Below are 113134 nucleotides of genomic sequence, written 5' to 3' on the forward strand. Positions count from 1 at the left end.
CACCGCTCCACAGCGCCGGTTCAGCCGGCCGAGTTGCCTGCGCCGTCCTCGCCGGGAGTGTGGGAGGTGTCGCCACCCTTCTTCGTGCCGCCCTGCGGCTGAGGGTCGGCGGTCTTCGTGACGACGGCGGGTTGGGGCGGGACGAGCTCGAACTGGACGTCGGTGCCGTCGCCGCCGAGGGCGGCCGCCTCGACGTGGTAGAAACCGGGCTGGGCCCAGGCCGTACGGTTCGAGCAGGTCTCGTCGGAACGCTTGGCCGACCACGTCACGACGACCGGGGCGTCGGTGGCCTGGCGGATCACGACGTCCTGCGGCGGGATGCCGACAGGGCACTCACGGGTGCTCCAGATGTAGTCGTCTCCGGACGTGATGGTGACCGTCAGCGTCTCGGGCGACGCCTGCCAGGTGCAGGCCTCGGCGAACGTCGTCCGCAGGTTGATCGTGATCGCGATGTCGGAGCCGCCCGGGGCCGAGGTGATGGCGGGCGTCGCGACGATGTCGGAGTCGGCGCACGGTCCGGTCGGCTCGGGCAGCACGGGCTCCGGCGGAGGCGCCGGCGTCTCCTGCTCGCGGTTCTTCCTGCCCTTCTTGCCCTTGCCCTTGCCCTGGGTGACGGCGTCCTCGTCGGCCGTCGGGCCGGACGTCGGAGCGGCGCTCGTCTCGACCTTCGCGCCTGCCTGCGTCGCCGTCCCGCCGGCGTCCTTGCCGTCGGACGAGCCACCGAGCACCCGCGCGAGGACCACGACGAGGAGGACGGGGACGGCGAGCACGACGAGGCGACGGATCCAGTAGACCCGGGCCGGGAGCGGCCCCCGCGGCCGCATGGTCGACGCCATGTGGTCAGGTTAGGTAGCCGGCGGCCGGTCTCGGCGGAGGCGCGCCTACGATCGGCGCGATGGACACCCCCACTCCCGCGGCGCTGCACGAGGCGGTGCTCGGCTGGTACGACGACCACGCGCGGGAGCTGCCGTGGCGCGGCGTCCAGGCCTCGCCGTGGTCGGTGATGGTCAGTGAGTTCATGCTGCAGCAGACCCCGGTCGCGCGCGTCCTGCCGGTGCACGAGGCGTGGCTCGACCGCTGGCCCACACCGGCCGACCTGGCCGCCGACACGACGGGCGAGGCCGTGCGGATGTGGGGCCGGCTCGGATACCCGCGCCGAGCCCTCCGCCTCCACGCGGCGGCCGTCGCGATCGTCGAGCGGCACGACGGTGCGGTGCCGTCGTCGTACGACGACCTGCTGGCGTTGCCCGGCGTCGGTGACTACACGGCTGCGGCGATCGCGAGCTTCGCGTTCGGCCGGCGCCACGTCGTCCTCGACACCAACGTCCGCCGCGTGCTGGCCCGCGCGGTGTCGGGCGTCGAGCTCCCCGCGCCGGCGGTCACCCGCACCGAGCGCGACGTCGCCACGTCGCTGCTCCCCGACGACGACGCCACCGCCGCCACCTGGGCGGTGGCGACGATGGAGCTCGGGGCGCTCGTGTGCACCGCGCGCCAGCCCGACTGCGGCGCCTGCCCGATCGCCCGGATGTGCGCGTGGCGCGCGGCCGGGTTCCCGGCGTACGACGGACCGCCGCGCCGCGGCCAGGCGTGGGCCGGCACCGACCGCCAGTGCCGCGGACGCCTCATGGCGCTCGCCCGCGAGCACGACATCGTCACGACGGCGCAGGCCGAGGCCGCGTGGCCGGAGGCCGGGCAGCGCGAGCGCTGCCTCGCCGGGCTCGTCGACGACGGCCTCCTGACGCAGATCACCCCGGGGCGCTGGGCGCTCCCGGGGTGATCTGGACTGGCTGGGTGAGGCTGGGTCAGGCGGGGTCGCGGGGGACGTCGATCGGTCCCTCCGAGTCGTCCGGTCCCTCGAGGTTGCCCTCGTCGTCACGCTGCGGCTCGATCGCCAGGTCGGCGGTCTCGAACGGCGGCATGTCGGGCACGGCCGAGTTCTTCTGGCCCTTGAAGGTGAACTTCGCCTCCGGGCCCTCGCCCTCGACGTCGACCAGGACGATCTGGCCGGGGCCGACCTCACCGAAGAGCATCTTCTCGGCGAGCACGTCCTCGATCTCGCGCTGGACCGTACGACGCAGCGGACGGGCACCGAGCACGGGGTCGAACCCGCGCTCGGCCAGCAGGTCCTTGGCCGGCTGGGTCAGCTCGAGCGACATGTCGCGGTCCTTGAGGCGGAGCTCGACGGCGGCCACCATGTTGTCGACCATCGCGATGATCTGCTCGCGCGACAGCGGCGGGAAGACCACGATCTCGTCGACACGGTTGAGGAACTCGGGACGGAAGTGCTGCTTGAGCTCCTCCGACACCTTGCTCTTCATCCGCTCGTAGGAGCCGGCCGCGTCGCCAGTCTGGCCGAAGCCGAGGTTGACGCTCTTGGAGATGTCACGCGTGCCGAGGTTGGTCGTCATGATGATGACGGTGTTCTTGAAGTCGACGACGCGACCCTGGGAATCCGTCAGGCGACCTTCCTCGAGGATCTGCAACAGGCTGTTGAAGATGTCGGGGTGGGCCTTTTCGACCTCGTCGAACAGGACGACCGAGAACGGCTTGCGGCGCACCTTCTCGGTGAGCTGGCCGCCCTCCTCGTAACCGACGTATCCGGGGGGCGAACCGAACAGGCGCGACACGGTGTGCTTCTCGGAGAACTCGCTCATGTCGAGCTGGATGAGCGCGTCCTCGTCACCGAAGAGGAATTCGGCGAGCGTCTTGGACAGCCACGTCTTACCGACACCGGACGGACCGGCGAAGATGAACGAGCCGCCGGGGCGCTTGGGGTCCTTGAGGCCCGCACGCGTACGCCGGATGGCGCGGGAGAGAGCCTTGACGGCCTCCTCCTGGCCGATGACGCGCTTGTGGAGCTCGTCCTCCATCTTGAGCAGACGGGTGGACTCCTCCTCCGAGAGCTTGACGATCGGGATGCCCGTGGCGACGGCCAGGACCTCGGCGATCAGCTCCTCGTCCACCTCGGCGATCTCGTCGAGGTCGCCGGCGCGCCACTGCTTCTCGCGCTCGGCACGGCGGGCGGAGAGCTGCTTTTCCTCGTCGCGCAGGCGGGCCGCGGCCTCGAAGTCCTGCCCGTCGATCGCGGCCTCCTTGCGCTGGCGCACGTCGCCGATCTTCTCGTCGTACTCGCGCAGGTCCGGCGGAGCGGTCATCCGGCGGATGCGCAGTCGCGAACCGGCCTCGTCGATGAGGTCGATGGCCTTGTCCGGCAGGAACCGGTCGGAGATGTAGCGGTCGGCCAGCGTCGCCGCCGAGACCAGGGCCTCGTCGGTGATGGTGACACGGTGGTGCGCCTCGTAGCGGTCGCGGAGGCCCTTGAGCATCTCGATGGTGTGCGCGATCGAGGGCTCCTGCACCTGGATCGGCTGGAAGCGGCGCTCGAGCGCGGCGTCCTTCTCGAGGTACTTGCGGTACTCGTCCAGCGTGGTGGCACCGATCGTCTGCAGCTCGCCGCGGGCCAGCATCGGCTTGAGGATGCTGGCGGCGTCGATCGCGCCCTCGGCCGCGCCGGCGCCGACGAGGGTGTGGATCTCGTCGATGAACAGCACGATGTCGCCACGGGTGCGGATCTCCTTGAGCACCTTCTTGAGGCGCTCCTCGAAGTCACCGCGGTAGCGCGAGCCGGCGACCAGGGCGCCGAGGTCGAGCGTGTAGATCTGCTTGTCCTTCAGCGTCTCGGGCACGTTGCCCTTGACGATGTCCTGCGCCAGGCCGGCCACGATCGTGGTCTTGCCCACGCCCGGCTCGCCGATGAGGACAGGGTTGTTCTTCGTGCGGCGCGACAGGATCTGCATCACGCGCTCGATCTCCTGCTCGCGCCCGATGACGGGGTCGAGCTTGCCCTCGCGGGCGGCCTGGGTGAGGTTCTGGCCGAACTGGTCGAGGACCAGCGAGCTCGACGGAGCCTCGCCGCCGGACCCCGAGGTCTGGGCGCCGGCCGCGGCCGACTCCTTGCCCTGGAAGCCGCTGAGCAGCTGGATGACCTGCTGGCGGACCCGGTTGAGGTCGGCGCCGAGCTTCTGCAGGACCTGGGCCGCGACACCCTCGCCCTCCCGGATCAGGCCGAGCAGGATGTGCTCGGTGCCGATGTAGGAGTGGCCGAGCTGGAGCGCCTCGCGCAGCGAGAGCTCGAGCACCTTCTTGGCGCGCGGCGTGAACGGGATGTGGCCCGAGGGCGCCTGCTGGCCCTGGCCGATGATCTCCTCGACCTGGGCGCGCACGGCCTCCAGGGAGATGTCGAGGGACTCGAGGGCCTTGGCTGCGACGCCCTCGCCCTCGTGGATGAGGCCGAGCAGGATGTGCTCGGTCCCGATGTAGTTGTGGGAGAGCATGCGGGCCTCTTCCTGGGCCAGCACGACAACTCGCCGGGCTCGGTCGGTGAACCGCTCGAACATGTGCGCTCCTCTACGTCTGCGTGGTCCGCGGGTACGACGTAGTCGCCGAGTTGCGGACACTGGGCTCAACGCCCGGGATCAGCCTACGTGTTCCCACCCACGGATCGAGGTCGTCCGCTCACAGCGAACGACCCCGCACCCTCCGGGAGGGGCGGGGTCGCCTGCGGGACGAGCGCTTCAGTGCGCAGCGTCGTAGGCCTGCTGGACGTCGGCGGAGATGCGGCCGCGCTCGGAGACCTCCATGCCCTGGGACTTGGCCCACTCGCGCACGTCCTTGGTGTTGGAGGCCGAGGACGAGCCGGAGCCGCTCGCCTTGCGGGCGCTGCGACGGCCGCCACCGGTCACCTTGCGGGCGTGGCCGACGTAGCCGCTGAGCGCCTCGCGGAGGCTGGCGGCGTTGGCGTCGTTGAGGTCGATCTCGTAGGTGGAGCCGTCGAGGCCGAACGTCACCGTCTCGGTCGCCTCGGTTCCGTCGAGGTCGTCGACCAGGACGATGTTGACCTTCTGTGCCATGTCGAATTCCTTTTCAATCATGAGCGCTCGGGGCTAAACGCGTCGAATGCAGTGTGGCAGGAATTCAATTGTCTTGGCAAAAGGAAAGCAGTCAGGAATTACCTGACGAGGCAATTCAGGAATTGCGTTCGAAGACGAGGCGAAGTCCGTGAAGTGTCAACCACGGTGAATGCACGGTGAAACACGAGCAGTCGTCGACCAGCAGAGCCGCGAGGTGGCCGGTGGAAATGACGGTGACGTCGTGGGCGGAAACACCGAGCTCGGCGATCATCCGCGTCACCATGCCCTCGACCTGCGCGGCCATGCCGAGCACCATTCCGCTCTGCAACGCCTCGACGGTGTTCTTCGCGATGACCGTGCGCGGGCGCGCGAGCTCGACCTTGCGCAGCTGGGCGCCGCGTCGCCCCAGCGCCTCGAGCGAGATCTCCATGCCGGGCGCGATGGCGCCGCCGACGTACTGTCCGCTGGCGTTGACCACGTCGAACGTCGTCGCCGTGCCGAGGTCGACGACGATGGCCGGCCCGCCGTGGAGGGTGGCGGCGGCGAGCGCGTTCACGACGCGATCGGCACCGACCTCGCGCGGGTTGTCGACCATCACCGGGATGCCGGTCCTCACCCCCGGCCCGACCACCACGGCCGAGACGTCGCCGAAGTGGCGCTCGAGCATCTCGCGCCACTCGTGCAGGACCGCGGGGACGGTCGAGCAGACGGCGACGCCGTCGACGTCGTCGAGGTGGTCGCCCAGCAGGGTGCGCAGCAGCAGCCCCCACTCGTCCGCGGTGCGTCGCTCGTCGGTCGCCACCCGCCAGTGCTCGAGCACCTCCTCGCCGTCGAGCACGCCGAGGAAGGTGTGGGTGTTGCGGATGTCCGCCGCGAGCAGGCTCATGCCGACAGGTCCATCCCGAGGTCGAAGACCACGACGGAGTGGGTCAGGGCTCCCACCGAGACGAAGTCCACGCCAGTGGCGCCGATCCGCGCCGCGCGCTCGAGGGTGATGCCGCCGCTGGCCTCGAGGGGCACCCGTCCGGCCGTACGACGCACGGCGTCGCTCATCAGCTCGTCGGTCATGTTGTCGAGCAGGATCCGCTCCGGTGGCTCGGGCAGCGCCAGGAGGTCGTCGAGCTGGTCGAGCGTCGTGACCTCCACCTCGACCGGCAGCCCCGGGTGGGCGGCGCGGATCGCTGCCAGGGCCGGCACGACCCCGCCGGCGGCGATCACGTGGTTGTCCTTGACCATCGCCATGTCTTGGAGGCTCGTGCGGTGGTTCACGCCGCCGCCGCAGCGGACGGCGTACTTCTGCAGCGCCCGCAGCCCGGGCAACGTCTTGCGGGTGTCGAGCACCCGCGTCGGCGAGCCCTCCAGCGCCTCCACCCACTGCGCGGTCGCCGTCGCGATGCCGGACAGGTGGCAGGCGAGGTTGAGGGCGGTGCGCTCGGCCACCAGCATCCGCTGGGTCAGGCCGGTGACCCGCATGACGACGTCGCCCTTCGCTACCCGGGTGCCGTCGGGCAGCCGGTCGCTGACGACGGCGTCGGCGCCGAGCATGAAGAAGGTGACGGCCGCGACGCCGAGCCCGGCGACCACGCCGGGCTCGCGAGCGGCGAAGACCGCCTCCCCGCGGGCATCGAGCGGGACCGTCGACGAGCTGGTCGGGTCGCCGAGGTCTCCGTCGGGGAGGTCCTCGGCCAGGGCGCGGGCGATGGTGTCCCAGACGTGGTCGAGGTCGAGACCGGCGGCGGTGAGCTCGGCGCGGAGCTCGGGCGGCACGTCTCTCAGGCTGGTCATGTCAGCACCTCCGAGGTCGACGGGTCGGTCGAGGGCGCCCAGGTCCACTCTGAACGGACAACTCCGGCGGTGTCGAGCCACGAGTCGATGTGGCCCGCCTTCGTGTCGTCACGCTCGGGGAAGTCCTCGCGCCAGTGTGAGCCGCGGGTCTCGGTGCGGATCGCCGCGGCTGCAGCGAGGGCCGTGCTGATGGTGAGCAGGTTGCTGGTCTCCCACGCCGGCGGACCCACGGGAGGGTCGCCCGGGTCGAGCGCGCCGAGGACGTCGATCGCCTCGGCGAGGCCCGTCGCGGTGCGCAGCACCCCGACGCGGGTCGTCATCACGTCCTGCATCGCGCGGCGGCGCTCGCCGTCCACCAGCCCCTCGGCGCGGTGGTCGTCGGCCGGCTCTGCCCACGGGCGCAGCTCGCCCGGCAGGACGTCGGCGATGCGACGGGAGAACACGAGGCCCTCGAGCAGCGAGTTGGACGCGAGCCGGTTGGCACCGTGCACGCCCGAGCAGGCGACCTCACCGGTCGCGTAGAGGCCGGGCACCGTCGTACGACCCCAGAGGTCGGTGGCGACGCCACCGGAGGCGTAGTGCTGGGCGGGCGCTACCGGGATCAGCTCGGTGACGGGGTCGACGCCGTGCTCGCGGCAGACCCGGAGGATCGTCGGGAAGCGACGCTCCCAGAATCTCGTGACGATCGCTTCGCGATCTCCTCGATCACCGGGGTGGCTCACTGCGCTCGCGGGAAGCCCCAGGTGGCGGGCGTCGAGCCACATGTGCGGCCTGCCGGACTCCATCATCCGGCGGGTGATCGCCTTGGCGACGACGTCGCGCGGGGCGAGGTCGGCCAGCTCGTGCTCGCCCTGCATGAAGCGGTTGCCCTCGAAGTCGACGAGGAAGGCGCCCTCGCCGCGGACGGCCTCGGAGATCAGCGGCTGCTGGCCCTGGGAGTCCTCGCCGAGCCACATCACGGTCGGGTGGAACTGGACGAACTCGAGGTCGCGCAGCCGCGCACCGGCACGCAGGGCCACAGCCATCCCGTCGCCGGTGGAGACGCTGGGGTTGGTCGACTGGCTGAACACCTGCCCGAGCCCGCCGGACGCGAGCACCACCGCGCGGCAGTGCACCGCGCCGACACCGTCGTGCTGGCCCTCGCCGAGCACGTGGAGCGTGAGCCCGGCGACGCCGCCGTCGGCGGAGCGGAGCAGGTCGACGGCCAGCGCGTGCTGGACGACCTCGATCTCCGGCGCCCGCTCGACGGCGGCGATCAGGGCGCGCTGGATCTCGGCGCCGGTCGCGTCACCGCCGGCGTGGGCGATGCGGTCCCGGTGGTGCCCGCCCTCGCGGGTCAGCGACAGCTCGCCGTCGGGGTGGTGGTCGAACTGGGTGCCGAGCGCGATCAGCTCGCGGACGGCGTCCGGCCCCTCGGTCACCAGCACGCGTACGGCGTCCACGTCGCACGCGCCCGCGCCGGCGACCAGTGTGTCCCGCTCGTGCTGCTCGGGGGTGTCGCCCGGTCCGAGCGCCGCGGCGATGCCGCCCTGCGCCCACTGCGTCGACCCCGCGGCGAGCACGTCCTTGGTGACGACGAGCAGGTGCAGGGAGGGATCGGCCGCATGGATGCGCAGCGCGGCGGTCAGCCCGGCGATGCCGGAGCCGACCACCACGACGTCGGCGCGGGTGGTCCAACCGGGGACGGGCGCACGGAGGCGGCCCGGTACCGGCCGGTGTGCAGTCATTGCTGGAGGCTATCGACTGACGAGGTCGCCCCGGGACAGCGTCTGGTCGCCGAACGTCTCCGCGGGGTCGAACCCGGTGCCCACCACCTTGTTGTCCGCGTCGACGAAGACGACGTGCGGCCGGTGCTCCCGGGCCTCCGCCGTCTCCATCTGGCCGTAGCCGATGAGGATGACGGTGTCACCGGGGTGCACGAGGCGCGCGGCAGCGCCGTTGATGCCGATGACGCCGGAGCCGCGCTCGCCGGCGATCGTGTACGTCTCGAGGCGGGCGCCGTTGGTCACGTCGACGATGTGGACGAGCTCCCCCGGCAGCAGGTCGGCGGCGTCGAGCAGGTCGGCGTCGACGGTCACCGAGCCGACGTAGTGGAGGTCCGCCTGGGTGACGGTGGCCCGGTGGATCTTGGACGTCATCATGGTGCGCAGCATCAGGATGTCCCTTCCGCTTCTTCTAGTGGGTGGTCGAGGCCGCGGACGCGGTCCCCGCCGGTTCGGCGATGCGGTCGAAGTGGATCGCCATGTTGTCGATCAGTCGCGTGGTGCCGACCTTCGCCGCCACCAGGATCCGGCCCTCGCCGGTCTCCGGCGCCGGGCCGAGGTCGGGCGAGGTGAGCGCGAGGTAGTCGAGCTCGAGGCCCGGCTCGCCCTTGAGGACGGACATCGCCGCCCAGCGTGCGGCAGGGACGCCGTACGACGCCCGCTCCTGGGCCGCTCGGAGCGCGCGGCTGAGCGCCACGGCCGCCTGCCGCTGCCCCGCGTCGAGGTAGCCGTTGCGGCTCGACAGGGCGAGGCCGTCGGGCTCGCGGACGGTCTCGGCGCCGATGATCTCGATGCCCATGCAGAGGTCGCGGACCATGCGGCGGACGAGCGCGAGCTGCTGGTAGTCCTTCTGCCCGAAGACCGCGACGTCCGGGCGCACCAGCCCGAAGAGCTTGGCGACCACGGTGAGCACGCCGTCGAAGTGACCGGGGCGCGACTCGCCGTCGAGGATCGTGGCGAGCGTGCCCGGCGCGACGGTGACGCCGTCGTGGACCGAGTCGTGGCTGAAGCCGCCCGGGTACATCTCGTCGACCGACGGGGCGAAGACGACGTCGACGCCTTCTCGCGCGCAGACCTCGAGGTCGGCGTCGAGGGTGCGCGGGTAGCGGTCGAGGTCCTCGGTCGGCGCGAACTGCATCGGGTTGACGAAGATGCTCACGACGACCGGGCCGTCGGTGGCCTGTCGCGCGGTCCGCATCAGGCTGGCGTGGCCGTCGTGCAGTGCGCCCATGGTGGGCACGAACGCGACCTCCTCGCCCGAGCGACGGGCGTCTGCGAGCAGGCCGGTCAGCTCCTCGCGAGTGCTCGCGAGGACGGGGCTCGAGTTCATCGGTGGTGGTGCTCCACCGGCGTGCCGGCCTCGGCGGCGTCGAGGACGCGCAGCATCTTCGACGCGCGGATCGGCAGCAGCCGACCGTCCGTGACGGCGCGGTCGAGGGTGGCGCGGGCCATCGCGAGGTAGGAGGGCAGCGTCTGCGGGGCGGTGACGACGAGGTCGGCGACGTGGGCGCGAACCGTCTCGACGTCGCCGCGGACGATCGGACCGGTCAGCGCGGCGTCGCCCTGGTCGAGGGCGTTGTCGAGCGCGGCGGTCAGCAGCGGTCGCAGCGTCGCGGCCGGGTCGTCGGCACCGGCGGCGGAGAGGATCTCCATGGCCTCGGCGACGAGCGTGACGAGGTGGTTGGCGCCGTGCGCGAGACCGGCGTGGTAGAGCGTGCGGCGGTCCTCGGGGACCCACATCGGGCCACCACCGAGGTCGGCGACCAGGCCCTCGGTCAGCTCGCGGTCGGCCGGCGCGGCGGTGATGCCGAAGACGCAGCCACGCAGGCGGGGCAGGTCGACGTCCGTGCCCGTGAAGGTCATCGCCGGGTGCATCGCGATCGTGCGGGCGCCGACCTGGCGTGCGGGCTCGAGCACCGCGAGGCCGTGGCGGCCGCTGGTGTGCACGACGAGCTGCCCCTCGCGGATCGCGCCGCTGGCGCTGAGCATGGTGACGACGTTGGACAGCATGTCGTCGGGGACGGTGAGCAGCAGGAGGTCGCTGCGGCGGGCGACCTCGGTGGGCTTGGCCACCTCGACCCCGGGGAGCAGGTCGTCGATACGACGACGCGAGGCGTCGGACTCACCGGCGGCGGCGACGACCTCGTGACCCGCGGCGCGGAGGGCGGAGGCCAGCACGGCGCCCACCCGGCCTGCGCCGATGACACCGATCCGGAATCCCTGGTGCAACGTGCTCATGTCGACCTCTTCGTTTCAGTCCCTCGCGGGTACCGATCTACTGCGATCAACATCGAGCGTACGCCCGCGGATTCCGCGGTGGGAACGATCGGCGGACGTGACGCATCCCACTCGTCCGCCGATACCTGAGGACACCACGTACGGGAATCGGTCTCCCGGACGTCCGCCCCGTCCTCAGGTATCAGGCGATGGTGTCAGCCGCGGCCGAACCGGACCGTCGAGTCCTTGTCGCCGAAGACGAGGTAGCGCTGTCCGGCGCGAGCGCGGAAGGAGCACTCGTCACCGCCGTACGACACAGGCGGCTTGCCGGCCACCACACGCGTGGCGAAGCACCAGCTCTGCCGGGCGTTCTCCGTCGTGGCGGGCTTGCGCGCCCGTACGACGTGCGCCTCGCTCAACACGAGCGGCCTGTCGCCCAGCCGTACGGAGATCGCCCGGATGGTCGCCGCGTCGCTGCGCACGCCGTGGCGGAGCGCGTCTCCGAGGCGCCCCACGACAACCTTCGCCAGCGAGATGTCGGAGTCATAGGCAAACCCCTTGTAGACGTCCCTGCACTCGTGGGCGTAGTCGACGCGGTACGAGCCGGTGGCGGGGAGACGCCAGAGTCCCGGCCAGACCTGGTCGATCTCGGTGCCGCGGCGGGTGAGCACGATGGACTCGCAGTCCTTCGGGTACTCGTCCGTCCCGACCGAGGTGCGCAGCGCGACGAGCTGGCCGCGCCGGCCCTCGAACGACAGCGTGGCGGCCTCACCCGAGGGGACCACGACGACCTCGCCGAAGCCGACGAAGTACGACGCCTTCTCCTCCGGGGCGACGGCGGTGCTCGACATGGGGGCGGACAGGGCGGTGGTGGCGGCGACGCAGGCGAGCAGCGTCCCGAGAATGCGCTTCATGCCCGAGAGACGCACCGGAGGGTCGGTTGGTTGCCTCGTCAGGCGCGCAGGTGCAGCTGGGCGTGGTCGGGGTCGTCGACGACGAACGGCCGGGGCGCGCGCGGCAGCCAGGTGTGGGTGACGTGGTCGACGACGTGCTCGCCCTCGGGCGCGACGATCTCGACGACGCCCTCGGGGACCTCGCCGTCATGGAGGGCGTTCCAGACGAGCCACTCGCGGCGCTTGCGGCGGTTGCGGATCGAGGTGGCGAACGACTCGGGGTTGGTCCAGTGGGCGAACTCGTCGCCGTCGAGCCACTTGAGCTCCACGCAGAGGCCCTGCGGCAGGGCGAACTGCTCGATCCGGTCGGGCGTCGTGCGGATCTCCCACTCCGGCGCCTTCGAGTAGACGTAGTCGGGGCTCATCGGGAATCCCCACTCCTCGATGTTGCGCAGCCCGAGGTCGAGGAACGCCTTGCGGTCCGACTCGATGTAGAGGCCGTGGCGCGGGAACCGGATGACCGCCTCGGCCATCCCGACCTGCCACGAGAGGTCGGCCATCGACACCTCGCCCTCGGTGGTGAGGACCATGTCGCCGTCCCACTTCCACGAGTAGCGGGTGCGGACGTGGGAGAAACACCAGTTGTAGAAGTAGGCGAGCGAGTGGACCGAGCGCTCGTTGACCGACAGGTGCTCCGCGCCGGCGCGGGCCACCTGGAACGGGTACTCCTTCAGCGTGAACCGGTGGGAGAGACCGTGCTCGGCCGCCACGCGAAGCGCCTCCTCGCCGGTGCCGTCGTCGGAGCCGTTGTCGACCAGCAGGACGTGGTCGCAGGCCCGCAGCAGCGGCGGCAGCACGAAGCGCAGGCCGGGCGCCTCGTTCTTCACCCGCAGCACCGCGGTGGCGCCGCGGGACAGGCCGCCCGGCTGGTTCCAGGGCCAGACGATGTCGAACTCCTCGTGGCCCTCGAGGTTGGTCAGGCCGTGGCCCGAGCCGATGGGGATCGTCACTGGTCGTCCCGCTCGCGCCCGAGCGCCTTGCGCGCGGCGCGTCGTACGGACGGCGGGATCGCGGCGCGGACGTCGTGCGGGACCCGGTCGGCGAGCGACCGCGGCTCGCTCGTGGTCTCGGCCAGCGCGCGACGGCGGGCCTGGAGTCGCGCGTGCTCGGCGGTCGAGCGGCTGATGGCCTCGGCCTCCTCGTAGAGCTCGACGTACGCCTCGCGCAGCTGGTCGAAGGTGGCGTGCGCGTGGGAGTTGTCGCCACCCTCGTCCGCCAGGTCGTTGAGCTGCTCCCACGTCTCCGCGGTGAGCTCGTGCAGCCGCTTGGGCAGGGCGAGGTCGTCGAGCGTGGCGGTGACGCGGCGCAGGTGCGGGTCGATGAAGCGGTGCACCTCGCGGATCTGGTCGCTGCGCGTGTGGATGATCGTCTGCAGCCCGAGCGCGTGCCCGAGGGCGGTGCTGGTCTTCACCCAGTCGGTGAGCAGGTCCTCGTAGCGCACGAAGACGCGCGCCTGCTCGGACCCGCCCTCGCCCTCGGCAGGGCGGGTGGCGCGCTCGGTGTGGAGCAACATGTTGACCCAGCTGGCGGCGAGGTGCGCCGAGCCGAGCTTGTTGGCGTAGTACTTCTGCTTGGAGCCGACGACCTCCGCCGGCGGGCGCAGCATCGTGGCGAAGACCGGCGTCGCGCCCGTACGGATCGCGGCGACCCGCCAGAGCCCGAGGAACCAGCTCAGCCGCGGGTCCTTGACGACCAGCTCGGGGTGCACGTCGAAGTGCGGCTCGAGCCACTCGCTGACCCGGATGCGGGCGGGCTCGCGGCTGCAGATCCTGCCGGTCTCGTACCACGCGCTCGGCCGCGAGTCGCTGACCTGCACCAGCGCCTCGCGCAGCCACTCGTCGTGGACGTCGACGACCCACTGCGGCTCGCTGAAGCCGCGCGGGTTGGAGTCGTCCGGCGGCACCTCGGGCAGCGGGACGTGCATGCCGAGGCGGGACACGATGCCGGCCAGGGTGCTGGTTCCGCTGCGCCCGGCCCCGGCGACGAAGAGGACCTTCCGCGGCACACCGTCGGGGTTCATCTCGTCGATCGCTCTGGCCTGGTCGGTCACGGCGGGCAGCCTACCGGCGTACGTCCCCGGGCCCCCTGCCCTAGGGTCGGGGATCGTGAAGCGGCTGTTCGCGCGGGCTCCCCTCCTCGGCGTGGTGGTCCCCGCGTGGGGGGTGGAGGACTACCTCGACGCGTGCGTCCGGTCGCTGCTCGCGCAGACCCACCGGCGGTGGGAGGCGGTCATCGTCGACGACGGCTCGACGGACCGCACGGGGGAGATCGCCGACGAGTGGGCGCGCCGCGACAACCGGATCCGGGTGGTGCACTCCGTCAACGGCGGGCTCGGCGCCGCACGCAACCTCGGTCTCCAGCACGTGCGCGGCGACTACCTCGCCTTCCTCGACTCCGACGACGTCCTCCCGCCGACGGCGTACGGCGACCTGGTGGGCGCCCTCGAGTCGTCGGGCTCCGACTTCGCGACGGGCTCGATCGTGCGCTGGGAGGGTGGCGAGCTGGTCGAGCCACCGTGGATGCGCCGGCTGCACCGCCCGCTCCGCGGCGCGCGGGCCGAGGACCGGCCCGAGATCCTCGGTGACGTGTTCGCGTGGAACAAGGTCTGGCGGCGCAGCTTCTGGGACGCCGCCGGGCTGGCCTGGCCCGAGGGCGTGCGCTACGAGGACCAGCCGACGACGACCCGGTCGTTCCTGCGCGGGTCGTTCGACGTGCTCGACGAGGTCGTCTACCACTGGCGCATCCGCGAGGGGTCGATCACCCAGACCCGCGCCTCGTCCGTGCAGGACCTCGCCGACCGGTGGGAGACCAAGCGGCAGTCGCTCGCGTCCGTGCAGGCGTACGGCTCCGCCGCGGTCGAGGAGGTCTTCGTCGACCGGGTGCTGGCCGGCGACCTGTGGCGCTACTTCCTGCTCGTGCCGGGAGCGCCCGAGGAGTGGTGGCGGCTGCTGCGCGCCGGCGTCCTCGAGATCTGGGGCCGGCGCTCGCTCGTGCACAGCGGGCTGCCGCCTGTGCACCGTCTGGCGGGCTGGCTGGTCGCGGAGGACCGGCGCGCGGACGTGACGGCGCTCATGGAGTGGGTGGCCACGCTCGACGGCCCGGCCCCGCGCGTGCAGGACGTGGCGACCGGCACCTGGCGGCTGTCGGTGCCGCCCTCCGTGCTCGACGAGTCGACGGTCCCCGTCGAGGCCCTCGCCCTGCGCGACCACGAGGTCTGACGCGGACCACCGCACAGCCGGTGGTCGAGGTGCGAGCGCCAGCGAGCCTCGAGACCACGCCGTTGGAGCATGGTCTCGAGGCTCGTCGCTAGCGCTCCTCGCACCTCGACCAGCGAGGTGAGCGCGAGGATCAGCCGAGCAGGCCCTCGGACTCGAGGAACTCCTTGGCCACGTCCTCCGGCTTGGCGCGGTCGACGGCCATCTTGCCGTTCATCTCCGTGAGGTTCTCGGTGGTGAGCGCGGCCATCAGCGGGTTGAGGATGTCGGCGACGTCCTCGTGCTCGGCGAGGAAGTCGGCGGAGACGGCCGGCACGAGGTTCTGCGCGGGCTGGATCTCCTTGTCGTCCTCGAGGACCACGAGGCCCTGCGACTCCAGGGTGCCGTCGGTCGTCGAGGTCTCGCCCAGCTGGGACTCGCCGTCGATCACCGACTGGTAGGTCTGGTCGGAGGCGTAACCGAGCTCGAGCACCTTGGTGACGTCGATGCCGTAGTCGTCGGAGAGGCCGCCCTCGCAGTCGAGGCGACCCTCGCAGTCGGGGGCCGCCGCCAGGACGACGCTCTTGCCCTCGAGGTCGGACAGCTTCGTCACGCCCTCGGAGTCGGAGTAGTCCTGGGTGACGAAGAAGGCGTTGGTGTCGGTGGCCGGGGAGATGTCGAGGAGCTCGATGCCCGCGGCCTCCAGGAGGTCGGCGCCGTCGTCGGCCAGCTGCTGGCCGTCGCCGGCCTCGAACGGCTTGGCGTTGTCGCCGTTCTCGCGAGTGTTGAGGAAGTTGACGATGCCGCCGACGTACTCCGGGACGATGTCGACATCACCCGGGAACGTCGGCATGTAGGCGTCGCGGGAGTCGACCAGCTTGGTCTCGACCGTGTAGCCGGCGTCCTCGAGGAGCTGCTCGTACATCGAGGCGACGAGCGTCGCCTCGGGGAAGTTCTGCCCCGCGATCGTGACCGAGCCCTTGTCGGCACTGGCCGAGGGGCTCGAGTCGTCGGAGGCGTTGCTGTCGTTGGAGAGGTCGTCACCGGCGCAGCCGGTGAGGGCGAGGGCGCCGGCGGCGAGGACCGCGGCCAGCGAGCGAGCGATGTGCATGGTGTTCCTTCTGTGTCCCGCAGCGTGCGGCTGCGCGTGTCCGGATGTGCGTCGTCAGCCGACGGATTCGGCGGGCGGGTCCACGGTAGCCCCGGTCACCGACAACGCGTCCGTGCGTCCACCCGTAGGTGTGCCGCGACGGGTGGGGTCGACCGCCTTCTGCACCAGTGCCGCGAGCAGCTCGAGGACCAGCGCGACGGCGGCCACGACGAGGGCGCCGGCGATGCCCTTGCCGTAGTTGGAGCGGAAGAAGCCGTCCGTGATGATCTGCCCCAGCCCGGGACCGGCGACCAGGGCCGCGATCGTCGCGGTCGCCCACACCTGCACCAGGGCCAGCCGGAGCCCGGACACCACGAGGGGCAGCCCGAGCGGGAGCTCGACCCTCCAGAAGCGCTGCATCCCCGTCATGCCCATGCCCCGGGCGGCCTCGCGGACCTCCGGCGCGACCTCGCGCATGGCGACGTACGAGTTCGTGATGATCGGTGGCAGCGCGAACAGCGTCAGCGCGAGCAGCGTCGCGAGGCCGGCGCGTCCGTAGGGGCCGAGCTGGTCGGTGCCGGGCCACGGCGCGACCACCAGCAGGGCGAGCAGCGCGAAGGTCGGGATGGCCCGCCCGACGTTGGAGATGTTGATGGCGAGGAAGCCGCCGCGCCCGAGGTGGCCGAGCCACAGCGCGATCGGCAGGCCGACGACCATCGCCATCAGGAGCGCGGTCACCGTGAGCAGGAGCTGCTGGCCCAGGAGCGCGGCGATGCCGTCACCCCCCGACCAGTTGGCGCCGTCGGAGAGGTAGCGCCACATGTCGCCGAAGACCCTCATGCCCGCACCCCCCTCGTCCACGGGGTGAGCAACCGCTGCGCCAGCACGAGCAGCGCGTCGAGGGCGAAGGCGAGGACCACGCAGAGCAGCGAGGCGGTGAAGAGCTCGGCGCGGAAGTTGGTGAGGACGCCGTCCTTGATGAGGTTGCCGAGACCGCCGTAGGCCACCAGCGACCCGACCGTCGTCAGTGCGACCGTCGAGACGGTGGCCACCCGCAGGCCGGCCATCACGACCGGGAGCGCCAGCGGCAGCTCCACCTTCAGCAGGAGCTGGCCGCGGCCGTAGCCGAGCCCCGTCGCCGACTCGCGTACGTCGTCGGGCACCGAGCGCAGGCCCTCGAGCAGGCTGCGCACGAGGATGGTCAGCGCGTAGAGGGCCAGGCCGATGACGACCGTCGTCGCCGTCAGCCCGGTGAAGGGCACCAGGAGCGGGAAGAGCGCGAGAGACGGCACGGTGTAGATGCCGGTCGTGACCGCGAGGATCGCGGACTCGAGGCGCGGCAGCCGGCGGGCGAGCAGGGCGAGCGGGAACGCGATGACCAGCCCGAGGACCACCGAGACGACGGTGATCCCGATGTGCTGGATCGTCGCGTCGACGATCTCCTGCTGGCGATCGCTGACGTAGTCCAGGCAGATCCAGTCATTGACGAGGCGGCTGTAGCAGCTCGGCTCGTCGGCCACCCCCAGTAAGGTCACCGCATGGACGCTACACGGGGCGACGAGTCGATGATCCGGCTCGAGGGTGTCGGCAAGACCTATCCCGATGGCACGGTCGCCGTGCACGAGCTCGACCTCGACGTCGCCCGCGGCGAGATGGTCTGCCTCGTCGGCCCGTCCGGGTGCGGCAAGTCGACGACGTTGAAGATGATCAACCGGCTCATCGAGCCGACCACCGGCCGCATCTGGCTCGACGGCCAGGACGTCACCGACGCCGACCCCGTCGAGCTGCGCCGCGGCATCGGCTACGTCATCCAGCAGATCGGCCTGTTCCCCCACCAGCGCATCGAGCAGAACGTGATGACGGTGCCGCTGCTCTACGGCGAGTCGAGGTCGACCGCCCGCGAGCGCGCCCACGAGCTCCTCGAGACGGTGGGCCTCGACCCGAAGCAGTACGCCCGCCGCTACCCGCACGAGCTGTCCGGTGGCCAGCGGCAGCGCGTCGGTGTCGCCCGCGCCCTCGCGGCCAACCCGCCCGTGCTGCTGATGGACGAGCCGTTCGGCGCCGTGGACCCCGTCGTACGTCACCGGCTGCAGGACGAGTTCCGCCGCCTCCAGGCCGAGCTCGGCAAGACGGTGGTGCTGGTGACCCACGACATCGACGAGGCGATCCGGATGGGCGACCGGGTGGCGGTGTTCGCTGCTGGCGGCCGCCTCGCCCAGTACGCCACCCCGGCCGACCTGCTGGCCCACCCGGCCGACGAGCAGGTGGCCGACTTCGTCGGAGCGGGCGGCCTGCGCACGCTGACCGTCACCCGGCTCCGCGAGGAGCACCTCGAGCCCCTCGACGGCGTCAACACCGGCGACCTGGGCTCGGCGATCGACATCGACTCCTCGCTCGAGGACGCCCTCGCCGCCATGCTGCGCGACGACAAGCCGATGGTCGGGGTGCGTCGCGGCCCGACGTTCGTCGGCGTACTGACCCCGGCGGGCGTGCACCGCGCCCTGCGCGAGTCGCTGCGCTGACCCGAGCCGGGTCAGTCCCGGGAGACCGTGACGTCCTTGTGCCAGGACTCGGTGACGTACTTTGTGACCCAGCCCATCGAGGTGTAGAGGCCGTCGGCGCCGGTCGGTGAGTCGGCATCGACCTCGAGGCCGACGCGGTCGCGACCGCGGGAGGCGGCGTCGGCGATGATCGTGCGGAGCAACCCGGTCGCGACGCCGCGGCCGCGGGCGGACGCGAGGACGCCGAGGTAAAAGACGTAGGACCCGTCCGGACCGGCGTCCGACTCGCTGACGGTGCCGACGAGGGCGCCGGCCGCCTCGACCTCCGGCCCGTCGACGATCTCGGCGACCCACCAGTGGTCCCAGCGGTGGCCGGGGTCCTCGCGCAGTCGGTGGATGAACTCGTCGAAGGTCTCCTCCGCGGAGTTGAAGTGGTCGGTGAACGCGCCCTCGAGCACGTCGTGCACCGCCCGGAGGTCGGCCTCCGACGGGCGGCCGTCGTCCCCTCGCTCGACGAGCCTGAAGACCACGCCGTTGCGCTCCCAGCGGGCCGGGTCGGGCACCAGCCCGGACTCCTGCGGCTCCACCGGGCGGCTCATCTGCCACCAGGTCCGGACCCGCTCGAAGCCGGCGCCCGCGAGCCAGCGCTGCTGGCGGACGTCACCGGCGAAGGCACCGGTGTCGACCTGCTGCACGCCCAGTCCGCGTGCCGCACCGACGGACTGTGCCTGCACCCCGGCCCATGCGAACAGCAGGTCGCTGCACCGGTCGGCGAGCTCGTCGTCGAGGTCGCGGTCGACGACGTGGACGAGCAGCATCCGACCCTCGGCGCGGTCGTGGACGCTCCCCCACGCCCGGATGACGCCGGCGGGGTCGACCACCACGACGTTCTCCCGCATCGCGAGCCCGAGCGTCTCGACCAGGACCTCGTCCTCACCGGACCCCGCCCATCCTCGGCCGGCGTGCTCGTGCGCTCGCAGCAGCTCGGCGAGCCGGGCCACCGTCGGCGGGTGGGTCCCGTCGGGCGTCTCGACCGCCCAGCCCTCGGGGAGCCCGGTGTCGTGCGGCAGCACGTCTGCGGGATGGCTCTCGAACCGGTTGTCCTCGGGGATCACGGGCGGCCATTCTTCCGCACGGCCGGGAGCGGTGGTGCGACGAGCTGCGGCAGGTCAGGCGCTGCGGTGGTCCCGGCGGGCGGCGGCGGCGCGGAGGGAGTCGACCTCGGCGCGGAGCACGTCGAGCTCGGCCTCGAGCTCGGCGACCGTCACGATCGCCTCGGCGGCGCGGCCGTCGGCGGCGTCGCGAGCGCGCTCGGCGGCGTCGCGGCCACGGTCCGCGGCGTCGGCGCGGCGGGTCTCCTGGGCGCGCTTCATGGCCTGCTCGGCGGCGTTCTTCTGGGCTGACGAGAGGGCGCGCTCGAGCACGTCGATGGCCTCCTCGCGCTCACTGATCTTGCGGCGCATGTCGGCGGCGAAGGCGGCCGACTCGGCGGTACGACGCTCGGTGAGGGCGCGGTACTCCTGGGCCTGGACGGCGCGGTCCTGCGCCGCCTCGACCCGGGCGGCCATCAGCTCGGAGTGGGTGATGCGCGTCGCGGCGGCACCGGCCAGGACGGCCAGGACGGCGGCGAACGCGGTGAGGACGACGGAGGAGGAGGCGATGGCGCCCAGCACGACCGCGGCAGCGACCGCGAGCAGGGCGATGGCGACGACCAGGCGCGTGCTGCGCTGGCGTCGGCGAGCGGGCGTGCGTGACGCCTGTGACTGCTGGGGCTGCTGGGAAGGCATGCGGCCAGACTAGGGCTGGGGACGACCGCCGTCCGTGCGACACGCACGCTCGAGGGCGAGGGAGGCCAGCGTCACGGCGGCGCCCGCCACGGCCGCGATGACGGCCCGGAGGATCCACCGGTCGGCGAGCTGGGAGTCGTCACCGAGCCAGCTGACGGCGTACCCCGCGTATCCGGCGGCGGTCAGGGCGCCACCGAGGGCGCATGCGCGGGCGAGCACGAGCCGGTTCATCGCCTGGTGCACCTCGAGCCGCTGGCCGCGCACCTGGACGGTCTGCCAGGTGTGCCACGCGAGGAAGCCCATGATCACCGCCACCAGCACGACGGCCAGCGTCTGCGTCCACGACACGAGCGGTGCGCGACCGGTGGCCGCGCTCAGGACGGGGTGGATCGCCCAGCCACCGACCAGCCCGACCACGACGCACGTGGTCAGCGCGCGGGCCGACGTCGGTCGGAGCGAGCCGCGCGGCTCCGGGGGCTCCTCGGGTGGGTTCTCGCTCATCCAGCCTTGCTCAGTTGACCTCGAGCGAGATGTCGTCGCGCTTGCGGACGCCCGAGGTGTCGGCCGACGAGAGCAGCTCGGCGATCGGACCCCGGTCGGGGAAGACCGCGTCGGGCTCGAGGTCGTGCCACGGCTGCAGCACGAAGGCGCGCTCGTGGGCGCGGGGGTGCGGCAGGCGCAGGAAGTCCTCGTTGGACCGCCGGTCGCCGACGACGATGAGGTCGACGTCGAGGGTGCGGGGCGCGTTGCGGACGTCGCTGCGCTCACGGTCGAAGGCGTCCTCGACCGCGAGGGCGCGCTCCATCAGGCGGGCCGCGGGGAGCGTGGTGTCGGCGAGCACGACCGCGTTGAGGTAGGGCCCGGAGCCGTCAGGGGCGTCGACGGGCTCGGTCTCGTAGACCGGCGAGACGCCGGTGACGAAGAAGTCCGGGGTGTCGGCCAGCGCGTCGACGGCGCCCTGCAACGCCGCGAGCCGCTCGCCGAGGTTGGAGCCGAGGGCGACGACCACCCGACGGATCGGGTGCATCTCGCCGGTGAGCGAGTCGGTGTCCACGATGTTCGGGTTGGGGGTCTCAGTCATTGAGCGTTGCCTCGCGTTCTGGTGATCGTCAGCGCGACGTCCGAGTACGTCGCGTCGATGGGTGCATCAGGCTTGTGGAGCGTGACCCGCGTCCATTCAACACGACGGTCGCTCAGGCACACATCGGCGATGCGCTGGACGACGGTTTCTATCAGGTCGACCGGATCGCGCTCCACGGCGGCCTTCACCTCGAGCGCCAGCGTCCCGTAGTTCACCGTCTCCGCGAGGTCGTCCGACGCCGCGGCCGCCCGGGTGTCGATGCCCAGCACGAGGTCGACGACGAAGACCTGCCCCTCCCGCTTCTCGAAGTCGAAGACCCCGTGGTGCGCGAAGCACTCGAGTCCGGTGATCGACAGCTCGTCCGTCACGGGGCGCCTTCCATCGCGGCGACGACGGCGAGCGCGTCGCGGGTCGCGCGTACGTCGTGCACGCGCAGGTAGTCGACGCCGCCCGAGGCCAGGAGCGCCACCAGCGCCGCGTGGGCGTGCTCGCGCTGGTCGACCGGTCGCGGACCCTCGTCGCCCGCCAGCAGCGAGCCGAGGAACGACTTGCGGCTCGCCCCGACCAGCAGCGGGCAGCCGAGGGCGGCGAAATCGTCGAGCGCGCGCAGCAGCTCCCAGTTGTGGTGCGGCTTCTTCGCGAACCCCAGACCGGGGTCGAGCACGATCCGCTCGCGCGGGATGCCGGCCGCCACGGCGGCGTCGAGCCGGTCGCCCAGCTCGCGGCACACGGTCGCCGCGACGCCGTCGGGCTCGTAGTCGGTGAAGTCGCGCATCCGGTCGGCGTGGGCCCGCCAGTGCATGGCGACGTAGGTCGCGTCGCTGGCCGCCACCACGTCGAGGATCGCCGGGTCGGCCAGGCCACCCGAGACGTCGTTCACGACCACGGCGCCCGCCTCGAGCGCGGCCGCCGCGACCTCGGCCCGCATCGTGTCGACCGAGACGACGGCGCCGGCGGCGGCGAGCTCACGGATGACCGGGACGACCCGATCGAGCTCTGCAGCGGCGTCGGGCCGGATGGCACCTGGACGGGTCGACTCGCCGCCGATGTCGAGCAGGTCGGCGCCCTGCTCCAGCAGCAGCCGGCCATGGGCCACCGCCGCCTCGGTCGTCACGAACCGGCCGCCGTCGGAGAACGAGTCGGGCGTCACGTTGACGATGCCCATCACCCGGGGCGCGCGGGGCTGGTGGCCAGCCCCGGTCATCGGCTCACCTGGTGCCCGAGTGGATCAGCGCCATCGCCTCGGCGCGGGTGGCCTGGTCGGTGAGGAACGAGCCGCGCACCGCCGAGGTGATCGTGCGGGCGCCGGCCTTCCTGACGCCGCGCATCGTCATGCAGAGGTGCTCGGCCTCGATCACCACGATCACGCCGCGGGCCTCGAGGATCTCCAGCAGCGCGTCGGCCACCTGCGTGGTCAGCCGCTCCTGCACCTGGGGCCGCTTGCTGTAGACGTCGACGAGCCTCGCGAGCTTGGAGAGCCCGGTGATCTTGCCGGTCTCGGCCGGGATGTAGCCGACGTGCGCCACCCCGGTGAACGGCACCAGGTGGTGCTCGCACATCGACCACAGCTCGATGTCGCGCACCAGCACCATCTCGTCGTGCCCGAGGTCGAAGGTGGTGGTCAGGACGTCCCGAGCGGTCTGCCGCAGGCCCTGGGTGAGCTCGGCGTAGGCCCGCGCGACGCGCGCAGGCGTCTCGCGCAGGCCCTCACGGTCCGGGTCCTCACCGATGGCGAACAGGAGCTCGCGGACCGCCGCCTCGGCGCGCTCGTGGTCGAAGGCGGGCACCTCCTCGGGCGCGCGCTCCGGCACGGTGATCGGGTCGGTCACGGCGCGTCCGGGGACGGCGGCGTCGGGGTGTCCGGGTGGACGTCGGGCCCACCGTGCACGTCTCCCCCGGCACCGGGCGGCGTGAGGATGGCGCCACCGTCGGACTCCTCGGCGACCGCGCCCGCGTGGACGCGGTCGCGGATCTCCTGCGGGATGTCGACCGGCGGGATCGACGACGGCACGCGGTCGGGCGACCCGGTCCACGCGGGACGGACCGGGCTCATCCGAAGCGGCTCGAAGACCGCGGCGATCTCAGCCTTGTCGAGCGTCTCCTTGTCGAGGAGCTCGAGCACCAGCGCGTCGAGGACGTCGCGGTTGCGCTCCAGGATCTCGAAGGCCTCCTGGTGGGCGTGGCCGAGCAGCGCCTTGACCTCCTCGTCGACCGCGGCGGCGGTCTCCTCGGAGTAGTTGCGCGTGTGGCCCATGTCGCGGCCCAGGAAGGGCTCGGAGTTGCTGTCGCCGAGCTTGACCGCGCCGAGGCGCTCGGTCATGCCGTACTGCGTCACCATCGCGCGGGCGAGGTTGGTCGCCTTCTCGATGTCGTTGCCGGCACCGGAGGTGACGTCGTGGAAGATCAGCGCCTCCGCGGCCATCCCGCCCAGCATGTAGGCGAGGTTGTCGAGCATCTCGCTGCGGGTCTGCGAGTACTTGTCGCGGTCGGGCAGGACCATCGTGTAGCCCAGCGCGCGACCGCGCGGCAGGATCGTCACCTTGTGCACCGGGTCGGTGCCCGGCAGCGCCGCGGCGACCAGGGCGTGACCGCCCTCGTGGTAGGCGGTGATGAGCTTCTCGCGCTCGCTCATCAGGCGCGTACGACGCTGCGGGCCGGCGATGACGCGGTCGATCGCCTCGTCGAGGGTGTCGTCGGTGATCAGCTTCTGGTTGCTGCGGGCGGTGAGCAGCGCGGCCTCGTTGAGCACGTTGGCCAGGTCGGCACCGGTGAAGCCGGGGGTGCGCCGCGCGATGCTCATCAGGTCGATGTCCTGAGCGATCGGCTTGCCGCGCGAGTGCACCTGCAGGATCTTGTGACGGCCGTTGAGGTCGGGCGCGTCGACCTGCACCTGCCGGTCGAAGCGACCGGGGCGCAGCAGCGCGGGGTCGAGCACGTCGGGGCGGTTGGTGGCCGCGATGAGGATGACCCCGCCACGCACGTCGAAGCCGTCCATCTCGACCAGCAGCTGGTTGAGCGTCTGCTCCCGCTCGTCGTGACCGCCGCCCATGCCGGCGCCGCGGTGGCGGCCGACGGCGTCGATCTCGTCGATGAACACGATGGCCGGCGGGTTCTCCTTGGCCTGCTCGAAGAGGTCGCGCACCCGGGACGCACCCACGCCGACGAACATCTCGACGAAGTCCGAGCCCGAGATCGAGTAGAACGGGACGCCCGCCTCGCCCGCGACGGCGCGGGCGAGCAGCGTCTTGCCCGTGCCGGGCGGGCCGTAGAGCAGGACGCCCTTGGGGATCTTGGCGCCGACGGCCTGGAACTTGGCGGGGTCGGTGAGGAACTCCTTGATCTCCCCGAGCTCCTCGATGGCCTCCTCGCAGCCGGCCACGTCGCTGAAGGTCGTCTTCGGCATGTCCTTGGTGATCAGCTTGGCCTTGGACTTGGCGAACTGCATGACGCCGCGTCCGCCGCCGCCCTGGGCCTGGTTCATCAGGAAGATGAAGAGCAGGATGATCAGCGCGAAGGGCAGGAGCGTGGCGAGGAGCGAGCCGAGGAAGCTCGGCGAGGGCGTCTCGGCCTTGTAGGACTCGATCGTCCCCTTGTCGTACTGCTCCTGGGCTGCGGCGATCAGCCGCTCCTCGTCGCCGGCGACGTAGGTCGCGACGACCTTGTCACCGTCGGCGCGGGCGCCGCTGTCGAGCGTGGCGCGCACCTCGTAGTCGGCGCCGTTGAACTCGATCTTGTCGACCTTGCCGTCCTGGAGGTACGACGTCATCGTGGAGGTGTTGACCTCGTCGTACCCGTCACTGGGCGCGAGGAACTGGATCGCCAGCAGCACCGCGAAGGCGGCGACGACGATCCAGATCCAGGGACCCTTGAATATGCGCTTCACAGGCAACTTTCACCGGTTGGGAGTTGGTGGGGCGACCGTACAGGTCGCGCGGGAGCCCATTCTTTCAGGCGGGGTGAAGCGAGGCGACCACTTCGCCCTCTGTCGGCGACCGGTCCCCCGCGCTCACGAGTAGACGTGCGGCGCGAGCGTGCCGATGTCACGCAGGTTGCGGTAGCGCTCGCGGTAGTCGAGGCCGTAGCCGACGACGAACTCGTTGGGGATGTCCCAGCCGACGTACTTGGGCTCGACAGGCATCGACAACGCCTCGGGCTTGCGCAGCAGCGTGGCGATCTCGACGCTGGCCGGGTTGCGGCTCGAGAGGTTGTTGACCAGCCAGCTCAGCGTCAGCCCGGTGTCGATGATCTCGTCGACGATCAGCACGTCACGCCCGCTGATGTCGGTGTCGAGGTCCTTGAGGATCCGCACCACGCCGCTCGACTTCGTGCCGGAGCCGTAGGAGCTCACGGCCATCCAGTCCATCTCGAGGTGGACCGGCATCGCCCGCGCAAGGTCCGCCATCACCATCACCGCACCGCGCAGCACGCCGACGACGAGCAGGTCGCGGCCCTCGTAGTCCTCGGTGATCTGGAGCGCCATCTCTCCCAGTCGCTGCTGGATCTGCGCCTCGGTGAAGAGGATGTTGACCAGGTCGTGCTCCACGTGGGACGAGTCCATGGGCTGCAGCCTAGTCAGGGGCGCTCGAGCACGAGCAGGCCGTCACGACGCAGCGCGCGGAGGTGCCCGGGGAGGTCGACCCACTGCTGGCCGCGCCACGCGACGAGGAGGCGGTCGACCTCAAGGACGTGGCGCCGGGTCAGCTCGGCCGGGGGCACGCCGGCGGCGAGGGCGGAGGCGTGGATGACCCGGTGGCGCAGGGCCGGCGGCTGGGCGGCGAGCGCCTCGACGTCGAGCCCCTCGGCCCGGCGGGCGGCGTCGAGCGCGGCCCGCGCCAGGTCGTCGAGGAGCGCGGTGTCGTCGCGCAGCTGGTCGGCCGTGCGGGCGAGCGCCTCGGCGATCCCGGGGCCGAGCTCGTCCTCGAGGACCGGCAGGACCCGGCGTCGTACGCGCACCCGGGTGTAGCCGGGGTCGTCGTTGTGCGGGTCGTCCCACGGTTCGAGGCCCTCGACCTGGCAGGCGGTGAGGGTGTCGTCACGTCGTACGGCGAGCAGCGGTCGCGCGAACACCCCGAAGCCCGGCCGCATCCCCTGCAACGAGCGGCCACCCGAGCCCCGGGTGAGACCGAGCAGCACCGTCTCGGCCTGGTCGTCCAGGGTGTGGCCGAGCAGCACGAGCCGGGCCGAGAGCCGGTCGGCGACCTCCTCCAGGACGGCGTACCTCGCCTCGCGGGCCGCCGCCTCGGGTCCCAGCCCGGAGCTGCCGTCGACCTGCACACGAGCCGTCAGGGTCTCGTCGACGCCCAGCTCCGCGAGATGGGACACGACGCGACCGGCCTGCTCCGCGGAGCCGGCCTGGAGGCCGTGGTCGACGGTGACGCCGACGACCCGCAGGCCGAGCTTGTGCCCCTCGAAGACGGCGGCCGAGGCGAGAGCAAGCGAGTCGGCGCCCCCGCTGCACGCGACGGCGACGACGTCGCCGGGGTCGAGGGGCGACAGCGTCGCGCGGACCGGCACCCGGACCGCGGCGACGGACGGGTGGAGCGTCACAGGACGCGGGTGATCCAGGCGTCGGGGTCGGTGATCTCCGCCTTCGACGGCAACGTCTCCGGTCCGCTCCAGACGGCGTTGAAGTCGTCCATGCCGACCTTGTCGACCACGTGGCGGACGAAGCCGGCGCCGTCGCGGTACTGCGCCATCTTGGCGTCGAGGCCGAGCAGCCGGCGCAGCAGCTTGTCGAGGGTGCCGACGCCCTGGCGGCGCTGGTTGAACTTCTTGCGGATCTTCTCCACCGACGGGATCACGGTGGGTCCGACGCCGTCCATCACGACGTCGGCGTGGCCCTCGAGCAGGGACATCACGCCGGTGACGCGGTCGAGGACCTCCTTCTGCTCGGGCGTCGAGACGAGGTCGATGATGCTCCCGCTGCCGCTCCTGATCGCCTCCGCACCGCGGCGCAGGCCGTCGAGGAGCGCGCTCGGCTCGATCGACCCAGCCACCTGGTCCATCTGGGCGAGCAGGTGGTCACCGAGCCAGGGGTTGGCGGTGAACTGGACCCGGTGCGTCTCCTCGTGGAGGCAGACCCAGAGCCGGAAGTCGGTCGGGTCGGCGCCGATCTCGCGTTCGGTGTGGACGATGTTGGGCGCGACCAGGAGCAGCCGGCCGTGGGGCGCGTAGAAGGGGTCGAACTGGCCGAGCACCTTGGTGCCGAGGAAGCCGAGCATCAGGCCGACCTCGGCGCCGGTCACCCGTGAGCCGATCGCGCCGGCGACGGCGCCGGGCTGGCCCTTCTTCTCGACCAGCCGGTCGACGATCGGGGCGAGGATCTTGGCGAAGCCGTCGGCGTTGGCCTGGATCCACCCGCCCCTGTCGACCACGAGCACCGGCGCGGTCCCGGCCTCGGTGCGCAGACCGGTGAACTCCTGCACCAGCGGGGTCGAGCGGTCGGCGCCATCGCGCAGCTCCGCGACCGCCGCGAGCGCCTCGTCGGTGGACACGACCGGCCCCGGCCCGGCCACCCTGGACCCGACGGTCACCGCGAAGTCCCAGTCCACCATGTTCATGCTGCGACAGTAGCCGGGAGCGAAGAATCGCTGGTCGAGGTGCGAGGAGCGCCAGCGACGAGCCTCGAGACCCGCGATGCCGCACGTGGTTTCGAGGCTCGCTGCGCTCGCACCTCAACCACCGGAGAGGTCAGGGAGTCGAGCAGCGGCAGGCGGCCAGCGCGGCGGCGGCCCGGTCGAGCGCCTGCTGGGCGTCGAGCTTCTTCGCGTCCGGCGACTTGTCGGCGCCGAAGACGAAGGCCATCGGCTCGCCGTCGCGGCCGACGGCGATGCCCGCGAGGGCGTGCACCCCGGTCAGGGTGCCGGTCTTGGCGCGCACCAGTCCGCGGGCGATCGCCGGGCCCTCGTCGAAGCGGTAGGTCAGCGAACCGGTGAAGCCGGCGATCGGCAGGCCGGTGACGAGATTGCGCAGGTCTTCGCCGTCCGGGCCGGCGGCGTGCTGGACGAGCGCGAGCATCGTGGCGGTGGAGACGCGGTTGCGTCGCGACAGGCCCGAGCCGTCGTACACCTCGTCGCCGGTCACGTCGATGCCCAGCCCGCGGAGGGTGTCGAGGACCGCGGCGGCGCCGCCGGCGAAGGACCCATCCCCCGACACCGCGAGGCCGATCTGGTGGCCGACCACCTCCGCACCCTCGTTGTCGCTGACGTCGATGATCCGCTCGGCGATCTCCGAGAGGGGTGCGCTCTCGACGGAGGCGAGCTCCTCGGTCCCGGGCGGTACGACGACCCGCTCGGGCGCGCCGACCACCTTCAGGCCCGCTGAGGCGAGGGCGGAGGCGAACACCTGGGCGGCGGCCAGCGAGGGGTCGTCGGACCGGGACAGCTGGTCGGGCGCGATCCCGCTGTCGACCATCAGCGCCGTGATGGGGCTGACGATGTCGTCGGGCACGTAGTCGCGGCGCCACGCCGGGTTGTCCGTCGGCCCGGTGAAGAGGCTGTCGTCGAAGCGGACCGTGACGCGACCGCGCCCGCCGAGGGCCTTGGCCGCGGTGAGGGCGAGGGTGGTCACGTCCGCCCGGGCGGGGTACGTCGACTCGGCCTCGGCGAGCGTCAGCGGCTGGCTCACCAGCAACGGGTCGCCGCCACCGACCAGGACCACCTCGCGCGGCCTCTCGCCGCGCACGACCCTGGTCGTGAAGGTGTGGTCGGGTCCGAGGGTGGCGAGCGCGGCTCCGAGAGTCAGGAGCTTGGTCGTCGAGGCGGGCAGGTAGCGCCCGTCGCCGGTCGTCCACACCGGCCCGCCCGGGGTCAGCGAGCCCACGGCGCCGACGACGTGCCTGCCGAGGTCGGGGTCGGCGAGGTCGGCGGTGACGGCGGCAGCGACGCGGTCCGGGACGACGTCCGCGTCCGTCGGGACCGGGTCCGGCTCGTCCACGGCGGTGTCCCACGCGGGCAGCTCCAGCCCGGCGGGCGGGGGGACCGCCTCGGGCTCGGTCGCCGGGTCGGCGGCGAGCCACGGGAGGTAGCGCTGGCCCCACTCGAAGCGGTAGGCCCCGACGCCGGCGCCGAGGATCGCCAGGACGAGCACCACCGGCAGCCAGCGGCTCACGAGGTGGCGTACCTCACGTCCCCTCCGTTTGGACCCTCTCGCTTCGCGCATCGGGGTCATTGTGCGCGAGACTGCCCCCAGGACGACGCGTCGGGCCCACCGCCGGACGCGCGACGAGGGCCCGATGACGTGCCGAGATGGAGGAAGACGTGCTGACGTTCGACGTGCTGGTGGAGATCCCCAAGGGTGAGCGCAACAAGTACGAGGTCGACCACGAGACCGGGCGCATCCGCCTCGACCGCATGCTCTTCACCTCGACCGCCTACCCGGCCGACTACGGCTTCATCGAGAACACCCTCGGCCAGGACGGCGACCCGCTCGACGCGCTGGTGATCCTCCAGTCGCCGACCTTCCCCGGCTGCATCATCGAGTGCCGCGCGATCGGGATGTTCCGGATGACCGACGAGGCCGGCGGCGACGACAAGGTCCTCTGCGTGCCCGCCCACGACCCGCGCCTCGAGCACCTGCGCGACATCAACCACGTCTCCAAGTACGACCGGCTCGAGATCCAGCACTTCTTCGAGGTCTACAAGGACCTCGAGCCCGGCAAGTCCGTCGAGGGCGCCGACTGGGTCGGCCGCACCGAGGCCGAGGCCGAGGTCCAGGCCTCCTTCGAGCGCTTCACGACCGAGGGCCACGGCGACGACCTCGACAACATCGCCGACGACAGCCTCGGCGAGGACGCCTGAGCCTCGGGCCTCTCGCGCTGTAACGCCGGGTTAGCTGCTGTACCCACCCCCGTGCATGGGGGTGGTCACAGCTCGTAACCCGGCGTTACAGGCGTTCTGGCCGGTTGGTGCCAGGTGGGTCAGGCGGCGGTCGCTTCGCTCACCGCACCCACCGGCTCGAGGGCCTCGGCCAGGATGTCGGTCACCCGTCCGACGGGCCGCACCTCGAGCTCGGCGAGCAGCTCGGCCGGTACGTCGTCCAGGTCCGGGCGGTTGCGCTCGGGGACGAACACCGTCGACAGTCCGGCGCGCTGCGCGGCCAGCAGCTTCTGCTTGAGGCCGCCGATCGGCAGCACCCGGCCCGACAGCGAGACCTCGCCGGTCATGCCGACGTCCGAGCGCACCGGTCGGCCGGTGAGCAGAGACACGAGTGCGGTGACCATCGTGACGCCCGCGGACGGCCCGTCCTTGGGGACGGCGCCCGCCGGGAAGTGGACGTGGATCGACCGCTCGAAGGCCGACGGCTCGATGCCGAGCTCCGTGGCGTGCGCCCGCACCCACGACAGTGCGATCGACGCGGACTCCTTCATCACGTCGCCGAGCTGGCCGGTGACGGTGAGTCCCGCGGTGCCCTCGGCGACGGACGTCTCGACGTACAGCACGTCTCCGCCGAGGCCCGTCACGGCCAGGCCGGTGGCGACTCCGGGCACGTCGGTGCGCTCGTGGCTGTCGGGCGTGAAGCGCGGCCGGCCGACGAGGTCCTTGAGGTCCTCGAGGCCGACGTCGAGCCGCTCCACCTCGCCGGTCGCGAGCCGCGTCGCGGCCTTGCGGAACGCCTTGGCCAGCAGCCGCTCGAGCTGGCGCACGCCGGCCTCGCGGGTGTAGTTGGCGGCGAGCTCGCCGAGCGCCTCATCGGAGACCGTCACCTCGTCAGCCGTGAGGGCGGCGCGCTCGAGCTGGCGGGGCACCAGGAAGTCGCGGGCGATGGCGACCTTGTCGTCCTCGGTGTAGCCGTCGATCGTGACGAGCTCCATCCGGTCGAGCAGGGCCGACGGGATCTGCTCGACGACGTTGGCCGTCGCGATGAAGAGGACGTCGGACAGGTCGAGGTCGAGCTCGAGGTAGTGGTCGCGGAAGGTGTGGTTCTGCGCCGGGTCGAGCACCTCCAGCAGCGCGGCCGCCGGGTCGCCGCGGTAGTCGGCACCGACCTTGTCCACCTCGTCGAGCAGGACGACCGGGTTCATCGACCCGGCCTCCCTGATCGCGCGGACGATGCGGCCCGGCAGCGCGCCGACGTACGTCCGCCGGTGCCCCCGGATCTCCGCCTCGTCGCGGACGCCGCCGAGGGCGACGCGGACGAACGTCCGGCCGAGGGAGCGCGCGACGGACTCCCCCAGCGACGTCTTGCCGACGCCGGGAGGGCCTGCCAGCAGCACGACCGCGCCCGAGCCGCGACCGCCGATGACCTGCAGCCCGCGCTCGGCGCGGCGAGCGCGGACGGCGAGGTACTCGGTGATGCGGTCCTTGACCTCGTCGAGGCCGTGGTGATCGGCGTCGAGCACCGCTCGGGCGGCCGCGACGTCGTGGGAGTCCTCGGTCCGCTCGTTCCACGGCAGCCCGAGGACCGTGTCGAGCCAGGTGCGGATCCAGCCGGCCTCGGGGTTCTGGTCGCTCGAGCGCTCGAGCTTGTCGACCTCGCGCAGCGCCGCCTCGCGCACCGCCTCGGGCAGGTCGGCGGCCTCGACGCGCGCCCGGTAGTCGTCCGAGCCGTCGGGCTCGCCCTCGCCGAGCTCCTTGCGGATCGCGGCGAGCTGCTGGCGGAGCACGAACTCGCGCTGCGTCTTCTCCAGGCCCTCGCGGACGTCGTTGCTGATCTTGTCGGTGACCTCGTCCTCGGTGTCGTAGGCGCGGGTCCACCCGACCAGCAGCCGCAGGCGCTCGCCCACGTCGGGCGTCTCGAGGACCTGTCGCTTCTGGTCGTCGGTGAGGTACGGCGCGTAGCCGGAGGTGTCGGCGAGCGCACCCGGGTCGGCGATGCGTCGTACGTTCTCGATGACCTGCCAGGCCTCGCGGCGCTCCAGGATCGAGACGACGAGCGTGCGGTAGTCCTCCGCCAGCTCGCGGAGCTCGTCGGTCACCTGCGTCTCGGCGACGGGCTCGGCCTCGACCCAGAGGGCGGCGCCGGGGCCGGTCACGCCGGCACCGATGGCGACGCGACGCTCGGCGCGCAGGACGGCGGCGGGCTTGCCGCCGGCGAAGCGGCCGACCCGGTCGACGACCGCGACGACACCGTGGGTGGCGTAGCGGTCCTCGAGGCGCGGGGCGACGAGCACGCGGGTGGGCTCGTCGTCGGGACGTGACGCCTGGGAGGCGTCGTGCGCGAGCCGGGCGGCGTCGATCGCGGCGCGGGCGGACTCGTCGAGCTCGATGGGCACGACCATGCCGGGGAGCAGGACCGTGTCGTGGAGGAACACCACTGGAAGCGAGGTGGGAAGCGAGAGGTTGTTCGTCATGCCGTCTCAACGCAGGACAAGCGGAGGCATGTTCCGGTTCGCGGTTCGCCCACCGCGAACGGCGTACTCCCCGCTGTAACGCCGGTCCGGGTCAGAGGCCCGACAGGAACAGGTCGAGGGCGCGGGCGACCTCGAGGTGGATCTCGGCGGTCCGAACCGCGTCGTAGGTGCCCATCGCGTGGTCGGCGTCCGGCACCTCGAGCACGTCACAGCCGCCGCCGGCGAGCTCGCGCGCGGTCGCGGCGTCCCAGAGCTCGTCCCGGAGGCCGCCGACCAGGAGCTGCCGTCCGGCGTTGGCGGCGATCGCCTCGACCATCACCGGGTCGACCAGCAGGGGTGTCAGCCAGATCGCGTCGAGCCCGTGCTCGGCGGCGTACGACGCGGCGCGGGTGCCGAGCGACTTGCCGACCACCAGCACGCGGTCGCCCACCCCGGACGAACGCAGCTCCGCGGCGTGCGCGGCCTCGACGTGGCGGCGTACCCACTGCTCGGGGTTCTCGCCCTCGTCGCGTGAGGTCGAGTCCCACCAGATCTGCTGGACCGTGAAGCCGTGCTGGACGAGCGCTCGGCGTGCGAACTCCAGCAGCGGCGCGGAGGGTGGGTACGCCCGCCCGGGTGCGACCAACGCGACTCCCCTGCTCGCGCCGGCCGGCTCCCACCGGGTGGGTGCTCCCCCGAACGTCATCGCTCGTCCCCCTTCGTGGCCCGGAAGTAGCCGAGCGCTCCGTGGATGCGGAGGTCCACCGTGTCGCACCCGGCCGCGCGCAGCCAGCGAATTGCGTCGCTCGTCGAGCACATCGGTCCGAGGATCCCGGCCCGCGCGCCCGCCCGGCGGAGCGGTTCGTAGCGGACCCCCGTGTCGGTGAAGATCGAGCTGCCGGTGATCACGCCACCGCGAGCGAGCACGCGCACCATCTCGTCGATGGCGGTGCGGGGATCGGGGAAGCAGTGCAGCCCGGTGAAGGACACGACGAGGTCGAAGGCGTCGTCCGCGAAGGGCAGGGCGCCGGCGTCGGCGACCGCAGGTGAGACCTGGTCGGCGACACCGCGCGCACGGGCCGTGCCCAGGGTGCGCCCGAGCATGGTCGTGGAGATGTCGGCGGAGACGACCTGGACCCCTTGGCCGGGGCGCAGCCCACGGAGGGCCACGCCGGACCCGCTCGGGACGTCGAGGACGCGTGCGCCTGCCGGGAGCGTCCCGATCTCGGCGGCGGCCTCGTCGATCAGCCGCAGGTCGCTCCCGGTGCCGAGGCGCCATGCCGGACGCCCGACCTCCGGGTGCTCGACGAGCCAGGGGTAGACGTAGGACCAGAGACCGTCCTCGCGCCAGCTCCCCAGCCCGGAGATCCTCACGCCGGTCCGGTGTCCGTCCAGGTGAGCAGCTCGGGGCTGCGCAGCATCTCCTGGGGCACACCGAAGGCGTCCACCAGGTCGACCGCCAGCGGGCGGAGCTTGCGGCACAGCGAGCCGACCTCGCGGCTGATCGCCTTCGACCGCTGGCTCGAGAGCCTGCCGTGCTCCATGAACCACGCCCGGTCGGCCTCGATCGTGCTGAGCGCGTGGAGGTCGCAGAGCAGGTTGAGGGCGACCTTGAGGTCCCCGTCGGGAACCTCCGCCACCTTCGCGACGAACGCCTCCAGCACCAGCCGCTCGGCGTGCGCCTGGGCCGCGGCGATGACGTGGTCCTGCACGCGGGAGAAGACGGCGCCGGGGTTCTGGCCCTGGTCGATCCCGCGCTTGAGCCGCCGCGCGACGCCGCCGATCATGTGCTCCTCGCGGAAGCGCAGCATGGCGAGCTGGTAGTTGGGGTCGAGCAGGCCGGCCTCCTGGTCCCACTTCTCCCCGCCCGGCAGCAGGTCGCGCACCGACTGGACGAGCTTGTGCACCGACGTGCGCTCGACCACGGTCTCGACCGCGAGGCCCGCCACGAAGCGGGCCATCCCGAGCTGGTCCATGTCCTCGAACTCGCCTGCGTAGTCGGTGAGCAACCCCTTCGCGACCAGCTGGAGCAGGACGTGGTTGTCGCCCTCGAAGGTGGTGAAGACGTCGGTGTCGGCCTTGAGCGCGGCGAAGCGGTTCTCGCTGATGTACCCGGCGCCACCGCAGGCCTCGCGGCACTCCTGGATCGTCCGGGTGGCGTGCCAGGTGCCGAGCGCCTTGGTCGCGGCGGCCCGGGACTCGAGCATCCGGCGGGCATGCTCGTCCGCGCCCTCCTCGGTGGGCCCGGGACCGGAGAAGACGTCGTGCAGCTGGCCCGCCACGACCTCCTGCGCGAAGTGGAGGGCGTACGTGCGCGCGATCAGCGGCAGCAGCCGGCGCTGGTGCATGCCGTAGTCGAGCAGCACCTGCTCCTCGTCGGGCGAGACCGCCTCGAACTGGCGGCGTCGTACGGCGTAGCGGGTCGCGATGGTCAGCGCGACCTTGGCGGCGTTGATGCCGGCGCCGCCGACGCAGACCCGCCCCTGCACGAGCGTGCCCAGCATCGTGAAGAAGCGCCGGTTGGGGTTGTCGATCGGCGAGAGGTAGCGGCCCTCGGGCGTCACCTCGGCGAACTGGTTGAGCAGCGCGTTGCGGGGGACGCGCACGCCGTCGAACCAGATGCGGCCGTTGTCGACGCCGTTGAGGCCCATCTTGGGGCCGCAGTCCTCGATGCGCACGCCGTCGAGGACCCGGCCGTCCTCGCGGATCGGGACGACGAAGGCGTGCACGCCGTGGCGCTCGCCGTCGACCTCGAGCTGGGCGAAGACGGCCGCGACCTCCGCGTGCGCGGCGGCGTTGCCGATGTAGTCCTTGCGGCTCGCGTCGTCGGGGGTCGTGATCACGAACTCCTGCGCCTCGACGTCGTACGACGCCACGGTGCCGAGGGCCTGCACGTTGGAGCCGTGGCCGCTCTCGGTCATCGCGAAGCAGCCGAGGGTGCGGCCGCTGACGAGGTCGGCGAGGTAGGCGTCGTGGTGGGTCTTCGTGCCGAGCTGGAGGATGGCGCCGCCGAACAGGCCGAACTGCACACCGACCTTCACCAGCACCGACAGGTCGCCCATCGCGAGGGTCTCGAAGGCGGCGATCGAGGCGCCGAGGTCGCCGCCACCGCCGTACTCCTCGGGGAAGCCCATGCCGGTCTGCCCGGTCTCGGCCATCATCACCACGACGTCCTTGACCCGCTCACGGAAGTCCGCGGTGGTCATCTGCTCCTCGTCGACCAGGATCTTGGCGTGCTCGGCGAGGTTGGCCCGCACGAGGTCGCGGACCTCGGCGTACTTCCCGTCGAGGAGCGTGCGCATCGCAGCCACGTCGACCTCAGGCTGTCGATAGCCCTTGTCCGTGGCGTGCGTCGTGTCGTGGTCGGGCACCGCCGCCGGCCCGTCCTTCTCCGGCACGGGCGTCGGCATCTCGTCGGCGATCGGTGGCACCTGGTCGGTGGCATCCTCCACAGTCATGCGTCCCAAAGTAGCCCTGCCGGTAGGTTCGCGGCGATGAACGTGTCTGAGGCCACCCCGGCGGGCGAGGGCGGGGCGACGATGGCCTACAACTACGCGATCGTCGGCGTGCAGAAGGGCGGTACGTCGACGCTGGCGGTGACGCTGAACCAGCACCGGCTGGTGTGCCAGCCGCCGGACAAGGAGCGCCATTACTTCGACGACGAGGACGTCGACTGGTCGGCGCCCGACTACGCCCGCGACTACACCGCCCCCCGCCGCGCACCCGTGCACCGGCTCGTCGGGGACGCCTCACCGACGTACCTCTACTGGCCGCACGCGCTCGAGCGCATGCGCGCCTACGGCCCGACGATGCCGCTCGTCGCGGTCTTCCGCGACCCCCTCGAGCGGCTGTTCTCGCACTGGGTGATGCTCCGCTCGCGCAACCTGGCCTGGCCCGACTGGCCGGACTTCCTCACCGAGTGGCCGCACACCTCCCTGCCGGACGAGGTGCCCGACCCGTCCGTCGTACGCACCATGCGGTGGCGGCACATGACCGGCCTGGCGCGCGGGTTCTACGGCGAGCAGCTGCAGCGCGGCTTCGAGCTCTTCGGGCGCCAGCAGTGGCTGCTGCTCGAGATGCGGCAGATGCTCGGCGACTTCGAGAGCACCATCCACCGCACCACCGACTTCCTGGACCTGCCGCGCTTCGAGCGCGTGCCGCCGCTGCGCAACTGGCACGCCGGCGCCGAGCAGGTGCCCGGCACCGCCCCGACCGCGGACGACGTGGCGCGCGTCGCCGAGGTGTACGCCCGCGACCTCGCGCTGTTCGAGGAGCTCTCCGGCATCGACACGTCGGCCTGGCCGACCCGCCTGGTCCTCGACGGCGACCTCGACCCGGGCGAGCTCGCCGCGCGGTTCGCGCGGAAGGTCCGCTGAGCCTGCTCTGGAGTCACCGGATGTCCGGTGACCGCCACGGTTGTCAGCCAAGATCTCGGCTGACAACCGTAGGACTCGGGTGCCAAGCCCGGTCCACTCCGCGCGCCCCTGCCGGCCCCATCCGGGCGCCTGCAGGCAGGCTCAGGGGCGCGCGAAGAAGTTCGGGGTGCGCCAGTAGTACATGGACTCCTGGCTGACGTCGCGGCCGGTGCGCGGGGCGTGGACGATCTGGCCGCCGCCGACGTAGATCGCGACGTGGTAGATCGACGACGGGTTGCTCGACGAGCCCCAGAAGACGAGGTCGCCGGGTGCGAGCTGGGCGGCGGAGATCGGCGTCGACTGGGTGTACTGCGCGACGGAGTAGTGCGGCAGCGACGTGCCGCCCCGCGCCCACGAGCCGGCGGTCAGGCCGCTGCAGTCCCACGCGTCGGGGCCGTCCGCGCCGTAGCGGTAGGGCTTGCCGATCTGCGAGGTCGCGAACGCGACCGCTGCCGACGCACCGCCGCTGGGCGACGGGGTGGGGATCGGGGTGGGGGTCGGGGTGGGGGTCGGGGTGGGGGTCGGGGTCGGCGTGGGTGTTGGCGTGCTCGTCGGGGTGGGCGTGGCGGTCGGGGTCGGCGTGCTGGTGTGGCTGGGCGTGCTCGTCGGCGTGGGGGTCGGCGTGGGGGCCTGGGTGGGGGTCGCGGTCGGAGTGGGCTTGCTGGTCGCCTGATGCTGGGCCTGATGCTGGGCCTGCTGCTGGGCCTGCTGCTGGGCCTGCGCCGCGGCCTCGGCCTGGGCCTGCGCCTCGGCCTGGGCCTGCGCCGCGGCGGCGGCCGCCTCGGCAGCGGCCTGCTCGAGGGCGCTCTGCCGGCGCTCGGCGAGCCGCACGCTGATGCCCTGGAGCTCGGCGAGCTCGGCGACGAGGTCGGCCTTGTCGGCCGCGATCTCCGCGGCACGGGTGCCCGCGTCGGCCTGGGCCCGGGCGGCTGCGTCCTTGGCGGCCTCGGCCTCGGCCTCCGCCGCGCTCGCGCGCTCGGCGGCGCGGTCGGCGGCGGCGGCGGTCACCTCGGCGACGGCCGACGCGGCGGTGAAGGCGTCGTACTGCTGGTCGAGGACCTGCGAGGTGTTCCCTACCGTGATGCTCCGGTCGATCAGCGCAGCGATGCCGTCCGACTCGACGACCGCGGCGAGGCCCTGGATCTGCGAGGCCTCCTCGTAGGACCGCACCACCGTGGCGGCGTACAGCTCGCGCTGGGCGACGACCTCGTCCTGCGCGTCCTCGGCCGCGGCCTGCGCCTCGGCGGCCTCCTTGCGCGACTCCTGCGCCCGCCACCGGGCGCCGTTCCACGCCTCCGCGGCCCGGGCGGCGGTGTCACCGGCGTCGTCGAGCGCGAGGTTCGCGCGGATCAGGTCCGCCTGCACCGCGGCCACGTCGCGCCCCTTGTCGGTGGCGGCCCGCTCGGCGGCGGCGACGTCGGCCTCGGTCGGCACGCTGTCGTCGTCGGCGAACGCCGCTGCGGGACCCAGCCCCAGTCCGGCGACCAGGACCACGACCGCCGCCCAGCGCGACGTCGTACGACGTGGCGCGGGGGCGCGGTGGGGCAGCGGAGCGACGGGCACGGGGGTTCCCCTCGGGGTCTCGGGAGACCGTGCGACTTCCCCATCGCACGGGCAACGCGAGGCACGCTAGTGAACTTTCGTCACATGGGGAACAGTTTTCTCAACTTTTTCACCATCGCTCGGCGTGTCGGCTTGCAAACTACATGCATGTAGTTTGCAACCATCGCTCGCTGGAGTCTCCGGATACCCGGTGACCACAACGGTTGACTGCCCAGATCTCGGCTACGAACCGTGAAACTCCGCCACCAAGCTCGGAGTTCGAGTGGTTGTCCACAGGCGGGCTTCAGCGGGAGTACGGCGACCCGGAACGGGCAGGCGCCATCCATGATCACGCCACAGGTGGACCTCGAAGGTCTCGTCCAGCTCCGTCGCGACCTGCTCGCGAGCGGCCTCACCGACCCGCAGATCGATCGGCTGGTCAGGGCGAAGGTCCTCAAGCGCATCAGGTACGGCGCCTACGTCGCGTACGAGACGTGGGAGTCGCTGTCGATCGATGACCGCCATCGGCTGCTCGCCCGCGCCGTCAGGGCCAGGGCGCACAGCAGTACCGCCCTCACCCACGTGTCGTCACTCGTCGAGCGTGGCATCTCCCTGTGGGGCTTCCCCCTGGACGTCGTGCACACGACGCGCACGGACAGCGGTCAGCGCGCCGGACGCAAGAGGCGGGACTGGGTCCCCCATCGCGGCATCCTCGGCGCCGAGGACTGCGAGGAGCTGAACGGCGTACTGGTGAGCACCGCTGCCCGGTCGGCCTTCGAAGTGACCACCCTCGGCGGCGTCGAACGTGGGCTGATCGCGGTCAACCGCCTGCTTCATGCGAAGGCCATGACCATGGACGAGTTCACGGAGCAGGCGGCCGCCCACCGCGACTGGCCGGGCAGCCTGACGACCAACCTCGTCACCCACCTCGCGGACAGTCGACTGGAGTCCGTCGGCGAGGACCGCTTCAGCTACCTTGCATTCAGGCAGGGGCTCGTCAAGCCGGAGCCCCAGTTCGACGTCAGGGACGAGCAGGGCGTCCTCGTTGCTCGGGTGGACTTCGCGTGGCCCGACCTCGGGGTGTTCCTCGAGTTCGACGGCAAGATCAAGTACGAGCGCCATCGTCGCGAGGGCGAGTCGCTGGACGAGTTCCTGATGCGGGAGAAAAGGCGCGAGGTACTCGTTTGCCAGATCACCGGCTGGACGTGCATCCGGATCACGTGGGCCGACTTCGCCCGGCCCGAGCTCGTCGCCACCCGCATCCGGAAGGTGATGGCGGCGCGCAACAGCGGCGTCGCCTGACGACCTTCGCTGCCGAGTCCTACGGTTGTCAGCCCGGATCTCGGCTGACAGGCGTTGCGGTCACCGGATATCCGGTGACTCCAGAATCGGACGCCGGTCACTCGGCGTCGACGGGCACCTGGGAGGTGGTCGAGGTGGGGTGGGACGAGAGGCCGTGGCGGTCGAACTTCTGGCCGCTGGCGAGCCCGCCGAGCCAGAAGGAGAAGAGGGCGATCACGACGCCGGCGAGGTCGTCGGCGATGTAGTGCCAGCCGAAGTAGAGGGTCGCCACGACGGTGATCGCGAAGTTGGCCCAGAAGATCACGTGCAGGATCCGGTGGCGCAGCGTGTACTGCACCATCAGCGCGACGAGCAGGGTGATCGCGACGTGGAGAGAGGCGAAGCCGGCGACGGACTGGACGGCCCCCTCGGCGCCGGAGCGGATCACGTTGGAGCGGCCGTAGGACAGCGCCTCCATCAGCGCGCTCGAGCCGGTCGAGGGAAGGTCGGTGTAGAGGTAGCTGTACTGGAAGCCAGGGCCGAGGGTGGGCAGCGCGTAGTAGGACGCCGTGCCGATGCTCCAGGCCAGGCACTGCGAGGTGGCGAACCAGTAGCCGAAGGTGATGTTGCGCGACCACACCAGCCAGGCGGCCAGGGCCAGCGGCACGAGCGGCAGGAACCACAGGTAGATCGTGGAGAGGAAGTGCGCGGAGATGCCCGTGCCGAAGATCGTGTGCAGGATCGTCGCCGGCTCGTGGCCGAACATCAGCGCCCGGTCGACGAGGTGGAGCTCGCGGTCGTACTTCTCCTCGCCCATGATGAACGGCAGGAACGACTTGAGGTTCCGGTAGCAGACGTAGGTGATGTAGAAGCTCACGAGCCCGGTCACCACGAGGACGATGCGCTCGCGGTCCCAGTGCTCACGGATCCGCTCGCGTGCGATGGCGGGCATCAGGGCCGGCTTGAAGCGCGAGGCCCAGAGCGTGCGCGGGAGCAGGTCGAGCAGGAAGGCACCGAGGACCAGCAGCGGGAGCCTCAGCCACGACGGGCCGAGGAAGCCCTCCGGGTCGACCAGCGGGCGGCCGATGTGGAACGACGCGACCAGCGCCAGCACGCCCATGGTGGCGGCGACGCCGACGAGAAGGGCATAGGCCGGACGGTGCACGGGGCTCAGTCTAGGGAGCGGTCAAGGGGTCGCCCTGATCGGAAGGACCGCGAGCCGTGTCACGTCGACCCGCAGCGACACCTCGTCGCCCGGCGAGACGCGGGTGCCCAGCGGCGCGACCGCGTCGACGGCTCCGACCCTGTCGACGTCCACCACGAGCCGCACCTGCTCCGGGGTCACCCGGGCCTGCTCGACGCGGGCGCGCAGTGGGCCGTCGGCGTCCACGACGAGCGCCGAACGCCGCAGCGCGACGGCGTACGACGACCGCAGGCCGGCCGCGGCCAGCACCCGGGCGGCCGCGTCGTCGCGCAGCACGCGGGCGTAGCCGAGGAAGAGCGCGGTCTCCTCGTCGACCGGCTCGCGCCAGACCTCGTCGATCGCGCCGCCCTGGACCACGCGCCCGGCGCGCATCACCGCGAGCCGGTCGGCGAGCGCGAAGGCCTCCTCGTGGTCGTGGGTGACCAGCAGCGCGGTCGTGCCGGCCGTCCGGAGGATGCCGCGGAGGTCGCCGGCCAGCCGCTCGCGGAGCGTCGCGTCGAGGGCCGACAGCGGCTCGTCGAGGAGGATCAGCCGCGGCTCGACGGCGAGCGCCCGGGCCAGCGCGACGCGCTGCCGCTCGCCGCCCGAGAGCGTGCCGGGCAGGCGGTCGTCGTACCCCTCGAGGCCCACCAGCGAGAGCAGCTCGCGCACGCGTGCGTCGACCCGCGCGGACGGCGTACGGCGCAGGCGCAGCGCGTAGGCGACGTTGCGGGCGACGGTGAGGTGGGCGAAGAGCTGCCCGTCCTGGAACATCAGCGCAAACCCGCGCTTGTGGGTGGGCGTGCCGGACAGGTCGGCGCCGTCCCAGGAGATGCGCCCGGCGGAGAGCGGTTCGAGGCCGGCGACCGCGCGCAGCAGCGTCGACTTGCCGCAGCCCGACGGCCCGAGCACCGCGAGCACCTGGCCGGTCGCCAGGTCGAGCGAGACGTCGTCGACCGCGGCGGTGTCGCCGTAGCGGACGGTCACGTGGTCGAGGGCGAGGGTCATCAGAACGCTCCCACACCGGGGACGCGGAGCCGCTCGACCGCCAGCATCACCACGGCCGTGGCGACGGCGAGGACGACGGAGGCGGCGAGGGCCATGCCGTAGTTCATCGCACCGGGGTGGCCGAGCAGCCGGAAGATCACCACCGGCAGCGTCGGGCTGTCGTCGCGGGCAAGGAACGACGTCGCCCCGAACTCGCCCAGCGACGCCGCGAAGGCGAAGCCGCTGGCCGCCAGCATCGGCTTCCACGCCACGGGGAGGTCGACGGTGAGCAGGGTGCGCCACGGCGACGCCCCGAGCGACGCAGCCGCTTGGCGCTGCCGGTCGTCGATGCCGCCGAGCACGGGGGTCAGCGTGCGGACCACGAGCGGCAGGGCGACGAGGGCCTGCGCCATCGGCACGAGCAGGGGCGAGTCGCGCAGGTCGAGCGGCGGCTGGTCGAGCGTGATCAGGAAGCCGAAGCCGAGGGTCACCGCGCTGACGCCGAGCGGCAGCATGAAGAACCCGTCGAGGGTCGAGCGCACCCGGCGCTCGGCGAGCGAGTGCGAGCGGCGGGTCACGATCGCGGCGACGAGCGTTCCCACAAGGAGCGCCATCCAGGTCGCGTCGACGGCCGTGCGCAGGCTGGTGGCGAGGGCCGACGTCACCGGCTCGACCAGTGCCTGGTCGTCGCCCGCGCTGGTCAGCGCCCGGTAGTTGCCCAGCCCCCACTCGCCTCCGACGCGCAACGACCCGAGCACGAGGCCGAGGACCGGCACGAGCATCGCGCCGAGCACGAGCAGCGTCGCGACGACGACGGGCGCGTCGCCGCGGCGTACGGCCCGGGCGGGCGTCACCGTGCGCTGGGCGGTCGGGTCCGGTACGGCGCGCAGGCGAGCGGCGAGGACGAGCAGGCCGAGCACCACGATGATCTGCAGCACCGACAGCGCGGCGGCCGCCTGCAGGTCGAAGACGGTGGTCGTCAGGAGGTAGATCTCCGTCTCGACCGTCGCGTGCCGCACCCCGCCGAGGGTCAGCACGATGCCGAACGCCGTCGCGCAGAAGAGGAACACGATGCTGGCCGCGCCCACGATCGCGGGCCGGAGCGCGGGCAGCGTCACGGTCCGCAGGACCTGCCACGGTGATGCCCCCAGCGCGGCGGCCGCCTGCCCTGGCCGCGGGTCGAGCGACTCCCACGCGACCCCGACGGTGCGCACGACGACGGCGACGTTGAAGAAGACCAGCCCGGCGACGATCGCGACGGGAGTCCCGTCGAGGCCGAGCGGGCCGAGCGGCCCGCCCTCCCCCAGCAGCTGGCGGAAGGCGACGCCGACGACGACCGTCGGCAGCACGAACGGCACCAGCATCGCGGCCCGGACCGTCGCGCGGCCCGGCAGCCGCAGCCGGTGCAGGGCGTACGCCGCCGGCAGGCCGAGGACGACCGACAGCAGCGTCGCGACGCCCGAGGTGCACACCGTGAACCACGCGACCCGGTGCACGCGCGGGCGGGCCAGGACGTCCATCACCGCGCCCGGCGCGAACCGTCCGTCGGCCACGAAGCCCTCCGCGACCATGCCGGTCACCGGCAGGACGAAGAGGACGCCGAGCACGAGGACCGGCCCGGCGGCGAGAAGGAGGAGGCCGAGGATGCGCCTCATGTCGAGGTGGTCTCGAGGCTCGTCGCCGGGGCTCCTCGCACCTCGACCACCGATGGGCAGGACGTCATCGGGACACGACGTCGGTCCACTCCGTCAGCCACTGCTCGCGGTTGGCGGCGATCTCGTCGGGGGCTACCTCGTAGGGGTCGGTGGGCTGCGGGGCGAACTTCGCCCAGTCGTCCGGCACGCTCGCGCCGGGCATGACCGGGAAGACGTACATCGACTCCGGCAGGGCGCTCTGCACCTCGTCGGTGAGCATCCAGTCGACCAGCGCCTGCGCGCCGTCGGGGTCGTCCGCACCGGCCAGCACGCCGGCGTACTCCACCTGGCGGAAGCAGGTGTCGAGGAGCGCCGCCGTGGTGGTCCTGCCGTCCTTGACGGTGAAGGCCGGCGAGGAGTCGTAGGACACGACGATCGGGCGGGTGCCGTTCTCGGCGGCGGCGGTGAAGTCGCCGTAGTAGGCGTCCTCCCAGCCGTCGACGACCTTGGCGCCGTTGGCCATCAGGTCGCTCCAGTAGTCCGGCCAGTCGTCGCCGTAGGCCGCGACGGTCGCGAGGAAGAACGCCATCCCGGGGCTGCTCGTCGAGGCGCCGGGCGTGACGAGCAGGTCGGCGTAGGCCGGGTCGGTGAGGTCGTCGAGCGTCCGCGGCGGCTGGAGGCCCTCCTTGTCGAACCAGGCGGTGTCGACGTTGACGCACACGCTGGCGGAGTCGATCGGGACGAGCCGGTCGGCACCGTCGTCGAGGGCGTACTGCTCCGGCGGCTCGGCGCTGGGTGTGAACGGCGCGAAGGCGCCCTCGTCCAGCGGGCGCGAGGCGAAGGTGTTGTCGATGCCGAAGGCGGCGTCGGCGACCGGGTTGTCCGCGGTGAGGCTGAGCTTGGTGGCCAGCGTCCCGGCGTCACCGGCGGCCCGCACCTCGAGGGTGTAGCCGGACTCCTCCTCGAAGGCCCGGACCAGCTTCTTCGGCAGGTGGAACGACTCGTGCGTGGCGAGCACGACGGTGCCGCCGGTCGTGCCGCTGCCGTCGGCGGCCGACGTGGGCGTGCTGGGCTCGGAGGCGTCGCCTCCCATGAGGCTGCAGCTGCTGAGCGAGAGTGCGGTGAGGGTCGCCGCGAGGGCGCGGACGGGTGCGTGCATCGGGTGGACTCCCTATCGCCGGTGCTAACCGGATCAGGTTCGGAGGGTCTGCGGTCTGGCCCGCACTCTCAGCACGCCCGCGCGTGCTCCCCTGTCTTGTGGGTCCCAGCGTAGCCCGGTGGCGTCGACGCCTACGCTCTGGTCATGCCGAGCGTCCGCCACCAGCTGCTCGCGACGGTGATCCCGAGGGTCCGGCGCTCGCGCGAGCTGGAGGACGAGCAGGTCGAGCGGGCCCGGGTCGAGGCCTGGCACCGCACCCTCGCGCCCGGCCTGCCGACCCGGGCGGTGCCCCGGTTCGCGCGACGGTGGGACGTCACCACCGAGGACCTGGGCTTCCCGGCGTACGTCCTCACGCCGCGCACGCGGCCCGTGACGCGCACGCTGTACTACATCCACGGCGGTGCGTTCATGGCCCCGATCGATCCCCTGCACGTCCGCTACGCCACCCGGCTGGCCGACGCGATCGGCGCCCGCGTCGTCATGCCCGACTACCCGCTCGCTCCCGAGCACACGTGGGCCGACTGCCACGACGCGCTCGTCGCCGACGCCGGGCGCTGGGCGGAGCAGGACGGCGGCGTCGTCCTCGCCGGCGACTCCGCCGGCGGCGGCCTTGCGCTGGCGATCGCCATCTCGATGCGCGAGCGCGGGCTGACGCCCGCGACCCACCTCGTCATGCACGCCCCGTGGGTCGACCTCACCACCTCGACCCCGGAGACGCGCGAGGTGGACGCCATCGACCCATGGCTGTTCTTCGGCAAGCTCCAGGCGTACGCCGCGTGGTGGGCCGGCTCGCCCGACGACCTCGGCCGTCCGGAGGTGTCCCCCGCGCTCGCCGACCTGTCGGGGCTGCCGCCGGGGATCGTGCTCTACGGCACGCGCGACCTGCTCCACCCCGGCTGCCGGCTGCTCGTCCGCCGCGCCGCCGAGGCCGGCTGGGACCTGACCGCCGTCGAGGAGCCCGCCCTCATCCACGTCTACGGGATCCTCCCGTTCGCCCCCGAGGCGCGCCGCGCCTTCGGTCAGGTCGTGGCCTTCGTCGAGGGTCGGAGCGTCGGATGAGGCTTCTCACCGCCGCCTTCGACGAGCTGCCGACGCGGACGGCGTACGACGTGTGGCGGCTGCGGCAGCAGGTGTTCGTCGTCGAGCAGGACTGCCCCTACCCCGACCTGGACGGACGCGACCTCGAACCCGCGACGAGGCACGTCGTGCTGCTCGACGACGACGGGGACGAGGAGGTCATCGGCACCCTGCGGGTCCTCGACGACGGTGACCGGGCCCGCATCGGACGCGTGGTGGTCGCGCCGTCGGCACGGGGCCGAGGCCTGGCCGCGCTGATGATGGAGGAGGCGATGGGCCTCTGCGGCGAGCGCGAGGTGCGGCTCGACGCGCAGACGGGTCTGACCGCCTTCTACGAGGGGTACGGCTTCGAGGTCGCGGGCCCGGAGTTCGACGAGGACGGCATCATGCACGTGCCGATGACTCGTCCGCGACGACCATGAGCACCGGACCCAGGACCTCCTCGCGCACCAGCCGCGACTGGGGCGAGAGGCCACGGATGACCGTCGGCGCCACCCACCACCCGGGCCGGTCCAGCGGGTGGCCGCCGAGCGCGATCGTCCCGCCCTCGGTGCCGGCGAGCGCGAGGTAGCGCAGGACGCGGTCCCGTGCGACCCGCGAGCGCAGGGGTCCGCACTGCGTGACGGGGTCGGTGGGGTCGCCGACCTGCACGGAGCGCATCGCCTCGACCGCGAGGGCGAGCGCGTCGTCGTACCGGTGGGGCGGGACGAGGACGGTGCTCGGCAACCGGCAGCCCTGGCCGGCGTTGGCGCCGACGGCGTCGACCGCGGACCTCACGACCTCCTCGAGGTCGTCGTCCGTCGCCTGGGCGGTGCCGGGACCGCCGACGTCGATGCGCGCGGCCTTGCCCGCGCGCGAGGCGGCGACCGTCACTCGTTCGCCGCTGACCGAGGAGCCGGTGAACGACACCGCGTCGATGCGGGGGTCCTGGGTGAGCGCGATCGCGACGTCGACGTCGCGGGTCGTGACCACGTTGAGCACGCCCCGCGGCAGGACGTCGAGCGCGATCCGGCCGATCTCCAGGGCGGCGCTCGACGCCTCGACGGCGGGCTTCAGGACGACCGTGCCGCCGGCGACCAGCACGCGGCCCACCTCCTCGATCGCGACGGCGAGCGGGGAGGTGGCAGGCGTGATGACGACGGTCGCCGCGGCCCGCTGGTCGCGGTCCTCCACCCGCACCTGCGCGATCGGGGCGTCGAGGTGCTCCGCGCGCAGCGACACCGGGACCCCGGTCTCGGTCGCCACGAGCAGGGCGAGGTCGTCGGCGCGGTCGCGCAGGGCCTCCTGGAAGGCGTGGAGCGCGTCGCTGCGGAGCCGGAGGTCGGTGCTCCACGGGGTCTCGAGCAGCGCGCGGCGAGCGGCGGTCGCAGCGGTCGCGGCGTCCTCGGGGCCGGCGTCCGGCACCTCCCACAGCGGCTCACCCGTGGCGGGCTCGACCGCGGTGAACGTGCGCTGCTCGGCGGTCGGCTGCTCCACGCCGTCGACGGGCAGCACCGCGGCGGACCGCAACCTCTTGGACATGGGCCAACTCCACCACGAGCGGGGGCGCGAGCCCCATCCGCCACACGGCCTAGCCTCGGGGTCATGCGCGACGACCTCGGTGCCGACGTCCCTACGGGTGGTCCGGCGCGTCGCGTCGTCTCGCTCGTCCCGTCGCTGACCGAGGCGCTGGCGACCTCGGCGCCCGACGTGCTCGTCGGCGCGACGGACTGGTGCACGCACCCCGCGGACCTCGACGTCCAGCGGGTCCGGGGCACCAAGAACCCCGACCTCGCGGCGATCCGCGCCCTGGCGCCCGACCTCGTCGTGGCCAACCAGGAGGAGAACCGCGAGCTCGACGTACGACGGCTGCGCGAGGCCGGCGTCGCCGTGTGGGTCACCCGGATCGAGACCGTCGAGGAGTCGCTCGACTCGATGTCGCGGCTGTTCACGACGGCGCTGGGGTTGGCGGACCCGTCGTGGCTGGTCGAGGCCCGGTCGCTCTGGGCCAGGCCCGTCGCGGACCGGCTGCGGGTGGCTGTCCCGATCTGGCGCGACCCGTGGATGGTGGTCGGCGCCTCCACCTACACCGACGACCTGCTGGCCCGGGCAGGGCTGGTCAACGTGCTGGCCGGTCTCCACGGCCGCTACCCCACGGTCACGCCCGACGACATCGACGGCGCCGGCGCGGACGTCGTGCTGCTGCCGGACGAGCCGTACGTCTTCACCGGCGACGACGGCCCGGAGGCGCTGCGCACGCCGACGCGGCTGGTGTCGGGACGGCTGCTGACCTGGTACGGCCCCGCGATGGTCGAGGCGCACGCGGTCCTGACGTCGATCGGTGGCTAACCTCCAGCCATGACCCGCGACCCGATCGGCGAGGCCCACCGCCAGTGGGTGGCCCACGGGTGGCCCGAGGCCGCCGATGGCATGGCGATGGTGACCTCGGTGGTGCGGGCACAGCAGCTGCTGCTCGAGCGGATCGACGCCGTGCTCCGCCCGCGCGACCTGACCTTCGCCCGCTACGAGGTGCTGCGACTGCTGTCCTTCGCGCGCGAGCAGGCGATGCCGATGTCGCGGCTCGGTTCCCTGCTGCAGGTGCACCCGACGAGCGTCACGAGTGCGGTCGACCGGCTCGTGGCGCAGGGGTACGTCGAGCGCGTCCGCGGCGACGCCGACCGACGCGTGGTGCGCGCCGTGCTGACCGACGCGGGCCGCCGGGCGGTCGAGGAGGCGACGGCGGCCCTCAACGCCGACGTCTTCGAGGAGCCGGGCCTGCCCGCTGCCGACGTACGCGAGCTGACCGACCGGCTGACCGCCCTCCGCACCGGGCTCGGCGACGGCTCCTGACGGGGACTTCGTACCCGAGTCCTACGGTTGCCGGCCCAGATCTCGGCTGACAACCGTTGCGGTCACCGGACATCCGGTGACTCCAGAAGGAGCACCACATGACTCGCGAGTAGTTAGTAGGACGTCCTACTATCTCACCATGGCCGACCTGCACACGCCGAGGAACCCGATCCGTCTCGTGACGTCGTCCGCGCTGTTCGACGGCCACGACGCGTCGATCAACATCATGCGGCGCATCTTCATGAGCCAGGGCTGCGAGGTCATCCACCTCGGGCACAACCGCTCGGTGCAGGAGGTCGTCGACGCGGCGCTCGAGGAGGACGTGCAGGGCGTCGCGGTGTCGTCCTACCAGGGCGGCCACGTCGAGTACTTCGAGTACCTCGTCCAGTCGCTGCGCGAGCAGGGCGCCGGCCACGTCCGCGTAGTCGGCGGTGGCGGCGGCGTGATCGTGCCGGCCGAGATCGCCCGGCTGCGCGAGTCCGGCGTCACCATCTTCTCGCCGGAGGACGGCCAGAAGATGGGGCTGGTCGGGATGATCAGCTCGGTCGTGGCGGACTGCGACGTCGACCTCTGGAACGACGGCGCGGTGAGCGCCGAGCAGGTCCTCTCCGGCGACCGGTTCGCCGTCGCTCGCGCGATCACCGGGGCCGAGGGCGGCCGCCTCGACGAGGCGATGCTGGTCGAGCTGCGCGCAGCAGCGAAGCGACGTCCGGTGCCGGTGCTGGGCATCACCGGCACCGGCGGATCCGGCAAGTCGTCGCTGACCGACGAGGTCGTACGACGCTTCCGCACCGACCAGCAGGACAAGCTGCGGATCGCCGTCGTCGCCGTCGACCCCACCCGCCGCAAGGGTGGCGGCGCCCTGCTCGGCGACCGCATCCGAGCGAACTCGCTGGACGGCGACCGCGTGTTCTTCCGCTCGCTCGCCACCCGCGGCGCCCACGAGGTGCCCGAGCACCTCGCCGACGTGATCGACGTGCTCAAGGCCGCGGGCAACGACCTGGTGATCGTCGAGACGCCGGGCATCGGGCAGGGCGACGCCGGCATCGTGCCGCTGGTCGACCACTCCCTCTACGTGATGACGCCCGAGTTCGGCGCGGCCTCGCAGCTGGAGAAGATCGACATGCTCGACTTCGCCGACTCGGTCGCGATCAACAAGTTCGAGCGCCGCGGCGCGAAGGACGCGCTGCGCGACGTCGGCCGCCAGCTGGTCCGCAACCGCGAGGCGTTCGGCAAGCAGCCGCACGACATGCCGGTCTTCGGCACCAGCGCCGCGACGTTCAACGACGACGGCGTCACCGCGCTCTACCAGCACCTGCGCGCCGAGCTCGCCGAGGCGGGCCTGCAGGTCGTCGAGGGCACGCTGCCCCACGTCGACGTCCGCCACTCCTCCGGCATCCGGCAGGTCGTGCCGCCGAAGCGCGTGCGCTACCTCTCGGAGATCACCGAGACCGTCCGCGGCTACCACGCACGCACGGCCGAGCTGGCCGAGGCGGCGCGCAACCTGCAGCGCGTGCAGTACGTCGCCGACGCACTGGGAGAAGGTGACGCGACCGGCGTGCACGAGCTGCTCGAGGAGGCGCGCAAGGCCGTGCCGCACGAGGTGGCCGACCAGCTCGAGCGGTGGCCGTCGGTCGTGGAGGCCTACTCCGGGGACGAGCAGACGGTGCGGGTCCGTGACCGCGAGATCACGACGAGGCTCACGAGGGAGTCGCTCAGCGGCAACAAGATCCCCCGGGTCTCGCTGCCGCGGTTCACCGACCACGGCGAGCTGGTGCGGTTCTGGCGCAACGAGAACCTGCCCGGTTACTTCCCCTTCACCGCGGGCGTCTTCCCGTTCAAGCGCGACAACGAGGACCCGGCGCGCATGTTCGCCGGCGAGGGTGACCCGGCGCGCACGAACCGCCGCTTCAAGATCCTCTCGCAGGGCAACGACGCGACCCGCCTGTCGACGGCGTTCGACTCGGTGACCCTCTACGGCCGCGACCCCGACCCGCGCCCCGACGTCTACGGCAAGGTCGGCACCTCGGGCGTCAGCGTCGCGACGCTGGACGACATGAAGGCGCTCTACGACGGCTTCGACCTGGTGTCGCCGACGACGTCTGTCTCCATGACGATCAACGGCCCGGCGCCGACCGTGCTGGCCTTCTTCCTCAACACCGCGATCGACCAGCAGGTCGACGCGTTCCGTGAGCGCGAGGGACGCGACCCGTCGGCGGAGGAGCACGCCGAGCTGTCGGCGTACGCCCTCGCCAACGTCCGGGGCACGGTGCAGGCCGACATCCTCAAGGAGGACCAGGGCCAGAACACCTGCCTGTTCTCCACCGAGTTCAGCCTGCGGATGATGGCCGACATCCAGGAGTGGTTCATCGAGCACCAGGTGCGCAACTTCTACTCGGTGTCGATCTCCGGCTATCACATCGCCGAGGCCGGGGCGAACCCCATCAGCCAGCTCGCGTTCACCCTCGCCAACGGCTTCACCTACGTCGAGGCCTACCTCGCGCGCGGCATGGACATCGACGACTTCGCACCCAACCTGTCGTTCTTCTTCTCCAACGGCATGGACCCCGAGTACAGCGTGCTCGGCCGCGTCGCCCGCCGCATCTGGGCGGTGACGATGAAGGAGAAGTACGGCGCCGGCGAGCGCTCGCAGAAGCTGAAGTACCACGTCCAGACGAGCGGGCGGTCGCTGCACGCGCAGGAGATGGACTTCAACGACATCCGCACGACGCTGCAGGCGCTGATCGCGATCTACGACAACGCGAACAGCCTGCACACCAACGCCTACGACGAGGCGGTGACGACCCCCACCGAGGACTCCGTGCGCCGGGCGCTGGCGATCCAGCTGATCATCAACCGCGAGTGGGGACTGGCGATGAACGAGAACCCGCTCCAGGGCTCGTTCGTCATCGACGATCTCACCGACCTCGTCGAGGAGGCGGTGCTGCGCGAGTTCGACGCGATCAACGAGCGCGGCGGCGTGCTGGGTGCGATGGAGACCGGCTACCAGCGCGGCCGGATCCAGGACGAGTCGATGCTCTACGAGCACCGCAAGCACGACGGCTCGCTGCCCATCATCGGCGTCAACACCTTCCTCAAGGAGTCGGGTCCCGACGCGCAGCCCCGGGAGATCGAGCTGGCCCGCGCGACCGACGCGGAGAAGGAGTCGCAGCTGACCCGCGTGCGCGCCTTCCAGGCCGCCCACGGCGCCGAGGCGCAGGAGGCGCTCGCCCGGCTCAAGGATGCGGCGATCCGGGGCGAGAACGTCTTCGCCGTGCTGATGGACGCCGCACGGGTCTGCTCGCTCCAGCAGGTCACCGAGGCGTTCTTCGAGGTGGGCGGGCAGTACCGCCGCAACGTCTGAGTCAGGAGCTCCCGGTCCGGCCGGTCTGGATCCGGTAGGCCTGCCCCGTGTCACCGCGCATCGGGAGGAGCACGGTGCCGTCCGGTACGTCGGTGCGGACCTCGCACGTCCCGTCCGGCACCTGACAGGTCAGCAGGCGGACCGTGTCGCCCGGGTCGAGCTCCGGGCTCGCCCCACCCTTCACGGACACGCCGACGGCGGTGGAGCCGTCCGCCCAGGCCGACAGGTAGCTGCGCCACCCCTCGGGCAGCTGCAGCCGCACCCGCTCTCCGCCCGGTGACGCGACGGTGCGGACCGTGCCGTCGCGCTTCGTCTCGATCGTCCACGCGCCGTTGGGGCTCGCCAGAGGGTCGAGCAGCGCCGACGGGTCCGCCTCGCGCCCCTCGCCCGTGCTGAGGCTCCACGCGAAGTCGCCGTCCAGCGACCGCCCGTAGAGGTCGTCGTCGTCGATGCCCAGGACGCTCAGCTCGGCCTCGAGGAACTCGTCCTCGGGGTCCGATCCCGGTCGCATGCCGTCCGACGAGCGGACCACCTCGCCCGAGGTGAGGTCGAAGATGGTGACCGTCGCGCCGGTGTCGTCGTCGTTCACCACGATGGCGGCGAGGTGGGTGCCGTCCGGGGACGCGGCCACCATGTCGCCGTCGACGTCGAGGCCGGTGTCGACGGGATCGGAGCCGTCCTCGCCGTAGAGCAGCGGGGCGTCGCGTAGGTCGTCGCCGCGGTCGTCACCGGTGGCCTCGAAGAAGAAGATGCCGTCACCGGCGACGGCGAACTGGGCGATGTCCGCGCCGACGTCGACGGTGGTGCCGTCCTGGAGGTGCACGGTCTGGCCGGACGCCCACACGAGGCCCGTCGGGTCCAGGGGATCGGTGCTGGTCCGCCACGCGGCCGAGTCGTCGAGGTCACCGGTGCCGTCCGATCCGCATCCGGTCAGTGCGAGGAGCGCGAGCAGGACACCACCCGGGACGGCACGCCACATGCGAGCAGCATGGCAGGGGGGCCGCATCACGGGAGCGGCGTGGCACCGCGGAACGCGGAGCCCACGTGGTCGTCGACCCGGGTGTGGTCGTTCGCGGTCGCGACGAGCAGCTCCGCCGCTGCGGCCACGGCGGAGGAGCCGGTCCGCAGGCTGTCGCCGGCCGTCTCGACGAGCTCGTCGATCTCGCGGGCGAGTCCGGCGGCTGCGGGCACGCGGCCGAGCGCGTGCGAGGGCACCCGGAGGCTGCCGAGCGTGGATGCCTCTCGTGCCAGCGCGTCGGCGGGGGCACCGAGGTCGGCGGCCGCCCCGGTCAGGGAGCCGGGCTCGATCTCGAGGTCCTGGCCGATGCCGAGGTCCGAGAGCGGCGTGCGGGTCATGTGGGTGCTGGGCCACAGGTCGCGGTTGTCGTCGAGGCCCCACCACCAGCCCGAGGTGCCGTCCGCCTCCTGGTAGGCACCGGCGCCGGACTCGTAGGTGGTGATCACGTCGCCGTCGACCTCCACGATCCCCTCCGCCATGTTGGGCATGACGTAGGGCTTGCTCCTGTCCCCCGTGTCCGCGTCCTGCACGATCAGGCTGCTCTCGTTGCCGCGACCGTAGGAGGAGCTGAAGACGTACTGGCCGTCACGGACGACGACGCCCTGGCACTGGTTCGGCGTCTCGACGCTGTCCACCTCCACCCAGTCACCGCCCCGCTTCTCGTACACGTGGAGCACGTCGTTCTCGAAGTCGCCGAGGTAGAGCCGGCCGTCGTGCATCGCGGAGTAGGAGCCGCCTCGCACGTCCTGCGGGGGCCGCACAGGATCGACCTCGTCGTCGGCGGTGCCGCCCCTGAGGTCCCGGAGGGAGTAGGTGAACAGCTTCCCGTTGTCGACGACGTACACGTGGTCGCCCTGCACGCTGACCCCGCCGGCGTGGTTGGGGCGGTCCGGCGTGGCGCTGCTGCCCTCGGGGACGGGGAAGTCGCCGCCGAGGCGCACCTCGCCGACCTTCTTGCCGGTGACCTCGTCGATCAGGGCGAGGTAGGAGGTGCCGTCCTCGGTGTAGTAGCTCTGGACGAGTGTGCGCGAGTCGGGGTCGTAGCCCAGTCCCTGCGGGATCCAGCCCCGGTCGTCGCCGCTGGCCGCGGTGTTGGGGATGATCGGGCCGAGGCCGCTGTCGTTGCCGGCCAGCCACTCCTCGTTCTTGCGCAGCCCCTCCTCGACCCACTCCCGGGTCTCCTCGTCGAGGTCGTCGAGGTCGACCTCCTCACCCGTCAGGACACTTGAGACGGCAGCCAGCTGGCGGTTGTAGTCGACGCCCACGCCGACCAGGAAGGCGTTGACGACCCGGGCGAAGATCTCCTCGACCACCGGCGGCAGCCCGGAGGGCCGGTTGCGCCAGAAGCCGATGTAGTGGTCGGCGTGGCTCTCGGCGGTGGTGTAGGCGTCGGCCGCGGTCTCGAGCGCGCCCCGCGCGCGCTCCACCGTCGTACGGGTCAGGGTGATGCCGTTGCGGAGCGTGGACATGCGGGCATCGAAGGCGACGGCACCCGAGCCGTCCCAGACCACCACGTCCTGGGCGTCGGCCACGTCGGACCGCGCGCCCGTCAGCGCGTGGGCCGCCTCCTCGAGCGTCGCCGCCCGCTGCCGCAGCAGCCCCGCGTCGCCCGACACGAGCCGCGCGTGCTCGATCTCCGGATCCGTCACGTCCCACCGTCCCCCCGGTCGCTACCGCCACCGGGCATCATGCCCCGGCCGGCGTGCGACGAAACAGCAGGTCAGAGGTTGATCGTGATGTCGGCGTCCTTGCGGAGGCCCTTCAGCAGCGACTGTGCGACCTTGCCGACCTGCTCGTCCTCGGCCTGCGCGGCGATCTGGTCCTTGACCTCGGCGAAGGGCGGGATCTCCTGGCCCCCCTGACCGGCGGCCTGCTCCTTGGCCTTCGCGTAGATCGCGCGCAGCTCCTTGCCGCTCGGCGTGGTGCTGCCGTCCTCGTCCTCGACGAGGCCCTCGACGAGGAGCTGCATCTCGACCTGGTTGCGGGCCTGGTCCTCGGTCATGCCGTTCTTCTCGATGGCCTCCAACAGCTCGTCGGTGGAGCCGAGCTGGTTCTGCTTCGCGATGTCCTCGAGCTCGGCGTCGACCTGGTCGTCGCTGACCTCGATGCCGCGCGACTCGGCCTCCTGCGTGAGGAGCTCGGTCGAGACGAGGTCATCGGCGGTCTGCTTCTTGATCTGCTCCTCGTCGGGAGCCTGGCCGCTGGTCTGCGCCTGCGCGGCCGCCTGCTGGAAGGCGGCCTCGTAGAGCGGGACGAACTCGTCCTTGGTGACCTCCTCGCCGTTGACCTCGGCCACGACGTCGGGGATGCCGGACAGGTCGGGGCCGTCGGTCGAGCCGGCGTCGGCGCTCGCGCTGGGACTGTCCTTCGCCGAGGCGTCCGACTCCTTGTCGGAGGTCGAGTCGCCCGACCCGCCACACGCGGAGAGGGCGAGGAGGCTGGTGGCGGCCAGGAGGCCGAGGGCGGTACGGGTGCGCATCAGGTGAGTCATCACCCTCGACCGTACGCACCGTTCCTGAGCGCCGTTCTCAGGGGGCGGGGTCGGACTCCGGACCCGAGTCCTACGGTTCGTAGCCGAGATCTCGGCCGACAACCGTTGCGGTCACCGGATGTCCGGTGACTCCAGACCCCGGGGTCAGAGGTGGTCGGGGACGATCAGGGCGTCGGGGTCCTGGCGGACGGGGAGCTCGGCGAGGGCCGTACGCACGAGGGTGAGGCGGGCGGCGACGGCCACTTTCTGCCGCATGCGGCCGACGCCGCTCTCGCCCATCGTCTGCTCGACCGCGGCGGCGATCTGGGCGTCGGTGAACGTCGGCCGCGTGCCGGCCTCGACCTCGATGTCGGGCAGCGCGAGGAGCACGGGCAGCACCTGGCCGCCGACCGCCTCGAGGAGGTGGTAGCGGTCGATCTTGCTCATCGCCTCCCACTTCTCCTCACCCTTGCCGCGACGGCCGATCTTCCCGCCGGCGACGATCTTCGCGGCGGCGGTGACGGCGACGGTCAGCTCGTGCTCGGTGAAGCGCATGGCGCCAGCATGCCCGACGGACGAGGCCTGACGAGATCTGGCTCACACCCGCGTGACGATCCGGCGACTCCGTACGACCAACCACCGAGAACGACAACCGAGTGGAAGGAATCCGTCATGGGTATCGCCGACAAGGCCAAGAACACCGCGCAGGACCTCACCGGCAAGGCCAAGGAGGTCGTGGGCGACGTCACGAACAACGACCAGCTCAAGGCCGAGGGCAAGAAGGACCAGGCCGCCGCCGACGTGAAGCAGGCCGGCGAGAACGTCAAGGACGCCTTCAAGAAGTGACGCCCGCCCGCGTCCGGCAACCGCACGAGGAGGAAACGTGGCACGACCGAAGCGCAACCTGTTCGCCCTGCTGGGCTGGCTCTTCTGGAAGGTGCTGACCCTGGTCGGCCTGCCGCTCGCCAAGCACAAGCTCGCCGAGCGAGGATCGTCCTCGTCGCACCGCAGCGACACCGCGGCGTGAGCCGTCCGTCCGAGGAGGTCCCGTGCGACTGCCCGACCTGGCACCCGAGGACCTCGACCCCGAGCAGCGGGCGCTGTACGACGCCATCGTCGGCGGCCCCCGCGGGACCGGGACGCAGCACTTCCCGCTCACCACGCGGGGAGGGGCGCTCACCGGTCCCTTCGGCGTGATGGTCCACGGGCCCGCCCTCGGCCGGCCCCTCCAGGAGCTCGGGAGCGCCCTGCGCTACGCGACGGGGCTCAGTGACCGGCTGCGGGAGATCGCGATCCTCACGGTCGCGGGCGCGACCCGCAGCGAGTTCGAGCGCTACGCCCACGAGCGCGTGGGTCGCGCCGCCGGGCTGAGCGACGACGAGCTGGCGGCGCTCGCCGACGGCTCGTTCACCTCGTTGAGCCACGCCGAGCAGACGGCGTACGACTTCTGCCGCCGCCTGCTCGACGGCCGACCGCGGCTGGGCAACGAGGAGTACGCCGACCTGGTCGCCGTGCTCGGCACCACCACGATCACCGAGCTGACCGTGCTGGTCGGCTACTACCGCACCCTGTCCGACCTGATGGCGGTCTACGACGTGGGAGCGCCCGAGGAGCAGCAGCCCGGTCAGTAGTGGGCGGTCAGTAGTGGGCGGTCATCACGTGCTTGATGCGCGTGTAGTCGTCGAAGCCGTAGCCCGACAGGTCCTTGCCGTAGCCCGAGTGCCCGAACCCGCCGTGCGGCATCTCCGAGACGAACGGGATGTGGGTGTTGACCCACACGCACCCGAAGTCCAGCTCGCGGGTCAGCCGGTCGGCCGTGCCGTGGTCGCGTGTCCAGACACTGGCCGCGAGGCCGTAGGGGACGTCGTTGGCCATCCGCACCGCCTCGGCCTCGTCGTCGTACGACTGCACGGTGAGGACCGGGCCGAACACCTCCTCCTGCACGATCCGGTCGTCCTGGCGCACGTCGGTCACGACGGTCGGGGCGAAGAAGAACCCCGCGTCACCGTGGCGCTTCCCGCCGGTGCGCACGACCGCGTGGTCGGGCAGGTCGGCGAGGAACGCCTCGACCTTGGCGAGGTGGACCGCGTTGTTGAGCGGGCCGTAGTCGGCCTCGGTGTCGGACGGCGGGCCGGGACGCGTGCCCTCGGCCTCCGTGACCAGCAGGTCGACGAGCTCGTCGTGGATGCTGCTGTGCACGATCACGCGGGTGGCGGCGGTGCAGTCCTGGCCGGCGTTGAAGTAGGCGGCCGCGGCGATCATCTCGGCCGCCCGCGGCAGGTCGGTGTCGGGCGTGACGACCACCGGGGCCTTGCCGCCGAGCTCGAGGTGGGCGCGCTTGAGGTTCTTCGCTGCCGAGGAGGCGACCTCGATCCCGGCCCGGACGGACCCGGTGATCGCGACCAGGCCCGGGGTCGGGTGCTCGACGAGGAGCCGGCCGGTGGTGGCGTCGCCGTTGACGACGTTGAGGACGCCCGGCGGCAGGATCGCACCGGCGATCTCCGCCAGCAGCACGGTCGAGCGCGGGGTGGTGTCGCTCGGCTTGAGCACGATCGTGTTGCCTGCGGCGAGCGCGGGCGCGATCTTCCAGATGGCCATGGCGAAGGGGTAGTTCCACGGCGTCACCTGGCCGACGACGCCGATCGGCTCGCGGCGGATGCTCGAGGTGTGACCCTCGAGGTACTCCCCCGACGACTTGCCCTCGAGCAGCCGGGCCGCGCCGGCGAAGAACCGCAGCTGGTCGACGCCCTGGTCGACCTCCTCGCTCGCGATGTAGCGCACCGGCTGCCCGGTGTCGCGGGCCTGGACCGCAGCGATCTCGTCGCGGCGCTCGGCGATCGCGGTGGCGAGGTCGAGCAGGTGGGCCTGCCGACGACCGGGGGTCAGGCGCTTCCACGACTCCGACGCCCGGAGGGCAGCGTCGTACGCCCGGTCCACCTCCTCGGCCGTCGACACCGGTGAGCGGCCGTCGACCTCACCCGTGGTGGGGTCGACGAGCTCGATGAAGTCGGTCGTGGCGGACTCGACGACCTCGCCGTCGATGAAGTTCGTGATCGTGTCAGTCATCGGACAGTCCCTCTCAGGCGACGTAGATCTTGCGGAGCGTCTCGCGGACGACCCAGGTGGTCTGCTCGCCCTCGCGCAGTCGTACGACGCTGCCCGGAGCGAGGTCGACGGCCTCGCCGTCCTGGAAGGTGACGGTGGCCGACCCGGACAGCACCACGAACACCTCGTCGACCTCGACGTCGGTCGCCGTACCGGGGCTCATCTCCCACACGCCCACCTCCACTCCGGCGACCGCGGCAAGCGCCCGGGAGCCCGCCTCGGGGGACCCGTCGAGGACGGTGCCGGGGTCGAGGGGGGTGGTGGGCACGTCGGCGGCGACGTCGAGCACGCGGAACATGGCAGCCATCCTGCCCCGGCGAACCGTGCGCAGGGGCGACGATCTGTCGGACGTTGCGCCACGCAGCGGACGATCCGGCGGGCGACGGCTCGGGGCTGTCAGGGGAACTGATCTCCACCCCCCAGCTCGTCGGCCAGCAGGGCCACGTGGAGCGAGACGCGGACGTCGGGGTCGTCGAGGTCGGCGTCGAGGATCTCCTCGACGCGGGCGAGCCGGTCGTAGAAGGCGGCGCGCGAGAGGTGCAGGCTGGCGGCCGCCTCGGTCTTGCTCGCCGGGTGCATGACGAGCGCGCGGACGGCGGCGACCAGGTCGGTGCGGGCGCCCGCGGCCCGGTCGTGTCCCTTGAGCGGGGCGAGCTCTCGGTCCGCGAAGAGGCGCAGCCGGTCGTCCTCGCCGAGGAGGGCGAGCAGCCCGCGCAGGTGCAGGTCGGCGAGCCGGTGCACGTCGGGGTCGTTGTCGCGGCGCACCTGGGGTGCCGCGTCGGCGACCTGGCCCGCCTCGGTCACCGACCGCGCGATGCCGGAGCGCGCGGGCACCACCCGCCCCGCAGCCAGCACGACGTCGTGGTGCTGCGCCACCCGCGCCGCGAGGCGGTCCACCAGGTCGTCGACGTCGGCGGTGGGGGCCGCCGAGACCAGCACCCGCAGGTCGCGCTCGACCTCGCTGACCAGCGCGGGCAGGCGCAGCCCGTGGGCGGCGCGGACGACGGTGGCGGCGACCTCGTCGAGGTCGGCGGGTGATGCGGCGCCGACGCGTGGTCGTACGACGACCCCCGCGAAGGAGCGTCGCCGCACCGGGAAGCCGGCCAGCTCGCAGCGGCGCAGCACGTCGTCGGAGTCGGGGTCGTCGGTGAGCCCCGAGAGCAGCTCGAGGTGCGTGCGCCGCATCAGCGTGCCGCGGTCACGGTCGTGCAGGCGGTGGAGGGCGAGGGCGGCCGCCGCACGCTCGGCGACGGCGACGAGGCGCTGGGAGGGCGGCTCGGGAGACCCGATGACCAGGCGGCCCCACGCCTGGTCGGCGGTCCCCAGGCGGGTGACCAACCAGCCGTTGGCGGAGTCCCAGCCCGTCCGGCCGGCGACCTCGACACGGCGCGACCGGGCGGGCCAGCCGTCGAGGAAGCCCCCGGCGTCGTCGGGTCCGGCGAAGTAGTCGAGCGGCCGGTGCTGGGCGTTCTCCACGACGACCGGCCCGGCGACCATCCGCTGCACGGCCTGCAGGATCTCGACCGGACCGGCCTGGCTGAACGACAGCTCGGTGAAGGTCTCGTGCACGCGCTGGGCCTCGCGCAGCTCCGTGAGCTGGCGGTCCACCACCCGCTCCCCCACCTCCTGCGCCAGCGCAGCGAACCGCGTCTCCTGGCCGAGGACGACCAGCGGCAGGCCGTGCCGCTCGCAGGCCGCCACCAGCGGGGAGGGGAGGTCGCCCGACCACCGCCGGCCGAGCTCGACGACGATGCCGACGGCGCCCGACTCCGCGAGCTCGTCGACGAAGGCGTCGAGGGCCGACTCGTCGTCGTCGGCGGGCAGGCCGGTCCCCATCGTGAGCAGCAGGTCCCCGGCGCGCAGCAGCGAGCCTGCGTCGAGGCGCTCGGTCGCGTGCACCCACCGGATCGGCCGGTCGAGCCCGGCCCGGCCTGCGACGACCTCGGGCACGGCACGGCGGAACGCCGGGAGGCCCAGCGCCTCCTCGAGCGTCACTCCCGGTGTCACCTCCGCCATGACCCGCAGGATACGCGTGGCGGGGCGACGGAATGTCGGCCCAGAACCCGGCAATCCTACGATCCGACACCCGTCGCGCCCGGTGGTCCGCGGCGAGGATGAGGCCATGACGAACGACATCGTGCACTGGGTCGACGGCGGCGAGCTCGCAGGCGAACCCGACGGTTGGGCCGACGTGACCAACCCCGCCACCGGTCAGGTCACCGGTCGCGTGGCACTGGCCAGCGAGGCCGATGCCGCGCAGGTCATCGCCGCGGCGAAGAAGGCGTCCCGGTCCTGGGGCACCACCTCGCTCGCGCGTCGTACACAGGTGATGTTCGCCTTCCGCGAGCTGCTCAACAGCCGCAAGGACGAGCTCGCGGCGATCATCACCTCCGAGCACGGCAAGGTGCACTCCGACGCGATGGGGGAGATCTCGCGCGGCCTCGAGGTCGTCGAGTTCGCGTGCGGGATGTCGCACCTGCTCAAGGGCGGCCACAGCGAGGAGGCGTCCACCGGCGTCGACGTCCACTCCAAGCGGGTGCCGCTCGGCGTCGTCGGCATCATCAGCCCGTTCAACTTCCCGGCGATGGTCCCGATGTGGTTCTTCCCCGTCGCGATCGCGGCCGGCAACACGGTCGTGCTGAAGCCGAGCGAGAAGGACCCGAGCGCCGCCAACTGGCTCGCCGCGCTGTGGAAGGAGGCCGGGCTGCCCGACGGTGTCTTCAACGTGCTGCACGGCGACAAGACCGCCGTCGACGCGCTCCTCACCAGCCCCGACGTGCAGTCGATCAGCTTCGTCGGCTCGACCCCGATCGCGGAGTACGTGTACGAGACCGCGAGCCGGCACGGCAAGCGGGTGCAGGCCCTCGGCGGTGCGAAGAACCACATGGTCGTGCTGCCCGACGCCGACCTCGACCTGGCCGCCGACTCGGCCGTCAACGCCGGCTACGGCAGCGCCGGCGAGCGCTGCATGGCGATCAGCGTCCTCGTCGCGGTCGACCCGATCGGCGACGAGCTCGTCGCCCGGATCGCCGACCGCACCCGCACCCTCCTGATCGGCGACGGCGGCCGCGAGGCGACGGGCGCGGAGAAGGAGGCGGACATGGGGCCGCTCGTCACGAAGGCCCACCGCGACAAGGTCAGCTCGTTCATCGACTCCGGCGAGGCGGCCGGCGCCAAGGTCGTCGTCGACGGCCGCGACGTCCAGGCCCGCGGTGGCTCCCAGGACGTGGCCGAGGGCTTCTGGCTCGGTCCCACCCTCTTCGACGACGTCACGCCGGAGATGGACATCTACCGGGAGGAGATCTTCGGTCCCGTCCTGTCGGTCGTCCGGGTGCGGTCCTACGAGGAGGCGATCGCGCTCGTCAACGCCAACCAGTACGGCAACGGCACCGCGGTCTTCACCAACGACGGTGGCGCCGCGCGCCGGTTCGAGGCCGACGTCGAGGTCGGCATGATCGGCGTCAACGTGCCCGTGCCCGTGCCGGTCGCCTACTACTCCTTCGGCGGCTGGAAGCGCTCGCTCTTCGGCGACACCCACGCCCACGGCACCGAGGGCGTTCACTTCTTCACCCGTGGCAAGGTCGTCACCACCCGGTGGATCGACCCCGCCAACCGCCCCGAGGGCGGCCTCGAGCTGGGATTCCCGCGCAATGACTGAGATGCAGACCCGCACCGACCTGAGTGACACCCACGACGCCGCGCGCGCCTACGAGCTCGACCGCGCGCACGTCTTCCACTCGTGGTCCGCCCAGGCCGAGATCTCCCCGATGGTGGTGACCCGCGCCGAGGGCAGCCACGTCTGGGACGCCGACGACAAGCGCTACCTCGACTTCAGCTCCCAGCTGGTCTTCACCAACCTCGGCCACCAGCACCCGCGGGTGGTCGCGGCCATCCAGGAGCAGGCGGCGCACCTGTGCACGATCGCGCCCGCCGTCGCCAACGGCGCCCGGTCCGAGGCGGCGCGGCTGATCGCGAGCCACACTCCCGGCGACCTCGACCACGTCTTCTTCACCAACGGCGGCGCCGACGCCAACGAGCACGCCGTACGCATGGCGCGGCTGCACACCGGGCGGCACAAGGTGCTGACGACCTACCGCAGCTACCACGGCGGCACGCACCTCGCGGTGAACATGACTGGCGACCCGCGCCGCTGGGCCAGCGACCACGGCTCGACCGGCACGGTCCACTTCTTCGGCCCGTTCCTCTACCGCAGCGCCTTCCACGCCACGACCGAGACGGAGGAGTGCCAGCGAGCGCTCGAGCACCTGGAGCAGGTGGTCGCGCTGGAGGGCCCCGCGACAGTCGCCGCGATCGTCCTCGAGGCGATCCCCGGCACGGCCGGGATCATGGTTCCGCCCCCGGGCTACCTCGCCGGCGTCCGCGAGATCTGCGACCGGCACGGCATCGTGCTCGTCGCCGACGAGGTGATGTCCGGCTTCGGTCGCGCGGGCCGCTGGTTCGCGGTCGAGCACGGTGGGATCGTGCCGGACCTGATCACGTTCGCGAAGGGCGTGAACTCCGGCTACGTGCCCCTCGGCGGGGTCGCGATCAGCGACGAGATCCACGCCACCTTCGCGCACCGCGTCTACCCGGGCGGCCTCACCTACTCCGGACACCCGCTGGCGTGCGCGGCGGCCGTCGCCACCATCCGCACGATGGAGGACGACGACGTGGTCGGCCGCGCCGCGCGACTCGGCGAGGACGTCATCGGCCCCGGCCTGCGTGCGCTCGCCGAGACGCACGACCGCATCGGTGAGGTCCGCGGCACCGGCGCCTTCTGGGCGATCGAGCTCGTCGCGGACCGGGCCACGCGCGAGCCCCTTGCGCCCTACGGCGGGTCCAGCCCGGAGATGGGTGCGATCGTGAAGGCCTGCCAGGAGCGCGGCCTGCTCCCGTTCGTGAACTTCAACCGGATCCACGTCGTCCCGCCGCTCACCACGACCGACGACGAGGCACGTGAGGGCCTGGCGATCCTCGGGGCCGCCCTCGATGCGACGGCCTGAGCGCACCGCCTACGAGCGCCACGCTCCCGACCCCCGCGTCGTGGAGCGGGCGCTCGCCGACAGCGTGCAGTCGGTCTTCTGGCTCGACGACCTCGGAGCCACGACGACGTACGACGAGCTGACCGCTTCGACGCGCGCGGACCTGACGATCGTCGGTGGCGGCTACCTCGGCCTCTGGGCCGCGCTCCACGCCAGGCGTCGCGACCCGGGCCGCCGGGTCGTCCTCCTCGAGGCGAGGACGATCGGCTGGGCGGCATCCGGGCGCAACGGTGGGTTCTGCGAGGCGTCCCTCACCCACGGCGAGGACAACGGGCGCAACCGCTGGCCCGACGAGCTCGACACCCTCGGGCGCCTGGGCCGCGACAACCTCGCGGGGTTCGAGGAGGACGTGCGAGACCTCGGCATCGACGCCGAGTGGGAGCGCACCGGCATGCTCTCGGTCGCCGTCGAGGAGCACCAGGTCGACTGGCTGCGCGGCGACGAGCACTTCCTGGGCCGGGAGGAGGTGCGCGCCGAGGTCGACAGCCCGCTGTTCCTCGCCGGTGCGCTCGAGCCGGACGACACCGCCCTGGTCCACCCGGCGCGGCTCGCGGCCGGGCTCGCCCGGGTCGCTGCCGACCTCGGGGTCGAGGTCCACGAGCAATCGGCCGTCACCGACGTACGTCGTCGCGGACGGCAGGTGGCCGTGTCGACCGACCGCGCCGTCGTCACCGCCGACCACGTCGTGCTGGCGACCAACGTCTTCCCGTCGCTGCTGCGCCGCAACCGGCTGATGACGGTCCCGGTCTACGACTACGTCCTGATGACGGAGCCGCTGAGCGCCGAGCAGCGCGCGTCGATCGGCTGGTCCGGCCGACAGGGCCTCGGCGACCTCGCCAACCAGTTCCACTACTCGCGCCTGACCCGCGACGGCCGGATCCTGTGGGGTGGGTACGACGCGATCTACCCGACGGGCGGCCGGGTGGCGGCGCGCCACGAGGACCGTCCCGCGAGCCACGCGCGCTTGGCGTCGCACTTCCTGGCCACGTTCCCGCAGCTCGAGGACGTGCGGTTCAGCCACCGCTGGGCGGGCGCGATCGACACCTGCACCCAGTTCACCGCGTTCTACGGCCTGAGCCACGACGGCCAGGTCGCCCATGCCGCGGGCTTCACCGGTCTCGGGGTGGGCGCGACGCGGTTCGCGGCCGAGGTGCTGCTCGACCTGCTCGCGGGCGAGCAGACCGAGCGCACGTCGCTGCGGATGGTGCGCGAGCGACCGCTGCCGTTCCCGCCGGAGCCCCTCGCGTCGGTCGGCATCAACCTCACGCGGTGGTCCCTCGACCGGGCCGACCACCGCCGGGGGCGACGCAACGCGTTCCTGCGTGCCCTCGACGCGGCCGGCCTCGGCTTCGACAGCTGAGCCGGATGGGCTCAGGCAGCCGGGTGCGTCTCCACGAGCTCGGACCTGAGTCCGGCCAGGATGCGCGTGAGCACGCGCGAGACCTGGGCCTGCGTCAGGCCGATCGCGTCGGCGATCTCCTGCTGCGTCTGCTCGTCGACGAAGCGCATCCGCAGGATCCGCTGGTCACGGTCCGTGAGCGTGCGGAGGAGGGGCTCGAGCACGATGCGCGCCTCGGCGGCGGCGACCGAGCGGTCCTCGAAGCCGAGGAGGTCACCGAGGGACGACGCGCCGTCGCCGACCGGTCCGTCGAGCGACGTCGGGGAGAAGCAGCCGTCGGCGGCGAGCGCCTCCACGACGTCGTCGAGCGGTACGTCGAGGTGCTCGGCGACCTCGCTGGGCCGCGGTGAGCGACCGAGCTGCGGCTCGAGCTCCTCCTGGGCGCGGGAGATGCGGGACTGCAGGTCCTGCACGCGCCGCGGCGGGCGGACCATCCAGCCCGCGTCACGGAAGTGCCGGCGCAGCTCGCCGCGCACGGTCGGGACGGCGTACGACAGGAAGTCGTGACCGGCGCCCGGGTCGAAGCGCTGGGCCGCCTTGGTGAGGCCGAGCAGGGCGACCTGCTCGAGGTCGTCGAGGTCGATGCCGCGGTTTCGGTAGCGACCGGCCATCGACCGGGCGACGCCCGCGTTGGTCTCGATGAGCTGGTCGATCAGGGAGTGCGAGTCGGCGGTCTGGGACTCGGCGAGGCGCAGGTCGGCGACGATGTGGTCGGTACGACGAGCGCGTTCCCGGCCGTCGACCGCATGGGTCGCGACGGGGAGGGCGGGAAGCAGGGCGTGCTGGGGATCGATCTGAGTGGTGACCACGGGATCGCTCCTTCCAGGCTGTAGGTGCGCTCACCGTGGTCTCCAGCAAACGACCTCTCGAAGGTGCCATGGTCCAGACCACCACGCAAGCCGCTAAGCGAACCCCCGGCGGTGCGATACGGACAAACATTGGACACGTCGTGTCCGAAATACACCCTTAGGGAGTACTGCGCGCCAGGGTGGCAGCGGGGTTCTCCCCGAACACCTGCCGGTAGTCGGAGGCGAAGCGACCGGGGTTGTGGAAGCCGTAGCGGGAGGCCACGTCGCCCACCGTCGAGGCCGAGCCGTCACGAAGCGACTGGCGGACGAGGTCGAGCCGCACGCGCCGCAGGTAGGCCAGCGGGGTGCAGTTGAGGTGACGGCGGAAGGCGTACTGCAAGGCGCGTGGGGTCACTCCGCACCGGTCGGCGAGGCGGGCCAGCGAGAGGTCCTGGCCGGCCTCCTCCTCGATGACCTGCACCGCGCGCCGGACCGTGGCCGGGCTCGCGTCACGCGAGTCACGCCGCACCTCGCCCATGGAGGTCTCCGCCACCACGGTGTTGGGGAACGTCTCGAGCAGGGTGTGCCCGAGGAGCCGCACCGCGTCCTGGCGCCCGATCGGGGACTCGTCACCGGGGAAGGTCGAGGCGAGCTCGTCGACGATCGCCCGCCACCGGGCACCCGCAGCGGGGGTGCGCGGGACGTAGGAGGTGAACCTCAGGTCGTCGGCCGTACGTCCCGGGGCGACGTCTCGGACCGCTTGGGTCAGCGCGTCGCCGGTGAACGCCGTGGCACGCAGCTCGTAGTGGGCGCCCTGCCCGGTGAACGGCATCTGCCAGCCGGCTGAGACCACCGAGTCGCCGTCGCGCGCCTGGTCGGTCCGTCCGTCGCGGGTGTACTCGACGACACCGTCGAGCATGTCGACGACGACGAGCACGGACATGGGCTCGGCGTCGAACCTCAGCGTCGCGTCGAGGTCCACGTGGTCGACGGCGACGTCGCCGTGGTCGGTGCGTCCGTGCCGGATGGTGCCCATCTCCCCGGACAGGCGCAGGTCGGTGCCGTAGGCCTTGTCGAGCCAGTCGCGCGCCTCGTCGCCCGTGCCCTCGAAGTCGTACGCGTCGGGCGAGCCGCGACGTGACCGGACCGGGGACATGGGGGTCTCCTGGACGAGGAGCTGACGACCCGGTGGCTGGAGTCAGCACGACTCTAGACCCGGCCACTGACACCGCGCGACCACCGCACAGCGCGGTCGAGGGTGGTCGCCCCACCCTGTAGAGTGGTCGCCGCACATCGACCTCCGCCCTGTGTCCGCGGACCGACGTCTCGAAGGGAGACGCATGTCCGGGACACCTCCGTCTCTGGGCGAGCCCGCGTTCGGGCCCGAGCCCGATGCCGACGGGCTGCGCGAGGAGATCGCCCAGCTCCAGCAGGCCGTGCAGGCACAGCGCGCGATCGGCATGGCCGTGGGGCTGGTGTCCGCGAGGTACGGCTGCAGCACCGAGCAGGCGTGGCGCACGATCCTGCGGGTGTCCCAGCACAGCAACACCAAGGTGCGCACGGTGGCGCGCACCCTCGTCGCCGTGCACGACGCGACCGCGACCGCCGAGGACCTGGAAGTCCTCCGCACCTTCGAGGCCCAGCTGCCTGCCTCGGGGTGGAGCGCCGGACCGTCCGCGTAGCATCCGCGCCATGAACATCGACGCCGCCGCCCTCGCCGAGAGCCTGCGCAGGCTCGCGACCACGGGGCAGGACAACGACGGGGTGGTCGGTGCGCTCGAGCAGGTCCTCGACGCGGCGGTCACGCTCTTCGGGGTCGACGGTGCGGGGATCCTCGTCGCCGACGAACAGGACGTCCTGCGCTACGTGGCGGCCAGCGACGGCCCCGGTCGCCTGCTCGAGCAGTCCGAGGCTGCCGCGGGCCAGGGCCCCTGCACGGAGGCGTTCGTGAGCGGCACGGTCGTCACCTCCTCCGACGTCTCCGTCGAGACCGAGCGGTGGCCGGTCCTGGCGGAGGCGATGTCGGAGCAGCCCGTGCGAGCCGTGCTCGGCACCCCGGTCCGCGTCGGCGGTGTCCCGGTCGGGACGCTCGACGTCTACCGGCAGTCGGCCCACGAGTGGGACGACAGCGAGGTCGCCGCTCTCGGCCTCTACGCCGAGGTCATCGCGACGACGCTCACCGCCGCGCTGCAGGCACACACCGCCGGCGAGCTGGCCCGCCAGCTGCAGTACGCCCTCGACTACCGCGTGGTGATCGAGCGCGCCGTCGGCTACCTGATGGCCAAGGAGGGCATCGACCCCGTGGCGGCCTTCAACTCCCTGCGCGGCGCCGCCCGGAGCCGGCGCACCAAGATCGGCGAGGTCGCCCAGCACGTGCTCGGCACGGGCGGCCTGCCCGCCTGAGTCCCCTCACTCGGTGGCGGTGCCGTCTCCCTCGTGCGGGATGGTGCGGGTCTCCACGATCTGGTGGGCGACGTCGCGCAGCTTGACGTTGGTGGTCGACGACAGCCGCCGCAGCAGCTCGAAGCTCTGGTGCTGGTCGATGTCGTAGCGCTCCATGGCGATCCCCTGCGCCATCCCGATCACGTGGCGCGAGCTCACCGCCGTCTGCAGCGTGCTGGTCCGGCGCGCCGAGGACAGCGCCGTCGTCGCGTGGACGGCGTACACCAGCGCGAGGTCGACCACGTCACGGTCGGCGAAGCCACCTGCCTCCTCGCTGTAGAGGTTGAGCGCGCCCAGCGGACCGTCCGGGTCGGTCACGGCGACCGACAGCAACGACGCCACCCCGAGCTCGGCGGCGCGGGGGCCCCACGTCGGGTAGCGGGCGTCCGAGGCGACGTCGCCGCTGCGCAACCAGCCGCCCGTGTCGGCGATCTCGAGGCACGGCCCCTCGCCGAGCTCGTACTGCAGCGCGTCGGCCTGGCGGGAGACCGGGTCGCTGCTCGCCAGGGTCCGGTGGCGCCCCCGGGACGTGCGGATCGTGAGGCTGACCATGTGCGCCTCGGGGACGAGGTCGCGCATCCGGTTGACGATCGCGCGCGAGGTGAGGGCCTCGTCGGGCTCCTGCTGCAGCTCCGCAGCCAGGGCCGCGAACACGGCCAAGGAGTCGTGGGACGACAATGTTGATCCTCGAAGGAACGCACCAACGACCCGTGTTCTGGAGTCGGACCGGAATGTAGCGAACCGTTTCCGGTCGGATCAACGCGACACCCCCGGTGAGACGCGCGCATGGGTGACGGGCGAGGGGGTACCTCGGCGACATGCCGGAGGACGTCGCATGAGCAGCACGAGCCGCACGATCGCCGCCACGCCCGAGCAGGTCTGGTCGGTGCTCGCCGACGGCTGGCTCTACCCCCTCTTCGTCGTCGGCGCCGCACGCATGCGCGAGGTCGACGACACCTGGCCCGCGGTGGGCTCGAAGCTGCACCACAGCGTCGGCAGCTGGCCGCTCATGATCGACGACACCACCGAGGTGCTCGAGGTCGAGGAGCGCCAGCGGCTGCTGCTGCTCGCTCGCGGCTGGCCCGCCGGGCACGCCCACGTCGAGCTCCTCCTGGAGCCTCGTGGCGCCGACACCCTCGTGACCATCAAGGAGCAGGCCACCGGCGGCCCGGGCGCGCTGGTCCCCAAGGTCGTCCAGGACCCCCAGCTCCACCTCCGCAACGTCGAGGCGCTGCGCCGCCTGGCCTTCCTGGTCGAGGGGCGGGCCAAGGAGGGACGCCTCCCGTGACGGCCGCTGCCGATCGACGGCCGGACGCCGTCGTCGTCGGCGCCGGACCCAACGGCCTCGTCGCGGCCAACCTGCTCGCCGGTGCCGGCTGGGACGTGGTGGTGCTCGAGGCGCAGCCCACGCCGGGCGGTGCGGTCAGGAGCGACCGCGAGGTCCACCCCGACTTCGTGCACGACACCTTCAGCGCCTTCTACCCCCTCGCCGTCGCGTCGCACGCGATGACCTCGTTGCACCTCGAGGACCACGGGCTGCAGTGGGAGCACGCCCCGGCGGTGCTCGGCCATCCCTTCGGGGACCGCCAGTGGGCCGTGCTGCACCGCGACCGCGACCGCACCGCCGCCGGGCTGGAGGAGCTCCACCCCGGCGACGGCGAGGCCTGGCTCGAGCTGTGCCGCACGTGGGACCGGGTCGGCGGGCCGCTGGTCGACGCCCTCACCTCCCCCTTCCCGCCGCTGCGCGCCGGGGCCCGGCTGCTCCCCGGGCTCGCGCGGGCGGGCGGGCTCGACACCGTCAAGCAGCTCGCAACGCCGGTGTCGTCGTTCGGCCGGGAGAAGTTCGGCGGCCCGGCCGCTCGCCTGCTCCTGGCCGGCAACGCCGGCCACGCCGACTTCCCCCTCGCGTCACCCGGGTCGGGTGTCTTCGGGATCTTGATGTCGATGCTCGGGCAGACCGTCGGCTTCCCGGTCCCCCGCGGCGGCGCACAGGCGCTGACCGACGCGCTCGTCACCCGCCTCACCAGCCTGGGCGGCCGGGTCGAGACCGACACCCCCGTCACCCGCGTCGTCGTACGCGACGGCGCTGTCGCCGGGGTGCTGACCCGCGACGGCGACTGGTACGACACGCACGTCGTGGTCGCCGACGTCGCCGCCCCGCACCTCTTCGGCGGCATCGTCCGCGCCGAGGACCTGCCCCCGCGCGTGGTGCGCGGGATGCAGGACTTCGAGCTCGACCCGGGAACGGTCAAGGTGGACTGGGCGCTGACGGGGCCCGTCCCCTGGGCGGGGTCGCCGGCCGCGGCGCCGGGGACGGTGCACGTCGCGGACTCGGTCGAGGAGATGACCGAGACGCTCTCGCAGGTCGCGTCGGGCACGATCCCGGACCGCCCGTTCCTCCTGACCGGCCAGATGACGACGAGCGACCCGACGAGATCACCGGCCGGAACGGAGTCGTTCTGGGCCTACACCCACGTGCCCCAGCCGTCGAGGACGCGTGGCGACGCCGCGGACGAGGTCACCGGTCGCTGGGACCACGACGACCTCGAGCGATTCGCCGACCGCATGCAGGCGCGGATCGAGGCGCGGGCTCCCGGCTTCGGCGGGCTCGTCGCCGCCCGCCGTGTGCTTGGTCCCCACGAGCTGGAGGCGCGCAACGCCAACCTCATCGGCGGCGCCGTCAACGGCGGCACCTCGCAGCTGCACCAGGAGCTGGTCTTCCGTCCCGTGCCGGCGATGCGCGGTCGTGCCGCCACCGGGGTCCACGGGCTGTTCCTCGGGTCGGCATCGGCCCACCCCGGCGGCGGGGTCCACGGCGCGGCCGGCGCCAACGCCGCCCGCGCTGCGCTGTGGCAGCGCCGGCTGCGCGCGCTCCCCCGACGTCGTACGGCGCGGGGGGTCCGGTGACCGACCGCATCGACTTCGGCACGCTGTCCATCGCCTACGACGAGCGCGTCCTGCAGCCGCGCGAGTGGACGGCCGCACAGTCCGAGTGGGCCGCCGAGATCGCCGGCGGGGCTCCCGACGGGGCGATCCTCGAGCTGTGCTCGGGGGCGGGCCACATCGGCCTGCTCGCGGCCGTGGGCTCCGGACGGAGCCTGCTGTGCGTGGACGCGAACCCGGTCGCGTGCGACTACGCCCGCGCCAACGCGGTCGCCGCCGGCATCGCCGACCGGGTCGAGGTGCGCGAGGGCCGGCTCGAGACCGCGCTGGCCGACGACGAGCTGTTCCCGCTGGTCATCGCCGACCCGCCCTGGGTGCCGCGCGACCTGACGTGGCACTTCCCCGAGGACCCGCTCTCCGCGATCGACGGCGGCTCGGACGGCCTCGACATCGCCCGGGCGTGCCTCGACGTGGTCGCCGACCACCTCGCCCCCGGCGGATCGGCCGTGCTCCAGCTCGGCACCGCGGCCCAGGCCGAGACGCTCGCGCGCGAGGAGTGGTTCACCTCAGGCCGGCTCGTGCAGGTCGAGGTGCGCCAGCACGTGCGCGGGGTGCTGGTGCGGGTGGACCGCCCGGCCTGAGGTCAGCCGCGCGGGATGACCTTGTGGGTCCCGTCGCACCACGGCAGGCGGCTGGACTTCTCGCAGCGGCAGAGCGCGACGACCGGACGGGTCACGGCGTGCACGGTCCCGGTGGCGTCCTGCACGGAGGTCGCACCGCGCAGCAGCATCGGGCCGTGGGGCTGGAGGACGACGTCAGGGTGGTCGAACTCCTGGTCGGTGCCGTCGTCCCAGAGCTCGCTCATGCGCGGTCCCACGCGGCGAGCACGGCCGTCGCGAAGCGGGCCTCGAGGTCGAGGCAGGCGAAGGCACCGAAGATGATCTCGGAGGCCTGGTCGGGCTCGTCCTCGGCGAGGGTGCCGCAGATGTCGCGGGCGGCGAGGTGCTCATGGATCGCGTCGGCCTCGACGTGCTCGTCGTAGTAGGCGGTCATCGCTCCGTCCAGGCCGAGCCGGCTGAGCCCCTGGACCATCTTGCGCGAGGGCAGCGAGCTGGTCATCTCGAACGCCGCGAGGTGGCCCATCGCGGCGCCGCGGAGGCGACGCTGGAGGCCGAACATCGAGCTGGCGTTGTTCATCTCGAGGGTCTCCGGCAGCGCGTCGTCGACGTAGGCGCCGTACTCCGAGCGGAGGCCGACCGCGACCAGGCCGCGGGCGAAGAGGTGGGAGTGGAGCCGGTTGGGGTCGCCGTCGCCGTACTCGTCGTACTGCAGCTCCATCAGCGCCGCCTTGGCCCGCACCGGCAGGCGCGGCACGACCCACGCCGAGGAGTCGGACTCCTTGAGGTGGTAGATCGAGCGCTGCCGGAGCAGCTCGAGCACCTCGTCGAGGGTGGCGTGGCGCCGCACGTGGTCGGCGAGGGACGGGCCGTCGTCCTCGGCGACCACGCGCTCGAGGGCCTTCGGAACGTCGGCCGGCCGCACGTCGGCCGGCGACACGTCGGCGCCGGCCCAGCGGTCCCGGAGCCGCTCCTCGAGGGCGATCTCCAGCGTCTGTCGTACGGCGAGCGCCTCGGGGTCCCACTCGGCGCGGTCCGCGGCGTCCTCGAAGCCACGGTAGGACAGCTCGTGGAGGGTCCAGAGCGTGATCGTCTCGTCCTCCCACGAGCCCGCCGACGGCGCCGGACCCAGCTCGTGGTCCGACGCCGTCGCGGCGAGCCGCGCGACTGTCCACTCGCTGAGCGGGCCGCGCGGCTTGGGCATCCTCACGGGTTGAACACCACCTTGACCATGCCGTCCTCCTTGTCGCGGAACTTCCGGTAGGCCTCGGGAGCGTCCTCGAGCGGCAGGTGGTGGGTGGCGAACGACTCGACGCCGAGCACGTCGTCGTCCTGCATCAGCAGGTCGAGGATGTCGTCGGACCAGCGGCGGACGTTGGCCTGGCCCATCCGCAGCTGCACCTGCTTGTCGAACAGCTGGAACATCGGCAGCGGGTCGGTCGGCGCGCCGTAGACGCCCGAGATGCTGATCGTGCCGCCCCGGCGGACCGAGTCGATCGCGCTCATCAGCGCGGCGAGCCGGTCGGAGCCGACGTTGAGCATCATCTTCTCCTGCACCTTCTTGGGCAGGAGGGCGAGCGCCTTCTGCGCGGCCTCGGCGACCGGCGACCCGTGGGCCTCCATGCCGACCGCGTCGATCACCGCGTCGGCGCCGCGGCCGTCGGTCATCTCGCGGATGGCGTCACCGACGCCGTCGACCTGCGAGTGGTCGATCGTGCGGCCGCCGCGGCCGTGCACGCGGGCAAGCCGCTCGGGCACGTTGTCCACCACGATCACGTCGAGACCGTGGTGCATCGCGATGCGGGAGGCCATGTCGCCGATCGGACCGGCTCCGATGACCGCGAGCGTGCCGCCGTCCTCCACGTCGGCGTACTCCACGGCCTGCCACGCCGTCGGCAGGACGTCGGAGAGGAAGAGGAAGCGGTCGTCCGGCGGGCCGTCCGGCACCTTGATCGGCAGCGTGTCACCGAACGGGACGCGCAGCAGCTCCGCCTGGCCGCCGGGGACCTGGCCGTAGAGCTTGCTGTAGCCGAACAGGCTCGCGCCGGTGCCGGAGTCGCGGTTCTGGGTGGTCTCGCACTGGCTGAACAGGCCGCGGTCGCACATCCAGCAGGAGCCGCAGCTGATGTTGAAGGGGACCACGACACGGTCGCCCGCCTTCAGCGTCTCGACGGCGGACCCGACCTCTCGCACGATGCCCATCGGCTCGTGACCGACGACGTCTCCGTCGGTCATGAACGGGGTGAGCGGGTCGTAGAGGTGCAGGTCCGACCCGCACAGCCCGGTCGAGGTGATCTGGACGATGACGTCGGTCGGCTCCTCGATGACCGGGTCCGGGACGTCGATGACCTGCATGTCCTGCCGGCCCTGCCAGGTGACTGCCTTCACTGCGTGATCTCCTCCGTGTCGAGGTCGTGTCGAACGTTCTCGTCCGGGACAAGTGCCCCCGGTCGAGGGGGTTCATGTGCCGGGCGAGCTGCGCATGTCCGTGCTGCCGAACGGGCACCGACCGTGGCTGGAGCACTGGCGCGCCGCCGTCGGCGCACCGCACAGCGCGACCGGCGTCGAGGGCTGACCCACCCCTCCGTGCTCGCCCGAGCGGACGTGGTGGCACGCGGACACCCCGTGTGAGGTTGGCTCCATGAGCAAGCCGGCACCCGAGCACCGTCGCCCCGAGGGCGTGACCGACGAGACCGTGGAGGCCGTCGGCAAGCTGTCCGCGGCGATGGACCACGTCGAGGACGCCCGCGGCCACATGTACGCCTTCCACCGGCTGATGGGCAGCGCGGAGAGCACCCTGGAGGAGGCCGAGGCGATGCTGCGCGAGGCCGGGCACACCGACCTCGCCGACACCATGGACGACGAGATCCTCGGCCAGAACCCGCTCCCGGGCATGTGGTCGTTCCAGATGGTCGAGGCCTTCGACGACGGGTTCTACGCCCGCGCGAAGGGCTTCCACCAGCGCGCCCTCGACGACCTGGTGGAGGGGAAGCGGCACGTCTTCGAGGCCGAGATGAAGGAGCTGCGCCGCACCCCCGGCCGCGAGGGGCACGAGACCCGGCCGGCCGACGTCGAGGGCGACCCCGAGTACGACGGCTGAACCACGCGCCGAGGGGTACCGGGGCCGCATGGAGCCGTCACCGACCCCGAAGACCCCGTCCCGCGTCGTCCTCGTCACCGGTGCCTCGAGCGGCATCGGCGAGGCCACCGCGCTGCTGGCGGCGAGCCGGGGCGACCACGTCGTCCTGCTCGCTCGCGGACGCGAGTCCCTGGAGCGCGTGGCGGCCGACTGCGAGTCCCGCGGCGCCGCGTCCGCGCTCGTCGTGCCGACCGACATGTCGGACGACGCGCAGGTCGAGGCCGCGGTAGCCGCGGCGGTCGCGCGGCACGGCCGGCTCGACGTCGTCGTCGGCTCGGCCGGCGTCGTGGCCTACGGGCGCATCGCCGACGTGCCCGCGGACGTCTTCGACCAGGTGGTGGCCACCAACCTCCTGGGCTCGGTCAACCTGGCCCGCCACGTGCTGCCCGTCCTGCGCGAGCAGGACGGCGACTCCGGCGCTGGCAGCGTGGTGCTCGTCGGGTCGGTCATCGGCCACATCGCCGTCCCCGAGATGGCGGCGTACGTCATCAGCAAGTGGGGCGTGCGCGGGCTCGTCCGCCAGCTCCGCGTCGACAACCGCGACCGGCCCGGCATCCGGTTCGGCTACGTCGCGCCGGGCGGTGTCGACACCCCGATCTACCGCCAGGCCGCGACGTACGGCGACTCGGTGGGCCGGCCGCCGTTCCCAGTGAGCTCGCCCGAGACGATCGCCCGGCGCGTGCTGACGGTCGCCGACCACACCTGGCGCGGCGGCCAGGTAGGTGTCTCCAACGACGTGATCCGCTTCGGCTTCACGGCGCTGCCCTGGGTCTACGACCGGCTGGTCGGCCCGCTGTTCTCGGTGGTCGCGCAGGACCTCGTGGCGCCGGTGGTGCGCGGTCCGGGCAACGTCCTCACCTCACAGCAGGACGGCAACCGGCTGCGGGGCGAGCAGGGCAGCGCGCTGCTCGGGATCGCCGCGAACCTGCGCGAGGTCGTCCGCCGCCGGCTCTGACCGGGTCAGACCCGGGCGATCGGCGTCGCGACGCGCGGCTTCGGTGCGTCCGCGTCGCCACCCATCAGCAGTCCGTGCTGGATCGCCCACAGGACCGCCTGCGACCGCGAGGTCACCTCGATCTTGGCGTAGGCGCCGCGGATGTAGGACTTCACCGAGTTGATGCTGAGGTTGGTCTGCTCGGCGATGTCGCGGTTGGCCAGGCCCGAGGCGATCATCGAGAGGACCTCGGTCTCGCGGTGGGTCAGCGGCCACTTCTCGGCGCTCGGCCGGACGGGCTCGCCCTTGCCCGACCACGCGTCGACGATGACGCGGCCGTCGGCGATCTGCAGCAGGTTCCAGATCAGGCGCCGGGTGGGCAGCCACTTGCTGACGAAGCCCGCCGCGCCGCGCGACATCTCGGTCGACACGGCCTCGGGGCTGCAGTCCCAGCCGAAGGCGACCATGCGGGTGGGGAAGCGCTGCGGCGCGGACGTCGTACGCCGCTGGGCAGACGGCTCGTAGAGGGTCAGGTCGCACAGCGGCGCCGGTCCGGTGGTGCGGTAGGGCACGACCGAGATGACGGCGGAGTGCGGCTCGAACATGGCGCGGATGCCGTGGACGACGAGCTCGCTCTCGTCCATGATCGCGACCTTGACGTGCCGGGGTGCGGTGGTGCCCTGTCGATCCATGCCCGGAGGTACCCCGATGGGCGTGGCGCATACGCACCCGGTCCTGCAGGGTGCCGGACGTGGTCCTGCGCCGGTCAGGCCAGCAGCACCCGCGCCACGGTCGCGGCCTGGGACTCGGTGACCCCCGCCTTGTCCGCCGCCTGGTTGAGCAGGCCGGCGGCGTCGTCGGTCGTGACCCCGACGCGCGCGGCCACCAGGCCGATCGCGACGTCCACGAGGCGTTGCACCCGCAGCCGCTCCGGGGCCGCCTCCGCTCGCCGGCGCGTCTCGAAGCCCAGGTCCGCGTTGGTCACCGCGCCGGCCTGCCACGCGCCCAGCGCGGAGACGAGCCCCTCGATGCGGTCGTGGAAGGCGTGGGCGGTGGAGGCGTACAGGTCGATGTTGAGCACCGCCCGGCCCTTCTCGACGACGGGGAGGCACACCGTGCTGGCGATCCCTGCGAACGCGCGCTCACGCGCCATCTCCGCCCACTCGCGCTCGTCGAGGACGAAGTCACCGTCCTGCTGGGCTTCGCCGTCCGGGTCCGGATCGGACGGGCGACCCGCACGGTCGGGGTCGACGAGGGTGAAGGTGAGATCGTCGTCGAGCAGCGTCACGCTGAGCGCGACGCACTCGGGGACCGTCCGCACGGCCCAGCCCTCGATGACGCGCAGGAGGCCCTCGACGTCGTCGACGGACGGCGTGACGTACTCGTCCAGCGCTTCCCTGCTCTGGGGCAGCAGCTCCACGGGGTCACCCTCCGCCGTCGGGTAGTCCTGGTCGTCCTGGTCGTCTCGTGTCATCGATGGTCCTCCGCGCCCACCGGGCACACCACACCCGCGCGGGCGGTCGGACCCGCCCCTCCTCGTCCCGGCCCTCATGCGCATGCCACCCGCCCATCGGGGTACGGCGCCCCCGTGAGCACCGCATCCGCACGCCCGGCGGTCGTCCTCGACCTCGACGGCACCCTCGTCGACTCGGTCTACCAGCACGTCGTCGCGTGGCAGGCCGCCTTCCACGACGTCGGCCTGCACGTGGGCGCCGTACGGATCCACGAGGCGATCGGCATGGGTGGCGACCGCCTGGTGGCCGCGGTGGCCGGGGACTCAGCGGAGACCGCGGTGGGCGACGAGGTACGACGTCTCCACGACACCTACTTCGAGGCCGGGCTGAGGACCATCTGCCCGCTCGACGGCGCCCCCGAGCTCGTCGACGGACTCGTCGAGCGCGGCCACCGGGTCGTGCTGGCCAGCTCGTCGGAGTCCGGCCTGGTCGACCAGCTCCTGGAGATCGTCGGTGTCGGCCACCAGCTGGAGGCGGTGGTCACCGGCTCCGACGAGGCCGCGACCAAGCCCGCCCCCGACATGGTGGCGCTCGCCATCGAGCGGGCGGGCGGCGGACCCGCAGTCGTCATCGGGGACGCCACCTGGGACATCGAGTCGGCCGTCAACGCCGGCGCGAGCTCGATCGGGCTGCGCAGCGGCGGCGTCAGCGCCGAGCGGCTGCTCGCCGCCGGCGCCACGACCGTGCACGCCGGGCCGCGCGACCTCCTCGACCACCTGGACGACGCGCCGCTCGGCAAGCCCTGATCGTCAGTCACCTGCCGGGTACGGCGACTCCTTGAGCAGCCGGGCCAGGTGCGTCGCGTGGCGCGCGAGCACCTCGGTCGTGCCGACGGTCTTCTCGGGCGTCTCGTCGAGGTCCTTGTAGTCGACGGCCTGCATGGCCTCGCCGACCCAGTAGGTCACGGCCTGCGGCGGCAGGCTGAAGCCGACGTCGTTCAGTCCCTGGAAGAGCTCGGCGCTGACGTGGTGCGCCCCGTCCTCGTTGCCGACGACACCCACCCCGGCGACCTTGCCGAAGGTCAGCAGCCGGCCCTCGTCGTCGGTCTCGGACAGCTCGGCGTCCAGCCGCTCGAGGACCACCTTCGCGACCGAGGAGGGCTGGCCCATCCAGATCGGGGCGACCATCACGAGGATGTCGGCGTCGAGCATCTTCCGGCGCAGGGCCGGCCAGCCGTCGCCGTCGCCCTCGTCGGTGCTCACGCCGAAGCGGACGTCGTGGTCGACGACGCGCTCGATCGTGCCCATGACACCGAGGTCGCGGAAGGCGTCGAGCACCTGCTGGCCGAGGAGCTGGCTGCTCGACTCGGACGGGGTGGCCTTGAGCGTGCAGTTGAGGACGAGGCAGGAGAGGTCTGTCATGCCCGCCCGTACCCGGCCGTGCCACAGGCATGCAGCCCGGCGCACTGCGAGATCCGTCGAGGACCCCACGACACGGCGTACGGCGGGAGTCCTCGACGGACCTCGACCGCCCCACAGGTACCCCCCGGGACGTGATGCATGCGCGCCGGCCCCGACGACTGCCGGCGGGTCGATCGGGTACGGAGGCGCATGACCTCGCTCTGGCTCGACCGCGCCCAGCCGCTGACCGACGACCCCCTGCCCACCACGGAGGACCTCGACGTGGTGGTCGTGGGCGCCGGGCTGACGGGGCTGACCACGTCGCTCCTCCTCGCCCGCGCCGGCCTCCGGGTGGCGTGCGTCGAGGCCCGGGAGGTCGGCGCGGTCACCACCGGCCGGACGACCGGGAAGGTCTCGCTGCTCCAGGGCACTCACCTCTCCCGCATCCGACGGCACCGCGGCGACGAGATCGCCGCGGCCTACGTCGACTCCAACCGCGAGGGCATGGAGTGGCTGCTGCGCTTCTGCGACGACCACGGCGTCCCCGTGCAGCGGCGGACGGCGGTGACGTACGCCGCCGACGACAGCGAGCTGTCGTCGGTCGAGTCCGAGCACCGGGCCGCCGTCGCCCTCGGGCTGCCGGTCGGGTGGCGCGACTCCCTCGACGTCCCGTTCCCGCACGTCGGTGCGACCACGCTCGCCGACCAGGCCCAGCTCGACGCCATGGACGTGCTCGGCGCGCTCGCCCAGCAGCTGCGCGAGCACGGCGGGACGATCCACCAGGGCCACCGCGTGCGGTCGGTGTCGAAGGGCGGCAGTCCCGTCGTCCGGCTCGACGCCGGCCAGGAGCTCGAGGCGGAGCACGTCGTCCTCGCCACCGGTACACCGGTGCTCGACCGGGGGCTGCACTTCGCCCGGCTCGAGCCGCAGCGCTCGTACGTCATCGCGCTGGAGGGCGCCGAGCCGATGGACGGGATGTATCTCTCGGCCGGCTCGGACTCGCGGTCCGTGCGCGACGCCCCGGGCGGTGTCCTGGTCGTCGGCGGCAGCGGTCACGTCGTCGGACGCACCAGGTCCCACCTGGCCCACCTCGACGCGCTCCGCTCCTGGGCGGACTCGTGGTACCCGACGACGACCGAGACCCACCACTGGTCGGCGCAGGACTACTCCTCGCCCGACGGGGTGCCGATCGTCGGACCGATCACCCGCGGCAGCCGCATCCACGTGGCCTCCGGCTACGAGAAGTGGGGCATGACCAACGCGGTCGCCTCGGCCCGCACGATCTCCGCCGACATCCTCGGAGAGGTACCGCCTTGGGCGGAGGTGCTGCACGGGCGCGGTGCTGCCGTCAGCAACGCCGCCGAGCTGGCGCGGATCAACGCGGGCGTCGGTGCCGCCGTCGCGGCGGGCGCCGCCCGGACCGTGCGCGAGCGGCTGCCCGGAACGTCGGGTCCGGCGCAGGCGAGGGCGTGCGGCGTGGTCGGCGTGTGCACGCACCTCGGCGGGCTGCTGAAGTGGAACGACGCCGAGGAGACGTGGGACTGTCCCCTCCACGGGTCGAGGTTCACCAGCGACGGCGAGGTGCTGGAGGGTCCTGCCACCCGGCCTCTGCGGAAGCGGTGACCCGCCGGGTCAGCACCCGGGCCGCGAGGAAGCCGCCGATCGCACCGAAGAGGTGGCCCTGCCACGAGACGCCCGGCTGGCCGGGCAGGACGCCGAGCAGCGCTCCGCTGTAGAGCAGGAACACCGCGACGCCGATGAGGATCTCGGTGCCGTTCCGGTTGAGGAACCCGCGCACGACGAGGTAGACGATCCAGCCGAAGACCAGCACCGAGGCGCCGGCGTGGTTGCTGCCGGGCTGAGCGAAGACCCAGACGCCGAGCCCGCCGACGACCCAGATGATCGCGCTGGCGAGCAGCCCGCGCGCCACGCCCGTGGCCAGGGTCAGGAAGCCGAGCACGGCGACCGGGACGGTGTTGCTGACCAGGTGGCCGAACCCGAAGTGGAGCAGGGGGGCCACGGCGACCCCGATCAGTCCGTCCTCCGTGCGGGGCTGGACGCCGTACGGGTCGAGGGCGTGGCCGGTCGCGGTGTCGACGACCTCCAGCACCCACAGCAGGGCGACGAAGACCACCGTGACCAGCGCGGCCGACTGCCACGAGTCACGGCGCTGCCTCACCTGCGTCTGCATGCCCCTCATCGTCGCAAGGCGGGCCAAGCCGTCAGCGGCCCGCGGCGACCTCGGGCGGGAAGCCGCCGGTCGAGACGGTGCTCCACCGCGTCGGCGTGATCCGCAGCAGCGACTTGCCCTGCTCGACCATCGCCGTGCGGTACTCGTCCCAGTCGGAGTGCTCGCCCGCGATGTTGCGGAAGTACTCCACGAAGCCGTCGAGCGCCTCGTCGCCGTCGGCGGCGTCGAGGACCTCGCAGGTGCCGTCGACCTGCACCCACGCGTCGTCCCACTCGTCCGACAGGACCAGCACCGAGACCTCGGGGCGCCTGCGGGCGTTGCGGGTCTTGGCCCGCTGCGGGTAGGTCGCGACGACGATCCGGCCGCTGTCGTCGACGCCCCCCGCCACCGGAGAGGCCTGCGGCGAGCCGTCGGCGCGGCGGGTCATCAGGACCATCCGGTGCCGCGGGCGGACGAACTCCAGCAGCTGCTCGAGGTCGACGTCGGTGTTGGTCGCGATCGAGGGGGCCATCCGTCGAGGCTAGCGCGGCTCGGGCCACCCCTCCGGGCGACCTGTGACGCCAGCCGACCTGCCTACCGTCGGGGCATGACCACTGTGAACCGCACCTTCGACGTCCGTCCGCAGCCCTCCGTCGTCATCGACTACCTCAAGGACTTCAGCAACGCCGAGGAGTGGGACCCCGGCACCGAGTCCTGCACCCGCACCGACGGCACCGGCCCCGTCCAGGTCGGGTCGACCTGGCACAACACCTCCAAGATCGCCGGCGTCAGCACCGAGCTCGACTACACCCTCGAGCAGCTGAGCGACGACACGATCGTCCTGGTCGGCCGCAACGACACCGCGACCTCCACCGACACCATCACCGTCGTGCCGAGCCCCGACGGCCCGGGCAGCCGGATCACCTACGAGGCGAACATCGAGATGAAGGGTGCGGCCAAGCTGGTCGACCCCGTCATGAAGGTCGTCTTCGAGAAGATCGGCAGCGACACCGAGGACGACATGACGACGGTGCTCAACCGCCTGGCCTGACCTGCAGCTAGCCCTGCGGCGGCTTCTCCGACGCGCCGGAGTCCGAGTCGTCGTAGGTGAAGAAGGACAGCTTGCCGTCGGACTCGAGCACGGCGTACTCGATCTGCGAGGTGTGCCGGATGCCCTGCTCGCGTGCAGCGACGAGGAGGTCGGCCGTGGCGAGCCGCTGCGCCCTCATGGCGTCCTCGACCAGCCGGCCGTCCTCCACGACGAGGAGCGGCCGGCCGGTGACGACCGGACGGACGCGGGGGTAGCGCCACTGCAGCCAGGACAGGGCGACCGTCAGGAGCGCGAAGGTGCCGACGGCGAGGACGGCCGAGGTGATCGAGTAGTCCTGCTGCGTCACGCCCTGCTGGACCAGGTCGCCCATCGTCACGTAGAGCAGCAGCTCGAAGGTGCTGAGCTCGCCGAGGGTCGCCCGACCCACGGCGCGCGTGACGATCCAGAGGAAGGCGAAGAGCACCAGCGCCCGCACCACTATCTCCACGTCGGACTCCTCAGGGCAGCAGGTGGGTGGTGATGTCGACGGACACGAGCGCCGCGAGGTCGGCGTCGACGACCGCGACCGTCGCGTCGCGACCGACCTGGCTCGAGGGCTGGATGTAGGCGTCGTAGTCGACGGTGAGGACGTCGCCGTCCGGGGCGTCGAAGGTCAGGTAGAGCGTGTCGCCGTCGCGCACGCCCGTCGAGGGGTCGGGCGTGAAGCCCTGCGTCTCGTAGATGTCGAAGTAGTCGCCGGTCACCGCGATGGTGACCTCCTTGCCGAACCCGCCCGGGTGCGTGACCACGACGTGCCACGGGACGTCGAGACCGGCCCGCGCGACCCGGGCGTAGGTGACGTCGAGCCGGTAGCCGTCGGACTCGGCGGTCGCAGTGGCCGAGCGGACGCCCAGCAGCCCGGCCGCCCCGGCGAGCACGAAGGCGAGAAGCAGGCACAGGAAGGCGCGGCGCCCCCACAGGGCGCTCCGCTCGTCCGCGGCCGTCTCGACCCCGTCGAGCGTCGAACCAGGTAGCTGCACCCTCTCGGTGTAGCACCGCCGCAGCCGCGGCGCGGGATGACACGCTCGGACGACGCCTCACCCGCGCCGGCTGGCGTCCTCCACCGCTCCTGCGAGGGCAGCCGCGAAGACGTCGACGTGGGACTCGTCCCAGACGAGGGGCGGGCGCACCTTGAGCACGTCGCCGCGCGGTCCGGTGAGCCCGGCGAGCGCGCCGCGGGAGACCAGGGCCTGGAGCAGTCGACGCGCGGTCGGGCGATCGACGACGTCCACCCCGGCGACGAGGCCGAACGCCCGGACGTCACCGAGCAGGTCGGTCGTCGCGGACAGCTCGCGCAGCCGCCGGGCGAGGTGCGAACCCGTGACCAGGGCCTTCTCGGGCAGGCGGCGGTCCTCCAGCACGTCGAGGACGGCGTTGCCGGCCGCCGCGGCGGCCGGGGTCGCCGCGAACGTCGAGAAGTACTCCCACCGCCCGGCGAACCGGTCGACCACCTCGCGCCGGGTGACCACCGCACCGATCGGGTAGCCCGCGCCCATCGGCTTGCCGAGGGTCACCAGGTCGGGCACGGCGCCCGAGGCGGCGAAGCGCCACATCGCCGGGCCGGTGCGGCCGTAGCCGATCTGCACCTCGTCGGCGAGCCACAGCGCCCCCTCGGCGTGGGCGCCGTCGCGCAGCCCCTCGACGTACGACCGCGGGGCGTCGTGCACGCCCTCGCTGGTGAAGCCGGAGTCGGCCAGCAGCAGCGCCGGCCGATGCCCCGTCCCGCGCACGTCCTGCCAGGCTGCGCGGACCATCGCGGTCGTCGCGTCAGCGGACAGGTCGACACCGGCCAGCGGCGCACGGAAGGTGCCGACCGCCTCGGGCCGGTGCCCGGGCGGCCACTCGTTGGAGCTGAGGTCGGCCATCCACCGGGTCGTGCCGTGGTAGGCGTGCTCGGCGATCAGCGCGCCCGTCCCGCCGGTCCACTCGGTGGCCAGCCGCCACGCCAGCTCGTTGGCCTCGGTGCCGGAGGTGGTGAACAGGACGGTGTCGAGCCCGTCCGGCATCGTCGCGACGATGCGCTCGGCGAGCTCGACGACCTCGGGGTGCAGGTAGCGCGAGTGCGTGTTGAGGCGTCCGAGCTGGCGGCCGACGCGCTGCACCACCACGGGGTCGGCGTGCCCGACGACGGCGACGTTGTTGTAGGCGTCGAGGTAGCGCCGGCCGTCCGCCGCGGTGAGCCACGGGCCCTCACCGCCGACGATCTGCAGGGGCTGGTCGTAGAACAGCGGCGCCACCGCACCACCCATGGCTGCCGCCCGCCGGTCCGCGACGTCGTCGCCCGGCGCCGCCGCGCCGGTGCCGGCGAGCCGGTGCAGCCGTCGCGCCAGCTCTGGCGGGGACAGCCGCGCGAGCTCGGTGGTCGTACGCGTGTTGGCGTCGTCGTACTGGGTGATGTACGCCGTGTTGTCGGGGTGGGCGGCCGCGCGGCCACGGGAGATGAGCGTGCCGAGCACCAGCCGGGACAGCACGAGCTCGCCGAGCACCTCGACCTCGGCGTGGGAGAGCGGCCGGAGGCGCTGGTAGCCGCGGAGCGTCGCGGCCGCGAGCTCCCACGGGGTCGCGACCTGGGTCTCGCTGGTGTTGCGCAGCACCGACGTGAGTGCGACCGCGAGGTCAGCGACGTCTGCCGTGAAGTGCAGGTCACCGAAGTCGATGACCCCGGTGATGCGGCGGTCCGAGGCGAGCAGGTTGGTCAGCGTGACGTCGGCGTGGTGGATCCCGGAGGGCAGCGACGCCAGCCGTGGGAGCGCCGCTGAGACGCGCTCGACGACCGGGTGGAGCGGGTCGTCGGCGGTGAGCCCCCACCTCGCAGCGACGCGTGGAAGTGCGGTCACCTCCCAGTCGAGCTCGCGGCTCGCCGCGGCGGGGTGGAAGAAGCCACGGAGTGCCCGGGCGGTCCGGGCGGTGGCCGCACCGACCTGCTCGGCGAGGTCCTCGGTGACGACCTGACCCTCGAGCTGCTCGCCCGGCACGGTGGTGATGAGCCGGGCGAGGCAGGCGCGACCCCCGTCGTCGGTGATCGCGACGATGTCCTCACCACCCGCCGGGACCGTGCGCGGCACCGGGAGGTCGGGGGCGGTCGCGGCCACGTGCGCCATCGCCGCCACCTCCATCTCGACGAGCGCTCGCGACTCCGCGGGGTTGGCGACCTTGAGGACGTGGCCGCCGGCGACGAGGAAGTTCGCGTCGCGCTCGCTGGAGAGTGGTGTGACGTCCCCGGTCACGCCCCAGTGCTTCTCGGCGAGCCGTCGTACGGCGTCGGTCGAGAGGCGGGGCGCGGGCTCGTCCAGCACGTCGTGCGTCACCCGCGAAGAGTAGGGGTTCGGTGCGGGAGCATGGCGGCGTGAGCAGACCGACGCCCCACGTCCTCGTCGACCCGGAGATCCTCGACCGCAACGTCGACGCCATGCAGGCGGCCGCGAATCGTGCTGGACTCGCGCTGCGGCCGCACGCCAAGACCCACAAGTCGCTCGAGGTCGCGCGACGCCAGCTCGCCGCGGGGGCGGTCGGTCTCACCGTCGCGACGGTCGCCGAGGCCGAGGTCTTCGCGGAGGTCTGCGACGACCTCTTCATCGCCTACCCGCTGTGGGTCGACGACGAGCGGGCCGCTCGGCTGCGCGACGTGCTCTCGCGGGCGTCGGTCGCGGTCGGAGTCGACTCCGTCGAGTCGACGAGCCACCTCGCACCCCTCGCCTCCGCGGGCCTGCGCGTCCGGATCGAGGTCGACAGCGGCCACCACCGCAGCGGCGTACCTGCCGCGTCGGCCGCCGAGGTGGCGACCGCGGCCGCCGACGCCGGGCTGACGGTCGACGGCGTCTTCACCTTCCCCGGCCACTCCTACTCCCCCGACGCCCGCGCCTCGGCCGCCGCGGACGAGCGGCGCGAGCTGGCTGCCGCCCGCGAGGCGCTCCTCGCGGCCGGTCTGACCTGCGACGCGGTGAGCGGCGGGTCGACGCCCTCGGTCGAGTTCGCGGACGGCGACGTGCTCACCGAGGTGCGGCCGGGCGTGTACGCCCTCGGCGACGCGCAGCAGTGGGAGCTGGGCGTGGTCTCGCCTGCGGACGTCGCCCTCACCGTCGTCGCGACCGTCGTCGGTCGCTACCCCGACCGGGTGGTCCTCGACGCGGGCAGCAAGGTCCTCGGCGCGGACCGGGCGTCGTACGCCACCGGGCACGGGCGCCTGCTCGACCACCCGGACGCCAGGATCGTCGCGCTGTCCGAGCACCACGCGACGGTGACGGGCTTCGACGCCCCGCGCGGCACCCGCGTGCGCGTCGTACCGAACCACGTCTGCACGACGGTCAACCTCGCCGATGCGTACGTCGTCGGCGACGCCACGTGGCCGGTCGACGCGCGGGGCGCCAACACCTGAGGCGTCAGGCCCCGGGGAGCTGTCGCGTCCGCACGATCTCGGAGGCGACCTGCACGAGCTTGGTGTTGGTCTGCGAGGACACGCGCTTGAGGTAGGCCAGCGCCTGGTCGACGTCGACCCCGAGCCGCTCCATGAGGATGCCCTCGGCCTGCCCGATGACCGTGCGGCTCTGCAGCGCCACCCCCATGCCGTCGATCTCGCGGCCGGCGGCGATGGCCACGGCGAGGTGACCGGCCAGCGCCTGCGCGGTCGCGAGGTCGTCCTCGTCGAAGGCGTGCGGCCCGGTCCCGTAGATGCTCATGGTCCCGTAGTAACCGCGGGCGGTGAAGACGAGGATCGAGGCGACGGTCGCGAGCTGGTGCTCGGCGTGCACCCGGGCACCCCAGGTGGCGAAGCGGTCGTCGGTGGCGAGGTCGTCGACGACCACGACCTCCTCCGTGCGGTCCGGCGTGTGGCAGGGACCCTCGTCGAGCTCGTTCTGCAGCTCGTTGATCACCCGCAGCAGCTCGCCCGACGATGCGAGCGTGTGGCAGTGGCCGCCGCGGTTGATCGTGACCCCCGCGTGCAGGCAGTTCGGGATCAGCTCGACGGCCGCCTCGACCGCGAGCATCAACCGGTCGTTCTCCCCGTCCGCCGCGCCCAGCGCCCGGGCGAGGTCGGCGAACTCCGTCGTGGTGGTGCGCTCCGCGGACAAGACATGACTCCTCTGCTCGCCCACCACCCCGGCGGGCTTCTCCGAGCAGACATTCTCACCGGCGTCCAACTGGGTGCCAAGCCCGGTCTCACTCCGACGGCTTGACCGCCAGGACCGGGCACCACGACATCTCTTGCCGGCCGGCTGTCCACGCCGTCCGCGCCGACGCCGAGCCCTCACGCCCACCCCCTGGTGTGGCCAGACATCGAATGTAAGGACGTCCTTGACGCAATCTGCGGGAAGTGGGCGGCGTACACCGATCCGGAGTGGCACATACTCGGCGGGCGCCACTCGGCGCGGGGGCACGGTCAGACCCGACTGCATCCATTGGTCGCCACGGGCGATCGGGGCGCGGGGCGCAACCAGGCCCGATCACTCGACATGGGGGTTCTTCATCTTGCGCACATCACTGCTCGCACTTCCTCTCCTCGCGGCCGTCGCCTTCGCCGGCCCCGCCCTGGCCGCGACGACCGTCGCCGTCAACGAGGCCTCGCTGGGCTCCACCTGGTCCAACTCCAGCACCAGCGGCGGCACCGTGGCCTTCGGCACGGACTTCGCCGGGGTCGGCGCCCTGCAGCTGAACACTCCCGGCACATCCGACAAGGCCGAGCTGACCACGACGACCGTCGCGGGCGCTCCCCTGTCCACCCTCAGCAACGCCGCCTACCGGACCTACCGCGCCGCATCCTCCACCTCCAACGCGGTGCAGACCGCTGCGATCAAGGCGACGATCGACTTCAACGGCGCGGCCACCGGCGGGTACGCGGTCATCGTCTTCGAGCCGGTCTACAACACCGACCAGGGTGCCGTGGTCGACGGCACGTGGCAGAGCTGGCAGGCGGGCGGAGACGCCAAGTGGTGGTCCACCAGAGCGATGCCCGGCGTGACGTCGGCCTTCGACAGCTTCGTCCCGCTCAGCACCATCATCGCGGAGAACCCGGCTGCCACGATCACGGCGCTGACCGTTGGCACCGGCTCGGGCAACGCCGGCCTCCTCGCGGGCGTCGACTCACTGACCGTCGGCGAGACGACCTACGACTTCGGTCCCCGGGCCTTCGACAAGGCGGACTGCAAGGGCAACGGCTGGGCGACCAACTTCACCGCCGGCACGTTCGTCAACCAGGGTGATTGCGTCTCCTTCTACGCCTCGGCGGGCAAGACCCACGAGTAGTTCCTGAGCACGACGAGCAGCCCCCGCCGACCTCGGCGGGGGCTGCTTGAGCTCGGCACCGGCTCCCGTCCACCGCTCCCCACCTCGATCGCCCGTTGCACACGGCCGACGAGCTGTCGGCAAGGCAGCTGCTGGACCGCGCCACCGACCTCGTCGACCACGCCGGCACGAGCAGGCTGACCAACCGCCAGGCCGAGGCGATGGCCGACGCCATCGAGCACGGGGTCGAGCTCTACGCCGACCCGCTCCTGGAGTACGTGCCCGACTGACCTGCCGGCTCGACGTCAGGCGGTGGCTATCAGGTCCTGGCCGGTCCTCGCAGGGAAGCACATGGTGACGGTGGACCCGGTGCCACCGGGCCCGGACGTCAGCTGGATGGTGCCGTCGTGCCTCTGCACGGCGCGGGCGCAGAGCGCCAGGCCGAGGCCGCTGCCCGTCCGGCCGGAGGACGTGCCGGAGACGCGGGCGAAGGGCTCGAAGACCGTGGCCTGCAGGTGCTCGGGGACTCCGATGCCGTTGTCCGTCACGCGGACGACCACGCCGTCGGGAGAGTGCTCGGCCTGCACGCCGATGACCGGGACGACGTCGTCCGCGGTGTACTTCACCGCGTTGCCGATCACGTTGGCGAGCACCTGGCGCAGCAGCGTGGGGTCGCCGGCGACGGTGCCGAGGCCGTTCGCGCGCACGAGGGCGCCGCGGTCGGTGGCAGCGACGATCTCCTGCGCGACCTCGTCCACCACGTCGTCGAGGTCGACCTGCCTGACGTCCAGTGGCGCGCTGCCTGCCCTCGCGTAGGCGAGGAGGTCGTCGATGAGCGTGGACATGCGCTCACCAGTCGCAGCGATGCGACCGATTGCCTCTCGGGCCCCGTCGTCCAGGGTTGCCTGCTCGGTGAGGTGCTCGGTGAGGACCTCGACCCACGACTGCATCGCGGCCAGCGGGTTGCGCAGGTCGTGCGCGACAGCGGCCGAGAAGGTCTCGAGCTCGTCGACCTGCCGGCGGTACGCCGTGTCGTCGCGCAACGACACCACCGCGAGGCGCCGCGTCGGGTCGCCGTCGAGGTCAAGGGGGTCCGCGCGCACGGCGACGTACGAGTCGGCTGCTCCGTCCCGCCGCACCACCAGCTCGGCGGTGACGCTCTCGCCGGTGGCCAGGGCGACCGAGTGGGGCATCGTCTCCGGGGTCATCGGGCCACCGTCCGCCCGGTGGACACCGTAGGCCGATGGATGGTCGTCGGGGGTGATGCGGCCCTGCGGGCTCGGTACGAGGCGCACCGCAGCGGGGTTCTGCACCAGGATGTGGCCTGCAGCGTCGATCACAGCGATGCCGTGCTCGAGTCGGTTCGTGACGGCGTCGAGGAGCTGCGCCCGCTCGTCGGCCTGCCGGCGCGCCTCGGAGAGCTCCAGGGTCACGTCGTGGCGCTCACGCACCGCCCACGACAGCGTCAGGCTGATGACCGCCTGGATGAGAACGTACGCCTGGACGACCAGCGACCGGACGAGGGGGTCCTGGATGGTTCCGAACGGGCCGGTGCCGTTCAGGGACGCGAGGACGGCGAACACTCCGGCCGCCGTGGTCAGCACGGCAGCGATGACCGGCGAGAAGCGGAACCCGACGAAGGCGCCGACCGCGACGAGCACGAACGACAGGGGCAGGCCGTGGTTGCTCGCGAAGACCACCCACAGCGTGGCGGCAGCGAGGACCACCGTCGTGGCGAGGTCGATCGTGCCGTTGGGCCGGTCCTCGTTCGTGACGACGCTCGACCACGACGCGCCCGGCCGGTGCGCATGGCGGGCAGCGATGACAGCGAGCACGACGCCGGCGACGACGAACACGCCGGTCGTGTTGCGCAGCACCCAGGCGAACACCCCGACAGCCGTGGCCTGATCGGTGATGAGGAAGCCGGCGAGCATCCCGAACGGCGCGCTGGTCAGTCCCGCCGCCACGGATGCCTGGGCCAACGCCACGACCCCGTGGATGGAGCCCATGGCCTCGGCGCGCTGGGAGCGGGCGGTGGCCGTGCGCAACGACGGCAACGCCCACGCGAGGACACGCCGCACCGTGCAGCCGACAGTGACGTTTGCCAGGCCGAAGACCAGAGCCGGGACCCACGCGACGCCCGAGGCGGCGTTGACGACCACGGTCGTCACGAACAGCGTCGCGGTGTTGACCACCAGCAGCCGACCCGGCGATCGCTGGATCCACAGTGCCGCGACCCCGGCTGCCGGCCAGAACAGGGCGAGACCCGTCTCGGGAAGAGCGGTCTGGCGTCCCAGGACGACCGCAGCGGCGTACAGCAAGGCCCAGATCGCCGACCGCCCGACAAGCGCTCCCACATGTGCATTGTGGGGCACAAGATCACCGACGCGGGGCGAAACGGGCAAGCTCCCACATCGACACAGCGAGCGGATGCTGGTCAGTAGGTGAACTGCCCGACCAGTGAGCGCATCTCTGCGGCCATCTTGGCGAGCTCGTCAGCGGCTTCGCTGGTGCTGCCGGCAGCGGACATCGTGTCGGAGGCGGTGCGCGCGACGCCGGTGATGTTGGCGGCGATGTCGGTCGAGCCGATGGAGGCCTCCGAGATGTTGCGGCTCATCTCGTTGGTGGTGGCGGTCTGCTCCTCCACGGCGGAGGCGATGATGGCTTGGGTGTCGTTGATGCGACCGATGATGTCGGCGATGTCACCGATGGCGTCGACGACGGCGTCGGTGTCGCCCTGGATGGCCTGGATGCGCTGGTTGATGTCCTCGGTGGCCTTGCCGGTCTCCTGTGCGAGCTCCTTGACCTCGCTGGCGACGACTGCGAAGCCCTTGCCGGCCTCTCCCGCGCGAGCGGCCTCGATGGTGGCGTTGAGGGCGAGCAGGTTGGTCTGTTCGGCGATCGCGTTGATGACCTTGACGACGTTGCCGACCTCGCTGGACGACTCGCCGAGCTTGGCGACGGTCGCATTGGTGGACTCGGCCACCGCAACAGCCTGGGCGGCGACGGAGGCGGCGTTGGAGGCACTGGCGGAGATCTCGCGGATGGACGCAGACATCTCCTCGGTGCCGGTCGCGACGGTCTGCACGTTGCGGGAGACCTCCTCGGCGGCCGCCGACACGATCTCGGCCTGCGCGGAGGAGTCCGCTGCGGTGCCGGACATCTGACCGGACACCGCGGACAGCTCCTCGGAGGCTGCGGCGAGCGACTGGGCGTTGTGGTCCATCTGCTGGAGCATCGCGCCGAGCTTGGCGATGGTGGCGTTGAGTGCTGCGCTCATGCGCCCGACCTCGTCGGCGGACTCGACCTCGAGTCGGTGGTCGAGGCGTCCGGCGGCGACTTCCTCGAGCAGGTCGACGGTGCGCTGCAGCGGCCGGGAGACGAGCTGGCCGATACCGAGGGCGATGGCCATGGCGAGCCCGGTCGCGGTGAGCAGCATGAAGATCGTGAAGGTCCGGTCTGAGCGGTACGCCGCTCGTGAGTCCTCCATCGACGCGTCGGCCGCCGCGGTCTCGCCGGTCGCGATGTCGGCGAGCGCTTCCAGCGCTGTGTTCTCGGGTTGACCGAGGCGGTCCTGCATCGTCGCGATGACCTCGTCGGCCGGCGCGGTGCCGACCTGTGGGAGCAGCTGGTCGTCGCGAATGCTGCGGTAGTCATCGATGGCGTCGGTGAATGCGGTCGTCGCGGCCTCCATCCCCTTCGGATCTGTGTCGACGTACTTCGCCCACGACGCGTCCAGGGCGGCGTCGAGGTCGGCCACGTCGGAGCGGAGCTGGTCGGTGACGGGTTCACCTGAGAGAGCAGCCTCGTGCACGGTGTCGGAGACGACGACCAGGTCGCGCTGCACGTCGACGAGGTAGGCGATGGCCTTGAGGTTGTCCTCGTACATGACGTCGATGCGGTCGGCCGACTCCGCGAGCCGGACCAGTCCCGTGACGCCGACGACGATCATGAGGACGGCGACGACGGAGAATCCCGCCAGCAGCTTGTGCGCGGTGCGGAGGTTCTTGAACCTCCCGACCAGTCCCCTGGCGGGACGAGGGACTGCTTGCCGGCCGTGCTGGGCAGAGGTCTGCAGGCCGTTCACCCGTGACGCCCCGCTGCGGGGCGTTGTCGGGACATCGGAGGGACGGGTGGGGGTGGTCAGCAGGGCCATCGGGTCCCTCTCGGGGCTGGCGTCACACGATCAGCACCTGCGTGCACGGTTCGTGGGGCCGGCCGGCGGTGGTGGCGGTGCGCGTTACGGGGGTTCTGTTGTCACCTGTCGACGGTTGCGGGCCCCAGTTGAGCGACACGCACGGGTGGGGGACTCTCGGCGCCCCAGGACAACCCGTCGGTGTGCGAGGTGATGGCCCACTCGTGTCGGGGGCTCGTAGCACTGACGGGTGGTTTCGCCCGGGCGAACGTCCCGTTGGGTTGCGCTCGGTTCCGAGTGGTCGTGGGACTACGTCCGGACGTGCCCGAACGGCCCCGATGTCCCCTACCCGCCATGACGTTGCGCCAGGCCGGACGCCTCAGTCCTCCCCGACGTCGATGAGCACCTTGCCGACGGCCCCGCCCTCGACGGCGCTGTGCGCGTCGGCGGTCTGCTCGAGCGGGTAGTGGTGGAGGGGCAGGCCGTGGTCCTCGCCGACACCGAAGGCGCCGTCCGCCAAGGCTGCGGTGATGTCGTCCGCCGCGCGACGGAGGGCCTCCTGGCCGACCGTGTAGAGCAGGACCCACTGGAAGCGTGCGTTGGTCGAGAAGGTCCTCCGCACGCTGATCGTCACCTCGTCGCCGCCGTTGTTGGCGTAGACCGCGATCGTGCCGCGGGGCTTGATCACCGCGAGGTCGAGGTCGAGGTTCTGGGCGGGCGCGACCTCGACGACGAGGTCGACGCCGTCGGGCGCGAGGTCGCGGATCGCCGCCTCCGTGTCACCGTCGCGGTAGTTGACGACGTGGTGGGCGCCGGCAGCGGTCGCGAGGCCGCCCTTCTCGTCGCTGCTGACCGTGCTGATGACGGTCGCTCCGGCCCAACGGGCGAGCTGGATGGCCGCGTTGCCGACGGCGCCGGCCCCACCGGCGACGAGGACGATGTGGCCGTCCAGCGCGCCGGGGGCGAGCCGGTCCGGGCCGTCCTCGGAGGTGGTGAGGGCGCGGTGGGCGGTGACCGCGGGGACGCCGAGCGATGACCCGACGTCGTACGACGTCGAGGCGGGCAGCACCGTCACGCGCTCGGCCGGGATGACGACCTGCTCCTGCGCGGTGCCACCGGGACGATGGTGCTGGGCGAGCATCGTCCAGACGCGGTCGCCGACGGCGAGGTCCGTGACGTCGGGGCCGACGGCGTCGACCACGCCGGCGCCGTCCTGGCCGGGCACGATCTCGGGGAACGCGAGCTCACCCATGCCGCCGGCGCGGAACTTCCAGTCGGTGGGGTTCACGCCCGCGCGGACGATCCGCACCCGGACCTCGCCGGGACCGGGCTCCGCCGGCTCCCTCTCGACCAGCTCGAGCACGGAGGCGTCGCCGCTCTCGGTGTAGACCACAGCACGCATCAGGAGTCCTTCCCCTCGGGATCCGGTACGGCTGGCCCAACCGTCGGACCCGCCGGGATATGCCCGGCGGGTCCGACGACCCGCACCCGTCAGCTGGTCGGCAGCGCCGTCTTCCAGATGCCGCGGCCGTGCGTGGCGACGTACAGCGAGCTCTCGTAGACCTCGACGTCCATCACGGTCGTCAGCGGGAGGCCCGTCCCCAGCCGCTGCCAGCCCGTCTGGCCCGGAGCCCGGTAGAAGACCGCCAGGTCGGTGCCGACGAGGAGACCGCCCGAGGGGAGCACCTTCACCGAGTTCGCCGGGAGGTCGGGCAGGTTGCCGGAGATGTTGGTCGCGGTCCACGAGCCGTCGGCGCCCTTGGTGTACTCGTACACGTGGCCGGTGCCGGCGCCCGGTCCTTCGGTGAACCGGCGGGAGAAGCCGCCGAGCGCCACCAGGACACGGTTCTCGTTGCTCGGGTCGACGGCCACACCACCGATGTAGCGGTTGGGGAGGTTGTCCAGCTTGACGACGTCCTGCGTGCCCGTCGTCAGGTTGCCGATGACCAGGCCCCGCTTGAAGCCGGAGTTGTTGCACGGTCCGCACCAGCCCGCGACGTAGGTGTTGCCCTGGGCGGCGACGGCAGTTGCGACTGCCGTGGAGGAGAACTTCGTGAGGTCGGCGATCGACGTCCAGGCGGAGCCGTCCTCGATCGCGAAGCCCTGCGTCTGCTTCCAGACGTGCGCACCGCCGGCGATCCAGGTGTTGATGTCGCTGCCCGAGGCCGCGAACGGAGCGATGAAGCGGGCGTTCGTGTCGGGCGGGGCGATGTCTCGCGTGGTCGCCTTCGCCGTGTCCGAGAACGCGGCCGGGTCGCTCTGCGCCGCACAGGTGTTGGTCACCCGCATCGACAGGTAGACGTACTCCTGGACGATGTTGCAGCCGTCGCCCGGGTCGACGAGCACGTCGCCGCCGTCACCGCCGAAGTTCGACGACATCTCGCCCGAGCCCTCGAAGGTGATCGAGCCGCCGTTGTCCTGCAGGCCTCCGGACACGATCGGGTCGCCCGCCGGCAGGGACTTGCCACCGATGTAGGTGCCGGCCTGCTGCAGCGTGGAGGGCTTCGCGGCACCCACACCCACCGCGTAGTACTGGAGGTTGTCGTTGGACCCGTCGTTGAGGCTCTGCCAGTCGGTGGCGTGTCCCTCGCTGTCGGCGGCTCGGCTGTTGGCCGGGCGCCGGTAGACGCCGCCGTCGTTGCCGATGTAGACCATCGCCTTGCCGCCGCTGAGACCGATCGACGCCGAGTGCTGATCGGAGTGGGTGGTCTGGCTGCAGCCGGCGAAGTCCTGGCTGAAGTCGGTGCCCCAGCAGCTGAAGTAGAAGTTCCAGTACGGCCCGATCGTCTTCCACGTGGATCCGCCGTTGCGGGACTCGTAGACCTCCTCGAGGCCGACGAAGAGGTGCTCGGGATCGGCCGGGTCGACGACCAGCGACTGGTTGTACCAGGCCTGGATGCCGGGCCCGTAGCCCTTGCCGCCGACTGCCTGCTTGAGCGCGGAGCCCGATGCCGCGAGCTTCTCCGAGGTCGCGATCCGGGTCCACGGGCCAGCGGGGTTGCCGCTCCTGGAGACGTAGACGCCGTCGAGCACGGTGTTCGCGGTGCCGGTGGTCTTGTTGAGCAGGCGCGGTGACTGGTTGATCGCGTAGACCCGCGACGAGTCGGCGGAGTACTGCAGCGTCACGTTGCCGACGTCGTCGGCGGGAAGGGTACCCTGCAGCTTGACCCTCTTCCACGTCGCGCCGGCGTCGCGCGACTCGTAGAAGCCGTTGTAGTAGATCGTCCCCACCGGGGCCGGGAAGCTCAGTGCCCCGCTGCGCCACCCGATCGCGGCGACGATGTGCTTCGCGTCCTTCGGGTCGACTGCGATGTCGTTGACGATGTTGGCGTAGGGAGCGTTGGCGTAGGGCTCGTCGGCGTACGCGCCCTCCTTGATCACGGTGGTCGCGCCGTCGCCCGACGTCGTCTTCTTGATCATCTCGGGGTTGGGCGCGAAGAGGAACGTCCAGGGCTCGCTGCGGCGGGCGAGGTTGGTGCTGTGGCTCCACACGCCTCGGCTGGTCGCGGCGTAGACGGTCGTCCCGGCCTTGTCGAAGCGCAGGGCGTTGATCGTCGTGGAGTCGAGCTCCTCGGTGCCGACCTTGTCCTGCGGCCGGAAGGTGCCGGTGCGCGGGTCGGAGAGCGCGTACACCCCCTGCCCGACGTACGACGTGGCGCCGGTGTTCGCCTCGCCCGTGGACAGCCAGAGGCTGCCCTGGTTGTTCGGCGCCAGCCGCAGGTCGCCGGTGGAGAGGCTGCCGAGCTGGTCGCTGATAGGCGTCCAGACCTGCGCGGAGGACGCTCCCGTGCCGGTGAGGTGGGCGCGGAACACCCCGCCGTTGGCTCCGCCCTCGTAGACGTAGCCGTCGTCGTCGGACGCCAGGCCGGTGACCCGGCCGGTGACGTTGCCCGACCCGCCGGACGAGTTCGAGTAGTAGTCGCGGAAGCGGGTGTCGTCGGCGTTGTAGGGGACGTTGGTGACCTCGGTCCACGCGCCGCCGACCGGGGTCAGCGCGTTCAGCGCCGCGAGCGCCTGCCGGTAGCCGTCGGGGTTCACGATCCCGGGGGCGGTGCGAGCCTGGGCGAACTGCTCGGACGCCGTGCGGGCCTCCACCGACTCGCCGCCGGCCTCGCCCTGGATGCCCATCTCGTGCTCGGCCTCCTCGCTCTCGGCACCCTCGCGGCCGTACTCGAGCAGCTCGCGCGCCTTCATCGGCAGCCGGTGCTCCGCCGCAGACTCCGCGCGATCGGGATCCTTCCCCGGCGATCCGGGCGACCCCGGCGATCCCGAGCAGGCGGTGGCCGTCAGGGCCAGGACAGCCGCGCCGGCAAGGGCGAGGCGACGAGCGGTTCGACGTGGCATGGTTCATCCCTTGGTCTCGTCCAGCGGCGTCTTGTGGACCCCATGGCGAAACTCAACGTACGACTAAAGTCGCATGCTGACGAGAGCGCAGACCGGAGCGATTTCGCGGAAGGCCTCCCTACGGGGGAAGACCTCCGGTGCGTCCGATCGGGCGGCGGATCGCTCAGCACTCGACGACGTTGAGGGCCAGTCCCCCGCGCGCCGTCTCCTTGTACTTGTCCTTCATGTCGCGCCCGGTCTCGCGCATCGTCTTGATCGCCTTGTCGAGCGAGACGTGGTGCGAGCCGTCGCCGCGCACGGCCATCCGGGCCGCGGTGATCGCCTTGATCGAGGCCACGGCGTTCCGCTCGATGCAGGGGATCTGCACGAGGCCGCCCACCGGGTCGCAGGTGAGCCCGAGGTTGTGCTCGATGCCGATCTCGGCCGCGTTCTCCACCTGCTCCGGCGTACCGCCGAGGAGCTCGGCCAGACCCGCGGCGGCCATCGAGCAGGCCGATCCGACCTCGCCCTGGCAGCCCACCTCGGCCCCCGAGATCGATGCGTTCTCCTTGAACAGCAGGCCGATCGCCGCAGCCGTCAGCAGGAAGCGGACGACGCCGTCGTCGTCCGCGCCGGGCACGAAGTGGTGGTAGTAGAGGAGCACTGCGGGCACGATCCCGGCCGCACCGTTGGTCGGCGCGGTGACGATCCGTCCGCCGCCCGCGTTCTCCTCGTTGACCGCCAGCGCGTAGAGCGTCACCCACTCCATCGCCATGAGGGGGTCGGCGACACCGGAGGCCCACTCGACGTCGAGCCTGGCCTTCAGCTCGCCCGCACGACGGCGTACCTTCAGCCCGCCCGGCAGCACACCGGTCGCCCGGGTGCCGCGGTCGACGCACTCGCGCATCACCTGCCAGATCGCCAGCAGCTCGCCGCGCACCTCGTCCTCGGAGCGACGCACCAGCTCGTTGGCCAGCATCACGTCGCTGATCCGCAGCCCCGTCGAGCGGGTGATGGCCAGCAGCTCGTCGGCGGTCGAGAAGGCGTACGGCACGGGGGTGTCGTCCGGGACGACCGCGGGGTTGCCGAGGTCGTCCTCGCCGAGCACGAAGCCGCCGCCGACGGAGTAGTACTCGCGCCGGCGCAGCTCGCCGCCCGACGCGTCGAACGCCAGGAAGACCATGCCGTTGGTGTGGAACTCGAGACGCTTCCTGCGGTGCAGCACGACGTCGTCGTCGGCGTCGAACCCGATCTCGTGCGTCCCGGCCAGACGGAGTCGCCCGGTGTCGCGGACCGCCCGGACCGCAGGGTCGGCCGCGACCGGGTCGACCAGGTGGGGCTGCTCACCGGCGAGGCCCAGGACGACCGCCTTCACGCTGCCGTGCCCGTGCCCGGTCGCGCCGAGCGAGCCGAACAGCTCGACGTGGACCCGGGCGACCCGGTCGAGCAGCCCGTCCCCGCGCAGGCCGTCGACGAAGAGGTACGCCGCCCGCATCGGGCCGACCGTGTGCGAGCTGGACGGACCGATCCCGACCTTGAACAGGTCGAACACGCTGATGGTCATCGCGCTCCCTCCGTCGCCCATGATGGGGCTCGCGGGCGTCGAGGACAAGAGCGGTGTTGCCTGTGACGCTTTCGGTTGCGCTCACCGCAACGCGGACTCATTCGCGGCGCCCGTCCGCCGGGCGCACCAGCGCCGCCGGCACCCACGCCTGGGCGAGCTGCACCTCGAGCCCGAGGCCGGTGGAGTACGCCTCGGCGCGCACCACCCACGCCTCCCACCCGCGACGGTCGCTGTGCCGCCAGGCCAGCAGCACGCCCGGCGCCGGCCCGGCCCACTTCCCCGTGAGGTCCACCCACACGTGGAAAGGAGGCTGGCGCGCCATCCGTCCAGAATAGAACAGGTGTTCGATCATGCGACATCGTGGCTGCTTCCCGACCAACGTCTCCATGCCAGATCGACTTTGGCATGATTCACCCCGTGAGCCGAGGCGACGACGTCATCCCGCTGCGTGAGGCCACCAAGGCCTGGTTCGCGATCTCGTTGCAGACGATCGGCGGCCCCGCAGGCCAGATCGCGGTCATGCAACGCACCCTCGTCGAGGAGAAGCGCTGGATCGGCCAGCAGCGGTTCCTGTTCGCGCTCTCCTACTGCACGCTGCTGCCCGGGCCGGAGGCCCAGCAGCTGGCGACGTACGTGGGCTGGCTGCTCAACGGCGTCCGCGGCGCCCTCGTCGCCGGCATCCTCTTCATCCTCCCGGGAGTCGTCGCGCTCCTGGTGCTGTCGGGCGTCTACGTCGCGTACGGCGACACGACGCTGGTCGAGTCGCTCTTCCTCGGCCTCGCACCGGCGGTGATCGCGATCGTCGTGCAGGCCGTGGTCCGCGTCGGCCGCAAAGGTCTGGGCCATCCCGCCCTCGTCGCGATCGCCGTGACGTCGTTCGTCGCTCTCACCTTCTTCGGCGTGCCGTTCCCGGTGGTCGTGCTCGTGGCCGGTGTCGCCGGCTGGCTGCTCGGGCGCCGGTTCCCGGCCCTGACCGCGCCACCGAAGGCGGCCGGTGATGACGGTCCGGCCCCGCTGATCAGCGACGACGCCCTGCACGCCGAGCGACCGTCGGGCCGACGCGCGGCCATGACCCTCGCCATCGGCCTGGTCGTGTGGTTCACCCCCGTGCTGGTGGCCGCGCTCGCCTTCGGGCGCTCGAGCATCTTCGTCGACCAGGGCCTCTTCTTCTCCGGCGCCGCGGTGGTGACGTTCGGGGGCGCGTACGCCGTCCTCGCCTTCGTCGCGCAGCAGGCGGTCGAGGTCTACCACTGGCTCGCGCCGGGCGAGATGGTCCGCGGGCTCGCCCTCGCCGAGACCACCCCCGGCCCGCTCATCATGGTCGTCCAGTTCGTCGCGTTCGTCGGCGCCTACCGGGCTCCCGGGACCCTCGACCCGTGGGCGGCGGCGGTCCTGGCGGCCCTCCTGACGACGTGGGTGACGTTCGTCCCGTGCTTCCTGTTCATCCTGCTCGGGGCGCCGTACGTCGAGCGCCTCCGCGGCAACCGCGACCTCGCCGCCGCGCTGGCGGGCATCACCGGCGCGGTGGTGGGCGTGATCGCGAGCCTCGCGGTCTTCTTCGCGGTGCACACCCTCTTCGAGGACACCGCGACGATCACCTCAGGGCCGTGGGACCTCGAGTACCCGGTCCTGCGGAGCCTCGACTGGGCATCCCTGGCGATCACCGCACTCGGGTGCGCCCTGGTCTTCTGGCGGAAGTGGTCGGTGCTGCGCACGCTGGGGGCCTGCGCCCTCGCCGGCATCGTCCTCGGACTGACGCTGGCCTAGCCTGTCGATGTGGCCGCAGGCCCCCTGGGTCGGCTACCGCTTGTTCTTCTGGATCTTCGCGACGTCGAACACGCTGGTCGTGCCCGAGACCTCGTTGCCGACGACGACCAGCGGACGACCGGTGGGCGAGTCGTCCTCCGCGACGAAGGTCAGGCCCTCCGGGCCGAGGTCACCCGCGGCCGCGAGGTCGCTGGAGCCGCTCACGGCGAAGTTGCGGTTGTTGGCGTACGTGACGAGCTGCGGCTTCGCCGGGTCCGAGACGTCGTACGCGACCACGCCACCGATGCGCTCCAGACCGACGAAGACGTAGGTACGCCCACCGACCTTCCCGATCGTGACGCCCTCGGGCTCGGGACCCTTGTCGTCGCTGCGGTTGTCGAAGGCCGAGGTGCCGTGGTCGGAGTTGAAGAAGGCCGGCACTGCGGCCAGCGTGAGCCGCTCGAGCTCGTCACCGCTCGACGACACGAGCCGGCCGTCGGTGGTGAAGACCGAGATGCTGCGACCACCGAAGCCGTAGAGCGTCTCGTAGCAGGTGCCGGCGGCATTGAGGCCGTTGGCCTTGGTGATCTTGAGGCGGCTCAGGCCGGAGAAGCCGGCGCCGGCCCCGACGCTGTCGCAGGCGGGCTTGATGCCGTTCTTGCCCAGGTCGCTGACCCGGATCTCCTCGGAGTATCCGTCCCAGTCGCGGGTGTCGCCCTCGTCGGCGGTGACCAGGTAGGTGCGGCCCTTGACCTGGTAGGCGGCGATCGCGTCGGGCTGCCGGAACGTCCGGAGGTTGGCGTAGGTGCGGATGTTCGCGCCGTCGCGGTCGCTCGCGTCGAGCGGCACGACCGAGCGGTCCACCGTGCCGACCGACCAGACGTCGGTCACCGTGGCCGACCGGAGGTCGACGACGGCGACGCCGTTGGACTCCTGGAGCGTGACGTAGGCCGTCCTCGACTGCTGGTCGACGGCGACGTACTCCGGCTCGATGGTCTCCGAGACGGGGAAGGCGGGGGTGCCGGTGCCGGCGTCGGCGCGGCCTCCGTGGACGCGGATGCCCTGGGGGAGTCCGGCGCCCTCGAAGGCGTGGAACCCGGCCGAGCGGACCGCCGACTGCGCGGGGGACGAGACCGAGTCGGGCAGCGACACGACCGACACGGTGCCCTCGGGGTCGACCGAGTAGTCCTCGGCCGGCTCGCCCTCGTTGGCGACCACGGCGCGGGTGCCGTCGGGGGTGATGGTGACCATGTCGGGCAGGGCCCCGACCCGGACCGCGCCGAGCGCCGCACCGGTGCCGGCGGCGTCGAAGAAGACCAGCCAACCGTCGTCGGTCTTGTCCTCGGCCTCGACGGCGACGACACCGAGGCCGTCCTCGCGGACGGCCACCGAGTTGGCGACGGCGCCGGCGTCGACGGTCGACCCGTCAGCAGCGGCGACCCCCGTGGTCTGCAGGTCGAAGAGCTTGGTGGGCGCGGCCGGGTCCGCCGCGTCGAGCACCTCCACCTTGGCCTGCGCCGCGTTGACGACCAGGAGACGCTGGGCGGCGGCGAAGTGCTCGACGATCTCGGCGGCGGACTCGTCGAACACGCCCGTCTCGTAGGTGCCTACGGGGTCGAGGCGCAGCGCCGCGCCCGGCGCGGAGTACTGGACCGGCTCCGCGACGAGTCCGGCGCTGGCGGCGCCGAGCGGCAGCACGGCGCTCACGGCGAGGGCGGTGGTCAGGACGGCGAGGCGTCGGGGACGCGGCATCGATGGCATGGGCCGGACGGTAGGGAGGCTCGGTGACCTCGGGACGACCCCGTGGTGAACGGGCAGGTCACGCCGCGTGAGGAACGGGTGCGTCGACGACGGCCACGACCAGGTCCGGGTTGTCGCTGACGATCCCGTCGACTCCCGCGTCGAGGAAGGCGCGCGCCTCGGCGGCGATGTCACCCGGAGCGTTGGGGTCGGACCCGATGCGGAAGTTGGTCGCCATGAACTGGTTCTCCCGGCGCAACGTCCACACGTGCACGATCAGGCCCTCCGCGTGCGCGTCCCGGACGACCGCGCTGGGCACGGTCGTGGCGCCACCGGTGCGCGGGAGGACGCGGTCCTTGTTCACGCCCACTCCGTCGGCGTAGGTGGCGATCTCCGCGAGACCGGCCGGGGTGAGCAGGTCGGTGTAGGTGCGCGGGTCGCCGGCGGCGACGAGGTCGTACGGCGCCCCGCTGCCGTCGATGAGCTGGGCGATCGGGACGTCGATCAAGGTGTCGAGCTCGCGCAGGTTGCCGGTCTCGAAGGACTGGATGATGACCGGGTCGTCGGCGTCGGCCCAGTGCCGCTTCTCGAGCGCGGCCACGAGCGGCTCCTCGAGGGAGAGCCCGATGGAGTCGAAGTAGGTCGGGTGCTTGGTCTCGGGGTAGATGCCGACGCCCTCGCGGCGGGCGAGCTTGATGACCTCGTCGAGGGTCGGGATCCGCTCCTGGCCGTCGTACGCCGTGTTGTCCGGTCGCACCTGCGGCAGCCGCTCCTTCGCGCGGAGGGTGCGCAGCTCCTTGTAGGTGAAGTCCTCGGTGAACCAGCCGGTCACCGGTCGTCCGTCGATCACCTTGGTGGTCCTGCGACCGGCGAACTCGGGGTGGTCGGCGACGTCCGTGGTCCCACCGATCTCGTTCTCGTGCCGCGCCACGAGGACGCCGTCCTTGGTCGACACCAGGTCGGGCTCGATGTAGTCCGCGCCTTGCTCGATGGCGAGCTCGTAGGCCGCCAGCGTGTGCTCGGGCCGGTAGCCGGAGGCCCCGCGGTGGCCGATGACGACCGGGTCGACGAGCGACGGCTCGACTGCGGGAGTGGCGGCAGCCGAAGTGGTGGGGATCGTGACGAGGGCCGTCGCGGCGAGGACGCCGGCAAGGGCCAGGGAGGTCCGAGAGGTCATGCCCATGAGCCAATCGGTCCGGTGCGGCTCCGGCAGGTCCACCAGGTGAACGAGCCGTGACGGGTCAGGGACGAACCGGGTGGGTCCGCCCCGTCAGCCGAAGCGGCCGTTGACGTAGTCGGACGTGCGCTGGTCCTGCGGGCTGGTGAACATCGCCTCGGTGTCGCCGTGCTCGACGATGACGCCGGGCGTGCCCTGCGAGGCGAGGAAGAAGGCGCAGGTGTCCGACACGCGCGCGGCCTGCTGCATGTTGTGCGTGACGATCACGATGGTGACCTGCTCGGCCAGGTCCTTCATCGTCTCCTCGATCACCCGGGTCGACGTCGGGTCGAGCGCCGAGCAGGGCTCGTCCATCAGCAGCACCCGCGGCTTGATCGCCAGCGACCGTGCGATGCAGAGGCGCTGCTGCTGGCCACCCGACAGACCACCGCCGGGGCTGTCGAGGCGGTCCTTGACCTCGTTCCAGAGGCCGCCGCGCACGAGGCACTCCTCGACGAGCACCTCCTTGTCGGCCTTGGCCATGCGCGTCCCGGTCAGGCGCAGCCCGGCGATGACGTTCTCCCGGATCGACATCGCGGGGAACGGGTTCGGCTTCTGGAAGACCATGCCGATCGCCCGGCGGGCATCGGTGAGCTTGCGCTGCGGGTCGTAGATGTCCTCGCCGTCCAGCAGGACCTCACCGGCGAGCGCCGCGGACGGCACCAGCTCGTGCATCCGGTTGAGGATCCGCAGGAAGGTGGACTTGCCGCAGCCCGACGGCCCGATCAGTGCCGTGATGCCGGAGGCGGGCATGGTGAGCGAGACCCGGTCGAGGACCTGGTGGCTGCCGAACCACGCGGTGATGTCGCGCGCCTCGAGGGTGGCGGGGCCGGCCGGGGGCGGCGCGCCCTCGGAGGGGGGCACGGCGGGAGGCAACGTGGCGGTCTGGGTCATCGTGGGTCCTGTCATGAGGGTGGAGGCGGGCGGCCGTCAGCTGCCGCCCGCCTCCCGTTCGTGGGGCTGGGTCAGCCCTTGATGGTGATGGTGAACTTCAGCTTGGACGCGGCGAACGCAGCGTCACCGGCGTACGACGCGACGAGCTTGTTCCTGCCCTTCGCCAGCTTCTTCAGCGTGATCGTGACGACGCCGTTCTTGACGGTGCCCTTGCCGACGGTCTTGGTGCCGCGCTTCACGACGACCTTGCCGGTGGCGGCGCCCGCCGCGGACTCGGTCACCTTGACCTTGCCCTTCACGGTCGCACCCTTGGCGTAGGACGTCTTGTAGGTCTCCTTGAGCACGGTCTTCGCCTTGACGACCACCGGCGGGGCCGGGGTCGATGCAGCCACGGTGACAGCGGTGGCCGACGACTGCGACGGGAGGAAGACCGAGTTGGTGCTCGGGGTGTACTTGGCCACGACCGTGTGCCCGCCTGCCGAGAGGCCGGTGAGGGCCTTGGTGGCCTTCCCGCCCGTGAGCGGGACCGGCGTGCCGGTCGGGGTGGCGGCGCCGTCGAGGAAGAACGAGACGAGGCCGTTGGCGACCGAGCTGCCGGAGGCGACCGTCGCCGTCACGGTGAGTGCACCGGCTGCGGCGGAGGTGCCCGCGACAGTGGTGGTGGTCGCGATCTGCTGGGTCGCGAGGTTCGTGGTGGGGTCCTGGGTGGGGACGCCACACACGCCGCCCTGGGTCTTGGGCAGCAGCTGCTCGAAGCCGGCGGCGGTGATCAGCGGCTTGGCTGCGGCCGAGCAGATGAAGCCACTGTCGCCGAAGATCGCGAGGATCTCGGGCTTGGCGACGTCAGACTGGCGCACGACGTTGTAGAGCGCGCGGTCTGCCAGGAAGCCGCCCTCGATGCGCAGCGGCGAGCCGTTCACGGCGTTGCGGCCGATGGAGAAGGGCGCCACCGCGTTCGGGTCGTTCTGGATCTGCGAGGGGTCGTGCTCCTGGACCTCGCTCACGGTGCCGGCGAGGGCCACGGGGTTGCCGTTGTTGGCAGCCTGCAGCTGGGCGACGAAGAACGAGCGGGTGCCCGATCCGCTCTGCGGGATCTTCGGGGCGATCACACCCGGAGCGCCGCCGAGCTGGCTCCAGTTGGTCACCGCACCGGAGTAGATCTGCACCATCTGGGCGGGAGAGATCGCCGCCGGAGCGTTGCTGGTCTGGGCGGTGGCGAGCGCCAACGAGTCCTTCGCGAACGGGAACGCCTGCAGCCCCGCCTGCTTCTCGGCGGCGTTGAGCGGTGAGGACGAGCGAGCGAAGTCGATGTCGGTGTTGCCCGCGTTGTTGGTGCCGCCGTAGAGCGTCGTCTTGCCCGCGCCCGAGCCGTTGGGACGGGTGGCGGAGCCGCTCGGCAGCGGGATGGTCGAGGTGCCGGTGGCGTTCCAGCTGACGAGCTTGTTGGCCGGGTTGGACGCGTTCCAGCCCGGGACGCCGTTGTTGCCGTCGGCGAGGTAGTTGAGGGCGAACTCGGAGGTGTCCGAGCCGACGCCGATCACGTCGGAGGAAGCCGGCGAGTACCCGGCCGGCGGGTCAGCCAGGGCCGGAGCCGCGACAGCCAGCGACGCAGTCACGACGGCTGCGGTGCTGACACCGGCAAAGAGCCTGCGAACAGACATGTTGTGTTCCTTCTGTGTGTGGTGCTGGTTGGGTGATGGCGTTACATGAGGTTGGGCAGCAGGCGCATGACCACGTCGGTCGTGAGCCAGGCAACGGCGAGCACGACCGGGGTCGCGACCACCCACACCAGGGCGGCTCCGAACCGCTGCCGGGCGGCGATGACCCCGAAGGTCAGCGCCAGGAGCAGCCCCAGGCACAGCGTCAGCAGCGGCATCGCCGCTCCGGACTCCGTTCCCATCGCTTGCTCCGGATCTGGGACCGCGCGGGGGAGTCCCGCTGGGGTGTCGAACGCCTCGTCGGCCTCCGCGTCGACGTACACGACCCCTCCGGGCGACAGCGAGGGGATCTTTCCGCCGGTGGCCTCACCGCTCACGAGGACCAGCCGGGCGGCGCCCTCCGGCCTCGGCTGGGGCAGTGGGTCGCCTGCGCGTCGTACGCCGATCACTCGGAAGCGTTTCGTGCCCTGGGCGGTCGTGACGTTGACCTGGTCGCCCTCGACCAGCTCGCCGAGCCTGGCGAACGGTGCGCCGTAGGTGCGGGCGCGGCCGAAGACCGCCGACGTGCCGAGCTGGCCGGGGAGGACGGTGTCGCGCAGGTGGCCGGGGCCGGTGAGCAGGTCACCCGAAGCGGTGCCCTCGACGACGACCTGGTCGACCCCGATGTGGGGGATCGACAACGTCGCGACCGGTTCTCCGAGCGGCGTGACCGGCCCGATCGGCGCGGTGGCGGCGGCGAGCTCGCCGCGGAACTCCTGGTAGAGCGCGTCCTGGCTCCGGTCCTGGGCCAGCCCGCCGAGGTAGAGCATCTGCGCGGCCATCCAGCCGGCGACCAGGCACAGCATGAGCGAGGTCGTCGAGACGACCGACCAGCCGTCGTCGTTCACGACGACCTCCTGCGGATGCGGCGCAGCCGGCCGATGTTGGCCGCGATCGCGCCCGCGACGACGAGGAGCAGCAGGAAGGGCAGCAGCCGCTGGGCCACGGGCGAGGACACCGCGGCCGTGGGAGGCATCGAGACGACGTCCGGTGTGCCGTCGTCCTCGTCCTTGCCGGTTCCCTTTCCGGCTCCCTTGCCGGTTCCTTTGCCGTCGCCGTCGCCGGTGCCGGTCGGGTCGGTCGGGGTGTCGGGTCCGACCTGCGTCACGCTGCCGGGGCCGAGGGCCTGACCCGAACCGGTACCACCGGTGCCGGTTCCGCCGGTGCCGTCAGTACTCGGGTCGCCCGCGCCCCCGGAGCCCTGGTCGGTGGCCGTCACGCCCTTCTGCTCCGCGAATGCCGTGGCGACGGCCTGCGCCTGCTTCCAGAGCGGCGCGGTCACGCCGGTCCTGCGCAGGGGAAGGTAGCCCGGAGGCAGCTCGCCGTTGCCGTAGCCGGCCCGCTGGCCCTCGGACGTCGAGACCCGGACGAACTCCGCGACCTTGGCCGCGTCCCCCGCAGGGAGGTTCGCCGTCCGGGCCGCCGTGTAGACGATCATCGTGCCCGGGTAGCCACCGGCCTTGAGCACCTTGCGCATGTCGAGCGTGAACGGCTCCTCGCCGGACTTCGACGGCGTGGCGGTACGCACGGCCCGCGTCATCGCGTCCGCGGTGGGGCCGGCGTAGGTGTCGCCGGACGTGAGCAGCCGCGCCTGCTGCAGGCCGAGCCGCTCGGCATCGCCGGTGCTGACGAGCCCGAGCATGAACCGGGCGCCGACTCCCTGGCGGTCGACGCGTCCGATCTTCCAGGGGTCCGAGCTCGTCGCGCGGTCGCACTTGGTCTGCACGTTGGGCCAGGCGTCGAGGACCGCCTCGGCGATCTTGCGCAATGAGGTCACCGGTGCCGCGAGCTGGGTGAAGTACGGCGCCGGGTTCTGCTGGTAGCACTCGAGGTTGGACGGCGCGACGAAGTCGTCGAGGAGCGGCCACTCCGCCGTGGGCAGCGCGATCTTCTTGTAGCTGGGGTTGACCTTCATGCCCCACGGGTCGGCCTTGCCGTTCACGAAGTCCATCGCCGCCTTGTCCTGGGCGATGTAGGACGTGAGGGTCGTCATCACGTCGCTGGACTCCGACAGCGACAGCAGCGTGGCGCCGGCCTCCCGCGCGACCGTGTCGAGACCCGGGTTGAGCCGCTGGAACTCCGGGTCGAGGTTCATCGAGACCGGGTTGTCGCCCATGCCGGGGTGGCTGCGACCGCGCTCGCTGCCGAGGTAGGACTGGGTGAGCAGCTTGGCCAGCAGCCGCGGCGTGAGCCGGAGGTCGCTCACCTCCCCCGCGTTGTCGGGACGGTCGACGATGTAGGCGATCGAGAAGCCGGTCACCGCCGTGGGTGCGTAGGCGACCGGATCGGCACCCTTCGTCTCGTGTGCGCTCGAGACGAACGCGGCTGCTCCGCCTCCGTTCTCAGCCAGGTTGAACCCGGCGTCGTCCGACATCTTGTTGTGCTGGAACTTGAAGCGCTTCTTGTCCAGGCAGTACGCCGGTGACCACTGCAGCGAGGCCTGGGCCATCAGCTCGGAGCCGTAGAAACCCGTGGGCGGTCGCGAGTCCAGCACGTCGCAGGCGTCCGGCGGCAGGCCGAACGTCAGCGGGATCGAGAAGCGGTTGCGCCAGTTCGAGGCGGACCACCACAGCTGCGGGGACACGGTGAGGTCGACGCCCTCGTTGGCATAGTTGCTGGCCCCCGAGGCGAACCGCCCGGCCTTCGAGCACTCGCCGTCGTCGGTGGCACACGAGAGGCCGATGATGGGGATGACCACCACCGAGCACGCCACCTTGTCCGAGCAGCCGAGCGACTCGTTCTCGATGTTGGTCCGCACCTCGAACTTCACCGACCCGTTGCCCTCGGCGTCGGAGAAGGCAGCCATCTCGGCGGGCGGGAAGGCGGCGCCGACGGCCGCCTCGGGCGCCATCGTCTCGGCGGTGCACGACGGGTAGACGGTGCCGTTGGCCGCCCGGAACGCGGTCACGTGGGTGGAGAAGGTCGGCGGGTCGTTGCACTCCGCCGGCGCGGGCACGAGCCCGCTCTTGGGTGCGCGGTCGACGTCCGAGGCGTAGGCGTCCTTGGTCCACACTGCTTGCGACTCGTCCATCGACTGGCTGCGCTGGATGCGCGACGACGTCCAGCACGTCTCCGGCGCGAGCTGCTGGTCGAGGGGCAGGCTGGGGTCGTCGAGACCACGGCACTGCATGATCACGACCGGGTACTCCTGCAGCATCCCCAGCTCGCCGAAGGGGCTGGCCGCGCGCCCGCCCGACGGGTGCGCCCCGGTCCAGCTGATCTCGATGCGCTCGCGGCCCCGAAGCTCGGTGGTGCGGTTGGCGGTCACCGTGACGTCGCGGGAGTCGATCTCGATCGGCTGCCCGTCGAACATGATCGAGCGCGTGAGGTGCTTGGTCTGGCTGTACGCCGGCGTCGAGGCCTCGTCGGCGGCGGCGCTGGCGGTGCCACCGACACCGGCTGCCGCCGGCAGCGCGAGGGCGAGGGCGGTGAGTGCGAGCGCGAGCTGACGGCGCCTCATTGGCCCGCACCCCGACGTCGTACGCCCCGGGCGAGGAGCAGTCCCGGCACCAGGACCAGCGCGAGCAGCTCCAGCGCGGCGAGCGCACCGAAGGCGCGGCCGTCGCCCGGCCGGCTCGCGGAGAGCTCGGTGGGCGTGGCGTAGATCGGGTCGGTGGTGCTGCCGCCTGCCGCGGCATCGGCCGCTACGGCACCGTCGGCCGCCACGGTCTCCCCGGTGACCGGGTCCACCTCGGTCGTGGCCGGATCAGCGCCACCACCGCCATCGGCTCCGTCGGCACCGCCGGTGGGGGATGCGCCGCCGCCCTTGCCGCCGCCCTTGCCGTTGGCGGCGACGGTGGTCCCGCCGTCACCGGTGGTCGCGGGCTGGTCCTCGTCCGTGGACGGCTGACCGGTGCCGGTCGCCGTACCGCACGGGCCCTCGCCGTCCTTGTCGCAGGCCGCTGGCTGCGGAGCGATCTGCGCCAGCTTGTTCTGCTTGAGGTTGCCCGCCACGAAGGTCGGGTTGTTGCACTTGGTCGCGTCGCGGTTCTCGACGTCCACGGCCGGGTCGGCGGTCTTGAGCCTCGCCAGCTGCGTGAACCCGGCCTGCACGAGGTTGAGCGGGAGGGGCGAGTAGCCGTACGCACCGGCCTTGGCCTGGCCCTCGCAGAGCGAGTAGAACATGAAGTCGCCGAGCGTCTGGCGCTTGGCCGTCGTCATCCGCTGGTCCTGGGCACCGGTCGGAATGATCATGTAGCTGTACGACGACAGCGGGTAGGCCCGCGGGTCGGTGGCGTTGTAGACACCGTCGAGGATCTGCGTGAGGTACATCGGCGAGGACGTGTCCTCGTTGATCCGCGCCTGGGTCAGCGCGACGGCGACGTTGTACTGCGTCGGCTCGACGTAGTAGCCGCCCTTGTTGAGGACCTTGACGACCGGGTAGTCCTTGTTGAGCGGGTACGCGTACTCGACGTAGCCGATCGTGCCGTTGCCGGCGAAGCCGGAGATCGTGTTCATCACCTGGTCGGAGCCCGACTGGGCGAGCATCCGGCCCTTGCGCGGGAAGTACGACGTGTAGCCGCTCTTGCCGAAGTAGGGGCGCCAGATGTCGGGGTACTGCTTGTCCATCCACGTCGTCAGCTGGGCGGTCGTGCCCGAGCCGTCGGAGCGGACGACCGGGGTGATCGCGAGCTTGGGGAAGGCGCGACCGTTGTTGTCCTGGGTGATCTGCGGGTCCGACCAGTCGGTGATCTGGCCGGTGAAGATCTTCGTCAGCGTCTCGCCCGACAGGCGCAGGTTGCGAACCAGCTCGTTGCCGATCTTCAGCTGGTAGGTAAAGGCGGTGCCGCCCGCGACGATCGGGAGGTAGGCGAACTCGCGGCCGTTGCTGTTGTCGGCGTTGCCGAACTCGTCGACGCCCGGGTAGGGGATCTCGGAGATGCCGAAGTCGGTGACGTTCTGCGCGAAGTTCTTGCGGCCCTGGGACGACCCACCGCCGTTGTAGGTGACCTTCATGCCGAGCGCGTCGACGTCGGAGATCCACTGCTGGACGATCACCTCCGACCACGTGGAGCCGGAGCCCTCGATCTGCGCGTACGCCGTACGGGCTGAGGCGTTGCCGAAGCCGTCGTCGGCGCTGGCGGCCGCGCCGAGCCCGGTCAGTGAGAGGAGGACCGCGCCCACGAGCACGGCGGCGAGTCGGAGCGGGCGGTTCATCGAGAGCTCCTCGAGTGGGGCGGACGGGCGACGAGGCGGGCGATCACGAACAGCACGAGCACCAGGACGAGGAGCACCGTCGCGGCGGCGAAGGCGCGCTCGATGTCCATCGGCTCGGGGCTGCGGGCGCCCTTGAAGATGAAGAGCGGCAGCGAGTTCATGACGCCGTCGGTGGGGTTGGTGACGAAGAACGTCGCGACACCGGAGGTGAGCAGGACCGGCGAGGTCTCTCCCACGCCGCGGGCGACGCCGAGGATCAGCGCGGTCGCGAGGCCCGGGCGCGCGGTCGGCAGGACGACGTGCCAGACCGTGCGCCACCGGCTCGCCCCGAGGGCGAGGCTCGCCTCGCGCAGCCCGCCCGGGACGACCCGCAGCACCACGTCGGCGGCGCGGGCGATGATCGGCAGCATCATCACCGAGAGCGCCATCGCCGCTGCGAAGCCCGAGCGGGGGAAGCCGAGCGCCACGATCAGGACCGTGTAGACGAACAGACCGGCCACGATCGACGGGAGCGCGGTCATCGCCTCGACGATCGTGCGTACGACGACCGCAAAGCGCCCGCCCACCTCGGTCATGAAGACCGCGGTGCCGATGCCGAGGGGCAGGGTGACGGCAATGGCGATGCCGAGTTCGATCGCCGAGCCCACGATCGCGTGGCCGATGCCGCCGCGGTCGAACGGGTCGCGCGGACCGACGCCCGCCATGTCGTCGACGAAGAAGTTGAGGTGGAGCAGCGGCTCCCAGCCCCGGTAGACCACGAAGACGACGGTGCTGACCAGGGCGGCGCCGACCACCAGGGCACCGGAGGTGACGACGCCCGCGACGACGCGGTCGACCACGTCGACCCGGCGTCCGGACATCGAGGTCGTGACCGCGCTCATCAGCAGGCCGAGGACGAACCAGACGACCAGGAGCCAGGCCGGCCCACCGAGCGGAAGGATCCGCTGGGTGACGAGCCAGGCCAGCGCGAAGGCGCTCACCCAGGAACCGACGGTGGCGAAGCGCTCCTCGGCGGTCGGCTTGCCGAGGCCCGGGCGGGGCGCCGGCGGCGCGGCGTCGAGGTCACGGGTGGGCAGGTGGGTCGTGGCGCGCGGACGGGCCACGACGGGCTCCGCCTCGTGCGTACGTCCGTCGACGCGGGTCGTGGGCACGCGAGTCGTCGTCATGCCTCGGTCCCCGCTCCGGAGCGGCTGCGCGCGACGATCATCGCGGCGAGCGTGTTGACGACGAGGGTGATGAGGAACAGCACGAAGCCCGCCGTGAGCAGCGCCGAGAGCTGGGCGGCGCTGGCGTCGCCGAAACGGCCGGCGATCAGGGCGCTGACAGAGCTCGTGCCCACCTCGAGGATGCGCGGCTTGATGACGAAGTCGGGCGAGATGATCAGCAGCACGGCGATCGTCTCGCCGAGCGCGCGACCGAGGCCGAGCATCGTGCCGCCGATGATGCCGCCGCGGCCGAAGGGCAGCACGACGGAGCGGATCATGCCCCAGCGGGTGGCGCCGAGCGCGAGCGCGGCCTCCTTCTCACCGGGGGGCGTCTGCGAGAAGACCTGGCGCATCACCGCGCACGACATCGGCAGCACCATCATCGCCACCGCGATGCCGGCGCAGAACGCGCTGCCGATGTAGCGCGACTGGTCCCACACGGCGGCGTTCGGGTCGGCGTCGACGTCGAAGAGGGGGATCCAGCCGAGGTGCTGGTGCAGCCACAGGCTGAACGCCGCGGCGTGGGGCATGACGAGGAAGTAGCCCCACATCCCGTAGATGATCGAGGGGACGGCGGCCATCAGGTCCACGAGCGAGACCAGCGTCGCCTTGATGCCGGCAGGCGCGTACTCGCTGATGTAGAGCGCGGTCAGCAGGGCCAGCGGGAAGGCGAAGGTCATCGCGACGCCGGCCACCGACACCGTGCCGACCAGGACCGCGCCGATGCCCAGGACGTCGGCCTCGGGCTGCCACGCGCTCTCGGTGAAGAAGCTCCAGCCGTAGCGCTGCAGGGTGGGCACGGACTGCCAGGCGAGGAAGGCGCCGATGCCACCGGTGATGACCAGGACGGTCGCGCCGACGGTGCGCGCGCCGACCTCGAACACGCGGTCGGCGCCGGTGGCGCGACGGGCCAGGCGGCGCGGGGACGGCTGGCCCGGGGGCAGGACTGTGTCCTGGGCGGGGAGTGTGGTCACGACTGACTTTCGAAACGGGCCCGAGAGATGTGCTGACGGTTGCCATCCCCGACGAGCCCGAGTGCCCTCTGTGTCGGTCGTGACGACGCAGATCATTGGGGTCGTTGTCGAACGCCGACGCCGTCGCAGGTGAACGTCGGACCAACGCTCAACCGTCGTCGGTCGAACAGATCTGTCTGGACCAGCGGCCGTTCCGGACGCCTCGGGGGCTGGCTTGTTCACCTTCGGTCCGTACTGTCCCGGCCGTGACCGATGACGCCTTCCTCGCCGACGCCCGTGAGCTCGTCAGGAC

106 protein-coding genes and 1 riboswitch (1 of these 107 cut by a window edge) are annotated in these 113134 nt (G+C 72.0%); of the genes, 32 read left to right on the forward strand and 74 right to left on the reverse strand.

What is annotated here, in order from left to right; all coding sequences use genetic code 11:
- Positions 1-20: 20 nt before the first annotated feature.
- Positions 21-836 (reverse strand): hypothetical protein, encoded by an 816-nt coding sequence (locus tag L2K70_RS09340; protein ID WP_236401568.1) that lies wholly within the window; start codon positions 834-836, stop codon positions 21-23.
- Between the two features lie 59 nt (positions 837-895).
- Between L2K70_RS09340 and L2K70_RS09345 the strand changes: the two genes are divergently transcribed.
- Positions 896-1777: an iron-sulfur binding domain-containing protein gene (locus L2K70_RS09345; RefSeq protein ID WP_236401569.1), complete on the forward strand. Its 882-nt coding sequence runs from the start codon at positions 896-898 to the stop codon at positions 1775-1777.
- A gap of 25 nt (positions 1778-1802) precedes the next feature.
- On the opposite strand, the gene L2K70_RS09350 is transcribed toward L2K70_RS09345, so the two are convergent.
- The 11 genes from L2K70_RS09350 to L2K70_RS09400 form a co-directional block, all read right to left on the reverse strand.
- Positions 1803-4397 (reverse strand): ATP-dependent Clp protease ATP-binding subunit, encoded by a 2595-nt coding sequence (locus tag L2K70_RS09350; protein WP_236401570.1) that lies wholly within the window; start codon positions 4395-4397, stop codon positions 1803-1805.
- Positions 4398-4574: 177 nt separating this feature from the next.
- Positions 4575-4910 carry a histone-like nucleoid-structuring protein Lsr2 gene (locus tag L2K70_RS09355; protein WP_236401571.1) on the reverse strand — a complete coding sequence of 112 codons (336 nt, stop codon included), beginning with the start codon at positions 4908-4910 and terminating at the stop codon, positions 4575-4577.
- Between the two features lie 115 nt (positions 4911-5025).
- The gene (locus L2K70_RS09360; RefSeq protein ID WP_236401572.1) at positions 5026-5796 is read right to left on the reverse strand and encodes a type III pantothenate kinase; all 771 of its coding nucleotides are present in this window, start codon (positions 5794-5796) and stop codon (positions 5026-5028) included.
- A complete protein-coding gene (nadC, locus tag L2K70_RS09365) occupies positions 5793-6695 on the reverse strand; it encodes a carboxylating nicotinate-nucleotide diphosphorylase (protein WP_236401573.1) in 903 nt (300 codons plus the stop codon). Before nadC ends, L2K70_RS09360 begins: the two co-directional genes overlap by 4 nt.
- Positions 6692-8422 carry an L-aspartate oxidase gene (locus tag L2K70_RS09370; protein ID WP_236401574.1) on the reverse strand — a complete coding sequence of 577 codons (1731 nt, stop codon included), beginning with the start codon at positions 8420-8422 and terminating at the stop codon, positions 6692-6694. The genes nadC and L2K70_RS09370 overlap by 4 nt, the downstream gene beginning before the upstream one ends.
- A gap of 9 nt (positions 8423-8431) precedes the next feature.
- Positions 8432-8848: an aspartate 1-decarboxylase gene (gene panD / locus L2K70_RS09375; RefSeq protein WP_236401575.1), complete on the reverse strand. Its 417-nt coding sequence runs from the start codon at positions 8846-8848 to the stop codon at positions 8432-8434.
- Between the two features lie 22 nt (positions 8849-8870).
- Positions 8871-9788, reverse strand: a complete 918-nt coding sequence (panC, locus tag L2K70_RS09380) for a pantoate--beta-alanine ligase (RefSeq protein WP_236401576.1) — start codon at positions 9786-9788, stop codon at positions 8871-8873.
- Positions 9785-10696 carry a Rossmann-like and DUF2520 domain-containing protein gene (locus L2K70_RS09385; protein WP_236401577.1) on the reverse strand — a complete coding sequence of 304 codons (912 nt, stop codon included), beginning with the start codon at positions 10694-10696 and terminating at the stop codon, positions 9785-9787. The genes panC and L2K70_RS09385 overlap by 4 nt, the downstream gene beginning before the upstream one ends.
- Before the next feature lie 194 nt (positions 10697-10890).
- Positions 10891-11589, reverse strand: a complete 699-nt coding sequence (locus L2K70_RS09390) for a hypothetical protein (protein ID WP_236401578.1) — start codon at positions 11587-11589, stop codon at positions 10891-10893.
- A 38-nt stretch (positions 11590-11627) separates the two neighbouring features.
- A complete protein-coding gene (locus L2K70_RS09395) occupies positions 11628-12578 on the reverse strand; it encodes a glycosyltransferase family protein (protein WP_236401579.1) in 951 nt (316 codons plus the stop codon).
- Complete coding sequence (locus L2K70_RS09400) at positions 12575-13678, reverse strand: sulfotransferase family protein (protein ID WP_236401580.1); 1104 nt, start codon at positions 13676-13678, stop codon at positions 12575-12577. The genes L2K70_RS09395 and L2K70_RS09400 overlap by 4 nt, the downstream gene beginning before the upstream one ends.
- Before the next feature lie 55 nt (positions 13679-13733).
- On the opposite strand from L2K70_RS09400, the gene L2K70_RS09405 reads away from it, so the two are divergent.
- Positions 13734-14846 carry a glycosyltransferase family 2 protein gene (locus L2K70_RS09405; protein ID WP_236401581.1) on the forward strand — a complete coding sequence of 371 codons (1113 nt, stop codon included), beginning with the start codon at positions 13734-13736 and terminating at the stop codon, positions 14844-14846.
- Positions 14847-14976: 130 nt separating this feature from the next.
- Here the strand turns inward: L2K70_RS09405 and L2K70_RS09410 are convergent, their stop codons facing one another.
- From L2K70_RS09410 to L2K70_RS09420, 3 genes are read right to left on the reverse strand one after another with little or no spacing between them, the layout of a single operon-like run.
- The gene (locus L2K70_RS09410; RefSeq protein WP_236401582.1) at positions 14977-15933 is read right to left on the reverse strand and encodes an ABC transporter substrate-binding protein; all 957 of its coding nucleotides are present in this window, start codon (positions 15931-15933) and stop codon (positions 14977-14979) included.
- 54 nt (positions 15934-15987) lie between these two features.
- On the reverse strand, positions 15988-16752 hold the full coding sequence (locus L2K70_RS09415; RefSeq protein WP_236401583.1) for an ABC transporter permease: 765 nt from the start codon (positions 16750-16752) through the stop codon (positions 15988-15990).
- A complete protein-coding gene (locus tag L2K70_RS09420) occupies positions 16749-17447 on the reverse strand; it encodes an ABC transporter permease (protein ID WP_236401584.1) in 699 nt (232 codons plus the stop codon). Before L2K70_RS09420 ends, L2K70_RS09415 begins: the two co-directional genes overlap by 4 nt.
- A 3-nt stretch (positions 17448-17450) precedes the next feature.
- Between L2K70_RS09420 and L2K70_RS09425 the strand changes: the two genes are divergently transcribed.
- Complete coding sequence (locus L2K70_RS09425) at positions 17451-18434, forward strand: ABC transporter ATP-binding protein (RefSeq protein ID WP_372477482.1); 984 nt, start codon at positions 17451-17453, stop codon at positions 18432-18434.
- A gap of 11 nt (positions 18435-18445) precedes the next feature.
- Here the strand turns inward: L2K70_RS09425 and L2K70_RS21635 are convergent, their stop codons facing one another.
- From L2K70_RS21635 to dacB, 12 genes are all read right to left on the reverse strand, one after another.
- On the reverse strand, positions 18446-19528 hold the full coding sequence (locus tag L2K70_RS21635) for a GNAT family N-acetyltransferase (RefSeq protein WP_236401585.1): 1083 nt from the start codon (positions 19526-19528) through the stop codon (positions 18446-18448).
- Positions 19529-19582: 54 nt separating this feature from the next.
- Positions 19583-20200 (reverse strand): hypothetical protein, encoded by a 618-nt coding sequence (locus L2K70_RS09435; RefSeq protein WP_236401586.1) that lies wholly within the window; start codon positions 20198-20200, stop codon positions 19583-19585.
- 9 nt (positions 20201-20209) lie between these two features.
- Positions 20210-20701, reverse strand: coding sequence for a DUF3180 domain-containing protein (locus tag L2K70_RS09440; protein ID WP_236401587.1), 492 nt, complete (start codon positions 20699-20701; stop codon positions 20210-20212).
- 10 nt (positions 20702-20711) lie between these two features.
- Entirely contained in the window at positions 20712-21281 is a 570-nt protein-coding gene (gene folK, locus L2K70_RS09445) for a 2-amino-4-hydroxy-6-hydroxymethyldihydropteridine diphosphokinase (RefSeq protein WP_236401588.1), read from the reverse strand.
- On the reverse strand, positions 21278-21649 hold the full coding sequence (folB, locus tag L2K70_RS09450) for a dihydroneopterin aldolase (RefSeq protein ID WP_236401589.1): 372 nt from the start codon (positions 21647-21649) through the stop codon (positions 21278-21280). The genes folK and folB overlap by 4 nt, the downstream gene beginning before the upstream one ends.
- Positions 21646-22485 carry a dihydropteroate synthase gene (gene folP / locus L2K70_RS09455; RefSeq protein ID WP_236401590.1) on the reverse strand — a complete coding sequence of 280 codons (840 nt, stop codon included), beginning with the start codon at positions 22483-22485 and terminating at the stop codon, positions 21646-21648. Before folP ends, folB begins: the two co-directional genes overlap by 4 nt.
- A 4-nt stretch (positions 22486-22489) precedes the next feature.
- A complete protein-coding gene (gene folE, locus L2K70_RS09460; RefSeq protein WP_236401591.1) occupies positions 22490-23110 on the reverse strand; it encodes a GTP cyclohydrolase I FolE in 621 nt (206 codons plus the stop codon).
- Positions 23107-25164, reverse strand: coding sequence for an ATP-dependent zinc metalloprotease FtsH (gene ftsH / locus L2K70_RS09465; RefSeq protein WP_372477483.1), 2058 nt, complete (start codon positions 25162-25164; stop codon positions 23107-23109). Before ftsH ends, folE begins: the two co-directional genes overlap by 4 nt.
- 123 nt (positions 25165-25287) lie before the next feature.
- Entirely contained in the window at positions 25288-25839 is a 552-nt protein-coding gene (gene hpt, locus L2K70_RS09470; protein ID WP_129476244.1) for a hypoxanthine phosphoribosyltransferase, read from the reverse strand.
- A gap of 14 nt (positions 25840-25853) precedes the next feature.
- Positions 25854-26828, reverse strand: coding sequence for a tRNA lysidine(34) synthetase TilS (gene tilS / locus L2K70_RS09475; protein WP_236401593.1), 975 nt, complete (start codon positions 26826-26828; stop codon positions 25854-25856).
- Positions 26825-27841: an Rv3626c family coenzyme F420 biosynthesis-associated protein gene (locus tag L2K70_RS09480; protein ID WP_308195778.1), complete on the reverse strand. Its 1017-nt coding sequence runs from the start codon at positions 27839-27841 to the stop codon at positions 26825-26827. Before L2K70_RS09480 ends, tilS begins: the two co-directional genes overlap by 4 nt.
- Before the next feature lie 130 nt (positions 27842-27971).
- Positions 27972-29390: a D-alanyl-D-alanine carboxypeptidase/D-alanyl-D-alanine endopeptidase gene (dacB, locus tag L2K70_RS09485; RefSeq protein WP_236401594.1), complete on the reverse strand. Its 1419-nt coding sequence runs from the start codon at positions 29388-29390 to the stop codon at positions 27972-27974.
- Between the two features lie 137 nt (positions 29391-29527).
- Between dacB and L2K70_RS09490 the strand changes: the two genes are divergently transcribed.
- Positions 29528-30079, forward strand: coding sequence for an inorganic diphosphatase (locus L2K70_RS09490; RefSeq protein WP_443689304.1), 552 nt, complete (start codon positions 29528-29530; stop codon positions 30077-30079).
- Positions 30080-30198: 119 nt separating this feature from the next.
- Here the strand turns inward: L2K70_RS09490 and lon are convergent, their stop codons facing one another.
- The 4 genes from lon to L2K70_RS09510 all read right to left on the reverse strand — a co-directional run bounded on the left by lon (position 30199) and on the right by L2K70_RS09510 (position 36008).
- Positions 30199-32571: an endopeptidase La gene (gene lon / locus L2K70_RS09495; protein ID WP_236401595.1), complete on the reverse strand. Its 2373-nt coding sequence runs from the start codon at positions 32569-32571 to the stop codon at positions 30199-30201.
- A 91-nt stretch (positions 32572-32662) separates the two neighbouring features.
- Positions 32663-33256 (reverse strand): hypothetical protein, encoded by a 594-nt coding sequence (locus L2K70_RS09500; protein WP_236401596.1) that lies wholly within the window; start codon positions 33254-33256, stop codon positions 32663-32665.
- On the reverse strand, positions 33253-33924 hold the full coding sequence (locus L2K70_RS09505) for a class I SAM-dependent methyltransferase (protein WP_236401597.1): 672 nt from the start codon (positions 33922-33924) through the stop codon (positions 33253-33255). Before L2K70_RS09505 ends, L2K70_RS09500 begins: the two co-directional genes overlap by 4 nt.
- Positions 33921-36008 carry an acyl-CoA dehydrogenase family protein gene (locus L2K70_RS09510; protein WP_308195779.1) on the reverse strand — a complete coding sequence of 696 codons (2088 nt, stop codon included), beginning with the start codon at positions 36006-36008 and terminating at the stop codon, positions 33921-33923. Before L2K70_RS09510 ends, L2K70_RS09505 begins: the two co-directional genes overlap by 4 nt.
- A gap of 36 nt (positions 36009-36044) precedes the next feature.
- Here L2K70_RS09510 and L2K70_RS09515 point away from each other — a divergent pair, with 36 nt between their 5' ends.
- A complete protein-coding gene (locus L2K70_RS09515; protein WP_236401598.1) occupies positions 36045-36926 on the forward strand; it encodes a sulfotransferase domain-containing protein in 882 nt (293 codons plus the stop codon).
- Between the two features lie 141 nt (positions 36927-37067).
- On the opposite strand, the gene L2K70_RS09520 is transcribed toward L2K70_RS09515, so the two are convergent.
- Positions 37068-38528: a C40 family peptidase gene (locus L2K70_RS09520; RefSeq protein ID WP_236401599.1), complete on the reverse strand. Its 1461-nt coding sequence runs from the start codon at positions 38526-38528 to the stop codon at positions 37068-37070.
- Between the two features lie 324 nt (positions 38529-38852).
- Here L2K70_RS09520 and L2K70_RS09525 point away from each other — a divergent pair, with 324 nt between their 5' ends.
- Positions 38853-39809 carry a putative endonuclease domain-containing protein gene (locus tag L2K70_RS09525; RefSeq protein ID WP_236401600.1) on the forward strand — a complete coding sequence of 319 codons (957 nt, stop codon included), beginning with the start codon at positions 38853-38855 and terminating at the stop codon, positions 39807-39809.
- A gap of 97 nt (positions 39810-39906) precedes the next feature.
- Here the strand turns inward: L2K70_RS09525 and L2K70_RS09530 are convergent, their stop codons facing one another.
- From L2K70_RS09530 to L2K70_RS09545, 4 genes are all read right to left on the reverse strand, one after another.
- Complete coding sequence (locus L2K70_RS09530; protein ID WP_236401601.1) at positions 39907-40953, reverse strand: phosphatase PAP2 family protein; 1047 nt, start codon at positions 40951-40953, stop codon at positions 39907-39909.
- 21 nt (positions 40954-40974) lie between these two features.
- Positions 40975-41979 (reverse strand): ABC transporter ATP-binding protein, encoded by a 1005-nt coding sequence (locus L2K70_RS09535; RefSeq protein ID WP_236401602.1) that lies wholly within the window; start codon positions 41977-41979, stop codon positions 40975-40977.
- On the reverse strand, positions 41979-43613 hold the full coding sequence (locus tag L2K70_RS09540) for an ABC transporter permease (RefSeq protein ID WP_236401603.1): 1635 nt from the start codon (positions 43611-43613) through the stop codon (positions 41979-41981). Before L2K70_RS09540 ends, L2K70_RS09535 begins: the two co-directional genes overlap by 1 nt.
- 64 nt (positions 43614-43677) lie before the next feature.
- The gene (locus tag L2K70_RS09545) at positions 43678-44751 is read right to left on the reverse strand and encodes a thiamine ABC transporter substrate-binding protein (RefSeq protein ID WP_236401604.1); all 1074 of its coding nucleotides are present in this window, start codon (positions 44749-44751) and stop codon (positions 43678-43680) included.
- A riboswitch (TPP riboswitch) is annotated at positions 44744-44854 on the reverse strand. (Overlaps the previous gene by 8 nt.)
- Before the next feature lie 41 nt (positions 44855-44895).
- Here L2K70_RS09545 and L2K70_RS09550 point away from each other — a divergent pair.
- Together L2K70_RS09550 and L2K70_RS09555 are read left to right on the forward strand one after the other, a co-directional pair.
- Positions 44896-45810 (forward strand): alpha/beta hydrolase, encoded by a 915-nt coding sequence (locus tag L2K70_RS09550; protein WP_236401605.1) that lies wholly within the window; start codon positions 44896-44898, stop codon positions 45808-45810.
- Positions 45807-46250, forward strand: a complete 444-nt coding sequence (locus tag L2K70_RS09555; protein WP_236401606.1) for a GNAT family N-acetyltransferase — start codon at positions 45807-45809, stop codon at positions 46248-46250. The genes L2K70_RS09550 and L2K70_RS09555 overlap by 4 nt, the downstream gene beginning before the upstream one ends.
- Here L2K70_RS09555 and L2K70_RS09560 read toward each other — a convergent pair.
- Positions 46213-47349 (reverse strand): aldehyde dehydrogenase family protein, encoded by a 1137-nt coding sequence (locus L2K70_RS09560; protein WP_236401607.1) that lies wholly within the window; start codon positions 47347-47349, stop codon positions 46213-46215. The genes L2K70_RS09555 and L2K70_RS09560 overlap by 38 nt on opposite strands.
- A gap of 63 nt (positions 47350-47412) precedes the next feature.
- Between L2K70_RS09560 and L2K70_RS09565 the strand changes: the two genes are divergently transcribed.
- The 3 genes from L2K70_RS09565 to icmF all read left to right on the forward strand — a co-directional run bounded on the left by L2K70_RS09565 (position 47413) and on the right by icmF (position 52021).
- A complete protein-coding gene (locus tag L2K70_RS09565; RefSeq protein ID WP_236401608.1) occupies positions 47413-48156 on the forward strand; it encodes a helical backbone metal receptor in 744 nt (247 codons plus the stop codon).
- A gap of 9 nt (positions 48157-48165) precedes the next feature.
- A complete protein-coding gene (locus L2K70_RS09570; protein ID WP_236401609.1) occupies positions 48166-48657 on the forward strand; it encodes a MarR family winged helix-turn-helix transcriptional regulator in 492 nt (163 codons plus the stop codon).
- 139 nt (positions 48658-48796) lie between these two features.
- Positions 48797-52021 carry a fused isobutyryl-CoA mutase/GTPase IcmF gene (icmF, locus tag L2K70_RS09575; RefSeq protein ID WP_236401610.1) on the forward strand — a complete coding sequence of 1075 codons (3225 nt, stop codon included), beginning with the start codon at positions 48797-48799 and terminating at the stop codon, positions 52019-52021.
- 1 nt (position 52022) lies between these two features.
- Here icmF and L2K70_RS09580 read toward each other — a convergent pair whose 3' ends face one another.
- The 4 genes from L2K70_RS09580 to L2K70_RS09595 form a co-directional block, all read right to left on the reverse strand.
- The gene (locus L2K70_RS09580; protein WP_236401611.1) at positions 52023-53000 is read right to left on the reverse strand and encodes a hypothetical protein; all 978 of its coding nucleotides are present in this window, start codon (positions 52998-53000) and stop codon (positions 52023-52025) included.
- Positions 53001-53026: 26 nt separating this feature from the next.
- Positions 53027-54688, reverse strand: a complete 1662-nt coding sequence (locus tag L2K70_RS09585) for a WXG100 family type VII secretion target (RefSeq protein ID WP_236401612.1) — start codon at positions 54686-54688, stop codon at positions 53027-53029.
- A gap of 71 nt (positions 54689-54759) precedes the next feature.
- Positions 54760-55518, reverse strand: coding sequence for a SurA N-terminal domain-containing protein (locus tag L2K70_RS09590; protein ID WP_236401613.1), 759 nt, complete (start codon positions 55516-55518; stop codon positions 54760-54762).
- A 156-nt stretch (positions 55519-55674) separates the two neighbouring features.
- Positions 55675-56064 carry a hypothetical protein gene (locus L2K70_RS09595; protein ID WP_236401614.1) on the reverse strand — a complete coding sequence of 130 codons (390 nt, stop codon included), beginning with the start codon at positions 56062-56064 and terminating at the stop codon, positions 55675-55677.
- A 117-nt stretch (positions 56065-56181) separates the two neighbouring features.
- On the opposite strand from L2K70_RS09595, the gene L2K70_RS09600 reads away from it, so the two are divergent.
- The 3 genes from L2K70_RS09600 to L2K70_RS09610 are packed head-to-tail and all read left to right on the forward strand — an operon-like array spanning position 56182 to position 57140.
- Complete coding sequence (locus L2K70_RS09600) at positions 56182-56355, forward strand: CsbD family protein (RefSeq protein ID WP_236401615.1); 174 nt, start codon at positions 56182-56184, stop codon at positions 56353-56355.
- Positions 56356-56392: 37 nt separating this feature from the next.
- Entirely contained in the window at positions 56393-56536 is a 144-nt protein-coding gene (locus tag L2K70_RS09605) for a hypothetical protein (RefSeq protein WP_236401616.1), read from the forward strand.
- 22 nt (positions 56537-56558) lie between these two features.
- A complete protein-coding gene (locus L2K70_RS09610) occupies positions 56559-57140 on the forward strand; it encodes a carboxymuconolactone decarboxylase family protein (protein WP_236401617.1) in 582 nt (193 codons plus the stop codon).
- A 7-nt stretch (positions 57141-57147) separates the two neighbouring features.
- Here L2K70_RS09610 and L2K70_RS09615 read toward each other — a convergent pair whose 3' ends face one another.
- From L2K70_RS09615 to L2K70_RS09625, 3 genes are all read right to left on the reverse strand, one after another.
- Positions 57148-58575, reverse strand: a complete 1428-nt coding sequence (locus L2K70_RS09615) for a gamma-aminobutyraldehyde dehydrogenase (RefSeq protein WP_236401618.1) — start codon at positions 58573-58575, stop codon at positions 57148-57150.
- A 13-nt stretch (positions 58576-58588) separates the two neighbouring features.
- On the reverse strand, positions 58589-58912 hold the full coding sequence (locus L2K70_RS09620) for a cupin domain-containing protein (protein WP_236401619.1): 324 nt from the start codon (positions 58910-58912) through the stop codon (positions 58589-58591).
- A 98-nt stretch (positions 58913-59010) separates the two neighbouring features.
- Positions 59011-60630: a PucR family transcriptional regulator gene (locus L2K70_RS09625; RefSeq protein ID WP_236401620.1), complete on the reverse strand. Its 1620-nt coding sequence runs from the start codon at positions 60628-60630 to the stop codon at positions 59011-59013.
- A 106-nt stretch (positions 60631-60736) separates the two neighbouring features.
- On the opposite strand from L2K70_RS09625, the gene L2K70_RS09630 reads away from it, so the two are divergent.
- Genes L2K70_RS09630 through L2K70_RS09640 form a run of 3 tightly spaced genes read left to right on the forward strand, consistent with a single transcriptional unit; the run spans position 60737 to position 65016 of the window.
- Complete coding sequence (locus L2K70_RS09630; protein WP_236401621.1) at positions 60737-62272, forward strand: CoA-acylating methylmalonate-semialdehyde dehydrogenase; 1536 nt, start codon at positions 60737-60739, stop codon at positions 62270-62272.
- A complete protein-coding gene (locus tag L2K70_RS09635; protein WP_236401622.1) occupies positions 62265-63617 on the forward strand; it encodes an aspartate aminotransferase family protein in 1353 nt (450 codons plus the stop codon). Before L2K70_RS09630 ends, L2K70_RS09635 begins: the two co-directional genes overlap by 8 nt.
- Positions 63604-65016 carry an NAD(P)/FAD-dependent oxidoreductase gene (locus tag L2K70_RS09640; RefSeq protein WP_236401623.1) on the forward strand — a complete coding sequence of 471 codons (1413 nt, stop codon included), beginning with the start codon at positions 63604-63606 and terminating at the stop codon, positions 65014-65016. The genes L2K70_RS09635 and L2K70_RS09640 overlap by 14 nt, the downstream gene beginning before the upstream one ends.
- A gap of 11 nt (positions 65017-65027) precedes the next feature.
- Here the strand turns inward: L2K70_RS09640 and L2K70_RS09645 are convergent, their stop codons facing one another.
- Both L2K70_RS09645 and L2K70_RS09650 read right to left on the reverse strand, forming a co-directional pair.
- The gene (locus L2K70_RS09645) at positions 65028-65864 is read right to left on the reverse strand and encodes a sigma-70 family RNA polymerase sigma factor (RefSeq protein WP_236401624.1); all 837 of its coding nucleotides are present in this window, start codon (positions 65862-65864) and stop codon (positions 65028-65030) included.
- 157 nt (positions 65865-66021) lie between these two features.
- Positions 66022-66999 carry an AraC family transcriptional regulator gene (locus L2K70_RS09650; RefSeq protein ID WP_236401625.1) on the reverse strand — a complete coding sequence of 326 codons (978 nt, stop codon included), beginning with the start codon at positions 66997-66999 and terminating at the stop codon, positions 66022-66024.
- 184 nt (positions 67000-67183) lie between these two features.
- Here L2K70_RS09650 and L2K70_RS09655 point away from each other — a divergent pair, with 184 nt between their 5' ends.
- Positions 67184-67525 (forward strand): ANTAR domain-containing protein, encoded by a 342-nt coding sequence (locus L2K70_RS09655; protein ID WP_236401626.1) that lies wholly within the window; start codon positions 67184-67186, stop codon positions 67523-67525.
- A 10-nt stretch (positions 67526-67535) separates the two neighbouring features.
- Positions 67536-68246, forward strand: coding sequence for a GAF and ANTAR domain-containing protein (locus L2K70_RS09660; RefSeq protein ID WP_236401627.1), 711 nt, complete (start codon positions 67536-67538; stop codon positions 68244-68246).
- Between the two features lie 6 nt (positions 68247-68252).
- Here L2K70_RS09660 and L2K70_RS09665 read toward each other — a convergent pair whose 3' ends face one another.
- Positions 68253-68963, reverse strand: coding sequence for a GAF and ANTAR domain-containing protein (locus L2K70_RS09665; RefSeq protein WP_236401628.1), 711 nt, complete (start codon positions 68961-68963; stop codon positions 68253-68255).
- Positions 68964-69120: 157 nt separating this feature from the next.
- On the opposite strand from L2K70_RS09665, the gene L2K70_RS09670 reads away from it, so the two are divergent.
- The 3 genes from L2K70_RS09670 to L2K70_RS09680 are packed head-to-tail and all read left to right on the forward strand — an operon-like array spanning position 69121 to position 71809.
- Positions 69121-69573: an SRPBCC family protein gene (locus tag L2K70_RS09670; RefSeq protein WP_236401629.1), complete on the forward strand. Its 453-nt coding sequence runs from the start codon at positions 69121-69123 to the stop codon at positions 69571-69573.
- On the forward strand, positions 69570-71192 hold the full coding sequence (locus L2K70_RS09675; RefSeq protein ID WP_236401630.1) for a phytoene desaturase family protein: 1623 nt from the start codon (positions 69570-69572) through the stop codon (positions 71190-71192). Before L2K70_RS09670 ends, L2K70_RS09675 begins: the two co-directional genes overlap by 4 nt.
- Positions 71189-71809 (forward strand): methyltransferase, encoded by a 621-nt coding sequence (locus L2K70_RS09680; protein WP_236401631.1) that lies wholly within the window; start codon positions 71189-71191, stop codon positions 71807-71809. The genes L2K70_RS09675 and L2K70_RS09680 overlap by 4 nt, the downstream gene beginning before the upstream one ends.
- A 2-nt stretch (positions 71810-71811) precedes the next feature.
- Here the strand turns inward: L2K70_RS09680 and L2K70_RS09685 are convergent, their stop codons facing one another.
- Genes L2K70_RS09685 through L2K70_RS21640 form a run of 3 tightly spaced genes read right to left on the reverse strand, consistent with a single transcriptional unit; the run spans position 71812 to position 74173 of the window.
- Positions 71812-72033 (reverse strand): CDGSH iron-sulfur domain-containing protein, encoded by a 222-nt coding sequence (locus L2K70_RS09685; RefSeq protein ID WP_236401632.1) that lies wholly within the window; start codon positions 72031-72033, stop codon positions 71812-71814.
- Positions 72030-72989 (reverse strand): iron-containing redox enzyme family protein, encoded by a 960-nt coding sequence (locus L2K70_RS09690; protein ID WP_236401633.1) that lies wholly within the window; start codon positions 72987-72989, stop codon positions 72030-72032. The genes L2K70_RS09685 and L2K70_RS09690 overlap by 4 nt, the downstream gene beginning before the upstream one ends.
- Before the next feature lie 2 nt (positions 72990-72991).
- Positions 72992-74173: a zinc-dependent alcohol dehydrogenase gene (locus tag L2K70_RS21640; RefSeq protein WP_236401634.1), complete on the reverse strand. Its 1182-nt coding sequence runs from the start codon at positions 74171-74173 to the stop codon at positions 72992-72994.
- Between the two features lie 253 nt (positions 74174-74426).
- Between L2K70_RS21640 and L2K70_RS09700 the strand changes: the two genes are divergently transcribed.
- Positions 74427-74885: a hypothetical protein gene (locus tag L2K70_RS09700; protein ID WP_236401635.1), complete on the forward strand. Its 459-nt coding sequence runs from the start codon at positions 74427-74429 to the stop codon at positions 74883-74885.
- Between the two features lie 28 nt (positions 74886-74913).
- Positions 74914-75879: an SDR family NAD(P)-dependent oxidoreductase gene (locus L2K70_RS09705; RefSeq protein ID WP_236401636.1), complete on the forward strand. Its 966-nt coding sequence runs from the start codon at positions 74914-74916 to the stop codon at positions 75877-75879.
- A 5-nt stretch (positions 75880-75884) separates the two neighbouring features.
- On the opposite strand, the gene L2K70_RS09710 is transcribed toward L2K70_RS09705, so the two are convergent.
- Together L2K70_RS09710 and L2K70_RS09715 are read right to left on the reverse strand one after the other, a co-directional pair.
- Entirely contained in the window at positions 75885-76550 is a 666-nt protein-coding gene (locus tag L2K70_RS09710; protein ID WP_236401637.1) for a helix-turn-helix transcriptional regulator, read from the reverse strand.
- 74 nt (positions 76551-76624) lie between these two features.
- A complete protein-coding gene (locus tag L2K70_RS09715; protein WP_236401638.1) occupies positions 76625-77332 on the reverse strand; it encodes a hypothetical protein in 708 nt (235 codons plus the stop codon).
- A gap of 114 nt (positions 77333-77446) precedes the next feature.
- On the opposite strand from L2K70_RS09715, the gene L2K70_RS09720 reads away from it, so the two are divergent.
- Entirely contained in the window at positions 77447-78118 is a 672-nt protein-coding gene (locus L2K70_RS09720) for an HAD family hydrolase (RefSeq protein WP_236401639.1), read from the forward strand.
- A 3-nt stretch (positions 78119-78121) separates the two neighbouring features.
- Here the strand turns inward: L2K70_RS09720 and L2K70_RS09725 are convergent, their stop codons facing one another.
- The gene (locus L2K70_RS09725) at positions 78122-78733 is read right to left on the reverse strand and encodes a flavodoxin family protein (protein ID WP_236401640.1); all 612 of its coding nucleotides are present in this window, start codon (positions 78731-78733) and stop codon (positions 78122-78124) included.
- A 189-nt stretch (positions 78734-78922) separates the two neighbouring features.
- Here L2K70_RS09725 and L2K70_RS09730 point away from each other — a divergent pair, with 189 nt between their 5' ends.
- Positions 78923-80335, forward strand: a complete 1413-nt coding sequence (locus tag L2K70_RS09730; RefSeq protein WP_236401641.1) for an FAD-dependent oxidoreductase — start codon at positions 78923-78925, stop codon at positions 80333-80335.
- On the opposite strand, the gene L2K70_RS09735 is transcribed toward L2K70_RS09730, so the two are convergent.
- Entirely contained in the window at positions 80277-80903 is a 627-nt protein-coding gene (locus tag L2K70_RS09735) for a rhomboid family intramembrane serine protease (protein ID WP_236401642.1), read from the reverse strand. The genes L2K70_RS09730 and L2K70_RS09735 overlap by 59 nt on opposite strands.
- Before the next feature lie 31 nt (positions 80904-80934).
- Positions 80935-81414: a PPOX class F420-dependent oxidoreductase gene (locus L2K70_RS09740; RefSeq protein ID WP_236401643.1), complete on the reverse strand. Its 480-nt coding sequence runs from the start codon at positions 81412-81414 to the stop codon at positions 80935-80937.
- Between the two features lie 75 nt (positions 81415-81489).
- Here L2K70_RS09740 and L2K70_RS09745 point away from each other — a divergent pair, with 75 nt between their 5' ends.
- Positions 81490-81933, forward strand: coding sequence for an SRPBCC family protein (locus tag L2K70_RS09745; RefSeq protein WP_236401644.1), 444 nt, complete (start codon positions 81490-81492; stop codon positions 81931-81933).
- A gap of 7 nt (positions 81934-81940) precedes the next feature.
- Here L2K70_RS09745 and L2K70_RS09750 read toward each other — a convergent pair whose 3' ends face one another.
- From L2K70_RS09750 to L2K70_RS09760, 3 genes are read right to left on the reverse strand one after another with little or no spacing between them, the layout of a single operon-like run.
- Positions 81941-82420, reverse strand: a complete 480-nt coding sequence (locus L2K70_RS09750; protein WP_236401645.1) for a DUF421 domain-containing protein — start codon at positions 82418-82420, stop codon at positions 81941-81943.
- 10 nt (positions 82421-82430) lie between these two features.
- Positions 82431-82952, reverse strand: a complete 522-nt coding sequence (locus L2K70_RS09755; RefSeq protein ID WP_236401646.1) for a hypothetical protein — start codon at positions 82950-82952, stop codon at positions 82431-82433.
- A gap of 57 nt (positions 82953-83009) precedes the next feature.
- On the reverse strand, positions 83010-85280 hold the full coding sequence (locus tag L2K70_RS09760) for an aminotransferase class III-fold pyridoxal phosphate-dependent enzyme (RefSeq protein WP_236401647.1): 2271 nt from the start codon (positions 85278-85280) through the stop codon (positions 83010-83012).
- Between the two features lie 38 nt (positions 85281-85318).
- Here L2K70_RS09760 and L2K70_RS21645 point away from each other — a divergent pair, with 38 nt between their 5' ends.
- Positions 85319-86347: an alanine racemase gene (locus tag L2K70_RS21645; RefSeq protein ID WP_236401648.1), complete on the forward strand. Its 1029-nt coding sequence runs from the start codon at positions 85319-85321 to the stop codon at positions 86345-86347.
- A gap of 4 nt (positions 86348-86351) precedes the next feature.
- On the opposite strand, the gene L2K70_RS09770 is transcribed toward L2K70_RS21645, so the two are convergent.
- The gene (locus tag L2K70_RS09770) at positions 86352-87041 is read right to left on the reverse strand and encodes an ANTAR domain-containing protein (protein WP_236401649.1); all 690 of its coding nucleotides are present in this window, start codon (positions 87039-87041) and stop codon (positions 86352-86354) included.
- 397 nt (positions 87042-87438) lie between these two features.
- Between L2K70_RS09770 and L2K70_RS09775 the strand changes: the two genes are divergently transcribed.
- Both L2K70_RS09775 and L2K70_RS09780 read left to right on the forward strand, forming a co-directional pair.
- Positions 87439-88212, forward strand: a complete 774-nt coding sequence (locus L2K70_RS09775) for a hypothetical protein (protein WP_236401845.1) — start codon at positions 87439-87441, stop codon at positions 88210-88212.
- Positions 88213-88307: 95 nt separating this feature from the next.
- Positions 88308-88481 carry a hypothetical protein gene (locus tag L2K70_RS09780; protein WP_236401650.1) on the forward strand — a complete coding sequence of 58 codons (174 nt, stop codon included), beginning with the start codon at positions 88308-88310 and terminating at the stop codon, positions 88479-88481.
- Positions 88482-88496: 15 nt separating this feature from the next.
- Here L2K70_RS09780 and L2K70_RS09785 read toward each other — a convergent pair whose 3' ends face one another.
- The 6 genes from L2K70_RS09785 to L2K70_RS09810 all read right to left on the reverse strand — a co-directional run bounded on the left by L2K70_RS09785 (position 88497) and on the right by L2K70_RS09810 (position 98565).
- Positions 88497-90548 carry a sensor histidine kinase gene (locus L2K70_RS09785; protein ID WP_236401651.1) on the reverse strand — a complete coding sequence of 684 codons (2052 nt, stop codon included), beginning with the start codon at positions 90546-90548 and terminating at the stop codon, positions 88497-88499.
- Between the two features lie 80 nt (positions 90549-90628).
- Positions 90629-92347 (reverse strand): methyl-accepting chemotaxis protein, encoded by a 1719-nt coding sequence (locus L2K70_RS09790; RefSeq protein WP_236401652.1) that lies wholly within the window; start codon positions 92345-92347, stop codon positions 90629-90631.
- Between the two features lie 358 nt (positions 92348-92705).
- Positions 92706-93728 carry an NADPH:quinone reductase gene (locus tag L2K70_RS09795; RefSeq protein ID WP_236401653.1) on the reverse strand — a complete coding sequence of 341 codons (1023 nt, stop codon included), beginning with the start codon at positions 93726-93728 and terminating at the stop codon, positions 92706-92708.
- Between the two features lie 89 nt (positions 93729-93817).
- Positions 93818-96670: a hypothetical protein gene (locus L2K70_RS09800; protein WP_236401654.1), complete on the reverse strand. Its 2853-nt coding sequence runs from the start codon at positions 96668-96670 to the stop codon at positions 93818-93820.
- 163 nt (positions 96671-96833) lie between these two features.
- Positions 96834-98213, reverse strand: a complete 1380-nt coding sequence (locus L2K70_RS09805) for an L-serine ammonia-lyase (RefSeq protein WP_236401655.1) — start codon at positions 98211-98213, stop codon at positions 96834-96836.
- A gap of 97 nt (positions 98214-98310) precedes the next feature.
- Positions 98311-98565 (reverse strand): hypothetical protein, encoded by a 255-nt coding sequence (locus tag L2K70_RS09810; RefSeq protein ID WP_236401656.1) that lies wholly within the window; start codon positions 98563-98565, stop codon positions 98311-98313.
- 65 nt (positions 98566-98630) lie between these two features.
- Between L2K70_RS09810 and chrA the strand changes: the two genes are divergently transcribed.
- Positions 98631-99980 carry a chromate efflux transporter gene (gene chrA / locus L2K70_RS09815; protein ID WP_236401657.1) on the forward strand — a complete coding sequence of 450 codons (1350 nt, stop codon included), beginning with the start codon at positions 98631-98633 and terminating at the stop codon, positions 99978-99980.
- A 33-nt stretch (positions 99981-100013) separates the two neighbouring features.
- Here the strand turns inward: chrA and L2K70_RS09820 are convergent, their stop codons facing one another.
- The 9 genes from L2K70_RS09820 to pstC form a co-directional block, all read right to left on the reverse strand.
- On the reverse strand, positions 100014-101720 hold the full coding sequence (locus tag L2K70_RS09820; protein ID WP_236401658.1) for a choice-of-anchor I family protein: 1707 nt from the start codon (positions 101718-101720) through the stop codon (positions 100014-100016).
- 58 nt (positions 101721-101778) lie between these two features.
- The gene (locus L2K70_RS09825; RefSeq protein WP_236401659.1) at positions 101779-102876 is read right to left on the reverse strand and encodes a glycerophosphodiester phosphodiesterase; all 1098 of its coding nucleotides are present in this window, start codon (positions 102874-102876) and stop codon (positions 101779-101781) included.
- A gap of 93 nt (positions 102877-102969) precedes the next feature.
- Entirely contained in the window at positions 102970-103824 is an 855-nt protein-coding gene (locus L2K70_RS09830; protein WP_236401660.1) for a phosphate ABC transporter ATP-binding protein, read from the reverse strand.
- 56 nt (positions 103825-103880) lie between these two features.
- A complete protein-coding gene (locus tag L2K70_RS09835) occupies positions 103881-105470 on the reverse strand; it encodes an Ig-like domain repeat protein (protein WP_236401661.1) in 1590 nt (529 codons plus the stop codon).
- A gap of 41 nt (positions 105471-105511) precedes the next feature.
- Entirely contained in the window at positions 105512-106354 is an 843-nt protein-coding gene (locus L2K70_RS09840) for a sortase (RefSeq protein ID WP_236401662.1), read from the reverse strand.
- Positions 106351-108966: a hypothetical protein gene (locus L2K70_RS09845; RefSeq protein WP_236401663.1), complete on the reverse strand. Its 2616-nt coding sequence runs from the start codon at positions 108964-108966 to the stop codon at positions 106351-106353. The genes L2K70_RS09840 and L2K70_RS09845 overlap by 4 nt, the downstream gene beginning before the upstream one ends.
- Positions 108963-110663, reverse strand: a complete 1701-nt coding sequence (locus L2K70_RS09850) for a substrate-binding domain-containing protein (RefSeq protein ID WP_236401664.1) — start codon at positions 110661-110663, stop codon at positions 108963-108965. The genes L2K70_RS09845 and L2K70_RS09850 overlap by 4 nt, the downstream gene beginning before the upstream one ends.
- Positions 110660-111829, reverse strand: coding sequence for a phosphate ABC transporter permease PstA (gene pstA / locus L2K70_RS09855; protein WP_236401665.1), 1170 nt, complete (start codon positions 111827-111829; stop codon positions 110660-110662). The genes L2K70_RS09850 and pstA overlap by 4 nt, the downstream gene beginning before the upstream one ends.
- A complete protein-coding gene (pstC, locus tag L2K70_RS09860; protein WP_236401666.1) occupies positions 111826-112842 on the reverse strand; it encodes a phosphate ABC transporter permease subunit PstC in 1017 nt (338 codons plus the stop codon). Before pstC ends, pstA begins: the two co-directional genes overlap by 4 nt.
- A 245-nt stretch (positions 112843-113087) precedes the next feature.
- On the opposite strand from pstC, the gene L2K70_RS21650 reads away from it, so the two are divergent.
- A protein-coding gene (locus tag L2K70_RS21650; RefSeq protein ID WP_236401667.1) for a helix-turn-helix domain-containing protein crosses the window boundary here: on the forward strand, positions 113088-113134 show its beginning. 175 nt of this gene lie beyond the right edge of the window; only the first 47 of its 222 coding nucleotides appear in the window; its start codon is at positions 113088-113090; its stop codon lies off the right edge, out of view.

The sequence above is a fragment of the Nocardioides potassii genome (assembly GCF_021648885.1).
Lineage (GTDB): Bacteria > Actinomycetota > Actinomycetes > Propionibacteriales > Nocardioidaceae > Nocardioides > Nocardioides potassii.

Excerpts from the sequence above, each read along its gene's own strand:
- L2K70_RS09565 (WP_236401608.1), top strand. The coding sequence starts at position 47,413 with ATGCGCGACGACCTCGGTGCCGACGTCCCTACGGGTGGTCCGGCGCGT.
- L2K70_RS09545 (WP_236401604.1), bottom strand. The coding sequence starts at position 44,751 with ATGCACGCACCCGTCCGCGCCCTCGCGGCGACCCTCACCGCACTCTCG.
- L2K70_RS09440 (WP_236401587.1), bottom strand. The coding sequence starts at position 20,701 with ATGAGCGAGAACCCACCCGAGGAGCCCCCGGAGCCGCGCGGCTCGCTC.
- L2K70_RS09340 (WP_236401568.1), bottom strand. The coding sequence starts at position 836 with ATGGCGTCGACCATGCGGCCGCGGGGGCCGCTCCCGGCCCGGGTCTAC.
- L2K70_RS09825 (WP_236401659.1), bottom strand. The coding sequence starts at position 102,876 with ATGACCTCTCGGACCTCCCTGGCCCTTGCCGGCGTCCTCGCCGCGACG.
- L2K70_RS09350 (WP_236401570.1), bottom strand. The coding sequence starts at position 4,397 with ATGTTCGAGCGGTTCACCGACCGAGCCCGGCGAGTTGTCGTGCTGGCC.
- panC (WP_236401576.1), bottom strand. The coding sequence starts at position 9,788 with ATGAACTCGAGCCCCGTCCTCGCGAGCACTCGCGAGGAGCTGACCGGC.
- L2K70_RS09845 (WP_236401663.1), bottom strand. The coding sequence starts at position 108,966 with ATGAGGCGCCGTCAGCTCGCGCTCGCACTCACCGCCCTCGCCCTCGCG.
- L2K70_RS09555 (WP_236401606.1), top strand. The coding sequence starts at position 45,807 with ATGAGGCTTCTCACCGCCGCCTTCGACGAGCTGCCGACGCGGACGGCG.
- L2K70_RS09660 (WP_236401627.1), top strand. The coding sequence starts at position 67,536 with ATGAACATCGACGCCGCCGCCCTCGCCGAGAGCCTGCGCAGGCTCGCG.
- L2K70_RS09535 (WP_236401602.1), bottom strand. The coding sequence starts at position 41,979 with ATGACCCTCGCCCTCGACCACGTGACCGTCCGCTACGGCGACACCGCC.
- L2K70_RS09435 (WP_236401586.1), bottom strand. The coding sequence starts at position 20,200 with ATGCCTTCCCAGCAGCCCCAGCAGTCACAGGCGTCACGCACGCCCGCT.
- L2K70_RS09370 (WP_236401574.1), bottom strand. The coding sequence starts at position 8,422 with ATGACTGCACACCGGCCGGTACCGGGCCGCCTCCGTGCGCCCGTCCCC.
- hpt (WP_129476244.1), bottom strand. The coding sequence starts at position 25,839 with ATGGACTCGTCCCACGTGGAGCACGACCTGGTCAACATCCTCTTCACC.
- L2K70_RS09805 (WP_236401655.1), bottom strand. The coding sequence starts at position 98,213 with ATGACCATCAGCGTGTTCGACCTGTTCAAGGTCGGGATCGGTCCGTCC.
- L2K70_RS09625 (WP_236401620.1), bottom strand. The coding sequence starts at position 60,630 with ATGGCGGAGGTGACACCGGGAGTGACGCTCGAGGAGGCGCTGGGCCTC.
- L2K70_RS09635 (WP_236401622.1), top strand. The coding sequence starts at position 62,265 with ATGACTGAGATGCAGACCCGCACCGACCTGAGTGACACCCACGACGCC.
- L2K70_RS09830 (WP_236401660.1), bottom strand. The coding sequence starts at position 103,824 with ATGACAGGACCCACGATGACCCAGACCGCCACGTTGCCTCCCGCCGTG.
- pstA (WP_236401665.1), bottom strand. The coding sequence starts at position 111,829 with ATGACGACGACTCGCGTGCCCACGACCCGCGTCGACGGACGTACGCAC.
- L2K70_RS09820 (WP_236401658.1), bottom strand. The coding sequence starts at position 101,720 with ATGCCATCGATGCCGCGTCCCCGACGCCTCGCCGTCCTGACCACCGCC.
- L2K70_RS09650 (WP_236401625.1), bottom strand. The coding sequence starts at position 66,999 with ATGTCCCCGGTCCGGTCACGTCGCGGCTCGCCCGACGCGTACGACTTC.
- L2K70_RS09345 (WP_236401569.1), top strand. The coding sequence starts at position 896 with ATGGACACCCCCACTCCCGCGGCGCTGCACGAGGCGGTGCTCGGCTGG.
- L2K70_RS09590 (WP_236401613.1), bottom strand. The coding sequence starts at position 55,518 with ATGCGCACCCGTACCGCCCTCGGCCTCCTGGCCGCCACCAGCCTCCTC.
- L2K70_RS09550 (WP_236401605.1), top strand. The coding sequence starts at position 44,896 with ATGCCGAGCGTCCGCCACCAGCTGCTCGCGACGGTGATCCCGAGGGTC.
- L2K70_RS09795 (WP_236401653.1), bottom strand. The coding sequence starts at position 93,728 with ATGCGTGCTGTGGTCTACACCGAGAGCGGCGACGCCTCCGTGCTCGAG.
- L2K70_RS09525 (WP_236401600.1), top strand. The coding sequence starts at position 38,853 with ATGATCACGCCACAGGTGGACCTCGAAGGTCTCGTCCAGCTCCGTCGC.
- L2K70_RS09655 (WP_236401626.1), top strand. The coding sequence starts at position 67,184 with ATGTCCGGGACACCTCCGTCTCTGGGCGAGCCCGCGTTCGGGCCCGAG.
- L2K70_RS09570 (WP_236401609.1), top strand. The coding sequence starts at position 48,166 with ATGACCCGCGACCCGATCGGCGAGGCCCACCGCCAGTGGGTGGCCCAC.
- L2K70_RS09790 (WP_236401652.1), bottom strand. The coding sequence starts at position 92,347 with ATGGCCCTGCTGACCACCCCCACCCGTCCCTCCGATGTCCCGACAACG.
- L2K70_RS09630 (WP_236401621.1), top strand. The coding sequence starts at position 60,737 with ATGACGAACGACATCGTGCACTGGGTCGACGGCGGCGAGCTCGCAGGC.
- L2K70_RS09510 (WP_308195779.1), bottom strand. The coding sequence starts at position 36,008 with ATGACTGTGGAGGATGCCACCGACCAGGTGCCACCGATCGCCGACGAG.
- L2K70_RS09560 (WP_236401607.1), bottom strand. The coding sequence starts at position 47,349 with ATGTCCAAGAGGTTGCGGTCCGCCGCGGTGCTGCCCGTCGACGGCGTG.
- L2K70_RS09390 (WP_236401578.1), bottom strand. The coding sequence starts at position 11,589 with ATGAAGCGCATTCTCGGGACGCTGCTCGCCTGCGTCGCCGCCACCACC.
- folK (WP_236401588.1), bottom strand. The coding sequence starts at position 21,281 with ATGACTGAGACCCCCAACCCGAACATCGTGGACACCGACTCGCTCACC.
- L2K70_RS09745 (WP_236401644.1), top strand. The coding sequence starts at position 81,490 with ATGACCACTGTGAACCGCACCTTCGACGTCCGTCCGCAGCCCTCCGTC.
- L2K70_RS09705 (WP_236401636.1), top strand. The coding sequence starts at position 74,914 with ATGGAGCCGTCACCGACCCCGAAGACCCCGTCCCGCGTCGTCCTCGTC.
- L2K70_RS09600 (WP_236401615.1), top strand. The coding sequence starts at position 56,182 with ATGGGTATCGCCGACAAGGCCAAGAACACCGCGCAGGACCTCACCGGC.
- L2K70_RS09715 (WP_236401638.1), bottom strand. The coding sequence starts at position 77,332 with ATGACACGAGACGACCAGGACGACCAGGACTACCCGACGGCGGAGGGT.
- icmF (WP_236401610.1), top strand. The coding sequence starts at position 48,797 with ATGGCCGACCTGCACACGCCGAGGAACCCGATCCGTCTCGTGACGTCG.
- L2K70_RS09425 (WP_372477482.1), top strand. The coding sequence starts at position 17,451 with ATGGACGCTACACGGGGCGACGAGTCGATGATCCGGCTCGAGGGTGTC.
- L2K70_RS09800 (WP_236401654.1), bottom strand. The coding sequence starts at position 96,670 with ATGCCACGTCGAACCGCTCGTCGCCTCGCCCTTGCCGGCGCGGCTGTC.
- L2K70_RS09490 (WP_443689304.1), top strand. The coding sequence starts at position 29,528 with ATGGAGGAAGACGTGCTGACGTTCGACGTGCTGGTGGAGATCCCCAAG.
- L2K70_RS09700 (WP_236401635.1), top strand. The coding sequence starts at position 74,427 with ATGAGCAAGCCGGCACCCGAGCACCGTCGCCCCGAGGGCGTGACCGAC.
- L2K70_RS09540 (WP_236401603.1), bottom strand. The coding sequence starts at position 43,613 with ATGAGGCGCATCCTCGGCCTCCTCCTTCTCGCCGCCGGGCCGGTCCTC.
- L2K70_RS09850 (WP_236401664.1), bottom strand. The coding sequence starts at position 110,663 with ATGAACCGCCCGCTCCGACTCGCCGCCGTGCTCGTGGGCGCGGTCCTC.
- L2K70_RS09500 (WP_236401596.1), bottom strand. The coding sequence starts at position 33,256 with ATGACGTTCGGGGGAGCACCCACCCGGTGGGAGCCGGCCGGCGCGAGC.
- folP (WP_236401590.1), bottom strand. The coding sequence starts at position 22,485 with ATGACCGGGGCTGGCCACCAGCCCCGCGCGCCCCGGGTGATGGGCATC.
- L2K70_RS09690 (WP_236401633.1), bottom strand. The coding sequence starts at position 72,989 with ATGCCCAAGCCGCGCGGCCCGCTCAGCGAGTGGACAGTCGCGCGGCTC.
- nadC (WP_236401573.1), bottom strand. The coding sequence starts at position 6,695 with ATGACCAGCCTGAGAGACGTGCCGCCCGAGCTCCGCGCCGAGCTCACC.
- L2K70_RS09725 (WP_236401640.1), bottom strand. The coding sequence starts at position 78,733 with ATGACAGACCTCTCCTGCCTCGTCCTCAACTGCACGCTCAAGGCCACC.
- L2K70_RS09835 (WP_236401661.1), bottom strand. The coding sequence starts at position 105,470 with ATGTCTGTTCGCAGGCTCTTTGCCGGTGTCAGCACCGCAGCCGTCGTG.
- L2K70_RS09410 (WP_236401582.1), bottom strand. The coding sequence starts at position 15,933 with ATGCACATCGCTCGCTCGCTGGCCGCGGTCCTCGCCGCCGGCGCCCTC.
- L2K70_RS09355 (WP_236401571.1), bottom strand. The coding sequence starts at position 4,910 with ATGGCACAGAAGGTCAACATCGTCCTGGTCGACGACCTCGACGGAACC.
- L2K70_RS09640 (WP_236401623.1), top strand. The coding sequence starts at position 63,604 with ATGCGACGGCCTGAGCGCACCGCCTACGAGCGCCACGCTCCCGACCCC.
- L2K70_RS09730 (WP_236401641.1), top strand. The coding sequence starts at position 78,923 with ATGACCTCGCTCTGGCTCGACCGCGCCCAGCCGCTGACCGACGACCCC.
- L2K70_RS09580 (WP_236401611.1), bottom strand. The coding sequence starts at position 53,000 with ATGTGGCGTGCCGTCCCGGGTGGTGTCCTGCTCGCGCTCCTCGCACTG.
- L2K70_RS09620 (WP_236401619.1), bottom strand. The coding sequence starts at position 58,912 with ATGTTCCGCGTGCTCGACGTCGCCGCCGACGTGCCCACCACCCCCCTC.
- L2K70_RS09685 (WP_236401632.1), bottom strand. The coding sequence starts at position 72,033 with ATGAGCGAGCTCTGGGACGACGGCACCGACCAGGAGTTCGACCACCCT.
- L2K70_RS09515 (WP_236401598.1), top strand. The coding sequence starts at position 36,045 with ATGAACGTGTCTGAGGCCACCCCGGCGGGCGAGGGCGGGGCGACGATG.
- L2K70_RS09710 (WP_236401637.1), bottom strand. The coding sequence starts at position 76,550 with ATGGATCGACAGGGCACCACCGCACCCCGGCACGTCAAGGTCGCGATC.
- L2K70_RS09615 (WP_236401618.1), bottom strand. The coding sequence starts at position 58,575 with ATGACTGACACGATCACGAACTTCATCGACGGCGAGGTCGTCGAGTCC.
- L2K70_RS09480 (WP_308195778.1), bottom strand. The coding sequence starts at position 27,841 with ATGAACATGGTGGACTGGGACTTCGCGGTGACCGTCGGGTCCAGGGTG.
- L2K70_RS09735 (WP_236401642.1), bottom strand. The coding sequence starts at position 80,903 with ATGCAGACGCAGGTGAGGCAGCGCCGTGACTCGTGGCAGTCGGCCGCG.
- L2K70_RS09810 (WP_236401656.1), bottom strand. The coding sequence starts at position 98,565 with ATGATCGAACACCTGTTCTATTCTGGACGGATGGCGCGCCAGCCTCCT.
- L2K70_RS09360 (WP_236401572.1), bottom strand. The coding sequence starts at position 5,796 with ATGAGCCTGCTCGCGGCGGACATCCGCAACACCCACACCTTCCTCGGC.
- lon (WP_236401595.1), bottom strand. The coding sequence starts at position 32,571 with ATGACGAACAACCTCTCGCTTCCCACCTCGCTTCCAGTGGTGTTCCTC.
- L2K70_RS09385 (WP_236401577.1), bottom strand. The coding sequence starts at position 10,696 with ATGAGCACGTTGCACCAGGGATTCCGGATCGGTGTCATCGGCGCAGGC.
- L2K70_RS09595 (WP_236401614.1), bottom strand. The coding sequence starts at position 56,064 with ATGCGCTTCACCGAGCACGAGCTGACCGTCGCCGTCACCGCCGCCGCG.
- L2K70_RS09670 (WP_236401629.1), top strand. The coding sequence starts at position 69,121 with ATGAGCAGCACGAGCCGCACGATCGCCGCCACGCCCGAGCAGGTCTGG.
- L2K70_RS09415 (WP_236401583.1), bottom strand. The coding sequence starts at position 16,752 with ATGAGGGTCTTCGGCGACATGTGGCGCTACCTCTCCGACGGCGCCAAC.
- L2K70_RS09740 (WP_236401643.1), bottom strand. The coding sequence starts at position 81,414 with ATGGCCCCCTCGATCGCGACCAACACCGACGTCGACCTCGAGCAGCTG.
- panD (WP_236401575.1), bottom strand. The coding sequence starts at position 8,848 with ATGCTGCGCACCATGATGACGTCCAAGATCCACCGGGCCACCGTCACC.